Annotated in this window: 107 protein-coding genes, 4 tRNA genes, 1 pseudogene and 1 riboswitch (2 of these 113 running past the window's edge); of the genes and pseudogenes, 33 read left to right on the top strand and 79 right to left on the bottom strand. The window is 35.1% G+C overall.

Going from position 1 to position 115,343, the window contains the following annotated elements:
• Positions 1-462 carry the 5' portion of a site-2 protease family protein gene (locus tag ACUN0F_RS06045; protein WP_000372469.1) on the bottom strand. 213 nt of this gene lie to the left of the window's left edge, so only the first 462 of its 675 coding nucleotides appear in the window; its start codon is at positions 460-462; its stop codon lies beyond the left edge, outside the window.
• A 112-nt stretch (positions 463-574) separates the two neighbouring features.
• On the opposite strand from ACUN0F_RS06045, the gene ACUN0F_RS06040 reads away from it, so the two are divergent.
• On the top strand, positions 575-760 hold the full coding sequence (locus tag ACUN0F_RS06040; RefSeq protein WP_001147171.1) for a 2-hydroxymuconate tautomerase: 186 nt from the start codon (positions 575-577) through the stop codon (positions 758-760).
• Between the two features lie 39 nt (positions 761-799).
• Here the strand turns inward: ACUN0F_RS06040 and ACUN0F_RS06035 are convergent, their stop codons facing one another.
• The 6 genes from ACUN0F_RS06035 to ACUN0F_RS06010 form a co-directional block, all read right to left on the bottom strand.
• A complete protein-coding gene (locus tag ACUN0F_RS06035) occupies positions 800-2,104 on the bottom strand; it encodes an HD domain-containing protein (RefSeq protein ID WP_000262747.1) in 1,305 nt (434 codons plus the stop codon).
• Positions 2,105-2,250: 146 nt separating this feature from the next.
• Positions 2,251-3,195 carry an ABC transporter substrate-binding protein gene (locus ACUN0F_RS06030; RefSeq protein ID WP_264461389.1) on the bottom strand — a complete coding sequence of 315 codons (945 nt, stop codon included), beginning with the start codon at positions 3,193-3,195 and terminating at the stop codon, positions 2,251-2,253.
• A gap of 190 nt (positions 3,196-3,385) precedes the next feature.
• Positions 3,386-4,198, bottom strand: a complete 813-nt coding sequence (locus ACUN0F_RS06025; protein WP_000212066.1) for an ABC transporter ATP-binding protein — start codon at positions 4,196-4,198, stop codon at positions 3,386-3,388.
• A 15-nt stretch (positions 4,199-4,213) separates the two neighbouring features.
• The gene (locus ACUN0F_RS06020) at positions 4,214-5,230 is read right to left on the bottom strand and encodes a FecCD family ABC transporter permease (protein ID WP_001260774.1); all 1,017 of its coding nucleotides are present in this window, start codon (positions 5,228-5,230) and stop codon (positions 4,214-4,216) included.
• On the bottom strand, positions 5,227-6,282 hold the full coding sequence (locus ACUN0F_RS06015) for a FecCD family ABC transporter permease (protein ID WP_445539248.1): 1,056 nt from the start codon (positions 6,280-6,282) through the stop codon (positions 5,227-5,229). The genes ACUN0F_RS06020 and ACUN0F_RS06015 overlap by 4 nt, the downstream gene beginning before the upstream one ends.
• 303 nt (positions 6,283-6,585) lie before the next feature.
• Positions 6,586-6,810: a DUF1450 domain-containing protein gene (locus tag ACUN0F_RS06010; protein ID WP_000526075.1), complete on the bottom strand. Its 225-nt coding sequence runs from the start codon at positions 6,808-6,810 to the stop codon at positions 6,586-6,588.
• Between the two features lie 286 nt (positions 6,811-7,096).
• Here ACUN0F_RS06010 and ACUN0F_RS06005 point away from each other — a divergent pair, with 286 nt between their 5' ends.
• A complete protein-coding gene (locus tag ACUN0F_RS06005) occupies positions 7,097-7,789 on the top strand; it encodes an RsfA family transcriptional regulator (protein WP_000868353.1) in 693 nt (230 codons plus the stop codon).
• Between the two features lie 128 nt (positions 7,790-7,917).
• Positions 7,918-8,763, top strand: coding sequence for a lipoate--protein ligase family protein (locus ACUN0F_RS06000; protein WP_000071958.1), 846 nt, complete (start codon positions 7,918-7,920; stop codon positions 8,761-8,763).
• A gap of 48 nt (positions 8,764-8,811) precedes the next feature.
• On the opposite strand, the gene pta is transcribed toward ACUN0F_RS06000, so the two are convergent.
• Positions 8,812-9,783 carry a phosphate acetyltransferase gene (gene pta / locus ACUN0F_RS05995; protein ID WP_000067226.1) on the bottom strand — a complete coding sequence of 324 codons (972 nt, stop codon included), beginning with the start codon at positions 9,781-9,783 and terminating at the stop codon, positions 8,812-8,814.
• Between the two features lie 280 nt (positions 9,784-10,063).
• Here pta and hemQ point away from each other — a divergent pair, with 280 nt between their 5' ends.
• The 4 genes from hemQ to gerQ all read left to right on the top strand — a co-directional run bounded on the left by hemQ (position 10,064) and on the right by gerQ (position 13,488).
• Complete coding sequence (hemQ, locus tag ACUN0F_RS05990) at positions 10,064-10,807, top strand: hydrogen peroxide-dependent heme synthase (RefSeq protein ID WP_001287602.1); 744 nt, start codon at positions 10,064-10,066, stop codon at positions 10,805-10,807.
• Between the two features lie 355 nt (positions 10,808-11,162).
• On the top strand, positions 11,163-12,434 hold the full coding sequence (locus tag ACUN0F_RS05985; protein ID WP_327972667.1) for a serine hydrolase: 1,272 nt from the start codon (positions 11,163-11,165) through the stop codon (positions 12,432-12,434).
• Positions 12,435-12,609: 175 nt separating this feature from the next.
• Positions 12,610-13,032, top strand: coding sequence for a cell wall hydrolase CwlJ (gene cwlJ / locus ACUN0F_RS05980; RefSeq protein ID WP_000538163.1), 423 nt, complete (start codon positions 12,610-12,612; stop codon positions 13,030-13,032).
• A gap of 27 nt (positions 13,033-13,059) precedes the next feature.
• Positions 13,060-13,488 (top strand): spore coat protein GerQ, encoded by a 429-nt coding sequence (gerQ, locus tag ACUN0F_RS05975; RefSeq protein ID WP_048560446.1) that lies wholly within the window; start codon positions 13,060-13,062, stop codon positions 13,486-13,488.
• 31 nt (positions 13,489-13,519) lie between these two features.
• On the opposite strand, the gene ACUN0F_RS05970 is transcribed toward gerQ, so the two are convergent.
• The 3 genes from ACUN0F_RS05970 to ACUN0F_RS05960 form a co-directional block, all read right to left on the bottom strand.
• Positions 13,520-13,888, bottom strand: coding sequence for a DUF423 domain-containing protein (locus ACUN0F_RS05970; RefSeq protein ID WP_000688322.1), 369 nt, complete (start codon positions 13,886-13,888; stop codon positions 13,520-13,522).
• 65 nt (positions 13,889-13,953) lie between these two features.
• Positions 13,954-14,241, bottom strand: a complete 288-nt coding sequence (locus ACUN0F_RS05965) for a YwdI family protein (RefSeq protein WP_001167358.1) — start codon at positions 14,239-14,241, stop codon at positions 13,954-13,956.
• Positions 14,242-14,247: 6 nt separating this feature from the next.
• Positions 14,248-15,240: a potassium channel family protein gene (locus tag ACUN0F_RS05960; protein WP_264461391.1), complete on the bottom strand. Its 993-nt coding sequence runs from the start codon at positions 15,238-15,240 to the stop codon at positions 14,248-14,250.
• Positions 15,241-15,335: 95 nt separating this feature from the next.
• On the opposite strand from ACUN0F_RS05960, the gene ACUN0F_RS05955 reads away from it, so the two are divergent.
• The 3 genes from ACUN0F_RS05955 (at position 15,336) to ACUN0F_RS05945 (ending at position 18,225) form a co-directional block, all read left to right on the top strand.
• Positions 15,336-16,619, top strand: a complete 1,284-nt coding sequence (locus tag ACUN0F_RS05955) for a purine/pyrimidine permease (RefSeq protein ID WP_046955487.1) — start codon at positions 15,336-15,338, stop codon at positions 16,617-16,619.
• Positions 16,620-16,900: 281 nt separating this feature from the next.
• Complete coding sequence (locus ACUN0F_RS05950; RefSeq protein ID WP_000221375.1) at positions 16,901-17,722, top strand: Cof-type HAD-IIB family hydrolase; 822 nt, start codon at positions 16,901-16,903, stop codon at positions 17,720-17,722.
• Between the two features lie 209 nt (positions 17,723-17,931).
• Entirely contained in the window at positions 17,932-18,225 is a 294-nt protein-coding gene (locus tag ACUN0F_RS05945) for a DUF3817 domain-containing protein (protein ID WP_000953389.1), read from the top strand.
• A gap of 41 nt (positions 18,226-18,266) precedes the next feature.
• Here ACUN0F_RS05945 and ACUN0F_RS05940 read toward each other — a convergent pair whose 3' ends face one another.
• Genes ACUN0F_RS05940 through ACUN0F_RS05920 form a run of 5 tightly spaced genes read right to left on the bottom strand, consistent with a single transcriptional unit; the run spans position 18,267 to position 22,732 of the window.
• Positions 18,267-18,944: a uracil-DNA glycosylase gene (locus ACUN0F_RS05940; protein ID WP_088123806.1), complete on the bottom strand. Its 678-nt coding sequence runs from the start codon at positions 18,942-18,944 to the stop codon at positions 18,267-18,269.
• A 19-nt stretch (positions 18,945-18,963) separates the two neighbouring features.
• A complete protein-coding gene (locus ACUN0F_RS05935; protein ID WP_445539247.1) occupies positions 18,964-19,956 on the bottom strand; it encodes an ABC transporter permease in 993 nt (330 codons plus the stop codon).
• Positions 19,949-20,866 (bottom strand): ABC transporter ATP-binding protein, encoded by a 918-nt coding sequence (locus ACUN0F_RS05930; protein WP_264461395.1) that lies wholly within the window; start codon positions 20,864-20,866, stop codon positions 19,949-19,951. The genes ACUN0F_RS05935 and ACUN0F_RS05930 overlap by 8 nt, the downstream gene beginning before the upstream one ends.
• Positions 20,863-21,744: an SGNH/GDSL hydrolase family protein gene (locus ACUN0F_RS05925; protein WP_445539246.1), complete on the bottom strand. Its 882-nt coding sequence runs from the start codon at positions 21,742-21,744 to the stop codon at positions 20,863-20,865. Before ACUN0F_RS05925 ends, ACUN0F_RS05930 begins: the two co-directional genes overlap by 4 nt.
• 10 nt (positions 21,745-21,754) lie before the next feature.
• Positions 21,755-22,732, bottom strand: coding sequence for a LacI family DNA-binding transcriptional regulator (locus ACUN0F_RS05920; protein WP_088123810.1), 978 nt, complete (start codon positions 22,730-22,732; stop codon positions 21,755-21,757).
• A 98-nt stretch (positions 22,733-22,830) separates the two neighbouring features.
• On the opposite strand from ACUN0F_RS05920, the gene ACUN0F_RS05915 reads away from it, so the two are divergent.
• Both ACUN0F_RS05915 and ACUN0F_RS05910 read left to right on the top strand, forming a co-directional pair.
• Positions 22,831-23,475 carry a YczE/YyaS/YitT family protein gene (locus ACUN0F_RS05915; RefSeq protein ID WP_445539245.1) on the top strand — a complete coding sequence of 215 codons (645 nt, stop codon included), beginning with the start codon at positions 22,831-22,833 and terminating at the stop codon, positions 23,473-23,475.
• Between the two features lie 48 nt (positions 23,476-23,523).
• Positions 23,524-25,079, top strand: a protein-coding gene (locus ACUN0F_RS05910) for an IS3 family transposase (protein WP_445539244.1) whose coding sequence is annotated in 2 segments (ribosomal slippage) — positions 23,524-24,166 and positions 24,166-25,079 — 1,557 coding nt in all. Because the reading frame shifts where the segments join, the coding sequence is not laid out codon by codon here.
• An 82-nt stretch (positions 25,080-25,161) separates the two neighbouring features.
• On the opposite strand, the gene ACUN0F_RS05905 is transcribed toward ACUN0F_RS05910, so the two are convergent.
• The 3 genes from ACUN0F_RS05905 to ACUN0F_RS05895 all read right to left on the bottom strand — a co-directional run bounded on the left by ACUN0F_RS05905 (position 25,162) and on the right by ACUN0F_RS05895 (position 28,787).
• Complete coding sequence (locus ACUN0F_RS05905) at positions 25,162-26,457, bottom strand: homoserine dehydrogenase (RefSeq protein WP_046958582.1); 1,296 nt, start codon at positions 26,455-26,457, stop codon at positions 25,162-25,164.
• Between the two features lie 142 nt (positions 26,458-26,599).
• Positions 26,600-27,505, bottom strand: a complete 906-nt coding sequence (gene metA / locus ACUN0F_RS05900; RefSeq protein WP_046958583.1) for a homoserine O-acetyltransferase MetA — start codon at positions 27,503-27,505, stop codon at positions 26,600-26,602.
• A complete protein-coding gene (locus ACUN0F_RS05895; protein ID WP_000504750.1) occupies positions 27,489-28,787 on the bottom strand; it encodes a bifunctional O-acetylhomoserine aminocarboxypropyltransferase/cysteine synthase in 1,299 nt (432 codons plus the stop codon). The genes metA and ACUN0F_RS05895 overlap by 17 nt, the downstream gene beginning before the upstream one ends.
• Before the next feature lie 93 nt (positions 28,788-28,880).
• Positions 28,881-28,985, bottom strand: a riboswitch (SAM riboswitch).
• 319 nt (positions 28,986-29,304) lie between these two features.
• Between ACUN0F_RS05895 and ACUN0F_RS05890 the strand changes: the two genes are divergently transcribed.
• On the top strand, positions 29,305-30,537 hold the full coding sequence (locus ACUN0F_RS05890) for a chloride channel protein (protein ID WP_445539243.1): 1,233 nt from the start codon (positions 29,305-29,307) through the stop codon (positions 30,535-30,537).
• Between the two features lie 40 nt (positions 30,538-30,577).
• Here ACUN0F_RS05890 and ACUN0F_RS05885 read toward each other — a convergent pair whose 3' ends face one another.
• A complete protein-coding gene (locus tag ACUN0F_RS05885; protein WP_000760167.1) occupies positions 30,578-31,273 on the bottom strand; it encodes a YjjG family noncanonical pyrimidine nucleotidase in 696 nt (231 codons plus the stop codon).
• A 106-nt stretch (positions 31,274-31,379) separates the two neighbouring features.
• Here ACUN0F_RS05885 and ACUN0F_RS05880 point away from each other — a divergent pair, with 106 nt between their 5' ends.
• Complete coding sequence (locus ACUN0F_RS05880) at positions 31,380-32,051, top strand: transcriptional regulator YeiL (RefSeq protein ID WP_000868708.1); 672 nt, start codon at positions 31,380-31,382, stop codon at positions 32,049-32,051.
• A gap of 63 nt (positions 32,052-32,114) precedes the next feature.
• Here the strand turns inward: ACUN0F_RS05880 and ACUN0F_RS05875 are convergent, their stop codons facing one another.
• The 3 genes from ACUN0F_RS05875 to ACUN0F_RS05865 all read right to left on the bottom strand — a co-directional run bounded on the left by ACUN0F_RS05875 (position 32,115) and on the right by ACUN0F_RS05865 (position 35,171).
• Positions 32,115-32,741 carry an FMN-dependent NADH-azoreductase gene (locus ACUN0F_RS05875; protein ID WP_000246726.1) on the bottom strand — a complete coding sequence of 209 codons (627 nt, stop codon included), beginning with the start codon at positions 32,739-32,741 and terminating at the stop codon, positions 32,115-32,117.
• 190 nt (positions 32,742-32,931) lie between these two features.
• Entirely contained in the window at positions 32,932-33,579 is a 648-nt protein-coding gene (locus ACUN0F_RS05870) for a response regulator (RefSeq protein ID WP_000695802.1), read from the bottom strand.
• A 20-nt stretch (positions 33,580-33,599) separates the two neighbouring features.
• On the bottom strand, positions 33,600-35,171 hold the full coding sequence (locus ACUN0F_RS05865; RefSeq protein ID WP_445539242.1) for a sensor histidine kinase: 1,572 nt from the start codon (positions 35,169-35,171) through the stop codon (positions 33,600-33,602).
• Between the two features lie 134 nt (positions 35,172-35,305).
• Here ACUN0F_RS05865 and pdxK point away from each other — a divergent pair, with 134 nt between their 5' ends.
• Positions 35,306-36,130, top strand: coding sequence for a pyridoxine/pyridoxal/pyridoxamine kinase (pdxK, locus tag ACUN0F_RS05860; RefSeq protein ID WP_445539241.1), 825 nt, complete (start codon positions 35,306-35,308; stop codon positions 36,128-36,130).
• 85 nt (positions 36,131-36,215) lie between these two features.
• Here the strand turns inward: pdxK and ACUN0F_RS05855 are convergent, their stop codons facing one another.
• The 8 genes from ACUN0F_RS05855 to ACUN0F_RS05820 all read right to left on the bottom strand — a co-directional run bounded on the left by ACUN0F_RS05855 (position 36,216) and on the right by ACUN0F_RS05820 (position 45,628).
• Entirely contained in the window at positions 36,216-37,274 is a 1,059-nt protein-coding gene (locus tag ACUN0F_RS05855) for a GGDEF domain-containing protein (protein ID WP_000942905.1), read from the bottom strand.
• A 146-nt stretch (positions 37,275-37,420) separates the two neighbouring features.
• Positions 37,421-37,624 carry a YbdD/YjiX family protein gene (locus tag ACUN0F_RS05850; protein WP_000919822.1) on the bottom strand — a complete coding sequence of 68 codons (204 nt, stop codon included), beginning with the start codon at positions 37,622-37,624 and terminating at the stop codon, positions 37,421-37,423.
• Entirely contained in the window at positions 37,617-39,695 is a 2,079-nt protein-coding gene (cstA, locus tag ACUN0F_RS05845) for a carbon starvation protein CstA (RefSeq protein WP_264461398.1), read from the bottom strand. Before cstA ends, ACUN0F_RS05850 begins: the two co-directional genes overlap by 8 nt.
• A 121-nt stretch (positions 39,696-39,816) precedes the next feature.
• Positions 39,817-40,533 carry a LytR/AlgR family response regulator transcription factor gene (locus ACUN0F_RS05840; protein WP_264461399.1) on the bottom strand — a complete coding sequence of 239 codons (717 nt, stop codon included), beginning with the start codon at positions 40,531-40,533 and terminating at the stop codon, positions 39,817-39,819.
• 263 nt (positions 40,534-40,796) lie between these two features.
• Complete coding sequence (locus tag ACUN0F_RS05835; RefSeq protein ID WP_000521098.1) at positions 40,797-41,996, bottom strand: MFS transporter; 1,200 nt, start codon at positions 41,994-41,996, stop codon at positions 40,797-40,799.
• 291 nt (positions 41,997-42,287) lie between these two features.
• Positions 42,288-43,028 (bottom strand): WecB/TagA/CpsF family glycosyltransferase, encoded by a 741-nt coding sequence (locus tag ACUN0F_RS05830; RefSeq protein WP_046955475.1) that lies wholly within the window; start codon positions 43,026-43,028, stop codon positions 42,288-42,290.
• A 15-nt stretch (positions 43,029-43,043) separates the two neighbouring features.
• Positions 43,044-44,144 (bottom strand): glycosyltransferase family 4 protein, encoded by a 1,101-nt coding sequence (locus tag ACUN0F_RS05825; protein ID WP_000865942.1) that lies wholly within the window; start codon positions 44,142-44,144, stop codon positions 43,044-43,046.
• Between the two features lie 77 nt (positions 44,145-44,221).
• Positions 44,222-45,628 carry an O-antigen ligase family protein gene (locus ACUN0F_RS05820; protein WP_000947787.1) on the bottom strand — a complete coding sequence of 469 codons (1,407 nt, stop codon included), beginning with the start codon at positions 45,626-45,628 and terminating at the stop codon, positions 44,222-44,224.
• Between the two features lie 271 nt (positions 45,629-45,899).
• Here ACUN0F_RS05820 and ACUN0F_RS05815 point away from each other — a divergent pair, with 271 nt between their 5' ends.
• The 3 genes and pseudogenes from ACUN0F_RS05815 to ACUN0F_RS05805 all read left to right on the top strand — a co-directional run bounded on the left by ACUN0F_RS05815 (position 45,900) and on the right by ACUN0F_RS05805 (position 47,965).
• Positions 45,900-46,532, top strand: a complete 633-nt coding sequence (locus ACUN0F_RS05815) for a trimeric intracellular cation channel family protein (protein ID WP_000924376.1) — start codon at positions 45,900-45,902, stop codon at positions 46,530-46,532.
• 98 nt (positions 46,533-46,630) lie between these two features.
• Positions 46,631-47,161 (top strand): annotated as a pseudogene (locus ACUN0F_RS05810) (protoglobin family protein); the annotation flags it as partial.
• Positions 47,150-47,965, top strand: a complete 816-nt coding sequence (locus ACUN0F_RS05805) for a methyl-accepting chemotaxis protein (RefSeq protein WP_445540806.1) — start codon at positions 47,150-47,152, stop codon at positions 47,963-47,965. The pseudogene ACUN0F_RS05810 and the gene ACUN0F_RS05805, both read left to right, overlap by 12 nt.
• Positions 47,966-48,057: 92 nt before the next feature.
• Here ACUN0F_RS05805 and ACUN0F_RS05800 read toward each other — a convergent pair whose 3' ends face one another.
• Complete coding sequence (locus ACUN0F_RS05800) at positions 48,058-49,371, bottom strand: ArnT family glycosyltransferase (RefSeq protein ID WP_001015654.1); 1,314 nt, start codon at positions 49,369-49,371, stop codon at positions 48,058-48,060.
• Positions 49,372-49,683: 312 nt separating this feature from the next.
• Here ACUN0F_RS05800 and ACUN0F_RS05795 point away from each other — a divergent pair, with 312 nt between their 5' ends.
• From ACUN0F_RS05795 to ACUN0F_RS05775, 5 genes are all read left to right on the top strand, one after another.
• Positions 49,684-50,196, top strand: a complete 513-nt coding sequence (locus tag ACUN0F_RS05795) for an acyl-CoA thioesterase (protein WP_000412136.1) — start codon at positions 49,684-49,686, stop codon at positions 50,194-50,196.
• A gap of 175 nt (positions 50,197-50,371) precedes the next feature.
• Positions 50,372-51,352 carry a glycosyltransferase family 2 protein gene (locus ACUN0F_RS05790; RefSeq protein WP_264461402.1) on the top strand — a complete coding sequence of 327 codons (981 nt, stop codon included), beginning with the start codon at positions 50,372-50,374 and terminating at the stop codon, positions 51,350-51,352.
• A gap of 93 nt (positions 51,353-51,445) precedes the next feature.
• The gene (locus ACUN0F_RS05785; RefSeq protein ID WP_264461403.1) at positions 51,446-52,867 is read left to right on the top strand and encodes a flippase; all 1,422 of its coding nucleotides are present in this window, start codon (positions 51,446-51,448) and stop codon (positions 52,865-52,867) included.
• Between the two features lie 294 nt (positions 52,868-53,161).
• Positions 53,162-54,715 carry an ABC-F family ATP-binding cassette domain-containing protein gene (locus ACUN0F_RS05780; protein WP_000055398.1) on the top strand — a complete coding sequence of 518 codons (1,554 nt, stop codon included), beginning with the start codon at positions 53,162-53,164 and terminating at the stop codon, positions 54,713-54,715.
• A gap of 90 nt (positions 54,716-54,805) precedes the next feature.
• Complete coding sequence (locus ACUN0F_RS05775) at positions 54,806-56,263, top strand: glycosyltransferase family 39 protein (protein WP_327972645.1); 1,458 nt, start codon at positions 54,806-54,808, stop codon at positions 56,261-56,263.
• Between the two features lie 86 nt (positions 56,264-56,349).
• Here ACUN0F_RS05775 and ACUN0F_RS05770 read toward each other — a convergent pair whose 3' ends face one another.
• Positions 56,350-57,810, bottom strand: coding sequence for a glycosyltransferase family 39 protein (locus tag ACUN0F_RS05770; RefSeq protein ID WP_445539240.1), 1,461 nt, complete (start codon positions 57,808-57,810; stop codon positions 56,350-56,352).
• Between the two features lie 434 nt (positions 57,811-58,244).
• On the opposite strand from ACUN0F_RS05770, the gene ACUN0F_RS05765 reads away from it, so the two are divergent.
• On the top strand, positions 58,245-58,628 hold the full coding sequence (locus ACUN0F_RS05765; RefSeq protein ID WP_000413287.1) for a GtrA family protein: 384 nt from the start codon (positions 58,245-58,247) through the stop codon (positions 58,626-58,628).
• Positions 58,629-58,664: 36 nt separating this feature from the next.
• Positions 58,665-59,636, top strand: coding sequence for a glycosyltransferase family 2 protein (locus ACUN0F_RS05760; protein WP_001170707.1), 972 nt, complete (start codon positions 58,665-58,667; stop codon positions 59,634-59,636).
• Between the two features lie 30 nt (positions 59,637-59,666).
• Here the strand turns inward: ACUN0F_RS05760 and ACUN0F_RS05755 are convergent, their stop codons facing one another.
• Entirely contained in the window at positions 59,667-60,539 is an 873-nt protein-coding gene (locus ACUN0F_RS05755) for a TetR/AcrR family transcriptional regulator (RefSeq protein ID WP_000659601.1), read from the bottom strand.
• A gap of 192 nt (positions 60,540-60,731) precedes the next feature.
• Between ACUN0F_RS05755 and ACUN0F_RS05750 the strand changes: the two genes are divergently transcribed.
• Positions 60,732-63,848 carry an efflux RND transporter permease subunit gene (locus tag ACUN0F_RS05750; protein ID WP_046955468.1) on the top strand — a complete coding sequence of 1,039 codons (3,117 nt, stop codon included), beginning with the start codon at positions 60,732-60,734 and terminating at the stop codon, positions 63,846-63,848.
• Positions 63,849-63,873: 25 nt separating this feature from the next.
• On the opposite strand, the gene msrB is transcribed toward ACUN0F_RS05750, so the two are convergent.
• The 6 genes from msrB to lytS form a co-directional block, all read right to left on the bottom strand.
• A complete protein-coding gene (gene msrB, locus ACUN0F_RS05745; protein WP_327972641.1) occupies positions 63,874-64,839 on the bottom strand; it encodes a peptide-methionine (R)-S-oxide reductase MsrB in 966 nt (321 codons plus the stop codon).
• Between the two features lie 91 nt (positions 64,840-64,930).
• Positions 64,931-65,974 carry an AI-2E family transporter gene (locus ACUN0F_RS05740; RefSeq protein ID WP_001165998.1) on the bottom strand — a complete coding sequence of 348 codons (1,044 nt, stop codon included), beginning with the start codon at positions 65,972-65,974 and terminating at the stop codon, positions 64,931-64,933.
• Between the two features lie 328 nt (positions 65,975-66,302).
• Positions 66,303-66,995, bottom strand: coding sequence for an antiholin-like protein LrgB (gene lrgB, locus ACUN0F_RS05735; RefSeq protein ID WP_000168869.1), 693 nt, complete (start codon positions 66,993-66,995; stop codon positions 66,303-66,305).
• A gap of 34 nt (positions 66,996-67,029) precedes the next feature.
• Positions 67,030-67,461, bottom strand: coding sequence for an antiholin-like murein hydrolase modulator LrgA (lrgA, locus tag ACUN0F_RS05730; protein WP_000104908.1), 432 nt, complete (start codon positions 67,459-67,461; stop codon positions 67,030-67,032).
• 133 nt (positions 67,462-67,594) lie between these two features.
• Positions 67,595-68,335 (bottom strand): LytR/AlgR family response regulator transcription factor, encoded by a 741-nt coding sequence (locus tag ACUN0F_RS05725; RefSeq protein WP_000921824.1) that lies wholly within the window; start codon positions 68,333-68,335, stop codon positions 67,595-67,597.
• Positions 68,313-70,082 carry a two-component system sensor histidine kinase LytS gene (gene lytS / locus ACUN0F_RS05720; protein ID WP_445539239.1) on the bottom strand — a complete coding sequence of 590 codons (1,770 nt, stop codon included), beginning with the start codon at positions 70,080-70,082 and terminating at the stop codon, positions 68,313-68,315. The genes ACUN0F_RS05725 and lytS overlap by 23 nt, the downstream gene beginning before the upstream one ends.
• 328 nt (positions 70,083-70,410) lie before the next feature.
• Here lytS and ACUN0F_RS05715 point away from each other — a divergent pair, with 328 nt between their 5' ends.
• The gene (locus tag ACUN0F_RS05715; protein ID WP_264461410.1) at positions 70,411-71,709 is read left to right on the top strand and encodes an MFS transporter; all 1,299 of its coding nucleotides are present in this window, start codon (positions 70,411-70,413) and stop codon (positions 71,707-71,709) included.
• Positions 71,710-71,828: 119 nt separating this feature from the next.
• Here ACUN0F_RS05715 and ACUN0F_RS05710 read toward each other — a convergent pair whose 3' ends face one another.
• Together ACUN0F_RS05710 and ACUN0F_RS05705 are read right to left on the bottom strand one after the other, a co-directional pair.
• The gene (locus tag ACUN0F_RS05710) at positions 71,829-73,397 is read right to left on the bottom strand and encodes a BCCT family transporter (RefSeq protein ID WP_445539238.1); all 1,569 of its coding nucleotides are present in this window, start codon (positions 73,395-73,397) and stop codon (positions 71,829-71,831) included.
• 361 nt (positions 73,398-73,758) lie between these two features.
• Entirely contained in the window at positions 73,759-74,829 is a 1,071-nt protein-coding gene (locus ACUN0F_RS05705) for a nitric oxide synthase oxygenase (RefSeq protein WP_000047616.1), read from the bottom strand.
• A 217-nt stretch (positions 74,830-75,046) separates the two neighbouring features.
• Between ACUN0F_RS05705 and sodA the strand changes: the two genes are divergently transcribed.
• The gene (sodA, locus tag ACUN0F_RS05700; RefSeq protein WP_000094058.1) at positions 75,047-75,673 is read left to right on the top strand and encodes a superoxide dismutase [Mn]; all 627 of its coding nucleotides are present in this window, start codon (positions 75,047-75,049) and stop codon (positions 75,671-75,673) included.
• 88 nt (positions 75,674-75,761) lie between these two features.
• Here the strand turns inward: sodA and ACUN0F_RS05695 are convergent, their stop codons facing one another.
• The 4 genes from ACUN0F_RS05695 to trhA form a co-directional block, all read right to left on the bottom strand.
• Positions 75,762-76,649 carry an NAD-dependent epimerase/dehydratase family protein gene (locus ACUN0F_RS05695; protein ID WP_046955465.1) on the bottom strand — a complete coding sequence of 296 codons (888 nt, stop codon included), beginning with the start codon at positions 76,647-76,649 and terminating at the stop codon, positions 75,762-75,764.
• Between the two features lie 99 nt (positions 76,650-76,748).
• Entirely contained in the window at positions 76,749-77,339 is a 591-nt protein-coding gene (locus tag ACUN0F_RS05690) for an AmiS/UreI family transporter (protein WP_000542569.1), read from the bottom strand.
• A 469-nt stretch (positions 77,340-77,808) separates the two neighbouring features.
• On the bottom strand, positions 77,809-78,825 hold the full coding sequence (gene galE / locus ACUN0F_RS05685; RefSeq protein WP_445539237.1) for a UDP-glucose 4-epimerase GalE: 1,017 nt from the start codon (positions 78,823-78,825) through the stop codon (positions 77,809-77,811).
• 225 nt (positions 78,826-79,050) lie between these two features.
• The gene (gene trhA / locus ACUN0F_RS05680; protein WP_000995376.1) at positions 79,051-79,698 is read right to left on the bottom strand and encodes a PAQR family membrane homeostasis protein TrhA; all 648 of its coding nucleotides are present in this window, start codon (positions 79,696-79,698) and stop codon (positions 79,051-79,053) included.
• Between the two features lie 164 nt (positions 79,699-79,862).
• On the opposite strand from trhA, the gene ACUN0F_RS05675 reads away from it, so the two are divergent.
• The gene (locus tag ACUN0F_RS05675) at positions 79,863-80,423 is read left to right on the top strand and encodes a DUF1836 domain-containing protein (protein ID WP_000427913.1); all 561 of its coding nucleotides are present in this window, start codon (positions 79,863-79,865) and stop codon (positions 80,421-80,423) included.
• 193 nt (positions 80,424-80,616) lie between these two features.
• Here ACUN0F_RS05675 and ACUN0F_RS05670 read toward each other — a convergent pair whose 3' ends face one another.
• The 3 genes from ACUN0F_RS05670 to ACUN0F_RS05660 all read right to left on the bottom strand — a co-directional run bounded on the left by ACUN0F_RS05670 (position 80,617) and on the right by ACUN0F_RS05660 (position 84,765).
• A complete protein-coding gene (locus ACUN0F_RS05670; protein WP_445539236.1) occupies positions 80,617-81,855 on the bottom strand; it encodes a hypothetical protein in 1,239 nt (412 codons plus the stop codon).
• 244 nt (positions 81,856-82,099) lie between these two features.
• Complete coding sequence (gene dbpA / locus ACUN0F_RS05665) at positions 82,100-83,545, bottom strand: ATP-dependent RNA helicase DbpA (protein ID WP_000043658.1); 1,446 nt, start codon at positions 83,543-83,545, stop codon at positions 82,100-82,102.
• 188 nt (positions 83,546-83,733) lie between these two features.
• Positions 83,734-84,765 (bottom strand): acyltransferase, encoded by a 1,032-nt coding sequence (locus ACUN0F_RS05660; RefSeq protein WP_000826292.1) that lies wholly within the window; start codon positions 84,763-84,765, stop codon positions 83,734-83,736.
• A 241-nt stretch (positions 84,766-85,006) separates the two neighbouring features.
• Here ACUN0F_RS05660 and guaC point away from each other — a divergent pair, with 241 nt between their 5' ends.
• Together guaC and pepF are read left to right on the top strand one after the other, a co-directional pair.
• A complete protein-coding gene (gene guaC, locus ACUN0F_RS05655; RefSeq protein WP_000432444.1) occupies positions 85,007-85,990 on the top strand; it encodes a GMP reductase in 984 nt (327 codons plus the stop codon).
• Positions 85,991-86,127: 137 nt separating this feature from the next.
• Positions 86,128-87,945 carry an oligoendopeptidase F gene (gene pepF / locus ACUN0F_RS05650; RefSeq protein ID WP_264461414.1) on the top strand — a complete coding sequence of 606 codons (1,818 nt, stop codon included), beginning with the start codon at positions 86,128-86,130 and terminating at the stop codon, positions 87,943-87,945.
• Between the two features lie 36 nt (positions 87,946-87,981).
• Here the strand turns inward: pepF and ACUN0F_RS05645 are convergent, their stop codons facing one another.
• The gene (locus ACUN0F_RS05645) at positions 87,982-88,860 is read right to left on the bottom strand and encodes a radical SAM/SPASM domain-containing protein (RefSeq protein ID WP_000713629.1); all 879 of its coding nucleotides are present in this window, start codon (positions 88,858-88,860) and stop codon (positions 87,982-87,984) included.
• Between the two features lie 278 nt (positions 88,861-89,138).
• Between ACUN0F_RS05645 and ACUN0F_RS05640 the strand changes: the two genes are divergently transcribed.
• On the top strand, positions 89,139-89,699 hold the full coding sequence (locus tag ACUN0F_RS05640; protein WP_264461415.1) for a hypothetical protein: 561 nt from the start codon (positions 89,139-89,141) through the stop codon (positions 89,697-89,699).
• A 360-nt stretch (positions 89,700-90,059) separates the two neighbouring features.
• On the opposite strand, the gene ACUN0F_RS05635 is transcribed toward ACUN0F_RS05640, so the two are convergent.
• The 24 genes from ACUN0F_RS05635 to ACUN0F_RS05520 all read right to left on the bottom strand — a co-directional run bounded on the left by ACUN0F_RS05635 (position 90,060) and on the right by ACUN0F_RS05520 (position 109,492).
• Positions 90,060-90,329, bottom strand: a complete 270-nt coding sequence (locus ACUN0F_RS05635; RefSeq protein WP_000264291.1) for a hypothetical protein — start codon at positions 90,327-90,329, stop codon at positions 90,060-90,062.
• A 740-nt stretch (positions 90,330-91,069) separates the two neighbouring features.
• Complete coding sequence (gene rlmH / locus ACUN0F_RS05630) at positions 91,070-91,549, bottom strand: 23S rRNA (pseudouridine(1915)-N(3))-methyltransferase RlmH (RefSeq protein ID WP_001027003.1); 480 nt, start codon at positions 91,547-91,549, stop codon at positions 91,070-91,072.
• 59 nt (positions 91,550-91,608) lie between these two features.
• Positions 91,609-91,794: a CxxH/CxxC protein gene (locus ACUN0F_RS05625; RefSeq protein ID WP_001052827.1), complete on the bottom strand. Its 186-nt coding sequence runs from the start codon at positions 91,792-91,794 to the stop codon at positions 91,609-91,611.
• Positions 91,795-91,847: 53 nt separating this feature from the next.
• Positions 91,848-93,023, bottom strand: coding sequence for a S1C family serine protease (locus ACUN0F_RS05620; protein WP_445539235.1), 1,176 nt, complete (start codon positions 93,021-93,023; stop codon positions 91,848-91,850).
• 63 nt (positions 93,024-93,086) lie between these two features.
• On the bottom strand, positions 93,087-93,881 hold the full coding sequence (locus ACUN0F_RS05615) for an MBL fold metallo-hydrolase (RefSeq protein WP_000522836.1): 795 nt from the start codon (positions 93,879-93,881) through the stop codon (positions 93,087-93,089).
• Positions 93,865-94,707 carry a two-component system regulatory protein YycI gene (locus tag ACUN0F_RS05610; protein WP_000383735.1) on the bottom strand — a complete coding sequence of 281 codons (843 nt, stop codon included), beginning with the start codon at positions 94,705-94,707 and terminating at the stop codon, positions 93,865-93,867. The genes ACUN0F_RS05615 and ACUN0F_RS05610 overlap by 17 nt, the downstream gene beginning before the upstream one ends.
• The gene (locus tag ACUN0F_RS05605; RefSeq protein ID WP_000061591.1) at positions 94,688-96,004 is read right to left on the bottom strand and encodes a YycH family regulatory protein; all 1,317 of its coding nucleotides are present in this window, start codon (positions 96,002-96,004) and stop codon (positions 94,688-94,690) included. Before ACUN0F_RS05605 ends, ACUN0F_RS05610 begins: the two co-directional genes overlap by 20 nt.
• Positions 96,001-97,842, bottom strand: coding sequence for a cell wall metabolism sensor histidine kinase WalK (gene walK / locus ACUN0F_RS05600; protein WP_000755378.1), 1,842 nt, complete (start codon positions 97,840-97,842; stop codon positions 96,001-96,003). Before walK ends, ACUN0F_RS05605 begins: the two co-directional genes overlap by 4 nt.
• A gap of 3 nt (positions 97,843-97,845) precedes the next feature.
• A complete protein-coding gene (gene walR, locus ACUN0F_RS05595; RefSeq protein ID WP_000971866.1) occupies positions 97,846-98,553 on the bottom strand; it encodes a cell wall metabolism DNA-binding response regulator WalR in 708 nt (235 codons plus the stop codon).
• A 431-nt stretch (positions 98,554-98,984) separates the two neighbouring features.
• Positions 98,985-99,057 (bottom strand) — tRNA-Phe (locus ACUN0F_RS05590).
• Positions 99,058-99,098: 41 nt separating this feature from the next.
• Positions 99,099-99,174 (bottom strand) — tRNA-Asp (locus ACUN0F_RS05585).
• 22 nt (positions 99,175-99,196) lie between these two features.
• Positions 99,197-99,268: transfer RNA gene (locus ACUN0F_RS05580), tRNA-Glu, on the bottom strand.
• Between the two features lie 13 nt (positions 99,269-99,281).
• Positions 99,282-99,357, bottom strand: a tRNA-Lys gene (locus ACUN0F_RS05575).
• Positions 99,358-99,498: 141 nt separating this feature from the next.
• A complete protein-coding gene (locus ACUN0F_RS05570) occupies positions 99,499-100,788 on the bottom strand; it encodes an adenylosuccinate synthase (protein ID WP_000100233.1) in 1,290 nt (429 codons plus the stop codon).
• Positions 100,789-101,003: 215 nt separating this feature from the next.
• Entirely contained in the window at positions 101,004-102,353 is a 1,350-nt protein-coding gene (gene dnaB, locus ACUN0F_RS05565) for a replicative DNA helicase (RefSeq protein ID WP_001286239.1), read from the bottom strand.
• A gap of 27 nt (positions 102,354-102,380) precedes the next feature.
• Complete coding sequence (rplI, locus tag ACUN0F_RS05560) at positions 102,381-102,827, bottom strand: 50S ribosomal protein L9 (protein WP_000864225.1); 447 nt, start codon at positions 102,825-102,827, stop codon at positions 102,381-102,383.
• Complete coding sequence (locus ACUN0F_RS05555) at positions 102,824-104,797, bottom strand: DHH family phosphoesterase (RefSeq protein ID WP_001113903.1); 1,974 nt, start codon at positions 104,795-104,797, stop codon at positions 102,824-102,826. Before ACUN0F_RS05555 ends, rplI begins: the two co-directional genes overlap by 4 nt.
• A 78-nt stretch (positions 104,798-104,875) precedes the next feature.
• Positions 104,876-105,811, bottom strand: a complete 936-nt coding sequence (locus ACUN0F_RS05550; protein WP_445539234.1) for a YybS family protein — start codon at positions 105,809-105,811, stop codon at positions 104,876-104,878.
• Between the two features lie 81 nt (positions 105,812-105,892).
• A complete protein-coding gene (gene rpsR, locus ACUN0F_RS05545; protein ID WP_000918874.1) occupies positions 105,893-106,126 on the bottom strand; it encodes a 30S ribosomal protein S18 in 234 nt (77 codons plus the stop codon).
• Between the two features lie 44 nt (positions 106,127-106,170).
• Complete coding sequence (ssb, locus tag ACUN0F_RS05540; RefSeq protein ID WP_000981963.1) at positions 106,171-106,692, bottom strand: single-stranded DNA-binding protein; 522 nt, start codon at positions 106,690-106,692, stop codon at positions 106,171-106,173.
• 26 nt (positions 106,693-106,718) lie between these two features.
• Positions 106,719-107,009: a 30S ribosomal protein S6 gene (gene rpsF, locus ACUN0F_RS05535; protein WP_001233781.1), complete on the bottom strand. Its 291-nt coding sequence runs from the start codon at positions 107,007-107,009 to the stop codon at positions 106,719-106,721.
• Between the two features lie 191 nt (positions 107,010-107,200).
• Positions 107,201-108,301, bottom strand: coding sequence for a redox-regulated ATPase YchF (gene ychF / locus ACUN0F_RS05530; protein WP_000524660.1), 1,101 nt, complete (start codon positions 108,299-108,301; stop codon positions 107,201-107,203).
• 115 nt (positions 108,302-108,416) lie between these two features.
• Positions 108,417-108,614, bottom strand: a complete 198-nt coding sequence (locus ACUN0F_RS05525; protein WP_000436051.1) for a DUF951 domain-containing protein — start codon at positions 108,612-108,614, stop codon at positions 108,417-108,419.
• 20 nt (positions 108,615-108,634) lie between these two features.
• Positions 108,635-109,492, bottom strand: a complete 858-nt coding sequence (locus ACUN0F_RS05520) for a mechanosensitive ion channel family protein (protein ID WP_000362299.1) — start codon at positions 109,490-109,492, stop codon at positions 108,635-108,637.
• A 260-nt stretch (positions 109,493-109,752) separates the two neighbouring features.
• Between ACUN0F_RS05520 and yyaC the strand changes: the two genes are divergently transcribed.
• Positions 109,753-110,349: a spore protease YyaC gene (gene yyaC / locus ACUN0F_RS05515; RefSeq protein ID WP_001020737.1), complete on the top strand. Its 597-nt coding sequence runs from the start codon at positions 109,753-109,755 to the stop codon at positions 110,347-110,349.
• A gap of 20 nt (positions 110,350-110,369) precedes the next feature.
• Here the strand turns inward: yyaC and spo0J are convergent, their stop codons facing one another.
• The 5 genes from spo0J to mnmG all read right to left on the bottom strand — a co-directional run.
• The gene (spo0J, locus tag ACUN0F_RS05510) at positions 110,370-111,221 is read right to left on the bottom strand and encodes a stage 0 sporulation protein Spo0J (protein WP_001051814.1); all 852 of its coding nucleotides are present in this window, start codon (positions 111,219-111,221) and stop codon (positions 110,370-110,372) included.
• On the bottom strand, positions 111,214-111,975 hold the full coding sequence (gene soj / locus ACUN0F_RS05505) for a sporulation initiation inhibitor protein Soj (RefSeq protein WP_000516117.1): 762 nt from the start codon (positions 111,973-111,975) through the stop codon (positions 111,214-111,216). Before soj ends, spo0J begins: the two co-directional genes overlap by 8 nt.
• A gap of 189 nt (positions 111,976-112,164) precedes the next feature.
• Positions 112,165-113,037 carry a nucleoid occlusion protein gene (noc, locus tag ACUN0F_RS05500; protein ID WP_000799025.1) on the bottom strand — a complete coding sequence of 291 codons (873 nt, stop codon included), beginning with the start codon at positions 113,035-113,037 and terminating at the stop codon, positions 112,165-112,167.
• A 105-nt stretch (positions 113,038-113,142) separates the two neighbouring features.
• A complete protein-coding gene (gene rsmG, locus ACUN0F_RS05495) occupies positions 113,143-113,862 on the bottom strand; it encodes a 16S rRNA (guanine(527)-N(7))-methyltransferase RsmG (protein ID WP_001019619.1) in 720 nt (239 codons plus the stop codon).
• A gap of 21 nt (positions 113,863-113,883) precedes the next feature.
• Positions 113,884-115,343 carry the 3' portion of a tRNA uridine-5-carboxymethylaminomethyl(34) synthesis enzyme MnmG gene (mnmG, locus tag ACUN0F_RS05490; RefSeq protein WP_000541059.1) on the bottom strand. Its footprint extends 430 nt past the window's final position, so only the last 1,460 of its 1,890 coding nucleotides appear in the window; its start codon lies off the right edge, out of view — the gene reads right to left on this strand; it ends in the stop codon at positions 113,884-113,886.

The following is a 115,343-nucleotide window of genomic DNA, read 5'->3' as shown; positions in this document are numbered from 1 at the left end:
CGGAATTGGCAATAAGTTAAATACAAGTAATACGATATTAAGCATAATAAAAATTCGGAAGAATTGAGCCAATGTATCCGCTACTGCAAATGGAATTGAGTCTAATACACCAAATGTTAATAGGCTATACCAAATGATTAAACCAATTGCACTTAAAATTAAGTTACTAATTGGGCCTGCAATTGAAACTAATATACCTGCAAGACGCGGCCTTTTAAAGTTATATGGGTTAACAGGAACAGGTCTTGCCCAACCAAACCCAAGAATTAATACAGCGATCATCCCAATAGGATCTAAGTGCGCCATCGGTGATAATGTTAAACGGCCTTGCTTCTTTGCTGTATCGTCTCCAAATTTATATGCAACATATGCATGCGCAAATTCATGCACTGATAACGCAATAATAATGGCCATTGCTACCAACGGAATTTGTTGCAATGGGTATCTAAATAACTGATCCATGATTCATCTCCTCTTCAATATGTCAAAAAAAGAAATTATTTGTTTTTTCGATTGTTCTTCCCCATAATCCGCTATAATAAGAGTGTAACTTACATAAAAGGAGCGATTATATATGCCATACGTAACAGTGAAAATGCTAGAAGGACGCACAGAGGAACAAAAGAAAGCTCTTGCTGAGAAAGTAACAGCAGCAGTAAGCGAAACAACTGGTGCTCCTGAAGAAAACATCGTTGTTTTCATCGAAGAAATGTCTAAAAACCATTATGCAGTTGGCGGAAAACGCTTAAGCGACAAATAATTTCAAGTTCTTTCATAAGAAGCAGCCCTTAGCTGCTTCTTATTTTTTTCCTTCTAGTAACTCGATGATTCTCTCTTTATATTTTCCTTTTCTTCCATCTTCATAGATTAAATCATGCGGATAGAATAATTTTTGATCCCTTCTCTTCTTACCAGTAATCGCCTCAACGATATCCGATTCACGTGAAAGCTCTCTAAGCTCTCCATTTGGCATAAGAAGTAAGATTGGCAGACGCTCTTCTTCTTCGCCAGCACGGTAAAAGTCATACGGTAAGTCTGATGTTGAATCAACTACTAAATAGTATTCTGGATCAAGTCCAATCTTTTTAAATAAGCTACTTAATTCCATCCAATTATCTAAACCGTGCTTATCTGTAAACTCTACGTATTTAAATAGGTTTCGATTCATAAAACGGCGGCATAAGTCACTTAAAATTGGATCTTCTTCGTCTTGCCATACTTGGAAGTAATAATACATAACGTTCTCGTCTAACTTTAAATAATCCTCTACTGTTACTTCTTCTTCAAATAAAGAATAGAAATGAACCGGATGATTTTTAAATGTATAATACTTCTCGTGCAATGATTTTGCACGGTGTAAAATCTTCGTTAAAATAACTTCGGCACTGCGCGTTACCGGATGGAAATATACTTGCCAATACATTTGATAACGACTCATAATATAATGCTCAACAGCATGCATACCACTATTTTTAATGACTACTTGATTCCCATATGGACGCATGACACGTAGTATACGTTCCATATCAAAGTTTCCATACTTTACGCCAGTGAAATACGCATCTCTTAATAAGTAGTCCATACGATCTGCATCAATTTGACTGGAAATCATGCTAATCGCTAATTTATTCGTAGATGTTTTGGCGATTACATCGGCTACCTTTTGCGGAAAGTCTTTATCCACACGACTTAATATGCGATTAATTTCCGTATCTCCAACGATAATCTTTTGCGTAAATTTCTCATGATCTAATGAAAATACTTTTTCAAACGAGTGAGAAAATGGGCCGTGACCGACATCATGAAGTAATGACGCACATAAACATAACAATCTATCTTCAGCATTCCAGTTCGGTCTGCCATCAAACACATCATCAATCATACGACGAATAATTTCATATACACCTAACGAATGAGTAAAGCGACTATGCTCTGCACCGTGAAATGTAAAAAATGTCGTTCCAAGCTGCTTAATACGGCGCAAGCGTTGAAATTCTTTCGTTCCGATTAAATCCCAAATAACACGATCGCGTACGTGCACATATTTATGTACCGGGTCTTTAAACACTTTTGTTTCGCTGAGTTTGTCGTTTAAATATACCACCTTCCGACATCCCCCTTTCTTTACTGCATTCTTACTATATATTATAAACGAAATAGGAAACAGAAAGAAATGAAAGACTATATTAATTGCCCTTATATAAAGAAAAAATCACTTTTACCGAAGTAAAAGTGATTTCTGTTTATACATTATTTCCCTAAAACGAATTCAGCAACTTCATCTAAGATCATTTCTTTACCTAGAGGGAAGTAACCTTTGTTTACGTCTTCGTTTTTAATTGTAAATACGTGGTTGTTTTTAACAGCGTTCATGTTTTTCCAAATTGATTCTTCTTGGAATTCTTTTAGACGTTGAGAACCGTCACCAGTTGTAAATACGAATAAGTAATCCGGGTTGTAATCGATTAAAGCTTCTTTTTGTACTTGTACTAGTGGTTTATCCGTTGGTGTACCTTTAACTGCTGGTAATTTTAAATCATTAAAGATTACGCTACCGTAACCGTAGTCACCGTATATGCGGAAAGCATTTGGATATGCAGCCATTTTCATAAATTTAGCATCGCCAGTTTTCGCAACGATTTTATCATGTAATTTGCTTGCTTTTTCATCATACTGTTTGAACCATTCTTTCGTTTCTTTCTCTTTACCGAAGATTTGACCTACTTCTTCGAATTTTGGACGCCATTGATCTAATGGAGTTTTTAACATAACTGTTGGTGCAATTTTAGATAATTGATCATAAATCTTTTCTTGACGATTGTTTACAAGAATTAAGTCTGGTTTTGCAGCAGCTACTGCTTCGATGTTAATTTTATCGCCCCAAGCAGAACCAACTGGTTTTACGTCTTTTAATTTCTTTTCAATATGTGTATCAATTTTTTCTTGAGATGTATTAGCAGTAATAATTGGTTTCATACCAAAAATTAATAATTCTTCTGTTGAACCACTAAGGTCAGCAATTTTCTTTGGATTTGCAGGGATTTTAATTTCCCCTTTTGCATGTTGTACAGTGCGCTCTTCAGTCTTCGCATCCTTCGCATCTGCTTTCTTCTCTTCTTTGTTAGAACAAGCTGCAAATAGTACAGAAGTAACGACTAGTACCATTGCTAATAACACCATTTTAAAATTCTTCATGTTCCCACTCCTTCTAGCTGTATTTCTCTTATAGGTTACAATGAACTATAAGAAACAAGATTAACAATTAATAAATATATATTGATTAATTGTTACTTATGCCCCGTTCTAACGGGTGTTCAACTTCCTATTTACTAATAAGAAGCTCAACGTCCATTAGAAGCACCCCTCTTTACGAGGGGGATTCTACTTATGCTTTTTTACGCAATTGATTACTAATCATCGCTAAATCATATGTTAAACAAATTGGTTTACAGTTTACTGGACACGGAACGATTTGAGCTTCAATCTCAAATACACTGCGAAGTGTTTCACTCGTCATCACTTCGTCTGGCGTTCCTTGTTTCATTAACTTACCTGCTTTTAATGCAATCATATGATCTGAGAAACGAGAAGCATGGTTTAAGTCATGGATAACCATAACAATCGTTCTACCTTCTTCTTCGTTTAACTTTTTCAATAAATTTAATACTTCTAATTGATGCGCCATATCTAAGTACGTTGTCGGTTCATCTAATACGAGTAATTCTGTTCCTTGTGCAAGGGCCATCGCAATCCATACACGTTGACGTTGCCCGCCTGATAACGCCTCTGCTGAACGATTTGCAAATTCTGTCATTCCCGTCACTTCAAGTGCCCAATGAATGTAACGATAATCCTCTTCTTTCAACGTTCCAAATCCTTTTTGATGAGGAAAACGTCCATATGAAACAAGTTCAAACACAGTAAGGCCAGTTGGCACTTCTGCAGTCTGTGGTAAAATCGCCATTTTCTTTGCGATTTCTTTCGTTGGTTGTTTCTCGATTGCTTTTCCGTCAAGATAAACAGTACCTTTTTTCGCCTTCAAAATACGAGAAGCCGTTTTTAATAATGTGGACTTCCCACAACCATTTGGTCCAATAATTGTTGTAATTTTCCCTTCCGGAATTTCAACTGTTAATCCATCAATAATTAACCCTTCATTATAGCCAACAGATACCGCATCAACTGCTAAAGTTGCCATACAAAAAGCCTCCCTTTATTTTGTCCTCATAAGTAAATATATGAAATATGGTGCACCAATTACAGAAATAACAAGACCGACCGGTATTTCTGAAGTTGTTAACACACTTCTTGAAATTACGTCTGCGAATAAGAGTAAAAACGTCCCTATTAGTGCAGCGGTAGGCAGCATAATTTGATGTTTACCACCAACAAGGCGCCTCGCTAAATGCGGAGCCATTAAACCGATAAAACCAATTCCTCCGGCAACAGCGACAGATGCACCAGCTAAGCAAACTGCAATAAATAATAATTTACGTCTTTCTTTTTCTACATTTAGACCAAGGCCAACAGCTGTGGAGTCACCTAGATTCATTACATTTAATATGTGTGCCTTACTAATAGCAAGTGGCAAGAAAATAACCATCCATGGAAGTACACTTAGCACGAACTTCCAATCTGTGCCCCATAGACTTCCTGCTAACCAAATCGTAGCAAAGCGGAAATCGTTAGATGTCATCTTCATAGAAAAAATTAAACTAACAGCACCAAACCCGGCTGCAACAGCGATACCAACTAGTATTAATCTCGTTGATGAAACGCCGTCTTTCCATGCTAGTAAATAAATAATAACCGCCGCTAATATTGCACCAACTAACGCGAAGAATGGAAGGATAAATACAGATAAAAATGTACCAGTCCCAACTTTTCCGAAGAAAAAGTAGACGAATATAACAACTGTTAATCCCGCTCCAGCGTTAATACCGATAATACCTGGATCAGCAAGTGGATTTCGTGATAACCCTTGCAAAATCGCACCTGACATCGCTAAAGCGGATCCGACTAATATAGCAATGACCATACGCGGCATACGGAATTCAAATAAAATAACAGACTGATCTTCAGCCCCAAGTCCAACCAATGACTTTAATACGTCCATTGGGGGTATTTTAAATGTCCCTGTATTTAAACTTACTAAAAATACAGTAACGATTAATCCTACTAAGATTGTTAAAACAGAAACGTTCTTTTTTGTTAAGACACTTGTCCTCACATTTTCCCTCTCCCTTCGTTACGTGCTAAGTAGAGGAAGAATGGAACCCCAATTAGCGCTGTAATTGCTCCAATTGGCGTTTCAAACGGCGGATTAATAACGCGAGATAACATATCTGCACATTCAATTAATAGCCCACCTAAGACCGCAGAACATGGAATAACCCATCTATAGTCTGAGCCTACAAGGAAACGAGTCATGTGCGGGATTACAAGACCAACAAATCCAACCGATCCTGCCATAGAAACCGCAGAACCTGTTAACACAAGAACAAGTACTGTTCCGATAAATTTAATTAATGTCGTATTTTGACCAAGTCCAATCGCAATTTCTTCACCGAAGCTTAAAATTGTAATATACCTCGACATCATAATTGCAATAAAGAGACAAACAAGGCCAATTGGTACTAACATATTAATACTTTCCCATTTCACTCCCGCAACTCCGCCTGCATTCCACATACTCACCTCTTGGGCAAGGTTGAAATATAGCGCAATTCCAGATGAAATGGCCCCTAATAAAGCACTAATTGCTGCACCCGCTAAAGCTAACTTCACAGGTGTTAATCCACCTGGTGAAGAAGACCCAATTCCATATACAATGCTCGCTCCAAACGCAGCCCCAATAAAAGATGCGATAACGAATATTAAATAAGGTGAATTAGGGAAGAATGCATACATAATTGCAATTCCAAATACAGCTCCATCTGTAATTCCCATTAACGATGGTGAAGCAAGTGGATTTCGCGTCATACCTTGCATAATTGCCCCTGATACCGCTAAAAAGGCACCTGCAACTACGCCCCCTATTGCTCTAGGCATGCGAAGTTCTTGAATTACGTTATGATACGTAATAGAACCGTCAAACTGAAACATAGCTTGCCATACAGTCTTTAAACTAATATCTGCAGCACCAAACGAAATAGAAACTGCCATGCTTAAAGCTAACAAAACTGTACCTGCTACTAAAATAATAGAAGCAACGAGCGGTCTGCTCTTAATCTCTTTAACATTCACATCTTGCTGTTCTATACTCCTTGCGCTCGCTTCCATACCTCAACCATCCTAACCAACAACATATATTTAATGAAATGAAATTTATTCTCAAATAGTAATAAAAAAATTAGGTTAATTGACCTTTTCTTGATAATGATTCTCAGAATCAGACACTTTCTATTCTACCTATCGCTTCAAAAGACTGTCAACCATTATTTTGAAATATAAATTTATATTTGAATGAATAGATGATGCTCCTCCTTCATTGAATGTTAATCTACTCAATTGTATTTTCGTAGAATAACTCATTCCTCGTATGGGCATAAAAAAAGAAGAGTAATCTGTTCACTCTTCTTTTTCTTACTTATTTAACTTTGCTTCAATTTTTACAATTAATTCATCTTCTGTTGGAGCCGCGACTGGACGATTATTTACAAATGCGAATGATTTTTTACGACCAGGACCACAGTAAGACTGACATGCAACTTCAATCGTTGCACATGAATCTACTTTTTTTAACTTTGGAATCAACGTTTTAACGTTCGTTGCCTGACAATCATCGCACACACGAAATTCGTTTCCCATTATATATAACACTTCCTCTATTTTAAACTTTTCACAAGTACATTTAAAAATAAACACTAAATGGTATTTTACCGCTCTTTGAAGCTCGTTGCAAGTGTCCTTACAACGCTCTTTCTTCATATAATGTTACATATTTATATGCTCTTCTTCATAAGCTCTCATCATTCATAGCAAAATTTATACCTTTCATCGAAATCTACCATATTTTTAAAAGCTTTGTATAAAAGCTCATTTTTTTGCCCATTATAAAAATAGGAAGTTCATAAAAAGAAAGGGAGTTGAATCTATGAAAGTAAGACAAGATGCTTGGACGGATGAGGATGATTTATTACTTGCTGAAACTGTACTTCGTCACGTTCGAGAAGGAAGTACTCAATTAAATGCATTTGAAGAAGTGGGTGATCAATTAAATCGTACATCGGCTGCCTGTGGTTTCCGTTGGAATGCTGTTGTTCGCTATAGCTATGAACAAGCTCTTCAACTAGCAAAAAAACATCGTAAAGATAAAATGCGTGCTGCAAGCGGTGAACAAGCGAAAAAACGTTTACTTTATACACCACCAGCTTCAGATTCGATAACTGACTATGAAGAATTCGTACAAGAGGAATCAATTGTGCAATATAAAGAAGCTATTCCATATCAAGAACCTACTGTTCCTGCTGCAAAAGGCTCTATGACAATGCAAGATGTTATTTATTTTTTACAAACGGTCGGATCTTCAAATATAAAAGTGACAGCTCTTGAAAACGAGAATACGAGATTGAAACAAGAAATTAAATCACAAATCCTTCGAAATGAAGAACTAGAAAAGAAACTAGAAAAATTAGAAAAACAATCTCATACTGTACAAGAAGATTACGAAACACTTATGAATATTATGAACCGTGCTCGTAAGCTGGCAGTCATGGATGACGAAGAACGTTCTCAAACATCTTTCCGAATGGATCGAAACGGTAATTTAGAAAAAATTGCAGAATAAAAAGGATGCATTGTATGCATCCTTTTTATTATTTCACCTTTAAACTTTCCCTTTATATATGAAAAAACCAGTTTCTACATTTTTTGCTATAATAGAGATTGTCATTTTAAAGATAAGGGGTTAGTTATATGAGCAATTCCCGTTCCATTTTATCTCAGCCAGAGTGGCGTATTGTAGATCAGTCTAGTTTGGGACCAACATTCCATGCATTGCAGTCATTCGCAATGGATGACACACTGTGCACAAGCATTGGAAATGGTCAATCAGCTGCAACAATGCGTTCTTGGGTTCATCACAATACAATTGTTCTTGGCATTCAAGATTCACGCCTACCACACTTGGAAGAAGGTATTTCCTTTTTACAAGAAAACAACTTCAATGTTATCGTTCGTAATTCCGGTGGACTTGCAGTCGTACTTGATGAAGGTGTTTTAAACATATCACTTTTATTCCAAGAGACAGAAAAAGGTATCGATATTGATCTTGGATACGATACAATGTGGCATTTAATTAAGGAAATGTTAAACGATTACGATGTTACAATCGAGGCAAAAGAAATTGTTGGCTCTTACTGTCCTGGTAGCTATGACTTAAGTATTCGCAATCAAAAATTTGCTGGCATTTCACAGCGACGTATTCGCGGCGGTGTCGCTGTCCAAATTTATCTTTGTGCTACAGGAAGTGGCTCTGAGCGTGCCGCACTCGTTCGTGATTTCTACAACCTAGCCATTCAAGGAGAAGAAACACGCTTTACGTATCCTGAAATTGTACCGAGTACGATGGCTTCACTTTCAGAATTACTTGGCGAAACCATTACAGTACAAGATTTAATGATGCGCCTTTTAAAAACACTGCAGCAATTCGCTCCAAAGTTAACACCATCTCAATTAACAATAGATGAAATACCTTTATATGAGACGAATTTACAACGTATTATTGATCGTAACAATAAAGCACTTGGCTTAGAAAAATAAAGACCGTCGCTATAATAGCGACGGTCTTTATTTCGATTCATTATAGAATTAAAGTGCTTGAGCTGCTGTAATTAAAGCTAACTTGTACACTTCTTCTTCGTTACATCCGCGAGATAAATCATTTACAGGCATATTTAAACCTTGTAAGATTGGTCCTACTGCTTCGAAGTTACCTAAACGTTGAGCGATTTTGTAGCCAATATTACCAGCTTCTAAGCTTGGGAATACGAATACGTTAGCATCACCTTTAATTGTAGAACCTGGAGCTTTTTTCTCGGCTACAGATGGTACGAATGCAGCATCGAATTGGAATTCTCCATCTAAAGTTAATTCCGGAGCCATTTCTTTTGCAATACGAGTTGCTTCTACAACTTTTTCTGTTTCTGGAGATTTCGCAGAACCTTTTGTAGAGAAGCTTAACATAGCAACGCGTGGATCAATACCGAATAGTTCAGCAGTTTTCGCACTCTCGATACCAATTTCAGCTAAATCTTGGCTGTTTGGTGCAATGTTAATTGCACAATCAGCGAATACATATTTCTCTTCTTCACGTACCATGATGAATACGCCAGAAGTTTTTGTAACGCCTGGTTTTGTTTTAATGATTTGAAGTGCTGGACGAACTGTATCAGCTGTAGAGTGAGCTGCACCACTTACTAAACCGTGTGCTTTGCCCATGTATACAAGCATTGTACCGAAGTAGTTTTCGTCTTTAAGGATTTTGCGAGCGTCTTCTTCAGTTGCTTTACCTTTACGGCGTTCAACGAAAGATGCTACCATTGCATCCATTTCTTCGTATGTAGCTGGGTCATAAATATCAACGCCTGCTAATGTTAAATTCATGCTAGCAGCTTTTGCGCTAATTTCTTCTTTATTACCAACTAAAATTGGTTGTACTAACTCTTCTTTTGCTAAACGCTCTGCAGCGCCTAAAATTCTTTCATCAGTTCCTTCAGGAAGTACGATAGAAATGCCTTTTCCTTGAACTTTTTCTTTTACTGTTGTAAATAAGTTGCTCACGAATAAACCCTCCTACTTATGTTAAAAAAACTCTATCTTTAAGAATACTGCTTTTCCTCTATATTTTAAACTTATAGCTCCCAAAAAATAGATAAAATAAAAATGATTATATTTTCATAAAATTCAGCATAGAAATAAATCCGCTTTAACCCTTATTTCTTCCTATTTTTAAGTAAATTTAAATGTGACAAATTTATGCGCCAAGGCTTTATATAGATGATTTTAAAACTATATATGCTATAGTTAACGTGTAAAACTATCATTAACTGAGGTGAATAGAATGAGTGAAGCAACAACAACGTTAGATGGCTGGTATTGTTTACATGATTTACGTTCTATTGATTGGGCTGCATGGAAAACATTATCTAGCGACGAACGCGGACAAGCTGTGTCTGAATTTTTAAATGTCGTTGAAAAATGGAACGAAGTATCTACCGCGAAAAAAGGTAGTCATGCAATGTATACTGTTGTTGGCCAAAAAGCTGATATTATGCTTATGATTTTACGTCCAACAATGGAAGAGTTAAATGAAATTGAGACAGAATTGAATAAAACAACATTAGCTGAATATATGGTTCCTGCATACTCTTACGTATCTGTTGTTGAACTAAGCAACTACCTTCCAGCTGATGAAGATCCATATCAAAACCCACAAATCTTAGCTCGCTTATATCCAGAACTACCAAAAGCAAATCACATTTGCTTCTACCCAATGGATAAGCGTCGCCAAGGTGATGACAACTGGTACATGCTTCCTATGGAAGAACGTAAAAAAATGATGTACAGTCATAGTAAAATTGGTCGCCAGTACGCAGGTAAAGTACGCCAAGTTATTTCAGGATCAGTTGGATTCGACGATTTTGAGTGGGGCGTAACATTATTCGCTGACGATGTTCTTCAATTTAAAAAACTTATATATGAAATGCGCTTCGATGAAGTAAGTGCTCGTTATGGTGAATTCGGAACATTTTTCGTTGGAAACATTTTACCAGACGAAAAGGTAGAGAAATTTTTACACATATAAAGTGAAACTTTAATCAGTGGGGGTTTTGTTCATCCCCACTAATTATTAGCCTTCACCAATCGGGCTTTTACGAGCAGTTGATCGCCCATCTAACTTCTTTGCTTTCGCTTAATTTTTAGGTGGGATCTTACTGCCCGGCAAATAGCGGGGCAAATCGTAAAAAAGGAACGAATTTCGTTCCTTTTTTTATTACCCTCTATATTTCTCCTCAAAAAACTTCTTTTCTCTGCAAATTTGAACAAAAATCGACAAATTCTTTTCAATTTCCTTACAAAATTGTAACCTTTCTATATCCAAATTTATGCTAAAATGGTACGGGCTACATGCTAATAACGATGCGAAGGTGATAATCTATATGAAGAAAATCTTATCTATTTTACTAGCGCTTTTATTGTCAATTTCTTCCTTAGGAGTAACAACATCCCATGCGGAAGAAAAAATACACATTGAGGCGGCAGCTGCACTTTTATTTGATGCAGATACAGGAAAAATACTGCATGAACAAAATCCAGATGAATTACTAGCTATTGCTAGTATGTCAAAATTAATTGTTGTTTATGCCGTATTAGAAGCAATTAAAGAAGGAAAAATCACTTGGGATACAAAGGTAAACATTTCTGATTATGCTTATGAAGTTTCACGTAATAATGAATTCTCTAACGTTCCGTTTGAAAAGGGACGTCAATATACTGTAAGAGAATTATATCATTCTATCGTTATCTTCTCTGCAAACGGATCTAGTATTGCCTTAGCAGAACTTCTTGCAGGAAGTGAGAAAAACTTCTTAAATCTTGCAAATGAACATGCAAAAAAACTAGGGTTAAAGAAATATAAATTTGTAAACGCTACTGGGTTAAATAACGCTGACTTAAAAGGAAAACACCCTGAGGGAACGGATCCGAATGGAGAAAATTCCATGTCAGCTCGCGATATGGGTATGCTTTCAAAAGCAATGATTACAAAGTATCCAGAAATGCTAGAGGATACAAAACAAAGATTTAGAAACTTCCCAGATAATCATCCGAAACCAATTCGTATGGAAAACTGGAACTGGATGTTACCAGGTGCTGCTTTCTCTTATGAAGGAACAGATGGTTTAAAAACTGGTAGTTCTGATACCGCTGGATATGGATTCACTATTACTGCTAAACGTGGTGATGTACGTCTTATTTCAGTTATTATTAAAACAAAATCAATGGACGAGCGCTTCACAGAATCTCGTGAATTAATCGAATACGGGTTTAATAACTTCGAAAAACAAAAGCTAAAAGTTGATAAAAATAATACAATCTCTGTAGTAAAAGGTAAAGAAGATCAAGTAACTGTTGTACCGGAAAAAGAAATAACAGTAATCGCGAAAAAAGGTAGCAAAGATCCTTATAAAATTGGGACTGAAGTAGATAAATCTCTTGCTGAAGATGGACATTTAGTTGCTCCTATTAAGAAAGATGCCAAAGTAGGCTCAATTACTTTAGAATCAACTGATAAATATGGTTTCTTAGACGGTAGTAAAAGTATGAAAGTTACTGCAAAAACGACAGAAGAAGTTGAAAAGGCAAATTGGTTCGTATTAACAATGCGCTCTATCGGAGATTTCTTCTCAAACTTATGGTCTAAAGTATTTTAATGATGGAAAGCTAGCTCACGCTAGCTTTTTTTATTTTCCTCTCTCCATGTAAAACTTCGTTTGGTTGTCATATCTGAGTCCTTTTTCTCATACGTATGAACTAGTAATCGTTACACACTTCATCTAGAAATAAACCTCTTTCCACAAGGTATTCCAAAAAGAGAGGTGACACATAATGGGTGTTATTGCTTATAACGAAGAAGATGTAAAGTTATTAGCTAGACTGATGCGTGCTGAAGCCGAAGGAGAAGGACAACAAGGAATGTTAATGGTCGGAAACGTAGGGGTAAATCGTGTCCGCGGAAATTGTTTAGATTTTAAAAAAATACGTAATTTACGTCAAATGGTTTATCAAAATCCTGGCGGTTTTGAGGCAACGCAAAAAGGGTATTTTTATCAACGTGCAAGAGAACAAGATATCGCATTAGCAAGGCGAACGATTCAAGGACAACGTTTTTGGCCCGCCAACTTTTCCTTATGGTTTTTTAGACCAGAAGGCCCTTGTCCGCCAACTTGGTATAATCAACAAAACTCTGGTCGCTTCAAAAAGCACTGCTTCTTCCAGCCATCTGGCGAGGATTGTCCTGGCGTATATTAAGGATTGATAACGAGGAGGGATTTTTGAATGGCACAGCAACAAAACCCGTATTACGGAACAGGTTTTTATCAACCATCTGGAACTTATGTACAACCGCAACAAATGACCCCACAGCAACAGCAACAACAGCAAGCGATGCAACAACAAGCTGCGCAAGCTCAATATGCCGTTTCTCAAGGCATGTTACCATTAGAACAGTCGTATATTGAAAATATTCTTCGCTTGAACAAAGGCAAGCAAGCCACCGTAGTAATGACTTATGAGCGTGGTAGTTCACTCGGTACACAATCTTATACAGGTATTATTGAGGCAGCTGGACGTGATCACATCGTTATTAGTGAACCGCAATCGGGGAAACGTTTTTTACTACTAATGATTTACTTAGATTATGTAGAATTCCCAGAAGAAATTATGTATTTACCTAGTCAACAAGCAACTTATGCTCCAAGACCATAAAAAAAGCTGGCATATGCCAGCTTTTGTTTTTTTATAAGCCTTTTACAACTGCAGTTCCGACTAAGATCCATGCCACGATAAACGCTACACCACCAAGAGGTGTAATTGGGCCAAAGAACTTAATACCTGTCGTACTTAATGCATACAAACTACCTGAAAACATAATAATCCCAGCTACCATAAGCCAGCCAGCAGTAGTTAAAAGTGATGATTGAATTTTATCCATTAATAAAGCAACTACGAATAGTCCACCTGCATGAAACATTTGATATGTAACGCCTGTTTTCCAAACTTCTAACATTTTTGCAGAAACTTTATTTTCTAAACCGTGTGCTCCAAAAGCCCCTAGCGCAACAGATAGCCCTGCCGCAATACAACCTAGTAAAAAGAAAATTTTCATCTTAATTCCCCTTTTTTTACCTTTATCATAAGCAATTTTTTCATATAAGCCAAACGATTTATCTTCTAAAAATCAAATAAAGAATTACCGTTTGCGCCTTCTTCTTTTATATACACAGGTTCTCCAGAAACCGGCATAACTGGTTGAACTGTCGTCATAGGCTGAGATCCAATTACTTGTGATGGAATCTCAGGTTCTCTATACATAGAAGGCTCAGCTTGTTCATCTAATAATAAATCACATAACGCTCGCACAACTAATAAATGCGCTTTTGATTGTTGCCCTTCACTGCTTTTTGCCTTTGCAATTTCATTCGCCATTTTATTTAAAATCTTATCGCTCGATATTTGCATTCCTTGTCACCTCTTACTTTGTAGTTCTTTCTCAAATTGTCCTAGCTTCTCTACTGAACCAAACACTATTATCATATCATGTTCTTGTAGTTTTTCCTGCCCCGTTGGATTATGTATAACATCCCCATTTCTCAAAATCGCTAAAATTGTTACATCAAATTGATTTCTCACATCACTCTCTAGTAACGATTTACTAGCTAAAATAGAACCCTTGCCGACTGCAATTTCTTCAATTATAAATGACTGTTCCATGCCATATAGTACTGTATCAATATAATGAACTGTTAGCGGATTCGCAATACCTTTTGCAATATGAATTCCTGCCATGCTAGATGGATTAATCACCTTATTTGCCCCAGCACGCTTTAATTTGTCTTCGGTTTCTGGTTTTTCCGCCCTTGCCACAATTTTAATTGCATCGTTTAGCCCTCTTGCCGTTAATGTAATAAATACATTTTCAGCATCATTTGCTACGATAGCAACTAAACCAGCTGCCTTTGAAATTCCAGCATGATGTAAAACTTGGTCTTCCGTTGCATCTCCGTGTACAAATAAAAGCTTTTCCTGTTCCAATATACTCTCATCTTTATCAACAACGACAAATGGGATTTTCTTTTCTTGCAATTCATGTACAACTTGAAGCCCCACTCTACCGCAACCACATACGATAATATGATTTTGTAACTGTGCTATTTGTTTATCCATCTTCTTCCTCCGTACTGCATGAAATAAATTCCCTTCAATAATCATAGCTGCCACTACACCAATTGCATACGTAACAATACCGACACCAACAGGTATAATAAGGAGTGCAAATACTTTCCCCGCTTGCGTTACAGGAACGGCATCTCCGTATCCAACAGTCAATACAGTAATCATCGTCATCCAAAATGCTTGAAACAAACTAATCTCTTCAATCATCATAAATCCTAGCGTTCCTAGAATTACAACAAAAGTCATACATATAACTGCTATCCATAATTGCTTACGTGCATTCATATTGCGCTTCAACTCTTTTCTCTATCTACAATCTTTGCCAGTGGAAATGAAATACATATATACTAGATACGGAATCTATGAAAGAGGTTGATATAATGAAAACATTTCTTTCCGCCTTACAATGGGCACTATTTATTTTAGCTGGAAGCCTTATTGTACCAATTAGCGTCGCAACTAATTATGGTCTCGATGGCGCTGAAGCTATTGCATTCGTACAAAGAACATTATTTGTTCTTGGCTTTGCTGGCCTACTGCAAGCTATATTTGGGCATAAACTTCCTATTCAAGAAGGTCCTGCTGGACTTTGGTGGGGTATTTTCTCCCTTTATGCAAGTTTAGGTGTCGTATTATTTGGATCCAGCAATGAAACGCTTAAAGTCCTTCAGTACGCTTTCCTATTAAGTGGTATCATTTGTATTATTCTTAGTGTTTTTGGACTCATCGATAAACTAGTCCGCTATTTTACACCGACAGTCATTGGAACATATTTATTTCTTCTTGTCGCGCAACTTAGCGGGTCCTTCTTAAAGGGAATGTTCGGCCTTGACGGGCAACATACAGAAGTACAAGCTGACGTATTTATTCTTTCACTCATTGTTATTTTACTATCCTTTTTCATCATGAAGCTACCTATTATTGGACAATATTCCGTTCTTTTCAGTATCGTCTGCGGCTGGATATTATTCGCATGCTTCGGATTATCTAATCCAGTAACGCCTGTGACAGATATAATCCGTTTTCCGTCTCTATTTGTTTTCGGAATGCCTCGCATTGAATGGAACATGGCAATTACGGTAGTTTTCGTTACACTATTACTTCTAACAAATATGTTAGCAAGTATTCGCGTTGTGCAAAGGATTGTCTCTAAGTATGAAAAGAATGCAGCACCAGATCGTTTCAAACAAGCCGGTATTATAACAGGAATAAATCAATTGCTAGGAGGCCTTTTTTCAGCTATTGGACCTGTCGCGATTTCTGGATCAGCAGGCTTTATTGCAACGACTAATATTTATAAACGACTCCCATTTATGTTAGGGTCAAGCTTTATTATTTTCGTTAGTATATTCCCAAAGATTACTTCATTCTTTGCGGCGATACCTGTCGCAGTCGGATATGCTGCCATTTACCCTGTATTTGCAAGCATGATTGGTCTTGCCTTTCGCGAATACGAAACAGTACAGGATAAAGAACGATTATTTAAAGTAGCGGGTCTTTCGATCTTTACAGGAGTCGGAGTTATGTTTGTTCCAGCAGGAGCATTTTCTACACTCCCGCCGTTTCTAGCATCGTTTTTAAGTAACGGTCTTGTTCTCGGATCTGTAATGGCAATTTTGCTCGAAATACTATTTTCTCGTTCTACAGAAAAACAACCATCGTAAATTGGAAAACTTCCATTATTGCACTCTATCTTTAGAGTTGTTACGATAATGATAAAGTGCAACTTTGATCAATGAGAGCCACTCATCTTTACTAATGATTAGCTCTCATCGATCGGGCATTAGCAGTATAAATTATCATGGGCAACGTGCTCGTGATAATTTATACTAAAAATACAGAACTTCTCCTAGCTTCACATAAAGAAGTTCGATGTCTTACTATATATTCCCCAATATCTTCATAAAACTTTATTTCTATTTCAACAAAGAGAGGAATTTTCAATATGACTTATAAAATGATTGTTTTAGACTTAGATGATACTTTATTACGTGACGACCATACCATTTCACCTCGTACGAAAGAGGCTCTAATGACTGCACAAGAGCAAGGTGTAAAAGTTGTACTTGCTTCTGGACGTCCAACGTTTGGTATGCGCAATGTAGCGAAAGAACTTCGTTTAGAAGAATACGGTAGTTTCATTCTATCTTTTAATGGCGCAAAAATTATTAACTGTAAAACAAACGAAGAAATCTTTAGTAGTACGCTATCTCCTGAAATCGTTCACAACCTATTTGAAATTAGTAAAAATGAAGATGTATGGATTCATACTTACATTGGCGATGATATCGTAACGGAAGAAAATAATCCTTATACTGAAATTGAGGGCGATATTACTGGTATGCCAATTGTTGTAGTAGATGACTTTAAAGCTGCTGTTAAAGAGCCTGTAGTAAAAGTATTAATGAATAAAGAAGCTGAACGCCTTGTTGTAGTAGAAAAGAAACTACAAAAACAATTAGAAGGCCAATTAAGCGTTATGCGTTCGAAACCATTCTTCTTAGAATTTACTGAAGCTGGTGTTACAAAAGGAACGAGCTTAAACCAATTAATTCAAAAGCTAGGCATTAAGCGTGAAGAAGTTATCGCAATGGGCGATAGCTATAACGACCAGGCAATGATCGAATTCGCTGGTCTTGGTGTTGCAATGGGCAATGCACCAGATGATATTAAAGAAATTGCAAACTACGTAACAGATACAAATATGAACGATGGTGTTGCAAAAGTTGTAGAGAAATTTGTATTAAAAAGAGAAGCGCTCGTTTAATATTTTCACCCATAAAACCTATTTGAAGTCAAACACTTCAAATAGGTTTTTATTTAAATTCTCATGTTTTTGTGACTATATTTTGAACTTTGCACTATTCTCGTAGTGTAAACTTTCTTTTTGTATATAATGAAACAAAATAGACTATTTTATTTTGAAAAAGAATACAAATTTACTATAAACAAGCATACGTTAAAGGAGGCTACTTTATGTTATCTACACCAATCGGACGATTAAGAGCAATCGGCTTAATTGAGGGGATTTCTTTCCTATTACTATTATTTGTAGCAATGCCATTAAAATATTTTGCAGGATTTGCAACAGCCGTTAAAATTACAGGTATGGCTCATGGTGTTTTATTTATTCTATTTATCTTTGCGGTAATTCAAGTAACAATCGTACACCGCAAATCAATTGCATGGGCACTTGGGGCATTTGTTTCATCAGTTATCCCATTCGGTACTTTTGTACTAGATGCAAAATTAAAGAACGAGCAACAATAATAACAAAAAGGTAGTTAACGACTGTTAACTACCTTTTTTATTTACAAATTTGGAATTTCCCAATCAATTTCTCTTTCGCCCATATTAGCTAAAATCGTATTTACTTTAGAGTATGGCTTACTACCAAAGAAACCACGTCTTGCCGATAATGGGCTTGGGTGTACAGATTCGATAATATGATGATTCGGATTCGTAATTAACTTCTTCTTCGCCTGCGCATGGCGCCCCCACAATATGAAAATAACTGGCTTTTCACGTTCATTCAACAGTTCAATCACACGATCTGTGAAGTGTTCCCATCCTTTTCCCTTATGAGAATTTGCTTCACTTTGACGAACTGTTAATACTGTATTTAGTAGTAATACTCCTTGCTCTGCCCACTTTACTAAATAACCGTTATTCGGAATTTCATAACCATATTCCTCTCGAAGTTCTTTATACATATTTAACAATGATGGTGGTGTTTTAACACCAGGTTGTACAGAAAAACTTAAACCATGCGCTTGATTCGGTCCATGATATGGATCTTGTCCTAAAATAACGACCTTTGTATTTTCATAACTTGTATACTGAAGAGCGTTAAAAATATCTTCTACCTTCGGATAAACAACATGTGTACTATACTCTTCTTTCAAAAAATCAGCCAACTTGCGATAATATTCTTTCTCAAATTCTGGTGCCAATAATGGTCCCCAATCATTTTTTAAAACATTTTCCATACTTTCACTTCCTGTTCAATTAATTCACCATATCCTGCTTTGTAAATACTACAAATGAAATAATAAGAGATACAACTCCCCAAACAGTTAAATTCATTAAAGAAAATCCCATGGACAAACCTTGTAATGCAGGTAATTTCCCTGATAAATAATCCGTTAATGATAAATTCACACTAAAAATATATTTCGCACCTTCCCAAGATGTTGCGAATGAGCTTAAAATACCACCTGCAATTAATGCGGCTAGCATAATGCCCATACCAGCTGGTGTATTTCGAATTAAAACAGAAACCATAAATGATATAGTTCCGACAACGATAGCAACAAACCAAGCTAATCCGTACGCCATCAAGATATATTGCCACTGCGGAATAAGATGTACAAAATTCGTATTTAACGTTTCCTTATCGATAACAAACCCAGTTAAAACGGGTAAATTCCATCCTGAGTATCCAAATACAAGCCCCGATAATACGTAAGCAAACAAACCGACAAGAAGCAGTATGAGTGAAATGAAAAATAACATCGTCACGTACTTACTAAGGAGTATTTTCCAGCGCCGGATCGGCCGTGTAAGTAACATCTTCATCGTTCCATCACTTCGTTCTCCTGAAACAATATCAATAGCGACAATCATTACGAGAAGCGGAATAAACAATGTAATTCCTTGCTCAATAAACGCCCTTACAAAAGTAGGTGCGCCCGGTGCCATCGGGTTAATATCATGATCTAAATAATATTGTTGTTGCTCCACTCTTACCTTTAACCAATCACGCCATTCTTCTGGCAACCTAGAGTTATTTAACCGATTCTGAGAATCGACAATTTGTTGTTGCAGCGAAACTTTCCAATCCGTTGTCCCGAGTCGTTTTTGTGTCGTTTCTATTTCACGATACTGTGCATATACGAAAAGTGGAATTAAGATTGCTAAAATAAGCATGACAACAACAATCCGTTTCTTACGATAAATCTTTTCTGATTCGTTTAAAACTAGATTCGCAAATTCACGCATGTTGCTCACCCCTTGTGAGTTCAATAAATAAATCTTCTAGCGTAAATACGAGCTCCTTAACGCTATGCACATCTATCCCATTTTGAACAAAATGTTTATTCCAACTGCTTATAGATGCAATATCCATGCGGCATAGTAATCGATCGCCTTCTATACTCACTTCTCTTACTTCCTCAGCATCTTCTAGCATATCTTTCGCTTTAAAAATCGGTGTAACAATCCATTCTACACGATCACTTGCTGTTTTAATTAACTCTTCAACCTTGGCAACTGTTATCATTTTTCCTTTATGAATAATCGCAACCCGATCGCATATCATTTGTACTTCACTTAGCAAGTGACTTGAAATAAACACACTCATGTTTTCTTCTTTTACAAGCTTATGTATAAATTCCCTAAGTTCTCTAATTCCAGCTGGGTCTAAACCATTTGTTGGCTCATCTAATATGAGCAATTTTGGATTTCCAAGAAGCGCTTGCGCAATGCCAAGGCGCTGTTTCATACCGAGTGAGTATGTTTTTACCTTATCGTGAATTCTTTCATCTAAATGAACCATTTGAGCAATTTCAATAATACGTTCATCTGATATATCACCTAGCATACGGGCAAATTGTTTTAAATTTTCCCATCCCGTTAAATATGTATACAGTTCTGGGTTTTCAACGATACTCCCAATTTGACGCATCGCTTCTCTGAAATTTTCCTTAATAGAATAACCACCGATAGAAATTGTACCTTCTGTTTCTTTAATCAATCCAACTAACATTCGAATGGTAGTTGTTTTTCCGGCGCCATTCGGTCCTAGGAAGCCAAACACTTCTCCTTGTTTTACATCGAAGGAAATATTCTCTACAATAGTCTTCTTTCCAATTACCTTCTTCACGTCTCGTACAGAAAGTATCGTCGTCATTTTCCCCCTCCTTGTTCTAGTTTTAATTTACTCGCAACATTTTGAACTAATCGGTCTGCCATATATGTATACCCTACTTCATTCGGATGGAAATGATCGGAGTATAATAAATCTTTCCCGCGGTTTTGGAATAAATCAAATGTCGGTGTAATATACACATTTTTATTATTTATCGCTAACTTTTCTAAAGACGCATTCCAGTCTACAACAATGTTTGAAGAACCTTTTAAATCTTCTACATCTTCAAAAGGATTATATAAACCTAGCCAAAAAATAGGACTATCTGTATTTAACTTACGAATTTCTTCTATAATTTTCTTTGCTTCATTTTGGAATGTTTCTGTATCAGGACGGTATGTTTCTAAATCTACCTTTCCAAGCGATTCCCAACCTGGAAATAAATCATTCCCTCCAATCGTTAAAACGATTACATCTGCTTGCTTAATTGAATATTGAGCGCCACTACTCTCCATTTGTTTTAATAAGTCAGGCATTTTCGCACCACTAACAGCTAAGTTCGTTAAAGCAACCTTTTGCTTATAATCTTTTTGTAAATCTTCTTTCACCCTTCCAATATAGCCAATTCCTTCGTTATCACCAACACCGCGTGTTAATGAATCACCTAAACTAACGATTTTTAACGTTCCCGTTTTCTTTTTCTCTTTTGCCACTACATCGGTCTTTTTAATTAAATTTGAAGCTTTCGGATTTAACACATCATTTACACCTGAAACAAAGCCATATGCAAATAAACAGAAAGATGCAATTGTAATGAGTAGAATTACTTTTACTACTTTTGATCTCATATCAAAACCCCTTTTAGCCCTCATAGATTGTCCATAATTATACCAAACGCAATTTTGAAAAGCGATTTTCAAACCTTATCTATTATGTTGTTTCCCTATGTACTAATTCTGGCAATAGCTCTACATGCTTTATATCGATTTTCTCATCATTAATCTTGTCATATAACAATTCAAATGCCTTCACACCAACATTTTTACTACAATACGAAATCGTCGTAATACCTAAAATGTCCGCCACATCTTGATCATCACAACCGATAATCGTAATATCTTCCGGAATACGAATTCCTTGTTTTTTCGCTTCCGTTACCATTCCCGCCGCAATATGGTTGCAAGATACAAGAAACGCGGTTGGTTTTACTGACATATGGACCCATTCCCTAATTACATTACGCCCATCTTCCACTGTAAAACAGCCTTTAAACTTCCAGGCCTCCATCGGTGTTACAGCAATCTGTTGAAGCGAATCCTCATACGCTTGTTTTCTTCGCTGACTATTAATGCTATTACTTCTTCCAATGCAATACCCAATACTTGTATGGCCGGCATCTATTAAGCTCTTCATCCCGCGCGAAAAGACTTTATAGTAATCAATATGCACACTCGAAATGAAATTCGAGTCTATTTCTTCACACATAACAATTGGACCAAATTTCGTATATTCTTCAAGCTTTTCCTTACTATTTGCTCGGGAACATATAATAACCCCATCAAGCTTTTTCATTTTTAACATATTCAAAATTTCTAATTCTCTTTCCTCACTATAATTCGTCTGACAAAGCATCATATTATAGTTATTCTTTGCTGTTTCCTTTGATATTCCCTCGATAATAGCGCTATAATATTGATCATTTACGTGCGGTAATAAAACACCAATGACATTCGTTTTTCCTTTCACTAAATGAATTGCATTCACATTTTGCGTATAATTTAATTCTTCTATAATTGCTAAAATTTCTTTTCGTTTCTGTTCATTCACATATGGATGATTATTCAGTACACGTGAAACAGTTGAAACAGATACTCCAGCAAGTTCAGCAATCTTCCTTATATTCGTCATCTCATTTTCCCCTTCTCTGCAAAAATTCTCCCTTGACCTGGTAAGCTTTCCACAATATATCCTTTCCTAGCAAATATATTTTGAAAGGATATACAACTATGCTTCGATTCAAATTAGAATATATATTTTTCATTGGCGGTCTACTCACTCTCGCCATCGGTATTAATATGATGACGACAATTACTTCCTTTGGACTTAGCCCTTATGATTCCTTCTTTATTGCACTATATCAAAATTTTGGGATAAGTATCGGTTTTTGGATTTTCATAATTAACTTTGCTTTTACCCTTATCGTACTCTTTTGGAATAAAAAACAAATTACGATCGGTACAATTGTAACGATGGCTCTTATTTCTCTTTTTGTTGATTGGATTGGTTCCATGCCAACTATTATGGACGCTATCCGTTCTCTTCCAAAATATATAACACTTATTTGCGGAAATCTATTCGTTGGAGCTGGAATTGGTCTTTACGTCTCTACAAACCTTTGCGTAGCACCTCAAGAAGCTTTCGTTTTAACCGTTTCTGAGAAAAAGAAATGGACATTTAGAAGAACAGAAATTTCGTTAGCGTTTTTATTTTTAACATTAAGCTTCCTATTAGATGGACCTATCTATTTTGGAACAATCATCTTATCCTTTACAACAGGCTGGATTATCCAAGCATTTATTCAAATTGGTACGAAGATTTTAAATAGAAAAGAGCCTATTAAGCAAGCTGCTGATATGCTCCCCTTAAGGTAGACAGATTAAAAAATAAAAATCTGTTTGATCTTAAGGGGAGTTTTTTTGATGTCCAAAAAACGGTATCTTCCTGAATTTAAGCTAGAGCTATTGCTTGCTTATAGAAAAGGAAATTATACAATTACAGAACTTTGTAAGAAGTATCAAGTTACGCAATATTCATTCAAGGAATGGATGAAGTGTTTTGAACAATATGGGATTGAAGGTCTACAAAAAAGCTCATCATGGAAACGATATTCAAAGGAAGTCAAAGAAACAGCGGTTATGGAGTATTTATCAGGGAAATATTCTCAATATGAAATTATTAGAAGACATGAAATCTCAAGTAGATCCGTTCTCCAGCGATGGGTAAAGCATTATAATAGTCATAGAGAGTTGAAAGATACGTTGAAAGGAAAGATACGATCTATGACGAAAACGAGAATAACCTCTTGGGAGGAACGAATTCAAATTGTCCTATACTGTTTGGAGAACAATAAAAACTTTCAAATGACCGCTGACATGTATGATGTTTCTTACCAACAGGTCTATCAGTGGGTCAAGAAATATAACAATGGTGGAGATGAAGCATTAAAAGATAGACGTGGAAGAAAGAAGGAAGAACAAGAGCTTTCACCAGAAGAAAAAGTGAAATTAGAAATGAAGAAACTTGAAAGAGAAAATGAGCGGTTACGAGCCGAGAATGCATTTTTAAAAAAGTTAGAAGAACTCGAGAGGAGGCGTTAAATCAAGTACGTTTTGAAAATAAATATGTCGCAATTCAAGAACTTCATAAAGAAAAAAATATGCCAATCTTACTACTCTGTAAAATCGCTGGCATTACACGTGCAGCATATTATAAATGGGTAAACCGTACACCTTCAGTTAGAGAAACACAAAATAAAAAAATCATAGAAGAAATACAAATCCTTCACGAGAAATTAAAAGGTATCTATGGCTATCGTCGAATGGTGTTAAATATGAATCGCCTATTCGGTGAAACCTTCAATCACAAACGTATTTATCGTTTGATGAAGATAGCTGGATTACAATCTGTCATTCGTAGAAAAAGAAAGCGTTATAAAAATGTCACACCACAACATGTCACACAAAACGTATTAAATCGTGAATTTACAGCAAATAGACCGAATGAAAAATGGGTAACGGACGTGACAGAATTCAAGTATGGCTCATCTAAGAAGGCTTATTTAAGTGCGATTCTTGATTTGTATGACGGTTCCATTGTCAGCTACGTTCTAGGACATTCTAACAATAATCAACTTGTATTTAAAACCTTTGATCAAGCGCCAATTCGTTCATCTAAAGATGAACTTCTTCTACATAGCGATCGTGGTTTTCAATATACTTCCCATGGATTCAAGCGCCGTGTAGATAAAACAGGCATAGTCCATAGTATGTCACGTGTTGGTAGATGCATTGATAATGGGCCAATGGAGTCTTTTTGGGGAACGATTAAGTGCGAGAAATATTACTTACACAAATACGATACGTTTGAGGAACTAAATCAAGCGGTAGACGAGTACATTCAATTTTATAATTATGACCGATTCCAAAAACGACTAAACGGCCTCAGCCCCATGGAATATAGGGCTGAAGCCGCTTAGGGTGTTTTTATTATTTTCACTGTCTACTTGACGGGGGGCTGTTCATGCTTAACAGGCTCTTTCTGTTTTATGAGAAGAGATACTACTTAGCATCTCCTTCAATTCGATAGTTTGCTTTCAAACAATCTATTTCTTCATACCCTTGCAACGTATGTAGAATATAATCATAATCAGCGAGAGACGCACGATGCGTCACAATTACAATTTCAGCCTTCCCTTTCTCTTCAAGCGGCATTTGAATAATCTTTTCAAAGCTAACGCCACGCTCAGAGAATAATGAAGTAATTTTTGCAAATACACCAATTTCATCTTTTACATGAAGTCTTAAAAATTTCTTCACAACAATTTCGTCTGGTTCTTTTAATACTTTTTTATACTGCGGGGATACCGCACTATTTCCGTTTACACCTAATCGAATATTTTGCATTACAGCTACTAAATCTGAAACAACAGCTGTTGCTGTCGGTAAACTTCCTGCACCTGGCCCATAAAACATCGTTTCTCCGACCGCTTCACCATACACATATACAGCGTTATATTCGTTTTGCACGGCCGCAAGAGGATGTGTATTTGGAAGTAGTGTCGGTTCAACTGTCACCTCTAATTTTTCACCATCTCGCTTCGCAAGACCGATTAATTTAATCGTGTATCCTAAACTCTTACTGTATTCAATATCTTCTTCTGTAATAGAAGTAATCCCTTTTACCTTCACATCTCCAAGCTCTACATTTGTAGAAAAACCAAGGGTAGCCAAAATCGTCATTTTTCTCGCTGCATCTAAACCTTCCACATCTGATGTTGGATCTGCTTCTGCAAATCCAAGTTGTTGGGCTTCTTTTAACACGTCGTTATATGCTCTCCCTTCATCTGACATTTTCGTCAAAATAAAATTTGTCGTTCCATTTACAATTCCCATTACTTTCGTAATAAGATCTGAAGAAAGTCCTTCTACGATACTTCGTAAAATCGGAATCCCTCCGGCTACACTTGCTTCATAAAACAAATCTGCTTTATTATCTTTTGCTACCGCTAAGAGTTCCGCCCCATGTAACGCCATTAAATCTTTATTGGCAGTTACAACATGCTTTCCACTTTGTAAAGCTTGCAAAATATATGCTTTTGCATCATCAATGCCACCCATCACTTCGATGACAACGTCAATATTTGGATTATCTAAAATTTCATTTACATCTTGTGTTAATAGAGTAGAAGGTACCTCTACCTCTCTCTCTTTTTCAATATTTTGTACTAGTACTTTCGTTACTTTTACAGGACAACCTACTTGGTGGATAAGTCGCTCTTGATGATCTGTAATGATACGAACTACACCACTCCCAACTGTCCCAAGACCTAATAAACCAACTTGAATTTCTTTCATAATACTGTCCACCCCTCAAAAATTGTGTTTAGATGAAATTATATGAGTAAAAAATCTGAAAAACAATGTTTTTTGAACATTCGGAAAAATATAAGTTAATCTTTACAAAGAAAACGTTGCCACGTGTTACACAATCTTTTTTTTATAATACATAAGGGGTTTCTTGATACACGTAATAATTCAGCCAATTAGAGAATAATAGATTCCCATGGCTTCTCCACCTTACAAGTGGTTTCTCATCTGGATTATTATGCTTAAAATAATTTTTCGGCACATCAATATTTAACCCTTTTTGGCGGTCCCGTTCGTATTCTTGCTTTAACGTATCACAACTATATTCACTATGCCCGAGCGCAAACACTTGCCTTCCTTCTTGCCCAATGACAAGGTGAACACCCGCTTCCTCAGAATTTGCTAATAATGTTAAGTCTGTCACCTCTCTAATATCACTCTCTCGTACTTCTGTATGACGAGAATGCGGGGCAAAAAACAATTCATCAAACCCTTGTAACAATTTCACATGTTGCTCACGAACTTCATGTTCAAATACACCGAACATTTTTTCCTTAAGAGGATACTTTGGAACACCATAATGATGATACAAGCCAGCTTGTGCCCCCCAGCAAATATGAAGCGTAGATGTTACATTCTTTTTTGAATACTCCATAATACGTTTAAGCTCTTCCCAATAATCTACCTCTTCAAAAGAAAGAGTTTCAACTGGTGCTCCTGTAATAATAAGTCCATCAAATTTCTCATTCTCAATATCACGAAATGTTTTATAGAAACTCGTTAAATGGTCCTGCGCTACATTGCGAGACAAATGTGATTCCATATGAAGTAAGTGAACATCTAATTGCAACGGTGTGTTGCCAATTAAACGAAGTAATTGCGCCTCTGTTTCTTGCTTTGTAGGCATTAAATTTAAGATAGCAATTTTCAATGCCCGGATATCTTGTGTTTCTGCTCGCTCCTTCGTCATTACAAAAATATTTTCCTTCTGCAACACTTTGCGAGCTGGTAAATCTCTATCAATTATGATCGGCATGTTCTTTGCCTCCGACTAGCGCTGCTTCTAAATCTGCAATAATATCAGAAACATCTTCTATACCAACCGATAAACGAATTAAATCTGATGTAACGCCAGCTAGACGCTGATCTTCAGCACTTAATTGTCTATGCGTTGTGCTAGCAGGATGTATAACACAAGTTCGTGCATCCGCTACATGCGTTACGAGAGTTGCTAGTTTTACATTTGCGATAAATTCTTTCGCTGCTTCTAATCCGCCCTTAATGCCGAATGTTAAAACACCACTAGCACCTTTTTTCAAATACGTTTGTGCTAACGAGTAATTTTCATTACTATCTAATCCCGGATAATTCACCCATTCAATACGTTCATGGTTAGCAAGCCACTTAGCAACTGCGAGAGCATTTTCACTATGACGCTCCATTCTTAAATGCAGCGTTTCTAAGCCGATATTGCTAATATACGCATTGAATGGGCTCATACAGTTTCCGTAGTCTCTTAATAATTGAACACGCGCCTTCACAATATAAGCTGCTGCACCAAAATTTTGAACGTAACTTACGCCGTGATAACTTGGATCCGGTTCAACAAGTTCAGGATATTTCCCATTTGTCCAATCGAAGTTCCCTCCGTCAATGACAATACCGCCTAAAGAGCTTGCATGACCATCAATATATTTCGTCGTAGAATGAACGATAATATTTGCTCCGTGCTCAAATGCTTGGCATAAATAAGGAGTTGCTAATGTATTATCCACGATAAAAGGTACTTCTAACTCTTTCGCTGCATCTGAAAATTCTTTGAAATTTAAAACGTTCATCGCTGGATTTCCTAACGACTCTGCATAAACAAGTTTCGTCTTATCATTAGCAAGGGCCACAATTTCATCAGCACTTAAATTCGGATTAAAGAACGTAACGTCAATACCAAGCTTACGCAAACTCACTCCAAATAAATTAAACGTTCCGCCATAAACTGTGGAAGAACAAAGCAAGTGGTCTCCGCTACTACAAATATTTAAAACAGCAAGCATAATGGCAGCCTGCCCAGAAGCCGTTGCAACAGCTCCTACACCACCCTCTAAATCCGCTAACTTTTGCTCAAATGCAGCTAAAGTAGGGTTTCCAATACGCGTATATATATATCCTTCTGCCTCTAAATTAAATAGCGCTGCTAAATCATCTGAAGTATCGTATTTATACGTTGTACTTTGATAAAGTGGTAAAACACGCGGTTCACCATTCTTTGGTGTATAGCCACCTTGCACACAAATTGTTCCTTTTCCCCATGATTCTCCCATCTCTCATTCTCCTTTCTTTTATACAAAATAAAAAAACTGCTCCTTTCCTGAAAACAAGAAAGGAGCAGTTTGAAAACACGCTCTAAAGGCTCTTTCTTATCTTTCAGGATTATTACCTGCAGGATTTGGCACAATTCCGTTATACGGCTGTTGCCAAGGTTTCATCGGGCCTGTCCCTCCACCTTTTCTTGATAAGACTATGCAATTACCGTTGATTTTATAGCAATAATTTCCTAATGTCAATCAGTTTTTCTGAATGTTCTAAATTAAACGTAAAGAATTTGACATGCATAACAAAAGAAATATATTCCATATTCATTTAAAAAAGACCTTTTAAAACCCACGATTACTATATAAAATTAAGTAAGTAGTTTAACTGTATACATTTCAAACTCTCACGAGACCTCAATATATTGAATAAGCCAACCTCTCAAAAAGATACTATACATATTCATTTCATTTCACAGTAGCATATTTAATCCTTTTGACATTAAAACTTACATAACGGAGGTATAACATGACAAACACAAAGGACATGCACTATATACTCATCCTATACGGCATTCTTTTAGGCTCTATAGTAGGAGCTACAGTCTGGCTATTTTTAGTTACAATAAATATCGGCATTCACTTTATTTGGGGATACTTACCTACTATTTTCTCTTCTCCCCCGTATTACACTATTTGTGTAACAACTATCGGTGGTATTCTCGTTGGTTTAACCCAAAAATACTTCGGCACATATCCACGTCTTATGCCGGAAGTGATGAGTGAATATAAAAAAACAGGTAGAATTGAATACCTTTTTGTACATAAAGCTACTTTAACTGCGATTATCGTTTTAATATTTGGAGCTAGCTTAGGTCCCGAAGCAGCACTTGTTGGAATTATCGGTGGACTTTGTACATGGGTAGGGGATCGCTTTACATTCGCCTTAAAAGGAATGAATGAACTAACAGAGGTTGGAATTGGTGCTACTTTAAGTGTAATTTTTAACGCGCCATTATTCGGTTATTTAGCGCCAAATGAAAATGAGGGTGAGCAAATTAACGAATTTTCTAAAGGAAAAAAAGCAATTGTATATTTAGCTACCACTTTCGCTGGCTTTTCTGTTTATTTATTACTTAGTAAATTCGATAATCGCGGATCCTTTATCGTTGATTTTGGGGAAGGTTCCCTTTCTCTTAATGAATGGATCGCCTTTCTACCACTTGCTAGTATTGGTGCTATAGTTGGTTTCTTTTATTTCAAATTTGAATTCACATTAGAGAAATTAATCCATCCCTTCAGGGAATACAAACTATCACTTAGTATTATCGGTGGTATTTTATTAGGAATTACAGGAACTGTTCTCCCGTACACATTATTCTCAGGAGAACACCAATTAAAAGATTTAGTCGTTGAATGGAGTCATTTATCCTTCTGGGTATTACTTCTTTCAGGTGTTTTAAAATTATGTATTACTGCCGTTTGTTTAAATACAGGTTGGCGCGGTGGACATATTTTCCCAATTATATTTGCTGGATCTAGTATCGGATATGCTATAGCTTCCATTATCCCGATAGATCCAATCGCTTCGGTAGCCATCGTCACGACAGCAATTTCAAGCTATGCATTAAGAAAACCAATTGCTATAACATTACTATTACTCATGTTTTTCCCGCTCAATTTACTATTACCGATGCTTGGAGCGGCAGCGATTGGTAATGCATTTCCACTTCCTAAAAACAACGAAGCTACAAACGAATAAAAATAGGCAGTAGGGACAAAAGTTCCACTGCCTATTTTTATTACACACGTTGCTTCAATAACGCATATAACTCTTCAAAATTTTGCACTTCATATGTTGGCACAATCTCGCTATTATTTGATTTCTTTTCTGGATTAAACCAACAAGTATCAATTCCCGCTACATATCCACCTTTAATATCAGCACTTAACGAATCCCCAATAATGAGTCCTTCTTCAAAGGAAAAATTAGGAATTCGTTCAAAAACATAATCAAAATATTCTTTCATCGGCTTTTGGAATCCCGTATCTTCAGAAACGAAAATATCTTTAAACAAGGCATGTAATCCTGCATTACGTAAACGTTTATCTTGCGTCTTAGAAATACCGTTTGTCACTATATATAAATCGTACTCACTTTGAATTTGATTTATAAATTCAAACGCACCTTGCATAAGTTGGTCTCCTTCTTCTAAGTAGCTACGATAATTATTTTCGAATAATATCCCGTCTACTTCTTCCCCGTATTCTTTAAACAAAATCGAAAACCGTGTACTTACGACTTCATCACGGTTTATTTCACCTTCTTCAAAAGCATCCCAAAGGCTTTTATTAATTTTTTTATACCGCCTTTCAACCTCGCTAGTTAGATGGATCCCTTTCTCTTCAAAAAGCATACGTAACGCCATTTTCTCCGCCTTCTGAAAATCTAACAATGTATCATCTACATCAAATAGCAATGTTTTATATTTTTTCATAAGCCCTTCACACACTCTTTTCTACAAAAATAAATTTACGTAAATCGTATCATTCCTTCTTGTAAAAATAATAGGAGATATCTCATACTAAACATGAGGTGAAAATATGAAAGTCAGCAAAAATAGCGACGAAATCTCTCATTACATGCAAACTTACAACTTCCATACTCTTTTTTCTTTTGATGTCTTACCTTACGCTGAACTACATTCCTTTCAAAAGAAAGAAAGGATATGTAATGAAGGCGTTGATGTTCCTTATCTTTATTACTTAATTTCCGGGAAAGCGAAAATATATATGAGTCACAAAAACGGGAAGGTCTCCTTAATTAACTTTATTCAAGCACCTTCGTTCATTGGAGAATTAGGATTAATTGGCGTAGAATCCGTTACGAAAACAGTGGAAGTGATTGAAAATTGTATGTGCTTAGCGCTTCCTCTTAAAGATTGTCAGCATCTTTTGTTGCAAGATGCTACCTTTCTACAGAAACTATGTAAATTTATCGGTGAAAAAACAATTAGCCGAACAGAAAGTTACGCCAAAAACAATAGTTATCCGTTCGAAAATCGATTAGCGGCGTTTATTCTATTAACAGAACAAAATAACAGTTATACAGAAAAACATACCGAGGCTTCGGAATACTTAAATGTCAGCTACCGCCATCTTTTATACGTATTAAACCAGTTTTGCCAGCAAAATTACTTAAAAAAAGACGGAAGAACCTATTACATACAAGATCGAATTCAATTAGAAAAACTGGCTGATGAACTTAAAATATAAAAAAAGTAGCATTAACGTTTACCTGTTAATGCTACTTTTTTCGAGTGACGATTCTATTTTCAATTAAAATTTGCTTGCTACTTTAGCTGCTTCTTCAAGACCAGCTGTAATGATCTCTTCTGCTTTATCTGGGAATTGGTTATGTCCTTCAATAACTACTGTTTCCATATTTGTTGCACCGAAGAAGCCCATCATGCTTGCTACATATTTAACAGCCATTTCTACTTCAGCTGCTGGACCTTCAGAATATACGCCGCCGCGCGCATTTAATAATGCAATCTTCTTATCTCCAATTAGACCAACTGGACCTTCTGGCGTATATTTAAACGTTTTGCCAGCTCGGTTTAAATAATCAATATATGTGTGTAGCACTGCTGGAATCGTTAAGTTCCATAATGGGAAACCGAAAACGACTTTATCAGCTTCTAAAAATTGATTTAAATACTTATCAGCAACTGCTACTGCTTTTGCTTCCTCTTCAGTTAAATCAAATCCTTTACCTGCTTTAAACGTACCATTAATCATATCTACGCCTACATATGGTAATTCTTCTTTATATAAATCAAGTTCTACTACTGTATCATTTGGATGTGCTTCTTTATAGTTTGCTAAAAATGCCTCGTATAATTTCACACTAACTGCTTGTTCCGCTGGGCGGTTGTTTGCTTTTACAAATAAAACTGTTGCCATTGTTTTTCCTCCTAGTACTCACTCTTCTGTTGTTATATGCTTTCAAAAAAGGTATCCCTTGTAATTGTTGTTTTGTTGCTTACAAACATATTTTATCTTTATATCAAGACAATTTCGTCCTCACATAGACGTATTTTTCCATAAAAAAAGTCCACCTTCTAAAGGCGAACTAGGTCTTACGACTTTTGTCTTATACAATTCCATTTTTCACTGCATATAATGCTGCTTGCGTGCGATCAGATAAATTCAACTTACTCAAAATACTACTTACATGCGCTTTTACCGTTTTTTCTGTAATAACTAAAACAGAAGCGATCTCTTTATTACTCATCCCTTTCGCTAATAGCTGCAACACTTCATTTTCTCTCGCCGTTAACACATCCACTTGAATAGAAGGTTCTTCTTCCTTTTCTTCCACAGGTAATGTTTGAGAGAGAAGAGTATTTGCTATATCCGGATGTAATTGAATATTACCTTTATATGCGCTTCGAATAGCTTCAACAAGTTGATCCGGTTCTACATCTTTTAAAATATACCCACTTGCCCCCGCCCTTAACGCTGGTAAAACATGTGCCTGATCAGAAAAGCTTGTTAATACAATTACTTTCACATCAGGATATTCTTTTTTGATACACGCTGTCGCCTCGACACCATCCATTTCGGGCATATATAAATCCATTAGTACAACATCAGGATTTGTTTCTCCTACTTTCACTAATGCTTCTTTCCCGTTATTTGCTTCTCCAACTAACTCTAAATCTTCCTGTGTACTTAAGAAAAATGCTAATCCTTTTAAAACGACTGTATGATCATCAACTAATAATACTTTTATTTTCACAAACTTCCCTCATTTTCACATCATAATGGTACATTTATTTTTATACTTGTTCGTTTTTTTTCACTTACAATTTTAATTGTTCCACCAATTAGTTCTACTCTTTCGCGCATCGTTGTCATGCCAAGTGACTTCTTCTCTTTTATGTCCTTTTCTATAAACCCATTACCTTGATCCACTATTTCTAATGATACATTGTTCTCAGTTACTTTAAAATAAATCGTCGCTTCCTTTACACCTGCATGCTTACTCACATTGTTTAGCGCCTCTTGTCCAATGCGCCACAGTGCTTCTTCTACTACACGAGGTAAGTCACGAACACCAGTAACTTGCTCCCTAATCTTCAATCCTAAGTTTTCACCGTACTGCTTTAGAGCAGGTAATAACCCTTTCTCTAATCCTGCCGGACGAAGCTGCCAAATTAATGTCCTCATTTCTTTTAAAGCTCCTTGTGCTAATTCACGCATCTCATGCAAAGATTGATCTACCTTTTCATTTTGACCTTTTAAAACTGCCTCAGCGCCTTTTGTCATAAAGGTTAACGAAAATAGCTTTTGTGAGACGGAGTCATGTAAATCTCTTGCCAACCGATTCCTTTCTTCCATTCGTACAAGTTCACGGCGCCGCTCATTTAATCTTAAATTCTCGATTATTAACGAGACATGATTCGATAGCGCTTGGATTACATCTATTGTGTTAACATCAAATTCTCCATTATTCAAACTAACACATAAAACACCAAATATATGATTTTGAATATGTATTGGTGTAGCAATAACAGCTCTATTTAGATGTACACTATGCCCAATTTGATGTTTTAGTAGCACCGGCTCATCTTGTTCTAACGCCTTCTTTGCCGCTTCTTTTACATCCTCTTGTAACTCTTCCTGACTATAGGATGCTCGCAAAGATAATTCCTTTTCTTCCCTAATAAAAAAAGCCACTTGATTCCATTGAAATACTTCACCTATATGATTTACCACTTTTTCAGGTAATACATTAAATTTATGAATCGTTTTTAAATCTTGAATAAAACGTTCCAATTTCACATAATAATGTGCTCTTCGCTTTTCATTTTCATATAATTTTGTTCGCTTTAAGGCCGTCCCAATTTGGAAAGCAACCGATTGAAGTAATACTAATTCTTCTTCCGAAAAATGCGTTTTACCAGGACTTGCTACATTTAACACACCAAACTTTTCTCCTCCAGCCTTTAAAGGAACCGTAGCATGATGAAGAATGCCTTCTGTATCTCCCCAATTATATTCAATTGCATTATTAATTCTTTTACATTCAATAATATTAACGGCTCTCTCCAATTTCCCATCCACAAAGCCACGTAAACACCAACATTCCCCTTCACACATCGGACGTTTATTTTCATATGTAAGTGCCTCTGGCAACTGGTAATCAATCAACTTCGTATACTTCCCATTTTCATCCGCAAGAAAAATCCATCCTGTCGTTAAACCTGTTACACTAAGCAATTTTTCTAGCACCGCTTGCAATACATGGTATGTATCATTTGATGTATTTAGTGTCTCTGCAATTTCTTTTAATATAACTAATTCATTTGTGCGATTATCTCGAAACATAATCAGTCTCCTACACGCAAAATTTTAAATAGCTCCTAAAATAAATCATCTACTTTTCACTTTGTACTTATTCGTAACATTGATATAATGGTGAAAACATAGTTTTCATTATATCACTTGAGGGGGCTTTCATAATGACATTAAATAAAGCACTTACTATCGCTGGTTCTGATACAAGTGGCGGTGCTGGTATACAAGCAGATTTAAAAACATTCCAAGAACTTGGCGTATACGGAATGACATCTCTTACGACAATCGTAACGATGGATCCACATAACGGTTGGGCACATAACGTATTCCCAATCCCAGCTTCTACATTAAAACCACAATTAGAAACAACAATTGACGGTGTTGGAGTAGATGCTTTAAAAACGGGTATGCTTGGATCAGTAGAAATTATTGAAATGGTTGCTGAAACAATCGAAAAACATAATTTCAAAAATGTAGTAGTTGACCCTGTTATGGTATGTAAAGGTGCTGATGAAGCATTACATCCTGAAACAAATGACTGCTTACGTGACGTTCTTGTGCCAAAAGCATTAGTTGTAACGCCAAACTTATTTGAAGCTTACCAATTAAGCGGTGTGAAAATTAATTCTCTTGAGGACATGAAAGAAGCAGCGAAGAAAATCCATGCTTTAGGTGCGAAATATGTCCTAATTAAAGGCGGAAGTAAGCTTGGTACGGAAACTGCAATCGACGTCCTATATGATGGAGAAACATTCAATCTTCTAGAATCAGAAAAAATTGATACGACAAATACACACGGCGCAGGTTGTACATATTCTGCTGCTATCACAGCAGAACTTGCAAAAGGAAAACCTGTGAAAGAAGCGGTAAAAACTGCTAAAGAGTTTATCACAGCTGCTATCCGTTATTCATTCAAGATCAACGAATACGTAGGCCCAACACATCACGGTGCATATCGTAAATTCGTTGCATCAAAAGAACTTGTCTAACATATGAATAAAAATACCCACAGAGTTCTTACATTGCCTCTGTGGGTATTTTTATGGGGCTTTACATCTTCTGGTCATCTTACCTTTAAGATGCAGAACTGACCTGATTTCTTCCATTTCTTTTAGAGTAATATAATGCATCATCAGCTGCTTGAATAAATTGATTTGGTGATGACTCAAACTCTGAAATCCCTACTGAAACCGTAATTTTTATTTTTGTTCCATCTAACAATTGAAATGAATGTTTTTCAACAGCTGTACGAATTTTCTCCCCCATACAAATTCCATAAGCTATTTCCCTCTTCGGTATCAAAAGTGCAAATTCCTCTCCACCCTTTCGAAAAGTCAAATCCGGAAATGTTGAAATTTCTCTTAAAATACGCCCTACTTGTTTTAATACTTCGTCTCCTGCAGGATGTCCATACGTATCATTTACATGCTTAAAGTGATCAATATCGATAAGTAGTAAACAAAGTGAATCATTTTTCATACGTTTATTACTAATATGACGATTCATCTCTAAATCAAATTGCCTTACGTTTCCTAGACCTGTTAATGCATCTACCGTTGCGTATTGCTTCATCGTTTGAAATAACTCATTAGATTGCAATACGTAATTTGCACTAAAAAACGTGATATATCCTGTAACAATACTAGAAAATAAATATAATCCCACTATGCGGATGTCTTGAATTAACCATATATATAGCGCTGGGATTAGAATAGATAAAATATATGTATGTAACCATGCCCACTTTTCTGCTAAAGAAAGCTTCATACGCGAAATAAAGATACTACCTATCCCTATCGCAATGATTGTATAAAAAGCTACTTGAGAAGCTAATGAATAATCCATAAATAATAATCTAGTTACTAAAATCATACTAACAGCTATAGTACTCGCTATTGGTCCTCCAATTATAACGGCTAGAATGACGGCTAAGTAGCGTAAATCCAATAGGATAGTACCAACATGAACACCGAAATACATTAGTAATATACCTAATATTCCAGTAAAAACACCTACTACACATTTCTGCCAAAAAGAGAACCCTTCTTTTAATGGCTTGTCTCTTAAAAGCTGACCTCCAATAAAAATAAAGGAAAGAATAATTGTTGTGTTTACAAATAGATCCCTTAACATAAAATAATCTCCCTACTTTTCCATCTATCACTTTCCTTATTTTATTGTATACGAAATCCCTATAATTCCCAAAGCTTTTATTTATTTTTTGCTGTTCCACGTGAAACAGCAAAAAATAAAAAAGGACGAAAATTCGTCCTTTTTTGTTAACAGCAACGTGATATCTTTCCGCCTTTTGCATTAAACCTAGCTTCTTGCGCCTCAGCAAAAAATTGCTTTTGACATACAACCTCTTCTTCTGGATGATGCTTTTTCATATGCTCTACATATGTTTCATAGCTTGGTACCCCAACGAGTAAACTAATAAAGTGTTTCCTTTTTCCCCATACTTGCCGCAGTCTTTTAAGCATAATAGTTCCTCGACTCACTTTCATCTCTAGAAATATATGGCGCCTCTTTTAACGGCATCGGCTTATTTCTTAATACTTGAATCCAAATTCGAATTGCAGAAATTAATACAGCGATTACAACTATCATAAAAATCCCACAAAGCGCTGCATCAATATAATCATTGAAAATAATTTGTTTCATTTGAGCGACATTTTTAGCTGGTGCTAACACTTTTCCCTCATCTAATGCTCCCTGAAATACCTTTGCATGAGATAGAAATCCTATTTTAGGGTTTTCATGAAATAGCTTTTGATAACCCGCCGTCATCGTTACAATAAGCAATCCGACAGTTGGAATAAGTGTCACCCAAACATATGCCTTTTTCCCCATTTTAAACAAAATTGTCGTTCCAAGTAATAATGCAATACCTGCTAACATTTGATTTGCAATACCGAAAAGTGGCCATAATGTATTAATTCCACCAAGCGGATCAACTACCCCTTGGTATAAGAAATAACCCCATCCTAATACGCATAACGTTGTAGCTATCACATTCGCTAATGTAGAATCCGTTTTCCCAAATGGCTTATATACATGTCCTAAAATATCTTGAATCATAAATCGGCCTACACGCGTTCCAGCATCAATTGTCGTTAAAATGAATAGAGCTTCAAAGAGGATTGCAAAATGATACCAAAATGCCATCATCGCTGTTCCACCTATTACTTGTGAGAAAATATACGCCATACCTATCGCTAACGTTGGTGCACCACCTGTGCGTGATAAAATTGTTTGCTCTCCAACGTTTACAGCGAGATCTTTTAGTTCATTTGGTGTAATAGCAAATCCCCATGAGGAAATAACTTGAGCTGCCTGCGAGACATCCGTACCGATAAGTGCTGCGGGACTATTAATCGCAAAATAAGTTCCTGGTGTTAATACACAAGCTGCAATCATCGCCATCGCGGCTACAAATGATTCCATTAACATTGCCCCATAACCGATTGGCTGTGCGTGTGCCTCTTGTTCAATCATCTTTGGTGTCGTACCTGATGAAACGAGAGCATGGAATCCAGACACCGCACCACAAGCAATTGTAATAAATAAGAATGGGAATAAGTTTCCAGAGAAAACAGGACCTGTTCCATCGATAAATTTCGAAACTGCTGGCATTTGTAAATCTGGTGCTACAATTAAAATACCAATTGCTAATCCAACAATTGTTCCGACTTTTAAAAATGTGCTTAAATAATCACGTGGTGCTAAAAGCATCCAAACTGGTAAGGCCGATGCGATAAATCCATATACAATAAGCATAATAGCAATCGTTTCACCGCTAAACGTGAACATGCTTGCAAGCGTTGGATGCTCTGCTACATACTGTCCTCCAATAAGAGACAGTATAAGTAGAATAATTCCGATTACTGACCCTTCTCCAACCCGGCCAGGCCTAATGTAGCGCATGTACACTCCCATTAAAATAGCAATAGGAATCGTTGCTGCTATTGTAAACATTCCCCAAGGACTTCCGACAAGCGCCTTTACTACCACTAATGCTAATACCGCTAATAAAATAATCATAATGCCTAAAATGCCTATCATTGCAATAAGCCCTGTAACAGGACCGATCTCATCTTTAATCATTTCTCCTAAAGATTTACCATTCCGTCTCATCGAAGCAAATAAAATTACAAAATCTTGTACAGCTCCAGCGACAACTACCCCAACAATAATCCATATTGTCCCTGGTAAATATCCCATTTGCGCTGCCAAAATCGGTCCTACTAAAGGGCCTGCCCCAGCAATTGCTGCAAAATGGTGCCCAAATAATACCCACTTATTTGTCGGAACATAATCTTTTCCATCGTTTAATGTATGGGCTGGCGTTTGCCGATTATTATCTAAACCAAATACCTTTCTCGCTATAAATCTACTATAAAAGCGGTAAGCAACTGCATACACACATACCGCAGCTACTAAGAGCCACACGGCATTAATAGTTTCACCTTGTGATAAAGCTATTACACCAAAAGCACCTGCGCCTACTGCTGCAATAACTCCCCATAGTAAAATCGACTTCAATGTTTTCACATACAATCCCCCCAATACTATCGCTTAGTGGGATTGTACTAAATTTTCTGAATATTTAATTTGAATCCTCCTTATCATGAAGGATTTTTAGTTTATCATGTTAAAAAATTCGCATTACCTACTATAATTCAATCTTATTTCGAAGTCGTTTCACATAATTACGACTAACTGGAATCGGTTGCTCATCATATTTATCTAAATACAGATTATATGTGCCATTATAATAAGGTTTTAGTTCTTGTACATATGACATATTAATTAAATAACTTTTATGCACACGTAAAAAATCATATACATTTAGCTTATTTTCCAGCTCTTGAAGTGTATATGTTGAAATATACTGATTATTTGTTGTATAAATTGAAACCGTTTTGTTTTCCTTATTTTTGCTTACATATACAATATCTTCAGGGAAAATATACCGAATTCCCTCTTGACCTTCTATCGGTAGTTTTCGCAAATAACTCTTTGCTTTCTCGCCTTGCTCTTTACACATTCTATATAAAAGGAATTGCAAATCTTCCTCGCGAAATGGGCGTAGTAAATAATAGAATGCTTGAAAACGAAATGCCGTAATCGACTCTTCTATATCTTCACCCATAAAAATCAATTTCGTATAACAATTTACTTCCCGTAATAAACTCGCATATTCAAAACCAGTTCCATCTAGTAATTTTGAATTCAAGAAAACAAAATCTGGTGTATGCTTTTTCATGATAAATAATGATTCTGTTCCCGTATTCGCTTCAAAACATTCTACATTCCTTATATTTTCAGTAAATTTTTCAGCTAAACTTCTTCGCGCTTCTGCTTCTTCCATGATCAGTAAAATTTTCATTTCTTCAACCACCTAATTCTTTTGTCCATATGTCTTGTTGTATACATTCGCTTTTATAAGAAACATTCCCTTTTTCTTACTATACCATTATTTATCTAAAAAAACAGAAAAAAGGAAACCACGACGGTTCCCCTGCCCTTTTATTCCATTATTTGTAGGAAGTAACACTCACTGAATGCGAAGAAATGAGTGTTACTTCCCCCAAAAACACAATTGGTGCTGGCTCAGCGAGGGATAAATCCCTCACCGATTGAACTTTCACCTTATACTAATTCTCGTTGCTTCGTTTCTTGCCCAAGTACAATTACAGCAACTACGCCAATTAAAATTGATCCACAGAAAATCGTAAATATTAGTGATAGTGAAGCCTGTGAAGCAACTAAATATCCTACTAATAGCGGCCCAAGAATACCACCAATACGACCGAATGCTGCTGCCATCCCTGCACCTGTACCACGAATAACCGTTGGATACTGTTCCGGTGTATAAGCGTATAATGCACCCCAAGCACCTAAATTAAAGAAGGATAGTAACATGCCTGCTACGATTAATACCGTTAATGACTCCGCCACTCCAAACAAGTAAGCACTACATGCTGTACCGATTAAATACGTAACTAAAACAAACTTACGACCAAGTCGTTCAATAAACCAAGCAGCCGTGAAATATCCTGGCAATTGAGCTAACGTCATAATAAGTACGTACTGAAAACTTTTTATTAAACTAAATCCTTTTAATACCATTACACTAGGTAGCCAAAGGAACATCCCATAGTAAGAAAAGACAACAGAAAACCATAGAATCCATAACATAATTGTTGCCTTACGATATTCACCAGACCAAACTAACTTTACATTTTCGATAACAGATGGTCTTTTTTCAGCCTTTTGAAATCTCGGAGAATCCGGCAAATTCCATCTTAAATATAAAGCATATAGTGCTGGAACCGCGCTCAATACCATTGCAACTTCCCAACCATATTTCGGAATAACAAAATACGAGATAAGAGCTGCAATTAGCCATCCACCTGCCCAAAAGCTTTCTAATAGCACAACTATTTTGCCACGTTCATGCGCTTCAACGCTCTCTGATACTAATGTAGACGCAACTGGAAGCTCTCCGCCAAGCCCCATACCAATTAAAAATCGTAACACAAGGAACATCGCAAGTGTCGTCGTTAAAGCAGTTAAACCACTACCGATAGAAAATAGTAATAATGTAATAATAAAGACTGATTTCCGCCCTATTTTATCTGATAGTATTCCAAAAACGAGTGCTCCGACTGCCATACCAATCGAATTAATGCTGCCTATCCAACCCATTTCTTGCGTACTTAATCCCCAATCTTTTTGCAGTGCTACCATTACAAATGAAAGCATTCCAACATCCATTGCATCAAATAACCATCCAAGCCCTGCTATACCAAGTAGCTTTCGCTTCGAAATTTCTTTCACCTTGCCCACAAGAAGTCCTCCTTACACAGCTGTCTTTACACATCATTTTACATGTGTGAATTGTATAAGTAAAATACTTTCGTTCAAAAAATTCTCCTTCATCATTCCCCAAAAGTAAAATACTTATCACACTATTTGAGGGCAGTAAGACTCCCACCTCAAAATTCAGCTGAAACAAAAAAGTTAAATTGAAGACCAACTGCCATTAAACGTCCAATTGGTGAGGGTTAACTATCAGTGGTGGATGAGCAAAACCTCACTTTATTAAAAATGACCAAATAAAAAAGTAGCGATATTCCGCTACTTTTTCGAACGCATGACTTCTTTTAAAAATTCCGCTAATACTAACTGACGACGCCAGCGCGTTGGATTACTACACAATCTATAAAACCATTCTAAGTTAATTGCTTGAATCCATTTTGGTGCACGTTTTACCTCTCCAGCCCATACATCTAAACTTCCGCCCACTCCAACAGCCATCTTCGTTTCTAAACGATGCTTATTAGTTTGGATAAAGTTCTCTTGTCTTGGGAAACCAAGCGCGACAAGTAATAAATCTGGTTTTGCTTCTTGAATACGAGAAACGATACTCTCTTCTTCTTCTTGTTTAAAGTACCCATCTTGTGTACCCACAATAGATACTGCTGAATATGTCTTCGTTAAATGATCTGCTGCAGCTTGTACAACATGCGGTTTTGCACCAAGTAAGAAAACAGATACCGGTTTATTCTCCTCTGATAACTTTGCAAATAGATTACACATTAAATCAAAACCTGCTACACGTTCCTTTACAGGTGTACCTAACATACCACTTGCTTTTACAACTCCAATACCGTCAGGTGTAATTAAATCTGTATTTAATAATGTTTTATGGAATGTTTCATCCTTTTTTGCACACATAACAATTTCAGGATTTGCTGTTACTACCTGAAAAGTATGAGTTCGCTCCAATTCTAGTTGTCCCTTCAAATATTGGATCGTTTCATCCATTGTCATTGTAGAAAAAGGAACACCTAGAATATCAACCGTTTTTACTTCCATGATTAACTATCCTCTCTATTTCAGTAAAAGTTTTTTATATGCATTATAAGTATCTTCATACAAATTCTTTAGCGAGAAATGAGTAGATGCATGAGTATATAAACGATTTCCCATCGCTTCTAATTCACCATTCAACCATTTTTCATAAGCATTTTCTAACGCGTTTGCTAACGAATCCGCATCACCAATCGGTACAATCCATCCATACGTATCATCAACTATTAACTTCTTCATATCACCTACATTTGTTGCAATAGATGTTAAGCGTTGATTAGCCGCTTCTAATAAAACAAGAGGGAAGCTTTCGCTATAAGAGGTTAACAAATTAATGTGTGCAGATGCATATAATTCTTTTGAATCTGTACGAAAACCTAGAAAAATCACCTTATCCTCTAAGCCCTTTTGTTTCACCATCTCTTTTAATTCTGCTTCTATAGGTCCATCACCCAGCAAGAGCACCTTTATATTTGGAATTTTAATTTTTTGTAACGCTTCAAATAAAATATCATGACCTTTAACAGGATGAAGACGCGCTACTTGAACAGCTGTAAATACTCCTTCATCAATGCCAAATTCACTTTTATCATAAGGTTTTGCTGGAGTATTATCATACTCGATTCCATTATAAACTGTACAAATCTTCTCTTCTGGTACACCTAGTTTTATTATGTTTCTCTTAAAGTTTTCCGTAATTGCAAAGAATAAATCTACCTTCCTGAAAGAACGTAAATTTAACTTCGTAAATACCCATCCTTTTAATCCCCTCTTCATAAAATCCAAAGTTGGATCACTGTGGACAGTCATTATCCATTTCGCTTTTATACCTTTTTTCAAGAGGGAGAGATAGAAATTTGCTCGTGCGCCATGTGTATGCACAATGTCAAATTGATTTTCATTAATAAATGCCTTTATTTTTGAAAGAATTGATAGGTCGTACCGAGATGATTGGGTAAAAACATGCACTTGAATACCAAGGTTTCTCGCCTCTCTAGCAATCGCACCTTCTTCAAATACCATTAATTCCACTTCTTCCTTTGAAAATTGAGATAAAAGTGAAATAATATGCGTTTTCCCCCCACCTTCTTCTGCACCAGCATTCATATGCAACACTTTCATTTCTTACATCCCCCATTTTTTCTTTTTATTTACTATAACAAAATAAAAGCTAACATATGCTAGCTTTTATTTTTCTATCATTCAATTTCCAAGTCAACTATTAAATATGCCATGATTAATACTAAGAAGAAACTCACTCCAGGTGACATTAAAATATGACCAGCTATAAATGAGATACCTAATCCGAGAAGTATCGCTGCAATCACCATTGCATATTTTACGGTGAATATTTGTTTAAATTTAGTAAATATGCATGCAATAAATTTAATGCCAAAATATAGGAATGGAATTACAAATAAAATGAACCCTATGATTCCGAAAGAATAGAACCAATCGTGAAAATCACGTTCAATTAATTTCGGCTCTGCTTTATAGTTACCAGCATAACCCATACCTAATAATTTTTGAGACATTGGGGCTTCTTTATAGAAATCTTTATACATTTGTTCAAATAATTGACGCCCACTGAAAATAATAGCTTGCGTTTCTTCTTTTTTCTCTGCAACTTTTTCCTTTTCTTTTTCTTTAACTTTTTCTTTTTCTGTAACAGGAGGTTTATGCTCTTTAGCTTCCTCTTTCTTTTTCTCTTTCTCTTCCTTTTTCGCTGTCTGTTGTTCTTCAATTAATTGAACATGAATCCCCATATTTTTTAGAAATGGCGAAAAAGGTGTATATGCCATGATTCCCACAAAAACAGTCATTGCAATAAAACCATTTAATAAATATATATTTTTCTTTCCTTTTTTACCTTGCATAAAGGCTTGAATAAAGCACATAACAACTGCAATAGCCATTGTTGCATAGATTGCTCCTATACCAACCTTCGTACCAACTGCAAATAATGAAAAAACAACTAAAATAGAAGGAACCCAATAGTATATTTTGCTCATACTTTTTGTTTTTTCAATTGAATATAAAATAACAATCGGACACATGATGGCTAAAATAGATCCTAACTCATTACCTGCATAAAACCAACCGCGTGATCCTAATTTTAACCATTCATAGTTATTGTAATCTGTTCCAGTTGCAATCGAAACTACCATTACTATTCCAATAATTAATGATGCATACGTAATATAGTCACGCATTTTTGAATGACCTTTTTCTTTTAAGGACTTAAATACAAATACATAACAAGTAAGCATAACAAACGGATATAAAGCTTTTGCTATAAACTTAATTTCCTCTGAAAGTACCATAGGATCTTTTGTAAGCTTATTATTTACCAATCCGATGGTGAAGACTATTCCTACTAAAATTATATACAATATATATTTTATATTTCCTTGTTTCTTCGTTTGAATTAAAATATATATCCCGCTTAGGAACATAACGAATAAGCGTGTAATAACTCCAATGGTCGTATCAATTTTTAAAACCATTATACAGAATGCCGTGAGCAAATCTAAAATTGGTTGCAGCAAAATAAAGATTAGTAGGAAATTTTCAAATTTATTACTTTTACTATTTTCGCTTAACATCTAGAACCTCCATAACTATTACCTAATTTCAATCTATACTGTTAATATTTTTTTCTCATCTCAAATATTTATTATAACATATATTTTTTAATTAAACGTCTCACATTTCTCCCCAATCTTACCTTATAGAAAAAAGCATATTTGCATTTTCAAGCGCTTTCTTTCCCCATTTTTTCTTTTTTTCTACATGTAACGAAAATGCATTGTTATTTACATAACTTTAGTGTATATTTTTTCTCTGGAACATCTTTAGGAGGAAGGGATTACAGCAATGTTATTAATCGACATATTTACGTTTCTTGGCATTATCGCCGCTGCTATTTCCGGTACATTAGTTGGTTTAAAAAAAGATTTAGATTTATTCGGTGTCCTTTGTTTAGCTGTAGCTACTGCGCTCGGCGGCGGTATTATTCGTGATATTATGATCGGTAACCTGCCTCCTGTCGCATTTGTTAAACCCATTTACTTTTTCGTAAGCGTATTATCAGCATTATTTACTTGTATGTTTTTTGAGCGTATCAATAAACTACAAGTCGTTATTATGCTTTCTGATGCTGTTGGCTTAGGTGTTTTTACAGCTATTGGTGCAAATGCGGCAATGTCACATCATGTTGACGCCTCATTTTTAGTTGTTTCAATGGGAGTCATTACAGGTATTGGAGGCGGTATTTTGCGTGACATTTGTGCTCAAGATATCCCCTACGTATTCCGAAAAGAGATTTACGCAATCGCTTCTATTTTAGGAGCAATTAGTTTCCTAATCACATATGCAATGGGGGCACACGTATTAGCTTTCTATGTCTGTTTATTAGTAACATTCATTATTCGTGTTGTCACTGTAATATATAATGTACATTTCCCAGTTTTCTTTAAAACACATGCTAAAATTAATAAAGGCCATTAAGAGAATTCTACATAGAATTCTCTTAATTTATATACTATTCTACACACTAATATAGAGTAATTGCATATAAAAATATATAATTATATTAGAATCAAAAAATGAAAACGCTTTATACACAGGGGGGAAAAACGATGCTTGGAGTTTTTAAAAAACATACAAATAAAACAAACGCCAGTATACTTGAATTAAGTAAGGATCAAAAAATCACTTTTAACGTGCCTACTAATTCTGAACTGCAGATTCAAATGGATATGCTACATATTTCAAAAGAAGATTTACAAATCGTAAAGGTACTACAGCCCTTTATTTATGAAGAAATTGATTGGATTACGGAAAAATTCTATGCCAATATTACAAAACAACCTAATTTAATTACTATTATTGAACGTTATAGCTCTATTCCAAAATTAAAGCAAACTTTAAAAACGCATATAAAAGAATTATTCAGCGGAGATATGCATGAAAATTTTATTGAACAACGCGTTAGAATTGCAAAAAGGCATGTACAAATTGGGTTACATAGAAAGTGGTATACAGCTGCTTATCAAGAATTATTCCGCTCTATCATGAAGATTTTAAAAACGAAAATTACAACAATTGACGATTTTTCTTATTCCATGAACGTAATAAATAAATTGTTTACTCTTGAACAAGAACTCGTTATTGCGGCTTATGAATCTGAATATGAAAGAATGCAAAAAGAACTTGAAAAAGAAAAAGAAATAACAGCTATGACCATTACGCATATTGCAACAGAACTAGCATCTGTATCTGAAAAAACGAGCGCTTCTATTCAACAGTTAACCGCTAAATCTGAAACAATTGTAGAAATTGCCAAAACAGGTACATCATTAGCTACAACATCAGAAGAAAAAGCGAATAAAGGGAAAGAACAATTAAATCAGCAGAATAAACGAATGGAATACATTCAAACAAACATGGAAACGATTATTACAGATACTCATGAACTTCTCGATATTTCTAACAAAATTAACGAGATTATAGATATTGTAAAATCAATTGCAGAGCAAACAAATTTACTCGCACTAAACGCTGCAATTGAATCTGCGCGTGCTGGGGAATTCGGCAAAGGGTTTTCTGTTGTAGCTGGAGAAATTCGAAAGTTATCAGAGCAAACGAAAGAATCTATATTCAATGTTACAAAGCTCGTTGAAAAAACAAATGAACAAATTATTCGTGTCTCTTCTTCAGTGAAACAAATTAGCTCTCTCGTATCTGAAGGAACGGATAGTATGTCTGCAACAGATCAATACTTCCAAGAAATCGTAAAAGACATGTCTAACTCGAAAGAACAAAATAAAAAAATTGAAAATGAGTTAGAAACCATTTCACAAGTAATGAAAGGAATTCAAGACGATTCCTCAAAAATGGCTCTAACAGCTGATAGTTTACAGCTAGAACTGAAGCGATAGGATAAAGCTTATGTCAGTAGAATTTTTTCATCTCTGCTGACTCTTAGTCTTCATCTCCCATCCATAAAAAAAGAATCCAAACTGGATTCTTTTTATTTTCTGAAGAATATTTTTTGACAATACACATAACTCATATAAACACCAAAGCTTTGCAAAATAAACAAAGCTGGCACTATAAGGTTGTAATATGTCATATCTACTTGGAAGAGTCTTAACAATACGTATCCACTAATTAACAATAAGAACAACATATATCCTTCGTTTTGTTGTTTCTTAATAAGAAAGTGTAATAAAGCTATAGACATAAATAATGTTACCGCTATATATATAAGTTTTTCACATTTAAATAGAATAGAATGTATGCCCTCACCTGAGAATTGATTAATTACCGGCTTTAAAAGTTTAAATCTTTCTTCTTCAATCTCTTTTAGCCTTTGATCAATATGCTCTGTTACGCTTTGATTCTTTGTTATTTTTTCCTCATTTTTACCTTTTCCAATTAAAACTGATTGAACATACGTCTCATTTGAAATTGTATATTGTGACATTCCCATTGTCTGAATTCCATAACTCACACCAAAATGAGCACTATAAAATAGAATAAGTATCCCTATCATCTTTAATAGTACTTTTTGCTTCATTGCTGATTGAAAGATTTCAATTAGCAACACATATACAGCAATAAAAATAGGAAGGAATAATCCCATTGGAAAAATCATATTACTGCATGCAAATAAAATTGCTGAAAGTACCCACATATAAGGATGATCTAAACCTTTATATAAAAGTATGTAGCAAGCCAAATAAAATAAAAATATTGCGAGTGATTCCGGTGTTAATAAGGAACTCATAAATATATTCGGAATATATAAAGCATAAAATACAGACGCAATACGGCCGCATTCCTCTCCAAAAACGATTGCTGCAATGCGATAAATGAAAAATGCAGTCCCTGTGCAAAATAAAATATTAAATAACTGCAATGCAAATACTGTATCACCAAATACACGAATAATAATTGATTCATAAATAATAAAAGGTAACTGCGCTATGTTCTCTACGTTATTACCAATTGCAATCTGCTTTGCAGACTCAAAAATTGCTTTCATATCACCGGTTATCGGAACGTCTACAAATAGAACCATGCTAAGTCTCACAATTATAGCTGTACTTATAAGAAAAACAAGAAATTGTTTATCTGTAAAACGATACTGTAAAATCGATGCCACTAACAGCATGAGAATAACAAAAATAACTAATACGATTGATACACTTGTTGTACTGTCGCCAAAAAATTGTTTACTTGTTTCAAACGCTGACCAACAACTATAAACAAAAAATGCGAGCATCGCACCAATCATTATTTTACTAAAAAAAGACGAAAAATTTGTTTGTATATGATTCATATGTCCATTGCACCTCTATTTCCATTCATAACAAAACGATTCTATCATGAATAGGCACACAGCTGATAGGGAATTTCTATGACAAATACAGGGTCCTAATTTTTTCACTTGCAATGTAAGCGAATCCTCTTTTACACTACATTTTATATATGATAAATTTTCTTTCAGTTAAATGAATACAAATACAGAAGTTTTGCAAACCCTCTTCTGGAATTGTTTACTTCATTAAATATCTATAGATTTTTAATACTTTTGTACTCCATTTACAATACATGTCATTCTGATTGAAAACAGAAAATAGGGGCTGACCATATGGAAAAGAAATTCATGCGAGAATCCAAAGCAATTAAAACTACACGTGTTTTTCCGAATGATTTAAATAATCATCAAACACTTTTCGGAGGGAAATTATTAGCAGAAATTGATAGTATCGCTTCAATTGCAGCTGCAAGACATAGCCGTAAACATTGTGTAACGGCATCTATCGATTCTGTTGATTTCTTAACTCCAATTCACCAATCAGATTCTGTTTGTTACGAAGCATTCGTATGTTATACAGGAAAATCTTCAATGGAAGTGTTCGTAAAAGTAATTGCAGAGAATTTATTAGCAGGCGAACGGAGAATAGCTGCAACATGTTTCATTACATTCGTTGCGTTAAAAGATGGAAAACCTTCATCTGTTCCACAAGTACTACCTGAAACGGAAGAAGAACATTGGCTACACACAACTGGTTCAGAGCGTGCAGAAAATAGAAAAAAAGGACGTTTAAAAAGCAAAGAAATGGCTGAAGTATTAACATTAAGTAAACCTTGGAATATGTAATAACTGATTTACCTTCCTTTTTACAAATCAAAAAGGAAGGTTTTTTTATAAAATACATAGTGTTGATTTACAAAGTTTATATGCGGTAAACTTATACAGATGTTCTTGTAATCTTCTTCCTTGCAAAAGGCCTATATAGTGTACAACATAAAAAATTTGAGGAGATAATAATTATATGATGGAACAAACTCAACTCGTTTCCGTTATTGTCCCGCTGTATAATGCGGAAAAATACATTGAAGAGACGATGGAATCAATACTGAATCAAACATATAAAAATATTGAAATTGTAATTGTTGATGATGGAAGTAAAGATCAATCATCTTCTATCGTGAAAAATTTCAAGAAAAAATACCCTGAACAAATAAAATATATTTTACAAGAAAATCAAGGCGTTTCCGTTGCTCGTAATACAGGAATTGAAAATGCAAATGGAGAATATATTTCTTTTCTTGATAGTGATGATTTATGGCATTCAACAAAAATTGAAAAGCAAATGGAAAGCATGCACAAAAACAATATGAATGCCTGCTATTGTGGATATATGAACTTTTACGAAGAAACTGGTGAAAAAGTTGAAAACACGACAAACTTTGTAAAAGGGAATATGACAAAGGCGTTCTTAACACATCAAGTTTTTGCCCAAACAAGTACTTGGATTTTCAAAAAATCAATCGTGATGAATCATAACATTCGTTTTACACCAGGATGTAGCTGGGGAGAAGACTTAGAATTTCTTTTTAAATTAATGAGTGTAACAAATGTATGTTATGTGGATGAATATTTAACGTATTATCGAATCCTATCAGGAGGAAATCTTTCTTCAAATTATAAAGATTATGAATTAAAAACAACAAAAGAATTAGAAGTATTTAATCGAATGAAAGATTGGATTCATAATAAATCAAAAGACTTAATCACAAATGATTCTACAGAACTGATTGAAATCCTTGAAACTTATCTATTCCCATATACAGTCATTAACAATGCTTGTATATATATTAAAGGACACCCTAAATTAGATAAATCAAAGGTTCAATTAATTAAAAGCGATATAAAGAAATATTGTCGCAAAATCTATTCAAAAAATGGAAAACGAAGCAAAAAGTTATATGCGATGCTTTGGTTTGTACGCATCAAATTTTTATTTTCTTAAATAAAAGAATATGCTTTTAAACATTCTTTCCATAAACAAATTAAATTTATAAATAGGACAAGTATGTCCCGACGAATAGAAAGGTCTTCTTCCATGAAAACAAACAATATCCTTAAAAATGCCTCCTACCTCTTTGTAGGAAATATTACTGTTCGATTTGTACTTGCTATTGCGACGATTCTCTTTGCAAGATATGTTTCACCAGATGAGTATGGGATGTTTACAGTTGCATTAGCAGTTTCCGCTGTCATTTGTTATTTTACAGATGCAGGCTTGACACATACGTTTATGCGTGAAGGAACAAGAAGCGGTGCTAACATTAGCGTATTAATCAGTAGTTATTTACGTATTCGTTTCGTATTAGCTGTCGTAATTTCTGTACTCTTCGCTATTTTTGCTCAGTTCTTCTATACGGATCCCTACTTACGTGCCATGGTATATTGGGTTGTACTACCGACAATGTTTGGAGCAACTTTACAGGGCGTTGGAATGGCTTATTTCCAAGTAACAGAACGTATGCAATTTACAGCAATTATTTCTGTACTGCAAGGCATAACAGCAGCTGCTGCGCTTCTAATAGGAATGTCGTTTAAATGGTCACTTATGATGGTCGCTGCTATGTACGGGATATCCAGTCTTGTAACAGGGATTATCGCCTTCTTAATGGTACTCCGCCATACAAAGGTTCATAAAGGCTGGGACAAAGGAATTTTAGATCAACTGCTTATTTTCACAATCAATGGCATTATCATTATGCTTTTACCGCAGTTAGGTCCTATTATATTAGAAAAAGTTTCAACACATGAGCAAGTTGGATTCTTTGGGGCTGCCTATAAAATACCTGCCGTACTTTATCAAATACCTGGTGTAATTGCAGCAGCCTTTTATCCAAAATTGTTTGCCTTCGGAAATGAAAAGAATATTGATGAACATAAAAAACTATCACAGTTCGAATTAAAACTTATGTCATTCTTAGGAATGGGAATTTCTATCCCATTTATTGCTGATCCGAGTTTTTGGATTGTAACTTTATTGGGTGAAGACTATGCACCAGCTGGTGGTGCACTTGCAATTTTAGCCTTTATGGTCATTTTACAATCTATCAACTATCCACTTGCTGATAACTTAACAACAATTGGACAACAGTGGAAGCGTGCGACAGTAATGGGAATTGGATTGGCTGTTGCCATCATAAGTTACATCATCTTAGGTAGCAAATTTGGAATGATGGGAGCTGCTGTAGCGGCTATCCTTACTGAAGTTACTTTATTAATTGGATTTACTTTATTTGTCCGTAAAGGTTTCGAACTATTATTTAAAGGAATTATATTTAATAGTCTCGCATTTATAATTAGTTACGTTCTATACCGTACAATATTAATTAACTTACCACCACTAGTAGCTTTAACACTTACTGGTATATTGTATGGCATTATCGGCCTTGCCATTGATCCACAAATACGTAGGTTACTTTTAGAGTTTATAAATAAAAAACTCGGCAAAAACATAGCATAAAGTGAAACTTTAATCAGCGGAAATTTTACAGCGTGTTAATGCGGGATAAAAGTCGCTTTCTTTCTCGAATGTATGAGAAAGAAAGCGACTTTTTATTTACTATTATTATTCGTATGTAAAATTATTTCTTTTAACCCCTCATAGATATGGAGTTTTAGACAGAATGCCCTTATTTTCTTCCAGAATAATACAAAAATCTATTTTCAAAAATATACATTTTTGAAATGATAGCATTATATCAAAGAATTTAGTATCATGATTCAAGACACTATTTAGAAATGAACGGAGGACATTATGAGCTTATTAACTGTTGAAAAATTAGGTCATACATTTGGTGATCGTACATTATTTAAAGATGTATCTATGCGCTTACTTGCAGGGGAACACGTTGGATTAGTTGGAGCAAACGGTGTTGGTAAATCAACATTTATGAATATAATTACTGGTCAGCTTATCCATGACGAAGGTCGTGTAGAATGGACGCCTGGTACAAATTACGGTTACTTAGACCAACATACCATTTTAACACCTGGTCGCACGATCCGTGACGTATTAGCAGATGCGTTTTTACCTTTATTTGAAAAAGAAAAAGCTTTAAATGAAGTTACAGAAAAAATGGGAACTGCTACACCAGAAGAATTAGAGGAGCTTCTTGAGCAAATGGCGGAAATTCAAGATGCCCTTGAAGCAGGTGGCTTCTATTTATTAGATATGAAAATTGAAGAAGCAGCACGTGGTCTTGGAATTGACGCAATTGGCCTAGATCGTGATGTTGCGGCGTTAAGTGGTGGACAACGTACAAAAGTATTACTTGCAAAGTTACTACTTGAACAACCAGAAGTACTACTATTAGATGAGCCTACCAACTATTTAGACGTTGAACATATTCATTGGTTAACAAATTATTTAAAAGAATATCCACATGCATTCCTATTAATTTCCCATGATACGGAATTTATGAATAAATGTGTCGATGTTATTTTCCATCTAGAGTTTACAAAAATGACGCGTTATACAGCGACATATGAAAAATTCCTAGAACTAGCGGAAATTAATAAAAATCAGCATATTAATGCTTACGAAAAACAAAAAGAGTTTATTAAAAAACAAGAAGATTTTATTGCGAAAAATAAAGCGCGCTACTCAACGACAGGTCGTGCAAAGAGTCGTCAAAAACAACTCGATCGTATGGAACGTATCGATCGTCCTGAAACAGCAATTAAACCTGAATTCTCATTTAAAGAGAGTCGCGCAAGTAGCCGATTCGTCTTTGAAGGAGAAAATGTAGAGATTGGATATACACATCCGTTATTACCAAAATTAACGATGACAATCGAACGTGGTGAAAAAATTGCAATCGTTGGATGTAATGGTGTCGGTAAGTCAACACTATTAAAAACGATTTTAGGTAAAATTAAACCATTAAGCGGAAAAACAAGTCTTGGTGACTTCTTAAACCCATCATACTTCGAGCAAGAAGTAAAAGCTGATAATATAACACCAATTGATGATGTTTGGAATACATTCCCTAGCTTAGACCAACATCAAGTACGTGCAATGTTAGCGAAATGCGGTTTAAAAAACGAACATATCTCTCGTCCACTGAATCAATTAAGCGGTGGCGAACAAGCAAAAGTTCGTTTATGTAAACTAATGGGCGAAGAAAGTAACTGGCTACTCTTTGATGAGCCAACAAACCACCTTGATGTTACAGCAAAAGATGAGCTAAAAAAAGCGATGAAAGCATACAAAGGAACAATTCTTCTTGTATGTCACGAACCAGACTTTTATGAAGATTGGATAACAAAAACTTGGGATGTAGAAAAATGGGCCCAAGAAAATTCTTAATCACCTGAAATCATCCTTTTACACACTTAGTGTGTAAAAGGATTTCCCCTTAAAATAGCAATAAAATTCAATAAGGAGTTTTTAATTATAATGCAAAGTCCATTTTTTCTAAAACTCAATACATTTTGTGTAAAATCCTTGTTAGTGCTATGTCTCATGATTTCTGCAGCTATTACATGGCAATCCGTATACATAGTTAGAGGACAATCCCAAACTCGTTTACTTATTATAGTCCCAATTATTATTCTAATTGGTCTTCTATTTTTATTAATCGGCTATATTTCCAACAAATATATGTCAAAACTAATATTCACTATTTCACTTATTATTTTAGCTTTCTCTATTCGATTAATCTGGGTTCTTAATATCCAAACTCCTGTCGAATCGGATTTTGCTATGATGTACAATGGAGCCGTGCAAGCAACTAAAGGAGATTTTAGTTTTGCCCAAAGCACATATTATACTTCATGGGTTTATCAACTTGGATTTACAATGTACCAAGCTTTTATTATTAATTTATTTGGTGAAGGAACCTTCCTTCTAAAGTTCTTAAACGTATTATATTGCACAGGAACAACATTACTCGTTTACAAAATAACTTCTCACATATTTAATGAGTGGTCCGGACGTGTGGCTGGTTTACTATATGCAATATATATCCCAAGCATCGTATTAAGCTCAGTCCTAACAAATCAACATCTGGCTACATTCTTATTTTATCTTGGGTTTTATTTATTAATTACAAAAGGCCTAAGCCATAAATATATGTGGATTTTTATAGGGGTTTCGCTTTCTTTAGGGGATATCATGCGCCCGCTTGGTGCTATCATCCTAATTGCAGTAACCATTTATGTCTTTTTACAAGGTATATTAGGGAAATCAAAACAAGATATTTTCACTTCCATTAAAAAACTTTGTGGAATTTTCGTCGTATTTTACCTTGTACATTACATTATAAGTTATTCATTTATATCTGCTGGAATTACACAATATCCACTATCTAACCGTGACCCTCTCTGGAAATTCACAGTAGGGTTTAACCACGAAACAAAGGGTGGCTATTCTGCAGCGGATGCAGAATATATTATGTCCCTTGAAATCGGTGAAGAACGCAAAGCTGCTGAAAAGAAGCTGATTCAAGAGCGACTGGCTGATCCACAAAAAGTTTTATCTTTATTTGGTGATAAGTTCACACTCATGTGGGCAGATTACGACTCCGCTCCATTATGGAGTTTACTGACACTAGGGGACACAGATAATGATATGATTACTTTAAAAGATGACCTTACGAAATATGAAAAGTATATGTACATTACAGCTATGCTCTTTAGCACATTAGCGCTTCTTTATCTCATATTGACTAAGCAAAATAACACGCATTATACACTATTTTTATTATTGATAATTGGTTACGTAACTGTTCATTTCTTAATCGAATACCAAACAAGATACCGGTACTTCATCATTCCTAGCTTTACAATTCTTCAAAGTTACGGTCTATATTTATGCTATCGATTTATATCGAACAGAAAGACCTCAAAAGTATAAAGTGAAACTTTAATCAACGGGGATTTAATTATCAAAATAAATGAAAATAAAATAGAAAAAGGCATGAGCCCGTTGCAATACCGAGCTCATGCCTTTTTATTTATATCTATATTTTCTTTTTTATTGTAAGCGTAATTTATACCAAAGGCAGCCAAAATTATCATAGGTATTGTAGCCGAATAACGATATCTTGATGCCACTTCTACTAATAACTGCGCTATTGTTAACCCTATTGTATATAAACAAATCATAAATAGAATAGATTTAGTTTTATTTTTTATCATTATTAAGATACCTAATATTGAGGTCACAATTAAGAAGTAATAAAAAATATTAGATGCCACGGTATATCTTACTACATTATCTAGTACAGGCTCGGCGTAAGAAACTGCCGCACTATCTTCACTTAAAAAGACAAAGAATTTATCTGAAAATAATTTCATAAAATCGATATTGTCGCTTAATATTCTGTTTTTCGCCTCTTCTAGCATTTTTTGCTGGGCATCCTCAGCGGTCCACCCTGGTTTATTATTATACTCAAACAATAATTCTGCATCTGGCATGTTCCATTTCCCGGATTCTTCCTGATTAAATCCTACATAAATATTATAGCCTGGAGCTGATGCTATCTCTTCACCTAAACGTAATGTTATATACTGATTGCTCGCCGAGGAAAAAATAACATATCCAACAACGATAACCCCTACATATACTACCTTATGTAATAATATTTTTTTATTTCCTATGTGCTTCGTGTTAATAATAAATAACCATATGACTAAGGCTATAATTGGAACAGCTGCAATTGGTCGTACCATATTCATTAAGGCAAGTAGTGCCGCTAATAAAATCGAATACACAAGTAATTTTTTTATACTCATATTGTGAATCTTCTCATGAACACTTATCATAACTGTCCAAATTAATAATAGTATTGTACAATACAACGGCTCTGACAATGCAAACATGTTATAAATAGTTTGTGAAGGCAATACGATCCATAAAATACTAGCTGTTATTGCTGTTCTAACTCCACCAATTTTTCTAGATATAACATATATTAATCCCATTGATATTGTAGTTAAAACAACATTTACAATAGGCGCTACCATATAACTAGCTCCAAATATTTTTAAGAACACACTTAAAAATGAGGCGTAACCAAAAATATGCGGAAATAATGCAATATAATTATTATCAATAACAAATTCTTTACTTAATGCTTCTGCAGTATAATAAAAAGTAGCATAATCAACCAACGGCTCAATTTTGTATGTAAGAACCCACGTTAATTTAACTGCTAAGCAAATAATTACTAACACAAAAAAGCATTTTTTCTCATTGAATTTTTCTAAATATAAAGAACCCTTTCTAAGTATATAGGACCCCATTGTACTTAAAAATATGACCCCAGTTACTATCATTGTGTAATTATATTTTTGCGTATCTGAAAAATAATTCATAATTAATATTGAGGCAAAAAAGATATATATCATGTATACTGCCCGTGTAGAAAGAGTCGATAACCCTTTTAAAAATAATTCCAATACAATCTACTCCTTTAAACGTTGGTACAAAAACATCATTATATACTGTATAAAACTGAAGAACTTTATAATTAATCAATTACAATGAAAATCAAAAACATTCTTATTTTCATTGTACTCTGTATAAGTATTCAAATATCCTCAATAATGACGTACAAACCTCATTACACATCACTATACATGAATCATTTTGATATTTCCATATTCAACTCCCTGTAACTAATTAACCGAATAAGCAACTATATTAATAAATATACATAGAAATACTACGTTCAATTAAATATCCACAAGTTTAAATTACCGAAACATTAGATCTACTCAATTTCATTAACACTTCAATATAAACTATGCTATAATTGATAGTTGTTATGTATGAATAATCTTTCTGCATTTCCTATTTTGTTTATATATTTTATAAAGATGAGGATACTATTATGGAGAAACTCTTAAAGTTTGGTTTAGTAGGAATCTTTAATACGCTTATTACAATTATTAGCTTTTGGATATTATTAAAATTTGGGATGAACTACCTTATTGCAAATACCATTGCCTATTCAATTGGTGTTGCCAATAGCTACTATTGGAATAAAAATTGGGTGTTTAAACCTAATAATAAAAGCACGTCAATGTTCTTTAAATTTCTAACTGTAAATTTAATTGTATTTGCTTTTAATACATTATGTTTATTTATATTAGTAGATAAACTTACCTTTAATGCGTTAATTGCACAAATTTTTGCAATTGGTGTCGGAATGGTTATCAATTTTGTCCTTAATAAAATTTGGACATTCAACCAAACTGAAAAGGCTACTAATTAAATTTGAACAACTTATTAAAAATACGGAGGATACAACATGCAAAAATTAATTTCGGTTGTAGTTCCTATGTACTTCGAGGAAGAAGTAGCACAGGAATGTTATAACCGTTTAAAGTCCGTTATGCTTCAAAATGATATTAATTACGAGTTTGTCTTTGTAAACGACGGTAGCACAGACCGTACAATGGAAATCTTATCTGAGATTGCAGCAAATGATTACCGTACAAAAATCGTTAATTTCGCACGTAACTTTGGACACCAAATAGCTGTTACAGCTGGTATTGCTGCTGCAAAAGGTGACGCTATTGTAATTATCGATGCAGACTTACAAGATCCACCTGAAGTTATTCCTGAACTTATTGCAAAATGGGAAGAAGGATATGAAGTTGTTTATGCGAAACGTAAACAACGTAAAGGTGAAACTTGGTTTAAACTTTTAACAGCTAAATATTTCTATAAATTCTTAAACTACATGTCTGATATCGATATCCCAAAAGATACTGGTGATTTCCGAATCATCGATCGCAAAGTAGCTGATGTTTTCAATCAAATGACTGAACGAAATCGCTTCATCCGCGGTATGATGTCTTGGGTTGGCTTCCGTCAAACATATGTTGAATATGAACGCGATGAGCGTTTTGCTGGTGAAACAAAATATCCATTAAAGAAAATGATTAAATTTGCATCAGATGGCATTATTGCATTTTCAACAAAACCATTACGTATCGTTATGACTTTAGGCTTATTATCAGTTCTTATTTCAATAATCGTCTTACTATATACAATTACTGTAAAAATTATTGGCACTGGTACGCAAACAGGTTGGGCATCTATTATGGTTGCTATTACATTCTTTAGCGGTATTCAGTTACTTGGTCTTGGAATCGTTGGCCAATATATTGCTCGTATTTATGACGAGAGTAAAAACCGTCCGATTTATATCGTAAAAGAAACAATCAATATTGAGCAAGAAGAGACTACACAAACAAAAGAAAAAGTGAATGCATAATAAAAAAGGTAACAATGAAAACCATCATTGTTACCTTTTTATATTGTAATACCCCATAATCCTCAAACGAAATTCTTTTAAATTTGGATATATCTCTAAATTAGATAACATCCCTTGAATGACCGGGATCCTTGGATTTTGCAATTTCATTTCTGCCTCCAAAACATCTAACGTAACAAGCAATTCCTCATCTTCTAGTTGATCAGCTAATGTGCGTTTAAAAACAATAATTTCTTTTAAAAAATGTTCCTTAACCTGCTCCTTAATAAGCTCTGATTTGCAAAGAAATTCCCCAAGCTTTTCTTCATGTAACACAGGTTCTTCCGAAGATTCTACCAATCCACCTACTAAATCATCTACTCTTTTCAAAATAAAAGCAGAAACATAAGATAAGTCAATTTCCGGTGCTTGTAAAATGATTAGTTCTAAATATCCACGGCATATGCCTTCTACCATAATGACTAAATCTAATAAATAAGGCATAACCTTTTCACCATAAATAGACAATAAACTATTCCGATAAAATGCGTGAGACTCTAACTTCATCCTCATCATAAACTCTTCTACTTCTTTATTAAAAGGTATAGCATTTTCCCTCGCATGCATAATAATAAATTCTTTATGCTTTTGTATATCGTTAAACTGGCAATGCAATTGCTTTGCAAATTTTTCACGCGGCAATAACGATTCTTGTTCAATATCCAGCATTTTATTTTGAATCTTGTCATAGTAATATCGAAGTGTCGCTAATAAAAGCTCATCTTTCGATTTAAAGTATAAATAGAAAGCACCCTTAGATATGCCACAAGCTGTCACAATTTCCTGTACTGATGTCGCATTTACACCCTTAGTCGCAAATAACTTCATGGCCATCTCTATAATTAAACGCTCTTTTTCTTTCATATCATGTCTCTCCTAAATTTAATCTCGCATCTTATCATAAATATATCTCGCTATTTAAGGACAGTAAAATCCCCACTGATTAAAGTTTCACTTTATTATACCATCCCTTTTCATTGACGACTGACCAATCAGTCAGTTATATTATGTATTAGACTGACCAGTTGGTCAATACAATACAAAGGGAGCGCAAACATGAACAAAATCATTAATTTCTCGTTAAAAAATAAGTTCGCAGTTTGGCTACTAACCATTATTGTTACCATTGCAGGTATTTATTCTGGGCTGAATATGAAGCTGGAAACAATTCCTGATATTACAACACCTGTTGTAACAGTAACTACGGTTTATCCTGGTGCTACACCAGAAGAAGTAGCTGACAAAGTTTCAAAACCGATGGAAGAGCAACTACAAAATTTAAGTGGTGTAAACGTTGTTAGTTCATCATCTTTTCAAAACGCATCTTCTATTCAGGTAGAATATGATTTTGATAAAAATATGGAAAAGGCTGAAACAGAAATTAAAGAAGCTCTCACAAATGTGAAACTCCCAGAAGGTGTAAAAGACCCGAAAGTTTCACGTGTAAACTTCAATGCCTTTCCAGTTATTTCGTTAAGCGTAGCAAGTAAAAATGAATCTTTAGCTGCCTTAACTGAAAATGTAGAAAAAAATGTTGTTCCCGGATTAAAAGGACTTGATGGGGTTGCATCTGTTCAAATTTCAGGTCAACAAGTAGATGAAGTACAACTTGTCTTCAAGAAAGATAAGATGAAAGAATTAGGTTTAAGTGAAGATACTGTAAAAAATGTAATTAAAGGATCGGACGTATCTTTACCACTTGGCTTATATACATTTAAAGACACAGAAAAATCAGTTGTTGTAGATGGAAATATTACAACAATGAAAGCATTAAAAGAATTAAAGATCCCAGCTATACCTTCATCACCGAGCGGTCAAGGTAGTCAAAACGCTGGAGCTGGTACACAAACACCGCAAATGAATCCAGCGGCTATGAACGGGATTCCGACAGTTACATTAGATGAAATTGCTGACATTAAAGAAGTCGGAAAAGCAGAATCTATTTCTCGAACAAATGGAAAAGAAGCAATTGGAATTCAAATTGTGAAAGCTGCTGACGCGAATACTGTTGATGTTGTAAATGCAGTGAAAGATAAAGTAAAAGACCTTGAGAAAAAATATAAAGACTTAGAGATTATTTCAACATTCGACCAAGGTGCACCGATTGAGAAATCAGTAGAAACAATGCTGAGCAAAGCTATTTTTGGTGCTATATTTGCGATTGTTATTATTATGCTGTTCCTACGAAATATCCGAACAACATTAATCTCTGTCGTTTCCATACCACTTTCTTTATTAATTGCTGTATTAGTCATAAAACAAATGGATATTACGCTTAATATTATGACACTTGGAGCAATGACAGTCGCTATTGGACGCGTTGTTGATGACTCCATTGTTGTTATTGAAAATATTTACCGACGAATGTCGTTATCAGAAGAGAAACTGCGCGGAAAAGATTTAATTCGTGAAGCTACGAAGGAAATGTTTATTCCAATTATGTCTTCTACCATTGTAACAATTGCTGTATTCTTACCGCTTGGACTAGTAAAAGGCATGATTGGTGAAATGTTCTTACCATTTGCCTTAACTATCGTCTTCGCTTTATTAGCATCGTTACTAGTAGCAGTTACAATCGTGCCGATGTTAGCTCACTCTTTATTTAAAAAAGAGAGCATGAGGGAAAAAGAAGTACATCATGAAGAAAAACCAAGTAAATTAGCAAACGGGTATAAACGCATACTTGCATGGGCTTTAAATCATAAAATCATCACATCAAGCATTGCTGTCCTTCTATTAGTTGGTAGTCTTGCACTTGTGCCAATTATCGGTGTAAGTTTCTTACCGTCTGAAGAAGAAAAAATGATCATTACAACGTACAACCCTGAACCAGGTCAAACGTTAGAAGACGTTGAAAAAATCGCAACGAAAGCTGAGAAGCACTTCCAAGATAATAAAGACGTCAAAACAATTCAATTCTCATTAGGTGGCGAAAACCCAATGAGTCCTGGTCAATCAAATCAAGCAATGTTCTTCGTACAATATGATAACGACACGAAAAACTTCGAAAAAGAGAAAGAACAAGTCGTTAAAGATTTACAGAAGATGTCTGGAAAAGGCGAATGGAAAAACCAAGACTTCGGAGCAAGTGGCGGTAGTAATGAAATCAAACTATACGTTTACGGAGATAGCTCGGAAGACATTAAACCTATTGTAAAAGATATTCAAAATATCATGAAGAAAAATAAAGACTTAAAGGATATAGACTCTAGTATTGCAAAAACGTATGCAGAGTACACTTTAGTCGCAGATCAGGAAAAACTAAGTAAAATGGGTCTAACGGCTGCACAAATCGGAATGGGACTTTCTAATCAACATGATCGCCCTGTTCTGACAACAATTAAAAAAGACGGTAAAGATATCAATGTATATGTCGAAGCTGAAAAACAAAATTATGAAACAATCGATGACTTAACAAATCGAAAACTTACAACGCCACTTGGTACTGAAGTGGCTGTAAAAGATGTTATGACTGTAAAAGAAGGGGAAACTTCGAATACAGTGAAACACCGCGATGGCCGTGTTTATGCAGAAGTAAGTGCAAAACTAACATCTGATGACGTTTCAAAAGCATCTGCCGCTGTTCAAAAAGAAGTAGATAAAATGGATCTTCCTTCCGGTGTAGATGTTTCTATGGGCGGTGTTACAAAAGATATTGAAGAATCATTCAAGCAACTTGGCTTAGCGATGGTAGCTGCGATTGCCATTGTATACTTCGTTCTTGTCGTTACATTTGGCGGTGCCCTTGCACCATTCGCAATTTTATTCTCGCTACCATTTACAATTATCGGAGCTCTTGTTGCCTTATTAATCTCTGGTGAAACGTTAAGTGTCTCTGCAATGATTGGTGCACTTATGTTAATTGGTATCGTTGTAACAAACGCAATCGTGCTTATCGACCGCGTTATTCATAAAGAAAATGAAGGTCTATCAACACGTGAAGCTTTATTAGAAGCTGGTGCTACACGCCTTCGCCCTATTTTAATGACTGCAATTGCAACAATCGGGGCTCTTATCCCACTTGCATTAGGATTTGAAGGTAGCGGCTTAATTTCTAAAGGACTTGGTGTAACAGTAATTGGTGGATTAACAAGTTCAACGTTATTAACACTTCTTATTGTACCAATCGTTTATGAAGTATTAAGCAAGTTCAAAAAGAAAAAAGTAAAATAAAAAAATAACCTCGCTAATTGCGAGGTTATTTTTTATTCCCAAATACGACTAGAAAATCACCATATCCTTCTTTCTCTAATTCCTCTTTTCGGATAAATCGAAGGGCTGCGGAATTAATACAGTAACGAAGACCATTTGGTCCTGGGCCATCTGGGAATACATGACCTAGATGTGAATCTCCTTCTTTGCTTCTCACTTCTGTACGCGTCATATTATGACTGACATCCATTTTTTCTTTCACACTTGCTGACATAACTGGCTTCGTAAAACTAGGCCATCCACACCCACTATCAAACTTATCTAAAGAAGTAAATAACGGTTCTCCTGAAACAATATCTACATAAAGACCTTCTTCATTATGATTCCAATACTCATTTCTAAATGGTGGTTCTGTACCATTTTCCTGTGTTACATAAAACTGCATCTCATTGAGTTTTTCTTTTAAATGAGTATTATCTTTTGGCCAATGTTGTTTAATAAAAGCATCTCGTCCCGATCCTTTACGGTATAACTCATAGCGGAATGTGTTTTTCTTATGATACCCTTGATGATATTCTTCAGCTGAATAAAATGTAGCAGCTGGTAAAATTTTTGTCGCAATTGGCTTTGAAAAGCGTCCACTCTTTGCAAGCTCTTCTTTTGAAGCCTCTGCTTTTTTATGTTGTTCTTCATTGTGATAAAAAATTACTGTTTCGTAAGACTGTCCACGATCGTGAAATTGTCCTCCTATATCAGTCGGATCAATTTGTCTCCAATATATATTTAATAACTCTTCATACGGCATTTTATTTGCATCAAATGTAATTTGTACTGCCTCATAATGTCCCGTCGTTTCTGAACATACTTCTTTATATGTTGGACTCTCTTTATGACCACCTGTATAACCAGAAACAACCTTTATAATTCCTTCCATCTCTTCAAATGGCGAAACCATACACCAGAAGCACCCTCCAGCAAATGTAGCTAACTCTACCTTTTCATTTACAGCCATTATTTCACCCCTATTCTATCTTCTGCTTACAGTATGGCATAAAAAACATCATGTTATAAAAGAAAAAGCATCGAACATGGATGCTTTTTCTTTACTTCACTTTATTTTTTCTGGCGTCATTCTCCATTTCATCACTTGTCACATCTAAGACATCTAATAAGAAAATGAAGATTGGAATACCGATAATTAATCCCCATACACCTAAGAAGTGTTCTGAGAAGATTAATACCATAAATGTATAGAAGATCGGTAAGTTTGTTTTTTGCGACATGAACTTCGGATTTAACACGTAACTTTCAAGCGCATGAATTACTGTTACGATAATTAAAATATAAACAACGTACATAATACCGCCAATATTGTAAGCAATCATACAAAGCGGGAATAACGAAATGATAACCCCAGCTACTGGAATTAAACCGAGTAAGAAGATCATTAACGCTAAACCTAATAATTGCGGGAATCCTAATATCCATAGTGCAATAACGGATAAAACACAGTTAACAACTGCAATTAAAAATTGTGCTTCAATTACTTTTCCGAATGAACGTGCAAATTTCTTACCGAAGTACTCAATTTCAGTATAGAAAATTGCAAGTCGGCTTTCTTTAAATTTTGCAGTAAAAGCAACGATCCGAGCTTTCTCCAATAAGAAAAATAAACTTAAAATTAAAGAAAGTAACACTTGAAGGCCAAATTTCCCAACATTCGTAATCGATTTATACAAAATGTCAACGCCTTGTCCTACATATTTCGAAAGTTCCATATGATTGACAGCATTAACTGCATACTTAATTAATTCACTATCCGGTGGGTTTCTTAAAAATACGTTAAATTGATAAATCAATTGTGAAATTTGTATCGTTAATACTGGTAAATATTTAAATAGCGTAATAGCAATTCCACCAATTAACATTACATATAGAAACGCTATAATAATTTTTCGGTTAATGGGCATGAAATGATCTAATTTGCGAGAAATAAACTTTTGGAATCGATCCATTAAATATGTGAGAATAAACGTAATTAAAATTAAATTCAACATACTTTGCAGCCCGTATAACACGAGAGCAAGTATTACTAATACGAGAAACCTCTGAAATCCTTTGCTTTGAAACAGGTTTTTTATTTGCATAATCGACGAGTACTCTCTCCTGTCCTATAAAGTAAAACGTTAATAAGTAGATTTTTTCTCTCTTCTCTACCTTTAATTATTCATTCATATAAAGATTTTTATAAGCTTATTATAGATCTCTCTTAGCAGATCCTATAGTAGCTTACTTCTTATTTTACAATACAATGACCTAATTCAAAACGTATTCTACACAGTATTAATGAAGATTTAAGGAAACTTACATTTTATTAAAATAGGTCTTACCACTACTGTAACATAAAAAGCAAGCTATCAGTAGAAATCTGTCCTACAAATAGCTTGCTTTTCTCATTTTTTTAAGTAAGTTTTACTAGCCAATGAATGGCATAAACATCGGTATGACAACTACAGTTACAACCCCTACTACTGTTACAGCAATACTTGCCATAGCTGCCTCTACTTCACCCATTTCAATTCCTACTGCCACTCCTAATGCGTGACCTGCTGTTCCAAGTGCTAAACCTTTTGCAATTGGATGTTTTACTCTAAATGTTTTTAAGAATAATGCTCCTAATGCGTATACAATAACCGCGTTAAAAATAACTGCAAACGATGTAATTGCTGGTATACCACCAATACTTTCAGAGATCGGTAACGCAATTGCTGTTGTTGCTGCTTGTGGTAACATTGAATTCATTACTGCTGTATCTAGACCAATTGCTTTTGCAACAATGAACACGACAATTACTGAGCAAATAGATCCAACCACGATAGCCGATAAAATTTGCCACCAATATTTTTTCAACTTATCCACTTGTTTATATAATGGAATTGCAAACGCGATTGTTGCTGGTTCTAAGAAGAAGCTAATCATTTTTCCGCCAGTATTATATTCTTCAAAAGTAAAGTTACCTACTTTTAGAAAGACAATCCCTAATACCATCGCTACGAATAATGGTGTGAATAAGAAGAATCCTTTTGAATGCTTAAATAATAATGTTCCGATTCCGTATGCGATTAATGAAACGACGATTCCGAAATATGGAGTCATTGTGCTTGCCATGTTCATTCCCTCCTAACAATATATACTAAATTGGTTACGCAACTTTTCCGTGCTTGCGTCCTTTATTTACTACTTTCAATTCTTTCGTATCTTCTATTTCTTTATCATCTTTTCCTAAAATAAATTGTGCAAATAATCCTGTTACAGCGAGTAAAATAATTGTTGCGACAACAATTACAGTTAAAATTTGTACAAAATATTGTCCCATTACACCGAGAGAATTAATAACCGAAATACCTGATGGAACGAAAAGGAATCCGATAATACCTGTTAAAGCCGTTCCGAGTGATTCAACTTGTTCCAATTTAATAACTTTTAAACATAATAGGCTAAATAAAATAACTAATCCGATCACCGATGAAGGCATCGGAATTGGTAAATGCGTTGCAATAATATTAGAAACTAACATAATAGCTGAAAATATGAATGCTTGTGATAAGAAACTATATACTTTTTTCGTACTCATTTTGGCCACCTCTTTCGATTTGGTACCTTTATTGTATAAGATAAAAACAAGACTGTAAGCGTTTACATAGCGGAACGTCAAATATACAAAATTAGTTACAAAAATAGGCAGATGAAATACAAAAAGCTACTTCTTAAATACGAAGTAGCTTTTTGAGTTCTTTTGCATATGTACGGCTAACAGGTACTTTTGATCCTTCTTTCATAATTAAATTATATGTAGAATTGAACCATGGTTGTATTTCTGTAATATGATTAATATTTGCAATAAAACTACGATGGACACGCATAAAACTTACTTGCGGCAACTTCTTTTCCAAAATTACAAGTGTATCGTGTGTTACATATGTTTCTCTCATTGTTTTTACTGTCACTTTTCCGTCCACAAGTCCTACATATATAATATCTTCAATATTCACGAGTACAATCGATTCTTCAATTGGTAATGCTAATTTATGCATCTCGGTCGTTACGTCTACACTCTTTACTTCTTGTTTTGTTTCTAATTTTATTTGTTTTTGCTTTTTATATTTTTTTAATGTCTGTACGATACGTTCTTCATCAAATGGCTTTAAAATGTAGTCTAACGCATCTACTTCAAATGCTTGCAATGCATATTGATCATAGGCAGTAGCAAACACAATTGCAGGTGGATTTTTCATCTTCTTTAGTATATTTGCAATTTCAAATCCGTTATCATCAGATAGCTGAATGTCTAGGAAAACAATATCTGGTTTGTTTTTCATTAATTCCTCTAATGCATCCTCTACACAATCCGCCTCACCAATTATCTCTACTTCTTTCGTTTGCTCTAATAAATACTTCAATTCATCACGCGCTAACATTTCATCATCAACTACTAATACTTTTAACACTCCGTTTTTCCTCCCCTACTTTTTTCGGAATTACAAAGAGGAACTTTGTCCCTTGCTCTAATTCACTTTCAATTTGAAGCATTGTCTCTTTCCCAAATAACCCGATAAGTCGTTCATTAATATTATATAAAGCTGTTCCAGTCCCTTTCTTTGATGGAACTACCATTTTTCCTAATTGTCCTAGACGTTCACTCTCAATTCCTTGTCCATTATCTTGGACTTCAAAATGCACCATCCCCTCTTTTTCAAACACATGTACTTCAACTTCGCACACCGGCTGCTTTTTCAGAAAAGCATGGCGCAATGCATTTTCAACTAATAACTGCAGTACAAATGGTGGAACTAAGGTCGTCTTTAACTCTTCCTCAATGTACATCTTCACTTCATACTTATTCGGAAACCTCGCTTGTTCTAACGATAAATATGCATGTACATGATTTAACTCTTGTTCTAATGGAATAAGCAATTGGCGTGCCCCTTGCAAATTACAACGAAAATACACGCTAAGCTGCAATAATAATTTTCTCGCTTTTTCTACATCTGTTCGGCATAAAGCCGATACAGTATTAATTGCATTAAATAAAAAATGCGGATTGATTTGTGCTTGTAACGCTTTTATTTCGGCATCTTGCAATAACTTACTTTGTAACTCTGCTTCACCTAACTCAAGTTGTGTAGAGAATATTTTTGCTAACCCTTCTGCTAATTCCTCTTCCACACGACTTAACTGGCTAGAATTTTTAAAATATAATTTTAATGTCCCAATTGTATTTCCATGTGAAGTTAGTGGAATAACGATTGCCGCCTGCAAAGGGCAGCCTTCATGTTGACAATTAATAACCTCACGCGATTTCGCTTTCATTATTTTTCCTGTGTTCAACACTTCTTTCGATAAACCAGTTATTAAACTATGTGAAGGAATATGGTGATCTGATGCTAATCCAACGTGAGCTAATATTTTCTCTGTATCTGTTAAGGATACCGCATCTGTTCCCGTAAAGCGGTGAATAATTTGTGCCACATGTTTACAAGAATCCTCTGTTAATCCGCGGCGAAAATATGGTAATGTTTTGTCAGCAATTCGTAATACTTTATGCGTTTGTAAAGCTTTCGCATTTTCTTCCTGGCGCAAAATAGCTTGTATCATAGAAAGTAAAATAAAACTCCCGAAACTATTTACAAGTATCATTGGTATCGCAATTGTTTTCACGATACTAATCCCATCCTCTACGATTAATAGGATCATAATCATCTCTAAAGAAACGATAAACACACTTAAAATCGCTGAAAATTTAGGCGTAATTGCACGATTATATTTTTTAAAAATGTATCCAATATACCCCGTTATAACACCTGCTAAAATTGATGAAATTGCACAGCTTAGCGCTGTCGTCCCGCCAAGCATATAACGGTGAATACCCGCAATCGATCCCACTCCAATGCCGACGATAGGACCACCAAGCAATCCACTAATTCCAACACCCATAATACGTGTATTCGCAATTGTACTAGATGACGAAACACCTTGTAGCCAATTTTCTTTCATAATTGTATTCCCGGCAATTTCAATTCCTGTGTAATTGCTTACAATTGTAAACACTGAAAAAATACAAATAAGCTTAAGCTTATCTACATATCCATCTTGTCTATGAAGAAGGCGCCTGAACGTTTTAATATGAGAAAGTAAAAATCCTAAAATAACAATAAGTCCGACACGTTCAATCATCATAAGTACTAAATTTAGCATCTGTGATTCATTCCTTTTTATATGAGTTAGTTTTATTATGGGAAAATAATGAAGTGGGCGTCAAGAAGAACGCAATATCTTTTGAAATATTTTACACATAACTATCTCCTCTTTATTTGACAATCTAATAGAAGAGTGCTAAAAATAAAGTAATATAATACAGTCCTTTAACCCAACCCCGTGAGGTTGAGAAGGAAGTCGGAATATACTATACGTATGGTCTTTTTTAGAGATACGTATGCTTTTTTGGCCTTCTCATCATATCAGGTGAGAAGGCCTTTTGTTATTCTTCCATAGCGACTGTAGAAGAAAATAAGGAGGAGTAATGATGAACATCACTACTGATGTACAATCAACAACAGAGGAAACGAAGGAGAAAAGGTATAAAACATTGTTTGGTTCTGCGCTAGGATATGCAGCAGAAGGTTTAGATATGTTGCTCTTATCTTTCGTACTCGTCTACATTTTAAAAGAATTTCATTTAAGCCCTGTTGAAGGTGGAAATTTAACATTAGCTACCACAATAGGAATGCTAATCGGGTCTTATTTATTTGGATTTATTGCTGATTTATTTGGGCGTATCCGTACGATGGCCTTCACAATCTTACTATTCTCACTCGCAACAGCACTTATTTATTTCGCAACAGATTATTGGCAATTATTAATTCTTCGCTTTTTAGTTGGAATGGGAGTTGGTGGTGAATTCGGGATTGGGATGGCGATCGTAACTGAAACATGGTCTAAAGAAATGCGCGCTAAGGCGACATCCGTTGTTGCACTTGGATGGCAATTTGGCGTACTAGTCGCTTCACTCCTTCCAGCATTTATCGTCCCGCATTTCGGATGGAGAGCTGTTTTCTTATTTGGACTCATTCCCGCTCTACTAGCTGTCTACGTTCGCAAAAGTTTAAGTGAACCGAAAATATGGGAACAAAAACAACGATATAAAAAAGAATTGTTACAAAAAGAAGCTGAAGGTCATTTAACAACTGCTGAGGCAGAACAACTAAAGCAAATGAAAAAGTTCCCACTTCGAAAGTTATTTGCCAATAAAAAAGTAACGATAACAACAATCGGTCTTATTATTATGTCATTCATCCAGAACTTCGGATATTATGGAATTTTCACATGGATGCCAACTATTTTAGCGAATAAATATAACTACACATTAGCAAAAGCGAGCGGTTGGATGTTCATCTCTACGATCGGCATGCTAATTGGAATTGCAACGTTTGGTATTCTAGCCGATAAAATTGGCCGCCGTAAAACTTTTACAATCTATTATGTCGGCGGTACTATATACTGTCTCATTTACTTCTTCTTATTCACAGACTCAACATTATTGTTATGGGGAAGTGCATTGCTTGGATTCTTTGCAAATGGCATGATGGGAGGATTCGGAGCAGTTTTAGCTGAAAACTACCCTGCTGAAGCTCGCTCGACAGCAGAGAACTTTATTTTCGGTACAGGACGTGGGTTAGCTGGATTTGGACCTGTTATTATCGGCTTACTTGCTGCAGGTGGTAATTTAATGGGAGCACTATCTCTCATCTTCATTATCTATCCAATCGGTTTAGTTACAATGCTATTATGTGTCCCAGAGACGAAAGATAAAGTATTAGAATAGATTGAAACTGTACGAAATGTTTATCCAAATACTGTTCCCTCAGGAAAAGTATTTGGATAAATAGCAAAGAGGAAGCATCTCAAATGAAATGCTTCCTCTTCTTATATAAATACAATTATTTATTTTGATTTACTAGCTTTTTGGAACAAGAAGGAAGTTTTCTCTTCTTCTTTTACAATACCTTGTTTTAAGGCTAATTCCCCTGCAACTTTAGGGGCTAGCCATAGCATTGGGAATAACAGAATGGATACTGGAACAGCCGTCACTACAATGAAGGATTGTAAGGCGTTAATACTTCCCTCACCCATGTATAAAAGAATCGCTGCAACTGCACCCATAATAAGCGACCAAAAAACTCGCAAGCTAATTCTAGGATCTCCATCTCCAGTCACTGCCATTGAAATCGAATAAGCCATTGAATCTCCTGTTGTTACTACAAATAAAATTGTTAATAAAAGAAATGCAGGTCCAATAATATTAGATAGTGGCAGTTGCTCTGTAATTGCAATCATAGCCGCTGGCATACCAGATTCACTTAATGCCACCGAGATAGAACCAGGATTCATTAACTCATAAAACACACCTGATCCCCCTAGTATAGTAAACCAAAACGTTGTAATAATAGGTGCAATAATTCCAATTGCAACGATGATTTCTCGGATTGTTCTTCCTCTTGAAATTCGGCTCACTAAAATTGCCATCATCGGTCCGTATCCAATAAACCATCCCCAGAAAAAGATTGTCCATGATCCTAACCAAGCCGTATCACCACGATATGTGCTCATTGGAATAAATTCATTTATATAAAATCCAAACGAAGAAACAAATGAATCAATAATAAATCCACCTGGTCCAAACAGTAATACGAATACCATTAATAAAACTGCTAACCTAACATTTAAATTACTTATAATTTGAATCCCTTTATCAATTCCCGTTACCGCAGATATAGTAGAAACAGCTACTACACAAACAATAATGGCTAATTGAGTAGTAAACACATCAGGAATGTTAAACAATGCTTGTAACCCATAACTTGCTTGTAGTCCTAAAAATCCGATTGGACCAATCGTCCCTGCAGCTACCGCAATAATGGCAAATACATCGATCATTGTTCCAAGCCAACTCTTTCGCAATCTCTCCCCAAAGATAGGATATAAAAGCGTTCGAGGTTTTAACGGCATATCTTTATGATAATGCCCGTACATCATAACTACCGCACTAATTGTACCTAAAATCGTCCAAGCCAGGAAACCCCAGTGCATATAACTTTGTGCTAAAGCAGGCATTACCGCTTCTTTCGTCCCAGCAGATATACCCTCATGTATTGGTGGCACCGTCATCAAATGATACATCGGCTCTGCGGCTGCCCAAAAAACGCCACCTCCGGCAAGTAATGTAGACATAATAATAGCGAGCCATTTTGTCGTACTAATCTCAGGTTTGTCTAGCCCCCCAAGTTTAACTCTCCCATATTTCGAAAATGCCATACACATTGCAACAACAAATGTACCAATTAATAAAACTTGCCAAAAGGCACCAAAATATTTAATTGAAGCTGCAAAACTGCTATTAATGACTCCCTCTACGTAACTTTTATTTAAAATAACTGCAATTACAAATAATAAAAGTGAGCCACCACTAATAAGAAATACAGGCCAATCCGTTTTTCGACTCTTCATTCTCATTTACACTTCCTCCTTCCTCAGCAATCTAAAAAAACAACTTTATTATGTTTTATTGTTTACATCCAAAACACAATGATTATATAAGCATAATAATTCATCAATTTTCTACACACTTATGTTGTCCCTAAAAATATGCTAAATCCCTTATTTAAAAGAAAATTTCTATTCCTATTACATAAAAAAGCAAAACAAAAGACCTTATATTTCTATAAGGTCTTCGAAACAGAAATTTGATTATAACATAAGGAACTCCTTGGTTCAAAAAGCTCCTTCCAAAAATAACCGAGAGTAAAGGCTTCCATTTGCTACGTAACAGTAATTAAAAAAAATTATAATTTGCATAAAAAAACTATACTAAATATTATTTATGAAAGAAATTTGGCTTCAAAATTTCATTCGGATACGGTTTATGATAAATATGAGTGGTAGCTGGAGATAATGGCGGAATGAGCCACACCCAATTGCCCGTTACAACACGACCACAAGCTACCTCTTGCTTCTCAAATTGTTGAAATTGTTGTGCAGCAGTATGATGGTCAACAATACTAACTCCTTGTTTTTTAAAGGAATGTAACACAGCTACGTTTAATTCAATTAACGCCTTATCTTTCCATAACGTACCGTTTCTCGATGTATCGAGCTTCATCATCTCCGCAACAGCCGGCAGTAAATTATAACGATCATGATCCGCTAAGTTACGCGCCCCAATCTCCGTCCCCATATACCATCCATTGAACGGAGCAGCTGTATAGGAAATACCGCCAATTTCTAAGCGCATATCTGAAATCATTGGAACCCCATACCATTTTGCTCCTAAAGATGAGATTGGGTACTCTGGATGTTCAATTGGTACCTCTTTCACTTCTTTTTTAGGAATTTCTTTATATACAGGTTCTTTTCCATCGACAGAAAAAACAAGTGGCAATACATCGAAATTCGTACCTTCTCCTTGCCAGCCAAGTTCCTGGCAAAAATCCGTAAACGCAGTGGAATGAGAGTCACCAATCACTCCCATTTCTGTTTTATATCCTGCATACCGAATCAATTGGTGATTATAAATTCGTATATTATTTTCTTCACCTTGATATTGCTTAAAAATTGTAATTGTCGGTTTAACTTTCCCATCGTTCGTTGCATATTTAATATGATGAATTAATGCATTGTATACACCTTCCTCATCATTTACTTCACGTGCATCTAATATGTGCATCTTACTCCAAAATAGTCTTCCAATACATCGATTACTATTGCGCCATGCCATTCGTGATCCATGAACAAGTTCTTCAAATGTATGCTCATACGTCCCCGTCTTCTCTATCTCAACTTGAATTTCTTTTATTCTCTCTTCTATGAATCGTTCTTTATTAAGCTCTTTATAGCAAACCGTAATAAAATGACTCGCTTCCTCTATTAATTGTTTCGTTTTACTCATAAACGATCTCCTTCTATTTCAACAAAACGTTACTACTTTACAGTATAAGCAAAAAGAATAAGAGTCACAAATGAAAGTCGAAGTGTTACTTTTATTGTAATATTTTTCAGAAAATTAAAGAGATTACTATTGACTTGTATAAAAAATAGGTGTATTTTTGACTCAGGTAAATTATTTTTACCTAGACCAACTTTTTAATAAGAAAGGAGAGAATGTTATGTCTTCATTTCAATTGCCAAAGCTTTCATATGACTATGATGAACTAGAGCCATATATCGATAGCAACACGCTTTCTATTCATCATGGAAAGCACCATGCGACATACGTAAATAACTTGAATGCCGCTTTAGAAAACTATACGGAATTACATAATAAATCTTTAGAAGAGTTACTATGTAATTTAGAAACTTTACCAAAAGAAATTGTTACAGCTGTCAGAAATAACGGTGGTGGACATTATTGTCATAGTCTTTTTTGGGAAGTGATGAGCCCGCGAGGTGGCGGTGAGCCTAATGGAGACGTTGCAAAAGTAATTGATTATTATTTCAATACCTTTGACAACTTAAAAGATCAACTTTCCAAAGCAGCTATTAGTCGTTTTGGAAGTGGCTATGGATGGCTTGTTCTGGACGGTGAGGAACTTTCCGTTATGAGTACACCCAATCAAGATACACCTTTGCAAGAAGGTAAAATTCCATTACTCGTCATCGATGTATGGGAACACGCCTATTATTTAAAGTATCAAAATCGGCGTCCAGAATTTGTTACCAACTGGTGGCATACGGTGAACTGGGACCGGGTAAATGAAAAGTATTTACAATCAATTCAATCACAAACACATTAGTCGTGCGTATAAGGTAAATTTGGTAATGTAAAATTAGTATTGTCGAAATCCTCCAAAATCCCCCGGATTGCCACCGGGGGATTTATGATTATTTCATTGCATGTATGTAATACCGTAATACTTGTTCTATTTCTATTTTCAATTCTCGGAACGGGAATCCTAATTCACTAGCTTTTCCATTATGTAATGTACAATTAATCACTTCATTATAAGGCGCTACATTATCTCCTACTTCTTGAACGAGTGCTTTTATTCCCGTATTTTCTTCTATGAAATGAATAACTTCTCGAGTAGAAACTACCCCGTTGCTACAAGCATTAATTGGCCCTTCTATGTCCTTCATCCCGCACCAAGCTAAAAATTCTCCTGCTTCTTTTTCATGTATAAATGACAACTCTCCATCTAAATGATTCACGGCGACAGGTTCTTGCCTCACAATATGTTCAACGTAAAATTGTAACCTTTTCGTATAATCGTTTTCTCCAATAACAACCGGAAAACGTACTGCAACAACTGGGAATGTTGCTTGTTGAAATGAAACCGCTTCGGCTACTCTCTTTCCTTCACTATAAGTAAAATCCTTCCTACCACCATACGTAATAGCATACTCGTACGGATTAAAGTTCTCTTCTAACAAGCCTATCGCTGGCTCGTAAACAGCCATTGAAGATGTCATAATGTATTTCTTCGTTTTTCCTTGTAACACTTCACATATTATCTTTGCCGCATTCGAGCTATAGCATAAATTATCGTATACGATATCATAACTTTTATCTTCTAGACGCTCAGCTAGTTGTTTTTCGTCTTCTCTATCTACAATCAATCTGTTTACTACACTTCCAAAAGAATCTTCAGTAATGCCTCTCGTCGCAATTGTTACATCGTGTCCAGTTTGCAAAAGTGCTTCTACTAAATGTTTACCAAAAAATCTTGTTCCCCCTAGCACCAATACTTTTTTCAAATTCATCATCCCCATTTTGATAAATTGTAAAATACTACCTCTCTATTATAAATGCTAATATAGAAAAAGCATGGAATTCGTTTAACGATTCCATGCTTTTCTACAGAAAATATATTAACGTACTCGATATTTATAAATACAATAACAGAAGTATAAAATAGAAATTACGGATACATAAACCCATAGTTCATATACGAATCCCTCTCCCCATACTCCCATAAAATAAAAGAGTGAAGGCAACGTCAATGTTACCCATGATTGTACGAAGGCAATTCTTCCAAGGTATTGATTGATATTCTTCTTTTGTGTATTTAATACAAAGAATAAATACCAAAGTAATGCCCACATAAACCACGTTAATGCATTAACAACATCGTGAAATTGAACAAATGAAACAACCATATAGAATAAAGCAATAATTGCTACCCAAATACAAAACCAACCTAAACCGCTACTATCCATTCCTTTTATAAAGGTAACACCTACATATAAATAGGTTAATCCAAATAAGAAAGTAGCTGCATATGAATACACTGTCCAATTGCTTTGGTCAGAAATCATGATCAAATAGAACGGAATAATAATTTGGAGTGCACCCACAAATAAATTAAAAACACCCGCACTTTTCATCTCTGCTTTCCCTAATATAACAAGACTATTTAAAAATAAAGCTGCACCCGAAAGTAATAATCCTACGTACCCCATATATCCTCATGTGAAAACCTTACATTTTCACACTGTACCCTCCCCGCCTTGTAAAAATTATATTATTCCTTATTCTCCTTCTTACTTACAACTACATACAAAGTTTTTTCGAAAATAAGTCAGACTTCCTACCTTAAAAAACAATAGAAAAACCCTTTTCATACATTTCATACAGTAATGATGTCAATCAAAATATATCACGCAATAAAAACGCTTTCAATAATACGTAATTCAAGCAAAAAGCTAATAAGATTATTTGATTATAAACGCACTTTAACAATGATACAAGTATTGGAATACTTTTCAATAGAACCGGTTGCTATTCAAATACTATGGTCAGTAATATTTGATTACATTCTCTTTCCTAAATTGAACATATTACTGACCCCAAGCAACATAATAAAGAATACAATTTATTATATACATAAAATATCCTACAAATTAATAAGAGAATGCTTTACTAACTACCCTAAATCATTTGATAGCCATTTTTATTATTTACCTGCCATCTCCAAGAATCTAAGCACATCTCTTCTAACCCATATTCCGCTTCCCATCCTAATTCTCGTTTCGCTTTAGATACATCAGCAAAACATACTGCTACATCACCAGGACGACGCCCTATCACTTTATAAGGTATTTTTTTACCTGAAACCTCCTCAAAAGCTTTTATCATCTCTAACACACTATACCCTTTACCTGTGCCAAGATTATATGCCTCTATTCCTTTCGTCTCAAGTACTTTCTCAAGTGCCTTTACATGTCCTTTTGCAAGGTCAACAACGTGAATATAATCACGGACACCTGTCCCGTCTTTTGTTGGATAATCATTTCCGAATATATTTAGTTCCTTTAATTTACCTACCGCCACCTGCGTTACATATGGCATTAAATTATTCGGAATCCCATTTGGATCTTCTCCAATACGACCACTTTTATGTGCTCCGAAGGGATTGAAATAACGAAGTAACGCAATACTCCATTCATCATCAGCTTTTGCCACATCACGCATAATTTGCTCAATCATTAATTTTGTTTGCCCATACGGGTTTGTCACACTCAGCGGAAATTCTTCTGTAATCGGTGATGTTTTTGGAATTCCATATACAGTTGCAGATGAACTAAAAATAAACTTTTTAACATGATGTTTCTGCATCACATCACATAGTACGATTGTGCTTATTATATTATTATAATAATATGTTAGAGGGATTGTAGTCGATTCCCCCACTGCTTTAAATCCAGCAAAATGTATAACCGCTTCAATGCTATTTCCCAAAAAAATCTCATTCATTTTTTCACGATTTAAAACACTTTCTTTATAAAATTCAAATTGTTTTCCTGTTATTTCTTTTACTCGGTTTAAAGACTCGATTGAACTATTTGAAAGATTATCTACGACTATAATTTTATAATTATTATTTAATAATTCTATACACGTATGACTACCAATATATCCTGCTCCACCCGTTATAAGTATCGCCATATATAGAGTCCCCCACTTATTATTAATTATAAAATTTTATAACCTCAATACACATCTATCCTACCATAAAAAGACTGATAATTTTAAAAATTTATTTTTAATTATTATTTATATAAAAAAGAGCCGCATAACCTTTACGTTATGCAGCTCTTTACCATACATATGTGTCTATATCTTTATTTATTAATCGAGAAAAAATAAAAATCACTCGGAAATTTCATCTTGTTAAATTACGTAGCAATATACACTTAAAAAGTGGGCAAGGCTTCCCAATAACACGAACACGTGAAAAATTTCATGATGCCCCATATGTTTAAACTCTAACCATTTTGGCTTTGTTCCATAAATAAATCCACCGATTGTATAAAGAATGCCTCCAAGCACTAGAAGCACGATACCTCCTGCACTTAAGTTAGCAGCTAACGGTGCAAAGAACAGAACAATTAACCAGCCCATTGTAATATAAATTGCTGTTGATAACCATCTCGGGCAACTAAACCAAAACATTTTAAAAACAATACCACAAATGGCAGTTGCATAAACTAAACAAAATAATAATAAACCGTTTGCGGAATGTAATGTAATTAAACAAAATGGTGCATATGTGCCTGCAATCAATATAAAAATCATAGAGTGATCAAGCTTCCGAAAGAAATAAATAACACGTTCACTGGCTACAACACTATGATATACAGCTGATGCTGTATACAGAACCATCATTCCGATACCAAACAAAATAACAGCTGTAATTGCCGCAAAAGATGGCATCTTAATAGAAACTTTTACAAGCATAGCTAATAATGCAATAAATGATAATACAGCTCCTCCCAAGTGGGTAAAAGCATTAACTGGTTCTCTTACATAAGCATTCATATATACACCCCTCATATAATTACATGTAGTTTTAATAACTACATGTAATTATATACGCATTATTATTAGAGGTCAACATTTACAATTCATTTGTTTCGTAATACCATATTTAGAGATAAACTAAACATTATGATCCACTAAGTTATAAAAGTGAGGGGTTCTACGTGGAAAATATAAATAAACTGCTTGAAACATTACATTTAGAAAAAAACATTACGCTTGAGGATATTCCAAATGTCGATTTGTATGTAGACCAGGTTGTCCAATTATTTGAAAATACTTATTCGGATACAACAAGAACCGATGATGAAAAAGTATTAACAAAAACAATGATTAACAATTACGCAAAAGGGAAACTATTTATTCCAATCAAAAATAAAAAATACTCAAAAGAGCATATGATTTTAATCAGCTTAATTTATCAATTAAAAGGAGCCCTTTCCATTAATGACATAAAAAGCTCCTTAGAAAATATAAATGAATCCTTATTAAACGATGATTCATTCGAATTAAATACATTATATAAAGATTATCTTTCTCTTACCGAAAAAAATGTCGAAAGCTTTACACAAGACGTAAATAATCTTGTTTCAGAAGTAAGTGAAATTTCTTCCTTAAAAGATCCGAATCTAGAGAAATTTTTATTACTAACATCATTTGTGTCGATGAGTAATATGTATAGGCGCTTAGCTGAGAAGTTAATTGACGATTTAAAAGAGTCCTAATAACTATAAAACGCTACCTACTTTTAGGTAGCGTTTTATTAACTACAACCATTCGAATAATTGTAGTATTTCAAAAATTATGCTTTCTAAGTATCTTCTCATCTTTGTTTTTTCTATTGGAATCTTACTCTTTCAATAAAAAAAGTACATTCTGCATATTAGCAAAATGTACCTCCCCTTAAAATTATAATTTTTATTGTTTCTTTATTAGCAATTCAAAGCGATCACAATACTCTTTTACTAATAATTTACACATAGCATAGAAAATAAAAACATTAATAGTAACGATAAACATTCCCATATTCGTATTAAAGCCCGCATACAGAACCATTACTATATTTAAAAAGATTGTTAACGTTAATCCTAAAGCTATTCCTGTCCACTTCATTTCATATAGCAGTAAAAAGAGTACAAATACTAACGCTGGGAAAGCATATCGCTCATGTATTTGCGTAGGTAACATAAAGAACGCAAAACTTATAAAAGTCGCGGCTTTCAGTAGAACTGCCGTATTCATATGACGATGGAAAAAGACGTATAAGCAAGTTAATGCCGCTGCAATAGACAAGAGTATTAACCCAACTGTTTTCAATGTAATATGTGGTAAAACTTGAATCGTATCCACCATATTAGGATCCGTACCAATCGCGTAATACCAAATATTCATAGCAAATACAGTCACCGTTGGGAACGTACCCACCGCATTTAAATATGCTTGTGTTAACATAGTAATAAATGTTCCATGAGCTGCGAAATAAAGACCGAATATTAATAACGGGATACCGAACCCTATTATAAATTTAATTAATTGCTTTCCTTCCCTTTTTTCAAAAATGACTTTTAGGAAATACATAGCAAACACAGGCGCAATTACGATTGATTGAAATTTAGCTAGTAACGCTATAGCGTAAATAGCACCAGACCAAGTTGGCTTAGACATTAGTAGTAAAATAGAACTAACCATCAATATACTATGTAGCATATCTACTTGACCCCAAATAGTTCCATCCACTATAACGGCTGGACTAAATGCAAAAAATGTTACTAATGCTGCTCTCATAATCGAATTGTCTATCCTTTTAGAAACTATAGCAAAAATAATTATAGCTACTACTTCAAATACAATAGATGGGACTCGAATTAAAACACCAGCAGCATCCACGTATATATTAAAAAATGACAATATCACTCCATAAATACCTAAAAGAGCTAAGAAAAATGGCGGATAGTTTACTAAATCCCCATGTGCATACACATCACCTATTCCATATTTACCTACCGTGTCCATCCAATCCACAAAAAACAGTTGATCTCGTTCATATCCTTCTAAATGAAATGCTAAATATATACGTAATAAAAGAGATGCAACTACTACTACAATCAAATAAAAATGAAGCCACTTTAAACTCCACCTATCTCGAGTAAAATTCATTAAACAAAACACCGTCCTTACTTTTTATAACCTACAACAATTAAATTAAAATTGATTTACTTATATAAAAATATATCCCTAAATGAATTAACAATTTCCCCATTCAATGGTAGAAAAAACCAAATAAATATACTAACATACAAAAAAACAATCGTCAATCACGTATTAGTTAAAGTCCATTCAAATTGTCCGCTCTATAAGTAAGCCTCAAAAAAATATCCACCTTTAAAGTGGATATTTTCATTTATTTAATTGCCTCATGAACTTTTAATTGTTTACCTTTTATCGTTGTATTTCTCATAACCTTTAAAACAAGTGGTCCTTTTCCGTTTAATATTTCAACATACGAAACATTATCTTGTATTGTAATAATACCTATATCATCAGCAGAAACACCTTGAATTTTAGCAATTGTACCAACGAAATCTACCGCCCTAATTTTCTTTTTCTTTCCGCCATTAAAGTACAATTTCATAATTCCCTTGTTTAGGTCTGCATTTTTGTCTTTCTTTATAATCGGTTTAGCATATATCTTTTCTTCAAATACTGCTTTCCCTTTTATAACTTCTTCTTTTGAAGGTGTCAGCTCCTTTGGAATTTCAAATCCGATATATTCCTCAATCTCTTCTAAAAATCTATTTTCATAAGGCGTTATAAATGTAATAGCTTTTCCATTATTACCAGCTCTTCCTGTTCTTCCAGTACGGTGTACATAGCTTTCTTTTTCTAATGGAATATCGTAATTAATAACATGTGTAATATTATCAATATCAATTCCTCTCGCAGCTACATCAGTTGCTACTAAATAACGGAACTTTCCTTTTCTAAAATCATCCATTACTTCAAAACGATCTTCCTGTACCATACCACCGTGTATTTTGTCACAAGGATAATTAACCCGTTTTAGCTGTCTATATACATGGTCTACATTTTCTTGTGTACGACAAAAAATAATGCAACTGTCTGGATTTTCAATCATAGTTACATCCTTAAGAAGTGAGAGCTTCTCTTCTTCCCTTACTTCAAAAAGGGTGTGTTCAATTTTATCTGTTGTAATCCCAGCTGCTTTAATTTCAATATGAGTTGGTGCATTCATATATGTACGGGATAACTTTTCAACATCTTCCGGTAGGGTCGCTGAAAATAGCATTGTCATTCTTTTTGTAGGTAATTCATCAATAATTGCCTCTACTTGATCGATAAATCCCATATTTAACATTTCATCTGCTTCATCAATCACTAAATATTTCAATCGCTCTAAAGAAAGGGTCCCTTTTTCAATATGATCCAACACACGTCCTGGGGTCCCCACTACGATATGCGTCTTTTGCTTTAACTCTAATTTTTGACGTGCAAATGGAGATTTACCATAAATTGCAGCAGCTTTAATTCTTTTGAACCGCCCTATATTCGTAATATCTTCTTTCACTTGAACAGCAAGTTCCCTCGTTGGTGTTAAAACTAATGCTTGTGGTTTATTCTCTTCCCACTCTACCATTTCACAAAGTGGTATACCGAACGAAGCTGTTTTTCCACTTCCCGTTTGTGACTTTACAACAAGATCCTTCTTTTGCAATGCAACTGGAATAACCTCTCCTTGCACTTCTGTTGGATGCTCATATCCTAAACCAGTAAGTGCTCGTCTTACTTCTTTACTTAATGCATAATTACTAAAACTTTGTTTACTCATATATTAACCTCATTTGATTTTATATTTAACTTATTCTGTTCTTCATACCTCACTTTAGACTATAGTAAGATACTATATTAATCCACTGTTTTTAATTCGTTTATATCTAAATTTATTTAAGTATAATTTTAAAATAGTAAAGGGCAGCCTTTATAATAAGTCTGCCCTATCTATACTATATTCATTTTTTACGGAACTAATTTTTTCACAACTGGTATTCTTTGTAATATTAACGTAATTACCATACTAAGAACAATTGCAATCGTTACATTAATAGGTATTGCCAATATTGCATGTACACGTTCATTTACTTTAGGGAAAACCATGTACAACAAGTTATTTAATAAGAAGAAGTGAAGAATATAGATTCCAAGACTTGCTTGATTTATAAAACGGAATAACAATGGTAATTCTCTTTCTGATTTTTGGAAAGCATATTTGAAAAATACAAATAATCCAATCGCCATCAGTACAACGCCTGGCGCAAAATACCCGTACCAAAACTGATCTAACTGTCCATTTGCTTTTACTGTATAGTAATAAGTAATAAAGAATGTACTAATAAATCCTACAAATCCGCCAAAGTAAGAAATACTTCTCCATTTTTTTGAAATATCAAAATTAGATAAATAATAACCAAGTAGGAAATACCCTACATAATTTGTAACGTAAAATAATTCAATATTAAAGTTGATAGGATAATAATATTTCACTAAATTGACTACAATAGACGCATATAGCCATAAAATTAAAAAGTATTCTATCTCTCTTTTTTTAGCGTTCTTCACAAAGATTTTTAGTAAAGGTGTAATTAAATATATCCCTACAATCATGTATAAGAACCATAAATGTCCTCCAATAGTATCCGTTAAAAAATGCTTAACCCCTTGCTTTAAAGATGCCGGGAAATATCCTGCATATGCTCCATATGCATAAAATATAGCACTCCAAGCTATAAAGGGAATGATCACTTTACTTGCGCGCTTTTTTAAAAATTCCCCGACTGAAATATCTTTTGTCCCCTTTAACAATAAAGCACCACTAATCATTACAAAAATCGGAACACTCGCACGTGAAATCGATTCAAATAGATTCCCAGCCATCCAGCGTGAAACGTTATTTGTATCTAACACTGAAACATAACCAGCAGAAACGTGAATTGTAACTACTGCGATTGTTGCTAATACACGCAACCAGTCCATATACATTAATCGCTTCATTAAAATCTCTCCCAAATTTGTATATTTAATTTTTTCTTTGCTACACATAATTTTATATTAGAAAATTCTAAATTAAAACATTTTTTTGACAATACAAACCTATAATTAACTTAAATAGACTCAATTTTTTAATATAAACATGAAAACCTTTGACTTATGAGTGAAAATAATGTAAATTATCCTTTGGACGAACATTTTTGAACTAAATGAATAAAATATTCGTATTTTAGGGGTGTAAATGATGGAAAACGTATTCGACTATGAAGATATTCAATTAATTCCTGCAAAATGTATTGTGAACAGCCGCTCTGAATGTGATACAACTGTCACTTTAGGTAAACATAAATTTAAATTACCTGTCGTACCTGCAAATATGCAAACGATTATTGATGAAAGAATCGCAACTTATTTAGCTGAAAACAATTACTTCTATATCATGCATCGTTTCCAGCCAGAGAAACGTATCTCATTTATTAGAGATATGCAATCACGTGGATTAATCGCTTCTATTAGCGTTGGTGTAAAAGAGGACGAATATGAATTCGTACAACAATTAGCTGCTGAGCAACTTACACCTGAATACATCACGATTGATATTGCACACGGACATTCTAATGCTGTAATCAACATGATTCAACATATTAAAAAGCATTTACCAGAAAGCTTCGTTATCGCTGGAAACGTTGGAACTCCAGAAGCGGTAAGAGAATTAGAAAACGCTGGTGCTGACGCAACAAAAGTCGGTATTGGACCTGGTAAAGTTTGTATTACTAAAATTAAAACAGGCTTTGGAACTGGCGGTTGGCAACTAGCTGCACTTCGCTGGTGTGCAAAAGCTGCAAGTAAGCCAATTATCGCTGACGGTGGTATTCGTACACACGGCGACGTAGCTAAATCTATTCGATTTGGGGCGACTATGGTTATGATCGGTTCTCTATTCGCTGGTCATGAAGAGTCTCCAGGGGAAACAATCGAAAAAGACGGCAAACTTTATAAAGAGTACTTCGGTTCAGCTTCTGAATTCCAAAAAGGCGAGAAGAAAAATGTTGAAGGTAAGAAAATGTTCGTTGAGCATAAAGGTTCTTTAGAAGATACTTTAATCGAAATGGAACAAGATCTTCAATCTTCTATCTCTTACGCTGGTGGAACAAAATTAGATTCAATTCGTACTGTAGATTATGTAGTCGTGAAAAACTCTATTTTCAACGGGGATAAAGTATATTAATGTTTAAATTTAACTCGAAGGACAAGCATTTTTATGCTTGTCCTTCTTTTTCATATATAGAAATGTAAAATATTTTTATTTTACTGAATTTTCTAGTATCATGTTTTTAGATACTTATAATAAGGGGGATATAACAAATGAAAAATGTAATTGAGAAACGCCATATTCGCGCAGAAGTCCCTACTGAACTAACATGGGACCTCTCTGATTTATTCGAATCTGATAAAGATTGGGAAACTGCATTACGTGTACTAACAGACGATATAAAAAAACTTGATGCGTTTAAAGGACAATTACATACTAGCGCCACTACCTTATTACATTGCCTACTTTTAGAAGAAGAGCTTTTAATGAAGTTAACAAAACTATACTCCTATGCAAATTTAAAAGAATCAACTGATCGTACAAATCCAGTTATTCAAGCGAACTCTTCCAAAATTTCTGCTTTATGGACGAAAGTACATACTGCACTATCCTTTATCCATAATGAAATCCTCTCATTCGATGAAGGAACAATTGAAAAGTATTTACACGAAGAAACAAAACTCGAACCTTTCCGTAAATCATTACTAGACATCCTACAAAAAAGGCAGCACACGCTCTCTCCTGAAACAGAAGAAGCTCTTGCTGCACTTGGCGAAGTACATAGTTCTCCATACAAAATTTACGGTATGACTAAATTAGCCGATATGGATTTTACCTCCATACAAGACGAACAAGGAAACGAACTCCCTGTATCATTTGCATTATTTGAAAGCAAATATGAGTTCTCTCCAAGCGTAGACATACGTCGAAAAGCATACTCATCATTTGTTTCCACCTTGAAACGATATAAGAATACAGTAGCAACAACATATGCTACTGAAGTAAAAAAACAAGTAACACTCTCTCGTTTACGCAAATTTGAATCTGTTACTCATATGCTTTTAGAACCTCAAAAAGTTCCACTTGAAATGTATAACAATCAACTTGATATTATTTATAAAGAATTAGCGCCTCATATGCGCCGTTTTGCAGATTTAAAAAAGAAAGTATTAGGACTCGATCAAATGCTGTTCTGCGACTTACATGCACCTTTAGATCCCGAATTTAATCCAACCATCACATACAAGGAGGCTGGTAAATTAATTCAAGATTCTTTAAAGGTATTAGGCGATGAATATAGTTCCATTATCCAAAAAGGATTCAAAGAAAGATGGGTTGATCTTGCAGATAACGTAGGCAAATCAACCGGAGCATTTTGTTCAAGCCCATATGGTTCTCATCCATACATTTTAATTACGTGGCAAAACACGATGCGTGGATGCTTCACATTAGCCCATGAATTTGGGCATGCTGGTCATTTTTATTTAGCAAATAAAAACCAGCGTATTATGAATGTACGTCCATCTATGTACTTTGTTGAAGCACCATCTACAATGAATGAATTACTATTAGCCCAGCATTTATTAGCAACTACTGACGACAAGCGAATGCGCAGATGGGTGATTCTGCAACTACTTGGCACATATTATCATAACTTTGTTACTCACTTACTTGAGGGAGAATATCAAAGAAGAGTATATACCCTAGCAGACGAAGGAGAAGCACTTACAGCTACAACTTTAACTGAAATAAAAACAAATGTACTTTCGACATTCTGGGGAAATTCTGTAGAAATTGACGAAGGTGCTGGCTTAACTTGGATGCGTCAACCTCATTATTATATGGGCTTATATTCTTACACCTATTCCGCAGGCCTCACTGCATCTACTGCGGTAGCTCAAATGATTAAAGAGGAAGGACAACCTGCCGTTGATCGCTGGTTAGATGTACTTCGCGCTGGTGGTACGATGAAACCACTTGAATTAATGAACCATGCCGGAGTAGATATGTCAAAACCAGATGCAATCCGCAGGGCTATTTCTTACGTCGGTTCCTTAATTGATGAATTAGAACGCTCTTATCAAGAATAAAAACAAGCCCTCGCTTTATGAGGGCTTGTTTCATATTTATTTTCCAAATCTTTTACGGTATCCACATTTCCTGCATAGCTCTTCGACTGCAACTCTTTTCGAAAATCCATCGACAATGTTTGTTGCTCTTTCACCTTCTATAATGTTAGAAAATGAGTCATTATTAATATTCCCAAGGTTAATAATCCCCTCACCATCTAAACAACAAGGAATAACCGTTCCGTTCGCTAAAATACCCGCTTGATTTCGAAGACCATGACAGAATCCTTTTCCATCATCCTCTTCTTCATGTAATGCCGGCCACTGGAATTCATAGTCTTGATTAATAAAGACACGTTCCGCAATTTTTATACCTTTTCCTGGTGTAAGCTTCTCTTCGATTTGATAAGATAGACCAAACTCATTTTCAATGATGGATAATAAATCTCTATTTTTCTGGATTTCAGCATTTGTTTTATTATCCTGAGTTAAATTCCATAACCGTAGTGAAACAATTAAATCCGATTGACTTGTCGCCTCTCTAATGAAGGAAAGTATACTCCTTACATAACCTTCTTTATCTTGCGAACCTGGATGCCCATCAAAACTGTGCAGTGAAAAATTCATTTGTCTTAACGCAGGCTTATTTAACAGTCTATGCCTTCTCTTATTAATTAACGTTCCGTTCGTTGTAATATTAACTTTAAACCCTTTTTCATGGCTCAAATCTAATAGTTGATCTATTTTCGGATGGAGCAATGGTTCACCCTTCACGTGCAAATAAATGTAGTCTGTGTGAGGTTTAATTTGGTCTAATCTTTTAGCAAAATCCTCCACAGAAATGAATTGCTTCTGCCTTTCCGTCGGCGGACAAAAGCTGCACGCAAGATTACATACACTCGTAATCTCCAAGTAAAACTTTTTAAACTTCTTCACCTTTAATTCCTCACTTCTATGACTACTTATACTTTTTCCTCTTCATATTACAGCATACTTTTTTAGAAATAGAAACATACTTATTAAATATAAATTTAAACTGACCATTTTTCAGTTTTACTATACTTAAAAAGTAAGCAACCGCACACAAACAATCCATTTATATAATTAAATTAATTTTTATTTTTTTAATTGTGATTAAATATTGTATATTTTTACTTTTCTGTTAAAATAAGGTTAAGAGGGCTGAAAAATAAAAACGAAAGAGGTGTTTTTTAGTGTTTAAAAAAGTATTTTCATCTTTTATAGCAATCACTTTATTAATATCAACCGCATTTTCTCTCCAAGCATCCGCAGAAGAATCTATCAACAATGACAATAACCTTACATACGAACAGCAACAAGAAGTGGATAAATTAGCTATTGAAGTAGAAAAAGATCTTAGATTTTACTTTGAAGAGGTAGGGGAATTGACAGAGAGTGGCTATAAAATTACCAATCCAGCACTTTTACAAGAAAAAATCTCTGCCAATGATCAAACAGCAATTAATATCGCTGAAATAATTGGATATAGTGAATACAATAAGTACGATAAGGAAATCCAAAGGAGCGCTGCATCTTTTGGAAAATGTATAGCAAATAAATTTATTAATAGTTATGGTAATATCGCCAGACAATTTTTATCAGGAGCCATTTTTACTTACATTAAGAGTAAACAATATGATTTGGCTGCAAAATTAATCGCAAACACCTTAATTAGAGCAGGCTTCAAAGTTAATGCTGCTGGTATAGCAGTTGAAGCCGCTGCATATGGATGGCAATGTCGAAACGAATGGTAATTAATAACGCCCTCTAATATTATTTCTACTATTTTCTCAGAAATAAAAATTAAAATACTATTCTATTTTTAACATACTAACAAATACATCTGATGCAGAAAGTACCTTTTACTTATTAGGATTGTTCTAATAAGTGAAGGGTACTTTTTTAATACATTTACTTAAAATAACAAAATACACGTAGTTCATAATTAAAAATTTAAAGCAAAATTAAAAGGCACGATTCCAATACTACCGGATTCATGCCACAGAAGCTCCCTAACCTATAATTACATAGTTCATTTAACTTTTTAAGTTTACTTCAATGTAAAGAATTCCTTTATTATTTTATTTAAAAGATACCCTTATAAAAAGTGAGTACTACATTTTATTTTTAAAAATCTTATTAAGTTTTTTTTGATAATAAATTTGGTAATTCTTTTCACCAAATTTATCCGCTTTAAATTTACCTATAGTTTCCCTTACTTTTAAATCATGAGCTATAAGATATACTTTTTTTTCATCTCTATAGAACTCTTTAAACCACTCATATTTCTTTAACTCATTTATATTTTTAATTATTTCATCTTCGCTAGGTTTAAAAAAAGGGAGATATATTGAGAGATTCAGTATATCTAACAAAAACCACATATTAAATCAACTCCTTATATAGTCGAATTCCTATATGTTAAAATATTCTATAAAAAACAAAAAAAACCTGCTTGAATTTCTAATTTTTCATTCAATATTTTTAAGCATCTAATACGTCTTCAAAACATTGATTATTAATATATTTCCTTCCAATATACAAACTATTAAATTAAAACTAAAAAAGTTACAAAGGTAACCCTTATTCTTTAATTAACTATGTGCTTACTTATCATACGGTTCCCCCTGACATAGCTAAGTGCGGTTTAAGGGCAAGGAAAAATTAATCTCCAATCTAAATCCAGATTACTAAATATCCCTTCAGAATCATTTTAAGAAAGCCCTGCATTAAAATAGTCTTTAACCATTATCTCTGTTATGGTGTAATAAATACTGGCTAGAAATGGCTGTCTTCTCTTAATATATTCTATCCGATACCAATTTTCTTTATTTTTCCTAATTACCGATTCAATTTACTTTTTCCCAGATTTAAATAATTATTTTTATTAATAAACTATATTAATTTACTAAAAAAATATATCCTCTTGAACTGCAATTATATGTCCTTAAAAAATTCAACCTATAAACTTCTAATGTCTAACTACTAACATTACACAAGTATATTCATCACATAATTTACCACAATAAACAAAATAAAACAGCCTTACTTCAAATTAGTAAGACTGTTAATTCTTTTAATACTCATTATTTAATAATGAATGATTAGTTGACTACAGCCACACTTACTTATGATACGGTTCCCCACGATTAATACGAAACGCTCTATACACTTGTTCAAGTAACACTAATCGCATTAATTGATGTGGTAACGTCATCTTTGAAAAAGAAAGAGATTCATTTGAACGCTTCATTACTTCTGAACTTAGTCCAAGTGATCCACCAATCACGAAGGCAACTTTACTTTTTCCATATGTAGCGAGACGATCTAAGCTTACTGCAAATTCTTCTGATGATTTTTGCTTTCCTTCTATCGCTAACGCAATGACATGCGTATCATCAGAAATTTTATCTAGTATACGTATACCTTCTTTTTCTTTTACAATTAGCATTTCTGCTTCACTTAAATTTTCTGGTGCCTTTTCATCTGGCAATTCAATCACTTCTACTTTTGCGTATGCAGATAATCGTTTTAAGTATTCTGCTATACCTTGTTTTAAATATTTTTCTTTTAATTTCCCAATTGAAATAATCGAGATATTCACACTTATTCCCCACCTTACAAACATGTTATCCACACAACTTATCCACATATCCACAATTGTTACCCACATATTGTGTGAGAATCTGTGTTCGATACAACATATGTCGCCTCATTTTGACAAAATTCACATGTTTTTTTCTCTTTTTCCGAGTTATCCACATTGTTGATAACTGGTGCAACTTCACACTCATCCACAATAATATCTAAAGCTAATTCAACATGTTCTAAACAACAAGGTAAATTCATATTCTTCACCTCACTTTTCTACAATAGAAAACAGGAGGTAGGCCCTCCTGTTTTTAATACTTTTGAATGCCTAATTTAACCGTTGTTGTTGCTCGTTTTGTACCACGATAAAACGTAAGAGTCATTTTATCATTAATTTTTTTATCATATAAGGCCGTACGGAATCCGATAATATCGCGAACCGTTTTTCCATCTACTGCTACAATCACATCGTGTTCTCGTAAACCAGCATCTACACCTGGCGAAGGACTTTTCACATCTAAAATGCAAACTCCCTCTGTTACATTGCCTGGTAAATGCAATGTTTTTGACCAATGGTAATTTGGAATCTCATTTAACGATCTAAGTTCAATTCCAACATACGGTCTCCTTACTTTTCCGTACTTCTCTAATTCATTCATAATTGGAACAGCTCTAGTAACTGGAATAGCTAGTCCAATTCCTTCTACTTCTTTTGCTGCAATTTTCATTGAGTTAATGCCTATTAATTGACCTGCCGCGTTTACAAGCGCACCACCACTATTACCTGGATTAATCGCTGCGTCTGTTTGCAAAACTTCTACTTGCCAATCATAATGTCCATCTTGATCTAAATCTACAGGGACAATACGTTCATTAGCCGAAATAATGCCTTGTGTGACAGTTCCAGAAAATTGCAGCCCCAGTGGGTTTCCAATCGCAATGACCGGCTCCCCTCTACGAACAGTATTAGAATCGCCAATTTCAATTATTTTTTTCACATGCTTTGCATCTATTTCTAGTACAGCTAAATCTGTGACTACATCGGTTCCTAATACTTTCCCAGGAACCTTCTTACCGTCACTTAAACTTACTTCAATACGATTTGCTCCAGCAACAACATGATTATTCGTTACAATATAAGCTTGGCCATCTGTCTTTTTATAAATTACACCCGATCCTGTACCAGCTTCTGAATCTGCCTCTGAAAAATTATCTCTTTGAATATTAATAACGCCAACAACAGCTTCAGACGCACGATCAACAGCATCAACGAAGCTAATCTGTTTAATTCCTTGAGCTTCAGCCATATTACTTCCGCTTGCTTCAGCTTGCGGAAGCGCCCCCGCATCATTTGCAAATAAAGGAGCTCCAAATGCAAATAACGAAGCTCCTACAATTGTTCCTGCTATACTAGAAATAACAATACCTTTATGCTTCTTTTTTCTTGCACGTTTCATACGATAATTCTCTTCATCAATAAAGGACATATTTGTTCACCCATCTTCCTGAAAACAACTATATTCACCTTTATTATTTACTAAAATGAAGAATTATACGTATTGAATTTTTGTAGGCATTTTCGGATCTGTATCGTGAATTTCAAAGGCTTCTCCCACTCCAAATCCTTTTTCCTCTAGTACTTGTGATACTGACATACGTGCGAGCTCTTTCATGTTATTATCTAAACTTAAATGAGCTAAATAAATATGTTTTGTCTCATCTGTAATTACATCCGCCATCGCTAATGCAGCGTCCTCATTACAAACGTGACCCACATCACTTAAAATACGTCGCTTAATACTCCATGGATAACGTCCCATACGAAGCATTTCCACGTCATGATTACTTTCAAACACGAAAGCATTAGCACCCTTAATAACACCTTTCATACGGTCACTCACGTATCCCGTATCTGTAATAAGGGCTAACTTTCTATTATTGTTATGAAAAGCATAGAACATCGGCTCTGCCGCATCATGAGAAACCCCAAATGACTCGACCTCAATATCACCGAATGTTTTCACATCCCCAACTGAGAAAATAAACTTTTGCTCAGTTGGGATATTTCCTATTAAATGTTCCATTGCATTCCATGTTTTCTCATTTGCATAAACAGGTAAATCATATTTTCGTGCCAATACACCTAACCCTTTAATATGGTCACTATGTTCATGTGTTACAAGAATACCTGATACATCATTTATATTTAGTTCTGCCTGTTTAAATAAAGCCTCTGTTGCTTTACCACTTAAACCTGCATCGACGAGTAATTTTTTTTCATCTGTTCCTACATATAGCATATTCCCTGTACTTCCACTTGCAAGTACGCTAAAATGCAACCCCATTCTTTCTCACTCCAGTATGTTCATCAACCACTTGATTTTCCCTTTCCCCTAATTCCATAACTTGTCCTTCAATTGCATTTACAAAGAAGTCCTGCTTCTGCTCCGTTTTTAAATTCCATGTTGGAGCGAGTACTTGGTTATTAGAAGTAGATGCGGTAAGGGTGGCATAACCAATTTGTGCTTCTTTTACATGTGTATTCCCATGAACTTTATTTTTTAAATACAGATTTTCTAAAGCTGTTTGAGCAGTAATAATTTCTTGCTGTTTCGTTTTTTCACTTTCGCCCATTTCTTTTAAATCAGTTAGCATCGTCTGCGTGTACGACACAAGTTCATTTTTTTCATTTAATTCCACAACAATCATTGCCTGATCGTTATAGAAAATAGGCTTATCTTTATATTTTTGGAAGAAGTAAATTTTAGAGTCTTTCATCGCCCCAAACTCATACTTTTGTCCATCCAATACATAGTTCTTCAAAAAATCACTATACTTATCTTTGGATAATGATTTTGTATTTAAAAAGGGCTCTTTTAGCTTACTTTCTATCTTGTACATATTTTGTATATGCACCGTTTGACTCTTTAAAGACTGTACATCTTCTTCTTTAAATGCCTTGTTTTCTGCCCTAATAAATGACTCTTTTTTCGGTTCTTTAGGGAAATTACCCATAGTAATTTTGTTTGCTTTTAATTCTTGATCTATCTTTGTTTCTGCAATAAGCTCCAATTGATTACTATCTTGCTTTTGAATGAATTGAAAAATGAGAAAGAGGTCCAAAACAAAAAAGGTCACAATAAATATGGTTTTAATCCGATCCCAATCCATTTAGTCCTCCCTCACTCCACTCATATATTTTTTGTTTACCCGCTTCATCTTCAACAAACTTTACATACCAAATTGGCTGTAGTCGAGCTACTTGCCCATCTAGTGATAATTTGTATCCAATACCAATGTCTTTAATGAATCGTTTATCTACCGCGGCATTATTTTCTAAGGATGCTATTACAACGTGACCTGATGGAAGAGTAACCTTCTGCTCTATACCTTTCGTATTTAAAGACAACAACGGTCTTTCATATTCCATTACTTCTTCTGATCCCCATACTTGTCTTAATTCAGCTAATCCATCTGTATTGAATACGGAATATCCATCTTCATGTAAACGGAATACCGTCTGTCCTTTATTCATATAGTCCAAACGATATGAATCTAAACTCCCACTGTGACCATTTACAAAATCAAAGCTTTTTTGTAAAAGCATTAAATTGTCTGTCGTTTTCTCACTTGAAACAGAAGAATTTTTATACTTTAGCATATGACGATCGTTTTCAATCTCCATGGACCTAATACCATCTGTAAATGTTTCTTTCGATTTTTCGGTAATAGGGCTTAAATAACGTGGGTCACTAAAAAGAGCATTCTTAAATGTGTCGACCGCTAAATTGGATGAAATATATGTTATATTACTTAATTCTGTCGTTCCATCTGGTAAAAATAGCTTTTTCATATCATTAATTTGATAGTCAAAATAAGGTTTTGCCGATACTATAAATTGATTTTGTGCATTTACAATATCTTTTAAATACACACCACTTAATTTTGCTTCATATATTCTAGAGTTATCGCCATCAGAAACAAAATTAATTTTAATTTCTTGATCCCTACTTCTAGAAGGGTCAAGAATAATTCGATTAAAATGTTTAGGCTTATCTATACTTTTTTCTTTCATATTAAACATAGATTTAACTGCATCAAATGGGATGTTGGTAGGAAAAACAAGTTCCATTTTCCCTTCACCATGCACATAAGAAAGGAAATCAGCCTTAGCAATCGATATCTCTTTGAAATCATGTAATTCCCCTGCTTCCAAAGGTTTATAGATTGATTCTATATCTCCCTCTCTTTTGCTCCCGTAATGATTTTTATCTTTATGCACGATGATAGAAGTAGGGCGGACAACATCAGCGATTTTAGTTTGAGTAGTTCCTTCATTCCCCTGCACAAATTTTGCGTTTTGCATAGACGTGGAATCTGGCACATACGTCCATAAGTTAAAAGTAAGAAATAGGCTAATTACAACTAAATTAATTAAAACTATCGTTTTAACATTTTCCATACTCATTCCCAATCGTCCTCTTCATCTGCTGCCATTGGCAATGTGAAGTAAATAGTTGTCCCTTTTCCTTCCTCACTCTTCGCCCAAATCGAGCCACCATGTGCCTCAATCATTTCTTTCGCAATTGCTAATCCAAGTCCTGTACCACCCATTTGTCTTGAACGTGCTTTATCTACGCGATAAAAACGTTCAAAGATTTTATCGACGTTTTCTTTTGGAATACCCATTCCTTGGTCACTTACACTAATCTCTAATAATTCCCCGCGATCACGTAAGCGATATGTTACTGTTCCACCTTCTGGTGAATACTTTAATGCATTCGAAATAATGTTATACAAAACTTGCGTAATTTTATCCGTATCCATATCAATAAATCGGGATTTCTTAGAGAAAGATCGTTTGAAACTTACGTTTTGCTCTTTAGACATTTCAAAACGATCAATAATGTTATTAAAGAAGTCAGTAAAGTCGACCCATTCTTTCATTAAACGATGTTCTGTACTATCAAGTTTAGAAAGTTGCAATAACGCATTTACAAGTCTAATCATTCTTTCTGTTTCTTCTTGTGTAACTGTTAAAAATTGCGGTGCAATATTCGGATCTTGCCACGCGCCGTCCGTAAGCGCCTCTAAGTAACTGCGCATCGTTGTTAATGGCGTTCTTAATTCATGGGAAACGTTTGCCACAAACTCACGGCGTTCCCTTTCTATACGCTCCTGCTCAGTTACATCATATAATACGGCAATTAAACCATTTGCTTTCCCTGTCTCTTTTTGAATAACAGAGAAACTAGCACGTAAAATATATGGCTCATTTCTCGTACTAAAATCTAATAAAACGGAATCAGGCTCTTCGTATAAATGATCGAGCGTAAATTCTTCTTGTATCCCTAATACTTCTAAAACAGATTGATCGAGCGCCGTTTCACGCGAAACATTTAGCATCTTTTCCGCAGGATCATTTAATAAAATAATGTCCCCTTTTCGGTCAGTAGCAATTACTCCATCTGTCATATGTGATAAAACAGATGATAATTTACGTCTTTCACTTTCCGTTGAAGAACGAGCTTGTTGTAATTTTTTTGATAAATTATTAAAAGATAATGCTAATTGTCCTATTTCATCATGACTATGCACTTTTACTTTTCTTGAATAGTTTCCTTTTGCCATTTCAATCGCTTGTCTTCGCATATCTGAGATTGGTCTCGTAATCGTTTGAGCTAACAAAATTCCAAGTACAGCTGTTACGAGTAATGCAATAACGGTTCCAGTCGCAAAAATTTGATTAATATCCTTCATCTGTTTATAAACATCTTCCATAGATGCAACAATGTAAATAACACCAAGTGCATCCTTGCCGTTATCATCTAGAATAGGGGTAAGCATAACTTGTACACGATGGCCTGTACGACCATCTTTCTCAATTTTCACTTCTGGCTTTTTTTGTACCAATACCCGCTGAACAGCTATATCAGTTGATGTTCTATTTACCTTATTTTGCTTTGACTCATCTGAAATAGCGAGTAACTTTCTATGCGAATCAAATACACTTACCTCTTGGATATCTTTCTTTCGATCAGAGGCAAATTTTCTAATTGAAGTTTTAATCGTTTCATCTGTTGATTCTGTTTCTGCTTTTGTATAACTTTTTTTAAACTCTTGTTTCAGGTTATATGATAATAAGTTCGTTTGCTGCGTTAAAGAATCTCTAAAGCCTTGTACAAGACTCTTTTCTAACTCTCTTACAAAATATACCCCAATAACCTGCATAGCTATCAATATTAATAGCATATATATGAGTACAAATTTTAAATGAATAGATTGAAAAAAACCAACTTTCTTCATATACTATTCCTGCTCTGGGTCACGCAAGTAATACCCTACTCCACGTCTAGTTACAATTAAAGTAGGATGACTTGGATTATCTTCAATTTTTTCACGTAAACGACGCACTGTTACATCCACTGTACGTACATCTCCAAAATAGTCATAACCCCAAACTGTTTGCAATAAATGTTCACGAGTCATAACTTGTCCTAAATGTTTGGCTAAATAATGTAGTAGCTCAAATTCACGATGTGTAAGTTCAATATTTTCCTCACGTTTCGTTACACTATACGCATTTGAATTGATAACGATTGGTCCAATAACCATTTCCGTATTTTCTTCTTTTTCTGCAGCACCACCTTGTTGATGGCGACGTAAATTCGCCTTCACACGAGCAAGTAATTCCCTCGTACTAAATGGCTTCGTTACATAATCATCTGCTCCAAGCTCAAGCCCTAATACTTTATCAATTTCAGAGTCCTTTGCTGTAAGCATAATAATCGGCATTTCTGAGCTTTTACGTATTTCACGGCAAACCTCTAAGCCATCCTTACCTGGTAGCATAATATCTAATAAAACCATATCTGGCTGCTCTTCATTCGCTTTTTCAATCGCTTCATCACCATCATGCGCCATTACAATTTCAAAACCTTCTTTTTCTAGGTTGAACTTCAAAATATCCGCAATCGGCTTTTCATCATCAACTACTAAAATTTTCTTTCCCATCATCGTCTATTTCCTCCTTATAAAGTGAAACTTTAATCGGTGGGGTTCTTCATCCCATACCGATTATTAGCCCTCACCAATCGGGCATTTACGGGCCGTTGATCCCACACCTAACTTCTTTACCTTCGCTGAATTTTTGGGTGGGGTCTTACCGCCCGGCAAATAGCGGGTAAAAATATGGTCAATATCCCTAAACACATTGATGTCTACATAGTATGTCCCTATATGACCGCATCTTTTGCTTAAGTACTTTCTCCTCTATTCTCACAGACTCATGTATGATCCACTTTTACACGGAATCCTATACGATCTATAGAAAAACCTCTAGCTTCAACTGCTAGAGGCTTCTCATTCTATTTTAAAATAACTACTCACTTTTGTAAAATTACACAAATAAAAAGGATATTAAGTGGGCCCACTTAATATCCTGAGAGTGGCTCGGGACGGAATCGAACCGCCGACACGAGGATTTTCAGTCCTCTGCTCTACCGACTGAGCTACCGAGCCAAAACTATATATAAAACCACTAATGGTGGTATAAACAAAAGTGGCGGTCCCGACCGGGGTCGAACCGGCGATCTCCTGCGTGACAGGCAGGCATGTTAACCACTACACCACGGGACCAAAAATGAACATAAAAAAAACATGACCCGTACGGGATTCGAACCCGTGTTACCGCCGTGAAAGGGCGGTGTCTTAACCACTTGACCAACGGGCCACGAAAAATAAAATGGTGAGCCATGAAGGATTCGAACCTTCGACCCTCTGATTAAAAGTCAGATGCTCTACCAACTGAGCTAATGGCTCATACTCACCAACGTCATATTTTCGTGACGACAAGATGTATCATAACATGTTTTCTTTATTTTTTGCAATACCTTTTTTTATTTTTTTATAAAAGATAAGAAAAAACTCATGCGGACATGAGTTTTTTCTCAAAAATATCAATTAAGCTTCGTATACGTTACGAACAATATTTGTTTGGTTACGATCTGGTCCAACTGAGAACATAGATAATTGAATTCCTGTTAACTCAGAAACACGTTCTACGTATTTTCGTGCATTTTCAGGAAGCTCGTCTAATGATTTTACACCAGTAATATCTTCTGTCCAACCTGGAAGCTCTTCGTATACAGGCTCACATTTCGCTAAAATGTTTAAGTTTGCTGGAACTTCATCGATCACTTCGCCATTGTATTTGTAAGCAACGCAAATTTTAAGAGTCGGAATACCTGTTAGAACGTCGATAGAATTTAATGATAAATCTGTTAAACCACTAACACGACGTGCATGTCTTACAACAACGCTATCGAACCAACCTACGCGGCGTGGACGACCAGTTGTCGTTCCATACTCACGACCAACTTCACGAATTTGATGACCAATTTCATCATTAAGCTCAGTAGGGAATGGACCATCACCTACGCGGCTTGTATATGCTTTACATACACCTACAACGCGAGTAACTTTTGCAGGACCAACTCCAGTTCCAACTGTTACACCACCAGCAATCGGGTTAGAAGATGTAACGAACGGGTACGTACCGTGGTCGATATCAAGCATAACACCTTGTGCACCTTCAAATAATACACGGTGATTGTTATCTAGTGCATCATTTAATACAACAGATGTGTCGCATACATATTGTGCAATTTGTTGTCCATATTCAAAGTACTCTTCAAAGATTTCTTCTACGCTGAAACCTTCTGTATCGTACATTTTTTCAAATAAACGATTTTTCTCTACTAAATTGCGCTCAAGCTTCTCTTTAAATGCTTCACGGTCTAAAAGATCAGCCATACGAATACCGATACGAGCAGCTTTATCCATATATGCAGGACCGATACCTTTTTTCGTTGTACCGATTTTGTTATCACCTTTACTCGCTTCTTCTAACTCATCTTGTTTTAAGTGATAAGGTAAAATAACGTGCGCACGGTTACTTACACGTAAATTATCAGTACTTACACCACGATCATGTAAGTATTTTAACTCTTCAAGTAATGCTTTCGGATCTACTACTAAACCATTCCCGATTACACAAATTTTCTCTTTATAGAAAATACCAGATGGAATTAAGTGTAATTTATATTTAACTCCGCCGAAAACAATTGTATGTCCCGCGTTATTTCCACCTTGATATCTTGCAACTACTTCCGCATGCTCAGAAAGAAAATCAGTGATTTTACCTTTTCCTTCGTCGCCCCATTGTGTTCCTACAACTACTACTGAAGACATTATTAAAGCACCTCCGCGATTTTCAAACGATCTATTCAAACAATATAATTGTACCAAAACCGAAAAAGAAGTCAACCAAAAAGCGAACATTTTTTTAATAAAATTCATTTTCGTTCGTAAGAATTATATTTTCACATTATGAAAGCCTTGTCTTTTCTATATAAAAAAAGAAACACATCTTATTATAAGAAATGTGTTTCTTTTTTATACTGCCTTTATGCCCCATCTTCAAAGCGTCGTTCTAAGTTGACGAATTTATTAAATTCCTTAACAAACGCAAGCTCTACTGAACCTACGGGACCGTTACGCTGCTTTGCAATAATAATTTCAATCGTATTTTTATTTTCCGTTTCTCGGTCATAGTAATCTTCACGATATAAGAAGGCTACAATATCAGCATCCTGCTCGATACTTCCCGATTCACGAATATCAGACATCATCGGACGTTTATCTTGACGAGATTCTACACCACGAGATAGCTGTGACAAGGCAATAACAGGCACTTGCAATTCACGCGCAATCCCTTTTAATGTACGAGAGATCTCAGATACTTCCTGCTGACGGTTTTCTCCTGATTTCCCGCTTCCTTGAATAAGCTGTAAATAGTCAATCAAAACCATCCCAAGACCTTGTTCTTGTTTTAATCTACGACATTTCGCTCGAATCTCATTTACTTTAATCCCTGGTGTATCATCAATATAGATACCAGCATTAGATAGGCTCCCCATCGCCATCGTTAATTTCGCCCAATCATCAGAAGTTAATGAACCGGTACGAAGTCTTTGTGCATCAATATTTCCTTCTGCACAAAGCATACGCATAACAAGCTGATCAGAGCCCATCTCAAGGCTAAAAATTGCTACATTTTCATCCGTTTTCGTCGCTACGTTTTGTGCGATATTTAATGAAAATGCGGTTTTCCCTACTGATGGACGTGCCGCTACGATGATTAAATCATTTCGTTGGAAACCTGCGGTCATCTTATCTAATTCAGTAAATCCAGTTGGTATCCCAGTAACTTCACCTTTTTGATTATGCAAAAGTTCAATTTTATCGTAAGCATCTACAAGAACATCTTTAATGTTTTGGAATGCTTTTGCATTCGTTTGGTGAGATACTTCTAATATTTTTTTCTCAGCCTCATTTAAAAGGCCATCCACATCATCTTCTCTCTCATACCCATCAGACACGATATGAGTCGCCGTTCGAATCAAACGACGTAAGAGCGCCTTTTCAGCGATGATTCGTGCATAATATTCTACGTTAGCAGCAGTTGGAACGACTTCTGCTAGTTCTGCTAAGTAAGAAACCCCACCAACTTCTTCTAATAATCCTTGATCAGCCATTGCTGACGTCATTATTACTAAGTCAATCGGTTCTCCTTTATCAGATAACCCAAGCATGACTTCAAAAATCTTTTGATGTTTCGTTCGATAAAACGAGTCAGGTACCAATAATTCCGATGCTGCCGTTAATGCATCTTGATCAATTAATATGGCCCCTAAAACCGCCTGCTCAGCCTCTATATTATGCGGAGGGGTACGATCAGCCATTACATCACTCATACGCAATCCTCCTTGCTTAACTTATTTTTATTGTTCACTAACATGAACTTTTACTGTTGCTGTTACTTGCGGATGCAACTTCACAGTAACGTTTGTATAGCCTAATGCACGAATTGCATCATCCATTTCAAATTTACGCTTATCAAGTTTAATCTTGTGTGATTTTTGCATTGCATCTACGATTTGTTTACTTGTGATTGAACCAAATAGACGGCCACCTTCTCCAGATTTAGCCTTTACTTCCACAGTTAGTTTCTCTAACGTTTCTTTCAACTCTTTTGCATTTTCAACCTCTGCTGCTGCATCTTTTTCTTCTTTTCGCTTTTGAGCTTCTAAAGTTTTCATACTACTATTTGTCGCTTCAGCAGCTAATCCTTGTTTTAGTAAGAAGTTATTTGCATAGCCATCTGGTACGTTTTTTATTTCTCCTTTTTTCCCTTTACCTTTTACGTCTTTTAGAAAAATTACTTTCATGATTGTGTGCCTCCCTGTAAATAGTCATCAATAACAAATCGAAGCTTCTCCTCAGCTTCATCTACTGTAACATTTTTCATTTGTGTGGCTGCATTCGTTAAATGCCCACCACCGCCTAAATTTTCCATAATTAGCTGCACGTTCACTTCACCTAAAGACCTGCCGCTAATTCCAATGAAATTCTCGCCACGTTTTGCAATAACAAATGATGCAATAATTCCTGTCATTGTTAATAATGTGTCCGCCGATTGCGCAATAAGCACTTGATCGTAGTAATCATCACTATCCACTTTTGCAATCGCAATTCCATTTGTATAAATGTACGCATTTTTAATAGCTTTTGCAACCCGTAAGTACTGATCCATATCTTCTTTTAAAAGCTCTTGTACAAGTACAGTATCTGCACCATGTGAGCGTAAATAAGAAGCGGCATCAAACGTACGAGCACCTGTCCGGAATGTAAAGCTTTTCGTATCAACAATAATACCTGCTAGCAATGCCGTTGCTTCTAACATTGTCATTTTTAAATTTTTCGGTTGGTATTCAAGTAATTCTGTAACAAGTTCTGCCGTGGAAGAAGCATATGGCTCCATGTAAACAAGCAATGGATCTTCAATAAAATCTTCTCCTCGGCGATGATGGTCAATAACAACTACATTTTCAATTTTGTGTAACAGCTTTTCTTCCATCACCATTGAAGGTTTATGCGTATCAACAACAACAAGTAAAGAATCATCATTTGCAAATTCCATCGCTTGTACTGGTGTAATAAAGTGAGACCATAACTCTTCGTTTTGTTTCACTTTATCCATCAAACGCTTAATTCCCTTATCAGAATCATTTTCATCTAACACAATATATCCTTTGCGCTCATTTAATTGCGCTACCTTTAAAATACCAATCGCAGCACCAATTGCGTCCATATCAGGAGCCCTGTGCCCCATTATAATGACATTACTACTTTCTAATACTAAATCCTTTAATGCATGCGAAATAACTCTGGCACGTACACGAGTACGTTTTTCGACTGGATTCGTCTTACCACCATAAAACTTAACTTTACCTGTCGCTTGTTTAATAGCTACTTGATCTCCACCACGGCCAAGCGCAAGGTCTAAACCGGACTGAGCCATTGCCCCAAGCTCTGATAAAGGTAAATCACCTGATCCAACACCTACACTTAAGGTGAGTGGTATATTCCTTTTGGATGTTTCTTCACGCACCTGATCTAAAATGCTAAATTTCCCTTTCTCCATCTGTGCTAAAATACTCTCATTTAGTACAACGAAGAATCTTTCTGAAGATGCACGTTTTAAATATGCTCCATACTTAACGGCCCATTCATTTAGTCGTGATGTTACAAGACTTGTGATATTCGTACGTAATTGATCATCTAACCCCTGTGTAACTTCATCATAATTATCTAAATAAATGACAGCCAAAACAGTCCGTTGATCCTCGTACATCTTTTCAATCTCTGTTTGTTCCGTTACATCAAAGAAGTAAATTAATTTTTCTTCTTTCCTTACAAAAACGCGAAACTTTCGGTTATTTAAAGAAACTATATCGTCGGAAGTTTCTCCCTTAATAAAAAGAAGCAACGTTTCTGATACATCATAAAGGTGCCATCCAGCTAACGCATGCTGTCCTAGACATGAAGATAAATAAGGATTCGCCCAATCAATCCCATAATCCTTATTGTATAACAAAATACCAATCGGCATTTGGTTAAATGCTTCATTACTCACTTTCTTTACTCTTGTAATCATATCTGTCGTATGTTTTTCAAAATTCTTTTGAAAGGTGAGTTCAAATCGCACAACAACAAAAAGGACGATGCAAAAAATTAAAAAGGAGACCATCCCCATCATTAAATGAAAGTAACAAAGGATCGAAATGAGCACAAACACAAAAAATGCCAATACATAAACAGGATATAAAAACCACTGTTTCTTATAAAATTCAGGCATGTATACAACTCCTATAAAGTAAAACTAACTCATCTTCCAGTTAGTTAAACAGATTAAAATAGTATAAGGAATATTACTTTATCCTCCTATTTTAGAACGCAATGAAATCCCTAAATCAATTATACCTAAGATTGTCACAAGAGGAAACAGCATCGGAATAAACATGCAGACAATAAAACTAATAATAGGAATCCCTTTCGTAAAACCTTTGCTATGCGCTATAAAAGCGATAAATGTCAGACCTTGCAGTACTAGTAGTAAAGCAAATATGACATATAGGTTAGAAAATACCATATGTAAATATGATGTCGGTTCTACTTTTATAAAAGTTGAGAGCAAAATAAATATAACGTAATACCAAACAATACTCTTTGGTAATTGTATATCTTTAAATTTAGGCCAAGGTTTAACGTCATGCTTTAGTTTTCTCAAAACACTACCTGATATCATAACTGTAATCCAAGAAAGACATACAGAAGCCATTACAAATATACTCGGGAATATCGTTTGTAATATATCATTCATTTGTGCAAGTAACTCTTTTTGTTCTTTACTAACCGGCATACCGGCAGCACTTGCTATCTTTTCACTTTGCACTACACTTTCATTAAACATATTTTGCATTTGCTTTATGAAATCTATGTTAAAAAACTTTATACTCGCAACATAAATGAGCATAATACCAACTAAGTATGCAAGTGAACCTGTTATCAAAATTTCCAACGGCTTTCTTTGCTGTTTATACATGTATCCTAAAACAATACCCATAATCCCAAACACGACCGTCTTTATTAGACCTATCGGTTGACCTAAAATAACAGCAATTAAAAATGCCGCCGTAAAAATTACAAAGGCGTTAGATAATCTATATCTTATCGTTAGCAATATAAACGGCAATGGCAACGCAAACGTTACAACTGTACCTAAAATTGGAACATACATAGATATAAGCAATAACATTGCATATATCGCTAGCAACGCTGCACCCTCAGTAATAAATTTCGTATTCTTCATCATCTAACCTCTCTTTCAAAAAAAGAAAAGCATAGCAAAATGCACAGTAGAGTCCGACTCTACTGTGCATTTCATACGCTATTATTCACCAACATATGGTAAAAGTGCCATTTGACGAGCACGTTTAATTGCAACTGTAAGTTTGCGTTGGTATTTTGCGCTTGTTCCTGTTACACGACGAGGTAAAATTTTACCACGCTCAGAAACGAAACGTTTTAATAAATCAACATCTTTATAGTCAATGCGAGTGATGCCGTTAGATGTGAAGAAACACACCTTACGACGTTTCGCACGTCCACCTTTGCGTCCTGCCATGTCTATTCCCTCCATTCTTTGTTAAAACTAACTAATTTACTGTATTAGAACGGTAAATCGTCGTCGGAAATGTCGATCGGTTGACCTACATTTGAAAATGGATCGTCATTCTTCGTAAATCCAGAGTTGCCTTGGTTACCTTGGTTACCTGAATTACTAGATTGACCAAATGGGTTAGAGCTTTGGTTACCGAAACCAGCTCCTGATGGTTGCTGATTAAATGAACCACGTTGCTCCCCACCGCCATTACGCGGCTCTAAAAATTGTACGCTTTCCGCAAGAACTTCTGTTACATATACACGTTTACCATCTTGTCCATCGTAATTACGAGTTTGAAGACGTCCATCTACGCCTGCTAAGCTACCTTTTTTCAAATAATTTGCTACGTTTTCTGCTTGTTTACGCCATATTACACAATTAATAAAGTCAGCTTCACGCTCACCTTGTTGATTCGCAAATGCGCGATTCACAGCTAACGTAAAAGTAGCTACTGCAACACCATTGGGCGTGTAACGTAAGTCAGGGTCCTTAGTTAAACGACCAACGAGGATAACACGATTCATCAATCGAACCACTCTCCCTTATATATCAATTATTTTTCTTCTTCTTTAACAACGATATGACGAAGGATGTCTTCGTTGATCTTAGCTAAACGGTCGAATTCGTTAATCGCTTCTGCGTTAGAGTTCACGTTTAAGATCATGTAGAAACCTTCACGTAAGTCGTTGATTTCGTAAGCTAAACGACGCTTACCCCACTCTTTCGTGTTAATGATTTCTGCACCATTGTTTGTTAAAACACCTGCGAAACGTTCAACTAAAGCTTTTTGAGCTTCTTCTTCAACGCCAGGACGAATGATGTACATAATTTCGTACTTTCTCATTACACTTTCACCTCCTTTTGGTCTAAACGGCCCATAATGGGCAAGGAGCAATTAATTTATAGTAATTACTCACGAGTTTAGATTATATCATAGTAAGTTAGATGAATCAACTCACCCATGCATAAAAAACTTGGCAAACACATAATATATTTGCCAAGCTCATATCTTTGTTTTTCCTAGGAAATATTAAATTAAACGTTGAAGCGGAAGTGCATAACGTCTCCGTCTTTTACGATATACTCTTTTCCTTCTAAACGAACTTTACCAGCTTCTTTTGCAGCTGTCATAGAACCGTTTGTCATTAAGTCTTCGTAAGAAACTGTTTCCGCACGAATAAATCCACGCTCAAAGTCTGTATGAATTACGCCAGCACATTGTGGTGCTTTCATACCTTGTTTAAACGTCCATGCACGTACTTCTTGCACACCAGCTGTGAAGTAAGTAGCAAGTCCTAATAAATCATATGCAGCACGAATTAATTGATCTAAACCAGATTCTTCAATGCCTAGTTCTTCAAGGAATACTTTTTTCTCTTCCTCGTCTAGCTCAGCGATTTCTTCTTCGATTTTTGCACATACAACGATTACTTGAGCATTTTCATTTGCAGCAAATTCTTTTACCATTTGTACATATTTATTTTCAGAAGGATCCATAATATCATCTTCACTTACGTTTGCTACGTATAACATTTCTTTCGTTGTAAGTAAATGAAGGCCTTTAACAATCTTCATTTGTTCTTCTGTAAATTCAACAGTACGAGCTGGTTTTCCCTCTTCAAAAGCTTCTTTTAAACGAACTAAAATTTCATGCTCATATACTGCTTCTTTATCTTTTTGTCTCGCTAACTTCGCAACACGCTCGATACGTTTATCAACAGATTCTAAATCCGCTAAGATTAGCTCTAAGTTGATTGTTTCAATATCATCGATTGGATCTACTTTCCCTGAAACGTGTGTAATATTTTCGTCTTCAAAACAACGAACAACTTGGCAAATTGCATCTACTTGGCGAATGTGAGATAAGAATTTATTTCCTAAACCTTCACCTTTACTAGCACCTTTTACGATACCTGCAATATCAGTAAACTCAAATACAGTCGGAACAGTTTTTTTCGGTTCTACTAATTCCGTTAATTTATTTAAACGCTCATCTGGTACTTCTACAATCCCTACGTTTGGATCAATTGTACAGAATGGATAGTTTGCAGATTCTGCTCCTGCTTGTGTAATTGCATTAAATAAAGTTGACTTCCCTACGTTAGGTAATCCAACAATCCCAGCCGTTAATCCCATATTTTTCACTCCTATGTCTCAATCTTTCATCATTATAGATAGTAACGAAAAAAATGACAAGTTTCCTCCAAACGAAAAAAAGTAACAGCTACCCATTGCAACTGTTACTTTCTCTCTATTCTTCGTGCTTCACAAGTATTTTTTTCACCTTACGATCAAATTCTCTTCGAGGAATCATTACTGAATGGTCACATCCCTCGCACTTAATGCGGATATCCATTCCCATACGAATAATCTTCCAGCGATTCTCACCACATGGGTGGGCTTTCTTCATTTCCACAACATCGTACAAGTTATACTGCTTTTGCTCCATTCTCCAAACCCCTCTCCATACTAAATTGCTTTTCCACTCACCATTTCTTCACGATTATATAAAACCATACGTGGATATGGAATTTCAATCCCATGTAAATCTAGACGATTTTTAATTTCTTTACGAAGAGCTCTCGCAACAACCGCATGTTGCATCGGCTCTACTTCCGCAATAACACGTAATATAACTTCTGATGCAGCCAATGTTTGCACACCTAATAACTGAGGCTTTGCTACCATTTGCGTATACTGTGCAGGTAATTCTTCTAATAACTCTTCAATGACTTGCTCCGCTTTCGCTATGTCAGCCTCATACGAAATGGATACATCAACAAATGCTACACTATTACTAACTGAATAGTTCGTAACTTGAATAATACTTCCATTTGGTAAAGTATGAATTTCGCCTGTCCAACTCTTTACTTTTGTTGTACGAAGTCCAATTTCTAGAACGACACCTTCAAACTGACCAATTTTTACATAGTCACCTACTGAAAATTGATCTTCTAGCAAAATAAATAACCCCGTAATAACATCTTTTACTAAACTTTGAGCACCAAATCCGACTGCTAAACCAATTACCCCGGCACCCGCTAATAAACCAGATGCATTAATATTAAACACACCCAAAATCGCAATTAACATAATGAACATAACAACGTATGCCACAATATTTTCAAGTAACTTCGCTACTGTAACTGTACGACGTTCTGAAATTTGAATTGGCGAACGGCTTCCCATACGAAACGCATTTCGTACAATTGCACGCGCAACTCGCACAATAATTGCACCAAGTATTAAAATAACGACTATTTTTAGTGATTTCACACCTATATTCGTCCAATCAATGGACTCAAACCATTTCAACGCTAAATCCATGTACCTCTACCTCTCCAGCTAAAATTTCTTTTTAATCATCCTTCTTATTGTATCAGAAGTCACCCTGATTTCTGAAAAATTTTTATGACTTTAATTGCATTTGTTAACTTCCATGCAGGTATAAAATGGAACGAATATATATATACTAGTACTATTATTTCCGTTTCCACTCAAGTTTTACAGGAAGTACGCACTTATAGTTTTCCATTTTACTCACCATATAACATATTTTGAAAATTTATTAAAAGGATGGATGCTTCATGAATATTGGAAGTTTTCGCTTACCCTTTTTCGAAAAAGAAACTCAAAATGTTATGCACCAAGACGTAGAAGCCTCCGAGACAATTAGTAACTTCTTACTTTCCCATATCCCTATTAAAACGAATATACCGATTATTCTCGTTTGTATCGGAACAGATCGTTCTACAGGCGATGCACTCGGTCCGTTAGTCGGTACGAAACTAGAACAAGCAGGAATTAAAAACTTCCAAGTGTTCGGCACACTAGATGAGCCAGTGCATGCGCTAAATTTAGAAGAAAGAATTCAGAATATACAGAAAGATAATCCTACTTCATTTATAATTGCGGTTGATGCCTGTTTAGGAAAGTCTCAAAACATCGGTTCCATCACTACCGGAATGGGGCCTAGTAAACCTGGAGCTGCGATGAATAAAAAATTACCTGCAGTTGGTGATTTACATATTCATGGCATCGTAAATCTAAATGGTTTTATGGAGTTTTTCGTCCTGCAAAATACAAGATTAAGTTTAGTCATGAAAATGGCTGATGTAATTGCACAAAGTATAAAAGAAACAGACCAAAAATTATCTGTATTAAAAAAAGCAAACCATCTATAAATAATAAGATGGTTTGCTTTTTAGTTTTTCTGCGCTAATAATTCTAAAATACGATTTAAATCTTCTTTATTAAAAAATTCAATTTCGATTTTACCTTTTTCTTTTTTCGTTTCTTTAATTTTCACATCTGTGCCAAACTTTTCTCTTAAGAACGTTTCGCGTTCTACGAAAAATATGTTTCTCTCTTTTTTCACTTGTTTTGTTTCACGTGAAACGCGTTGATTAATCTCCTGAACAATTTTCTCTAATTGACGAACGTTTAATCCTTCTTTTTCGATTCGTTTTAATAAAGATTTCAATTGTTCTTCATCTTTTATAGTAAGCAAAGTTCTCCCATGGGCCATTGAAAGTTGACCATTTGCAATCATATCTTGCACAAAAGAAGGGAGGCTTAATAACCGCGTATAATTTGCAATGTAAGGTCTGCTCTTACCAAGACGTTTTGCTAATTGTTCTTGCGTTACATTTAGCTCATTCATTAACATTTGATATGCCATTGCTTCTTCCATTGGGTTTAAATCTTCTCGTTGTAAGTTTTCAAGCAATGCAAACTCCATCATTTGCTGCTCATTTAATTGTCTTACAACAGCAGGTACCTTTTCGAGCCCTGCCTCTTTGGCAGCACGATATCTTCTTTCACCTGCAACAATTTCATATCCTTTAATACTCTTCCTAGCAATTAACGGTTGCAATATGCCGTGCTCTTTAATAGAGGCCGATAATTCTTGAATTGCCTCTTTATTAAAGTGTTTACGTGGTTGATATGGATTCGGTCTTAATTCAGTTATCACAATCTCCTGAATTGCCTCTTCTTCTTTCACATCTAAATCAGGAAAAAACACATTAATTCCTCTTCCTAATCCTTTAGCCACCTGCAATCACTTCCTCTGCTAAATCTATATATACTTCTGCCCCTCTTGATTTAGCGTCATACTGCATAATTGGTTTCCCATGACTTGGTGCTTCACTTAAACGAACATTACGAGGAATAATCGAACGGTATACTTTATCCCTAAAGTATTTTTTCACTTCATCTATAACCTGAATCCCTAAATTCGTACGGGCATCCAACATCGTTAACAATACACCTTGAATTGCTAGATTTTTATTTAAGTGCTTTTGCACAAGTCGAACTGTATTTAATAGCTGACTTAATCCTTCTAGTGCGTAATATTCGCATTGAACAGGAATAATAACAGAATCTGCTGCGGTTAATGCATTAATCGTTAATAACCCTAAGGACGGGGGACAGTCGATAATAATATAGTCATATTCATCACGAACTGGCTGTAATGCCCTTTGTAAACGTACTTCCCGGGAAATAGTCGGTACCAATTCAATTTCAGCTCCTGCCAATTGAATTGTAGCGGGTAGAACATCTAAGTTTTCAGTTGCGGTTTTACGTATAACCCCTTGAACATCTGCATCTTCCACAAGAACATTGTAAATACATTGATCTAATTCGGATTTTTCAATTCCCACACCAGTCGTTGCATTTCCTTGAGCGTCAATATCTACAAGAAGGACTTTTTTACCTACTTGTGCCAATCCAGCCCCTAAATTAACAGATGTTGTTGTTTTTCCAACGCCACCTTTTTGATTGGCAATAGCAATGATTTTTCCCATGATGTCACCTACTTTCAACCTTTCTATCTTATTCTAGTAACAATTATGTTTATTGTAACATGAAATAAAAGTTTTTCTTTTACGTCCTTATTAAACTTCAAAATTTATTTCTAAACTCCTTCTTCATCTAACAAGAAAATATAGTAAAAGAGACCTATCCAATAGGATAAGGTCTCTAACACGCCATTATTATTTTTTCTTCGGAATTTTAATTGTAATTTGATAGTACTCATCAAATTCTTCTTCCGCAGAATTAACATTTAAACCACTGTCAGCAACCATTTGTAATGACTGCCTAATTGTATTCATGGCAATTCTCGTATCTCGACTTACTGCTTTTTGCTTTGCCTTACGCTTCGGTTTGGCTTCCTCTAGTAATTTCGCAATTCGTTCCTCTGTTTGCTTTACATTCAGTTGTTTCTCCACAATTTCCTGTAAAACCTTCAGTTGTAATTCCTCATTCTTTAAAGGAATGAGAGCGCGGGCATGACGTTCTGTAATACTTTTTTCTAATAACGCACGTTTTATTTCTTCAGGCAACTTTAACAATCGCAACTTATTTGCGATTGTGGATTGTCCTTTTCCAAGTCGTTGTGCCAATGCTTCTTGTGTTAAATTATGTAACTCAATTAGCTTTTGATATGCTACAGCTTCCTCGATTGCTGTTAGTTCCTCACGTTGCAAGTTTTCAATTAAAGCTACAGAAGCTGTCTCTGTATCATTTAAGTTCTTTATAATTGCAGGAACCTTTTCCCATCCTAACTTTGTTGCCGCACGGAAACGCCTTTCTCCAGCGATAATCTCGTACTTGTCATCCTCATATTGCCTCACAACAATCGGCTGAATCAGCCCATGTGTACGAATCGTTAGTGCTAGCTCTTCAATTCGTGCATCATCAAAAACTGTTCGTGGTTGATAACGGTTAGGGGTAATATTTACTATCGGAATTTCTTGTATTTCTTCATATACCTTTTTATCTATTTCTTCATGGCTTTCGTCTTGTAATTCGAATTCGCTCTCTTTATCTCCAAAGCCAAATAAACGAGAAAACGTATTTTTCATACATATTCCACCACCTTTTAGGCCTATTGACTATTCTCCATAAAATGTTTCCTATGAAACATTTACGTTTTCATTTATATAATTTAATCTTACGTCTAATAAGATTTATTTTTCAATAGGTAATTTATTGGGTGTTCCCGGTTTGCGTGGATATTTCTTTGGTGTCTTGCGCTTTTTCTCGATTAATAAAATATTACGTTCACTTTCTTCAAACGGTAATTGGAACGTAGACATTTCTTTTAAATTCCCGCCTAGCACCTCTAAAGCATACTTGCCATTTTCAATTTCTTCGTTTGCTGCGGCACCTTTCATTGCAATGAATGTTCCCCCAACTTTTACAAGTGGTAAACATAGCTCACTCAATACCGAAAGACGCGCAACTGCACGTGCCATTACAATATCGTACGATTCACGTACACCTTCTTTTTTCCCAAATGTTTCCGCACGATCGTGACAAAACGCAACGTCACCTAATTCCAACTTTTGTGCTAAATGATTTAAGAAGTTAATACGTTTTTGCAATGAGTCTACAATTGTTACTTTTAAGTGCGGGAAACAGATTTTCAAAGGAATACTTGGGAATCCAGCTCCTGCGCCAACATCACAAATTGAGAATGGTTCTGAAAAATCATAATAAAAAGCAGCTGTAATGGAATCAAAAAAGTGTTTTAAATATACTTCCTCTTTCTCCGTAATAGCCGTTAAGTTCATTTTTTCATTCCACTCTACTAATGTTTCAAAGTAGATTTCGAACTGCTCTAACTGTCTAGAAGAGAGGGTGATACCCTTCTCTTCTAGCATAGATTGAAATTGTTCTATGTTCATCTAACAATATCTCCTTACTATTTATTGGTTCGATACTCGCGCAATTTTTCCTTGTTCAATATACACAAGTAAAATAGAAACATCCGCTGGATTCACGCCAGAAATACGTGAAGCCTGCCCCATTGAAAGTGGACGAACATCTTTCAATTTCTGTCTCGCTTCTGAGGCAAGGCTAGAAATCGCATCATAATCAATATCCACAGGGATTTTTTTGTTTTCCATTTTCTTCATACGCTCTACTTGCTGTAAGGATTTTTCGATATATCCTTCGTACTTAATCTGAATTTCAACTTGTTCTGTAATTTCATCACTTAATTCTACTTCACTTGGTACTAAAAGATGAATATGTTCATATGTCATCTCTGGACGACGTAATAAGTCACTTGCACGTATTCCATCTTTCAATTCACTTCCGCCAATACTACGAATTAATTCTTGAACTTCAGGACGTGGTTTAATAATAATGCTGCTTAAACGTTCCTTTTCCTGTTCAATTTTTAATTTTTTATTTGTAAATCGCTCATAGCGCTCTTCTTTAATTAATCCAATTTCACGACCAACTTCAGTTAAACGAAGATCAGCATTATCGTGGCGTAATAATAGGCGATATTCTGCACGAGATGTTAATAATCGATATGGTTCATTTGTACCTTTCGTTACAAGATCATCAATTAAGACACCAATATAAGCATCCGCGCGACCTAAAATAACTTCTTTTTTACCTAAAGAACGACATGCTGCATTAATCCCAGCCATAAGCCCTTGTCCTGCCGCCTCTTCGTAACCAGAAGTTCCGTTAATTTGTCCTGCTGTATATAAATTCTTAATTTTTTTCGTTTCAAGTGTTGGCCATAGTTGTGTTGGCACAATTGCATCATATTCAATTGCATAACCTGTACGCATCATTTCAACGTTTTCTAGGCCAGGTATTGTTCTAAGCATATCACGTTGTACATCTTCTGGTAAGCTTGTGGATAAACCTTGTACATACACTTCTTGTGTATTACGTCCTTCTGGCTCTAAGAAAATTTGATGACGTGGTTTATCATTAAATCTTACTACTTTGTCTTCAATTGAAGGACAATATCTAGGTCCTGTTCCCTTAATCATACCAGAATACATAGCTGAGCGATGTAGGTTTTCATCTATTAAACGATGTGTTTCCGTACTTGTATACGTCAACCAACATGGAATTTGATCCATAATAAATTTTGTCGTTTCAAAAGAGAAAGCTCGTGGTTTATCATCACCTGGCTGAATTTCTGTTTTACTGTAATCAATCGTATTACTATTTACACGCGGAGGTGTACCTGTTTTAAATCTAACAAGATCAAATCCAAGCTCCTCTAAATGTTCGGATAAAGTAATAGATGGTTGTTGATTATTCGGACCGCTCGAATATTTTAAATCCCCCATAATAATCTCACCGCGTAAAAATGTTCCCGTCGTAATTACAACTGTTTTGGCTGTATATTCAGCAC

This window comes from Bacillus sp. 1A (assembly GCF_052682215.1).
The sequence above is the reverse complement of the archived record's forward strand: the minus strand, read 5'-3'. Positions and strand labels throughout refer to the sequence as shown.

Coding starts and splice junctions, on each gene's coding strand:
- ACUN0F_RS05695 (WP_046955465.1), bottom strand. CDS start 76,649: ATGGGGATGATGAATTTGAAAAAAGTATTGGTGCTAGGGGGAACAAGA.
- ACUN0F_RS05705 (WP_000047616.1), bottom strand. CDS start 74,829: ATGAGTAAAACGAAACAATTAATAGAGGAAGCGAGTCATTTTATTACG.
- ACUN0F_RS06000 (WP_000071958.1), top strand. CDS start 7,918: ATGAGCAATTCCCGTTCCATTTTATCTCAGCCAGAGTGGCGTATTGTA.
- ACUN0F_RS05935 (WP_445539247.1), bottom strand. CDS start 19,956: ATGCGTGAATTTGCGAATCTAGTTTTAAACGAATCAGAAAAGATTTAT.
- ACUN0F_RS05775 (WP_327972645.1), top strand. CDS start 54,806: ATGCAAAGTCCATTTTTTCTAAAACTCAATACATTTTGTGTAAAATCC.
- hemQ (WP_001287602.1), top strand. CDS start 10,064: ATGAGTGAAGCAACAACAACGTTAGATGGCTGGTATTGTTTACATGAT.
- ACUN0F_RS05840 (WP_264461399.1), bottom strand. CDS start 40,533: ATGAAAATTTTACTGATCATGGAAGAAGCAGAAGCGCGAAGAAGTTTA.
- ACUN0F_RS06005 (WP_000868353.1), top strand. CDS start 7,097: ATGAAAGTAAGACAAGATGCTTGGACGGATGAGGATGATTTATTACTT.
- ACUN0F_RS06025 (WP_000212066.1), bottom strand. CDS start 4,198: ATGGCAACTTTAGCAGTTGATGCGGTATCTGTTGGCTATAATGAAGGG.
- ACUN0F_RS05895 (WP_000504750.1), bottom strand. CDS start 28,787: ATGGGAGAATCATGGGGAAAAGGAACAATTTGTGTGCAAGGTGGCTAT.
- lrgA (WP_000104908.1), bottom strand. CDS start 67,461: ATGAGTACGAAAAAAGTATATAGTTTCTTATCACAAGCATTCATATTT.
- gerQ (WP_048560446.1), top strand. CDS start 13,060: ATGGCACAGCAACAAAACCCGTATTACGGAACAGGTTTTTATCAACCA.
- ACUN0F_RS05690 (WP_000542569.1), bottom strand. CDS start 77,339: ATGGGGTACGTAGGATTATTACTTTCGGGTGCAGCTTTATTTTTAAAT.
- dbpA (WP_000043658.1), bottom strand. CDS start 83,545: ATGAGTAAACAAAGTTTTAGTAATTATGCATTAAGTAAAGAAGTAAGA.
- ACUN0F_RS05550 (WP_445539234.1), bottom strand. CDS start 105,811: ATGAAGAATACGAAATTTATTACTGAGGGTGCAGCGTTGCTAGCGATA.
- ACUN0F_RS05620 (WP_445539235.1), bottom strand. CDS start 93,023: ATGTCCTTTATTGATGAAGAGAATTATCGTATGAAACGTGCAAGAAAA.
- ACUN0F_RS05765 (WP_000413287.1), top strand. CDS start 58,245: ATGGAGAAACTCTTAAAGTTTGGTTTAGTAGGAATCTTTAATACGCTT.
- ACUN0F_RS05710 (WP_445539238.1), bottom strand. CDS start 73,397: ATGAGAATGAAGAGTCGAAAAACGGATTGGCCTGTATTTCTTATTAGT.
- ACUN0F_RS05790 (WP_264461402.1), top strand. CDS start 50,372: ATGATGGAACAAACTCAACTCGTTTCCGTTATTGTCCCGCTGTATAAT.
- lytS (WP_445539239.1), bottom strand. CDS start 70,082: ATGCTAAATTTAGTACTTATGATGATTGAACGTGTCGGACTTATTGTT.
- ACUN0F_RS05780 (WP_000055398.1), top strand. CDS start 53,162: ATGAGCTTATTAACTGTTGAAAAATTAGGTCATACATTTGGTGATCGT.
- ACUN0F_RS05905 (WP_046958582.1), bottom strand. CDS start 26,457: ATGAAAGAAATTCAAGTTGGTTTATTAGGTCTTGGGACAGTTGGGAGT.
- ACUN0F_RS05740 (WP_001165998.1), bottom strand. CDS start 65,974: ATGCAAATAAAAAACCTGTTTCAAAGCAAAGGATTTCAGAGGTTTCTC.
- ACUN0F_RS05885 (WP_000760167.1), bottom strand. CDS start 31,273: ATGAAAAAATATAAAACATTGCTATTTGATGTAGATGATACATTGTTA.
- ACUN0F_RS06010 (WP_000526075.1), bottom strand. CDS start 6,810: ATGGGAAACGAATTTCGTGTGTGCGATGATTGTCAGGCAACGAACGTT.
- ACUN0F_RS05520 (WP_000362299.1), bottom strand. CDS start 109,492: ATGGATTTAGCGTTGAAATGGTTTGAGTCCATTGATTGGACGAATATA.
- ACUN0F_RS05785 (WP_264461403.1), top strand. CDS start 51,446: ATGAAAACAAACAATATCCTTAAAAATGCCTCCTACCTCTTTGTAGGA.
- rpsF (WP_001233781.1), bottom strand. CDS start 107,009: ATGAGAAAGTACGAAATTATGTACATCATTCGTCCTGGCGTTGAAGAA.
- ACUN0F_RS05965 (WP_001167358.1), bottom strand. CDS start 14,241: ATGCAAATATCGAGCGATAAGATTTTAAATAAAATGGCGAATGAAATT.
- lrgB (WP_000168869.1), bottom strand. CDS start 66,995: ATGGCAAGCACAATGACTCCATATTTCGGAATCGTCGTTTCATTAATC.
- soj (WP_000516117.1), bottom strand. CDS start 111,975: ATGGGAAAAATCATTGCTATTGCCAATCAAAAAGGTGGCGTTGGAAAA.
- ACUN0F_RS05865 (WP_445539242.1), bottom strand. CDS start 35,171: ATGTTTCGAGATAATCGCACAAATGAATTAGTTATATTAAAAGAAATT.
- ACUN0F_RS05970 (WP_000688322.1), bottom strand. CDS start 13,888: ATGAAAATTTTCTTTTTACTAGGTTGTATTGCGGCAGGGCTATCTGTT.
- ACUN0F_RS05570 (WP_000100233.1), bottom strand. CDS start 100,788: ATGTCTTCAGTAGTAGTTGTAGGAACACAATGGGGCGACGAAGGAAAA.
- ACUN0F_RS05750 (WP_046955468.1), top strand. CDS start 60,732: ATGAACAAAATCATTAATTTCTCGTTAAAAAATAAGTTCGCAGTTTGG.
- ACUN0F_RS06030 (WP_264461389.1), bottom strand. CDS start 3,195: ATGAAGAATTTTAAAATGGTGTTATTAGCAATGGTACTAGTCGTTACT.
- ACUN0F_RS05930 (WP_264461395.1), bottom strand. CDS start 20,866: ATGACGACGATACTTTCTGTACGAGACGTGAAGAAGGTAATTGGAAAG.
- ACUN0F_RS05985 (WP_327972667.1), top strand. CDS start 11,163: ATGAAGAAAATCTTATCTATTTTACTAGCGCTTTTATTGTCAATTTCT.
- ychF (WP_000524660.1), bottom strand. CDS start 108,301: ATGGGATTAACGGCTGGGATTGTTGGATTACCTAACGTAGGGAAGTCA.
- pdxK (WP_445539241.1), top strand. CDS start 35,306: ATGACATTAAATAAAGCACTTACTATCGCTGGTTCTGATACAAGTGGC.
- ACUN0F_RS05795 (WP_000412136.1), top strand. CDS start 49,684: ATGGAAAAGAAATTCATGCGAGAATCCAAAGCAATTAAAACTACACGT.
- ACUN0F_RS05955 (WP_046955487.1), top strand. CDS start 15,336: ATGAAAACATTTCTTTCCGCCTTACAATGGGCACTATTTATTTTAGCT.
- msrB (WP_327972641.1), bottom strand. CDS start 64,839: ATGGCTGTAAATGAAAAGGTAGAGTTAGCTACATTTGCTGGAGGGTGC.
- ACUN0F_RS05945 (WP_000953389.1), top strand. CDS start 17,932: ATGTTATCTACACCAATCGGACGATTAAGAGCAATCGGCTTAATTGAG.
- ACUN0F_RS05920 (WP_088123810.1), bottom strand. CDS start 22,732: ATGACGAATATAAGGAAGATTGCTGAACTTGCTGGAGTATCTGTTTCA.
- ACUN0F_RS05755 (WP_000659601.1), bottom strand. CDS start 60,539: ATGAAAGAAAAAGAGCGTTTAATTATAGAGATGGCCATGAAGTTATTT.
- rpsR (WP_000918874.1), bottom strand. CDS start 106,126: ATGGCAGGACGCAAAGGTGGACGTGCGAAACGTCGTAAGGTGTGTTTC.
- rsmG (WP_001019619.1), bottom strand. CDS start 113,862: ATGAACATAGAACAATTTCAATCTATGCTAGAAGAGAAGGGTATCACC.
- ACUN0F_RS05555 (WP_001113903.1), bottom strand. CDS start 104,797: ATGCCTGAATTTTATAAGAAACAGTGGTTTTTATATCCTGTTTATGTA.
- ACUN0F_RS05670 (WP_445539236.1), bottom strand. CDS start 81,855: ATGAATTTTACTCGAGATAGGTGGAGTTTAAAGTGGCTTCATTTTTAT.
- metA (WP_046958583.1), bottom strand. CDS start 27,505: ATGCCGATCATAATTGATAGAGATTTACCAGCTCGCAAAGTGTTGCAG.
- guaC (WP_000432444.1), top strand. CDS start 85,007: ATGGAAAACGTATTCGACTATGAAGATATTCAATTAATTCCTGCAAAA.
- walR (WP_000971866.1), bottom strand. CDS start 98,553: ATGATGGGAAAGAAAATTTTAGTAGTTGATGATGAAAAGCCGATTGCG.
- ACUN0F_RS05635 (WP_000264291.1), bottom strand. CDS start 90,329: ATGTGGTTTTTGTTAGATATACTGAATCTCTCAATATATCTCCCTTTT.
- ACUN0F_RS06015 (WP_445539248.1), bottom strand. CDS start 6,282: ATGGAAGCGAGCGCAAGGAGTATAGAACAGCAAGATGTGAATGTTAAA.
- galE (WP_445539237.1), bottom strand. CDS start 78,825: ATGGCGATACTTATAACGGGTGGAGCAGGATATATTGGTAGTCATACG.
- ACUN0F_RS05625 (WP_001052827.1), bottom strand. CDS start 91,794: ATGAATTTACCTTGTTGTTTAGAACATGTTGAATTAGCTTTAGATATT.
- ACUN0F_RS05525 (WP_000436051.1), bottom strand. CDS start 108,614: ATGGAGCAAAAGCAGTATAACTTGTACGATGTTGTGGAAATGAAGAAA.
- ACUN0F_RS05960 (WP_264461391.1), bottom strand. CDS start 15,240: ATGAATGCACGTAAGCAATTATGGATAGCAGTTATATGTATGACTTTT.
- ACUN0F_RS05805 (WP_445540806.1), top strand. CDS start 47,150: ATGAACGTAATAAATAAATTGTTTACTCTTGAACAAGAACTCGTTATT.
- ACUN0F_RS05890 (WP_445539243.1), top strand. CDS start 29,305: ATGACAAACACAAAGGACATGCACTATATACTCATCCTATACGGCATT.
- ACUN0F_RS05610 (WP_000383735.1), bottom strand. CDS start 94,707: ATGGATTGGGATCGGATTAAAACCATATTTATTGTGACCTTTTTTGTT.
- ACUN0F_RS05800 (WP_001015654.1), bottom strand. CDS start 49,371: ATGAATCATATACAAACAAATTTTTCGTCTTTTTTTAGTAAAATAATG.
- ACUN0F_RS05615 (WP_000522836.1), bottom strand. CDS start 93,881: ATGGGGTTGCATTTTAGCGTACTTGCAAGTGGAAGTACAGGGAATATG.
- yyaC (WP_001020737.1), top strand. CDS start 109,753: ATGAATATTGGAAGTTTTCGCTTACCCTTTTTCGAAAAAGAAACTCAA.
- cwlJ (WP_000538163.1), top strand. CDS start 12,610: ATGGGTGTTATTGCTTATAACGAAGAAGATGTAAAGTTATTAGCTAGA.
- ACUN0F_RS05880 (WP_000868708.1), top strand. CDS start 31,380: ATGAAAGTCAGCAAAAATAGCGACGAAATCTCTCATTACATGCAAACT.
- dnaB (WP_001286239.1), bottom strand. CDS start 102,353: ATGAGTGATGTAATGGCTGATCGTACCCCTCCGCATAATATAGAGGCT.
- walK (WP_000755378.1), bottom strand. CDS start 97,842: ATGAAGAAAGTTGGTTTTTTTCAATCTATTCATTTAAAATTTGTACTC.
- ACUN0F_RS05760 (WP_001170707.1), top strand. CDS start 58,665: ATGCAAAAATTAATTTCGGTTGTAGTTCCTATGTACTTCGAGGAAGAA.
- ACUN0F_RS05660 (WP_000826292.1), bottom strand. CDS start 84,765: ATGAAGCGATTAATGTATATGGACTGGTTGCGTGTATTAGCAACAATC.
- ACUN0F_RS05825 (WP_000865942.1), bottom strand. CDS start 44,144: ATGAAAGTGTTGCATATGAATGCTGGTGCAGAAGAAGGTGGGGGGAAA.
- ACUN0F_RS05715 (WP_264461410.1), top strand. CDS start 70,411: ATGAACATCACTACTGATGTACAATCAACAACAGAGGAAACGAAGGAG.
- ACUN0F_RS05915 (WP_445539245.1), top strand. CDS start 22,831: ATGCTTCGATTCAAATTAGAATATATATTTTTCATTGGCGGTCTACTC.
- trhA (WP_000995376.1), bottom strand. CDS start 79,698: ATGAATGCTTATGTAAGAGAACCAGTTAATGCTTTTACCCACTTGGGA.
- ACUN0F_RS05605 (WP_000061591.1), bottom strand. CDS start 96,004: ATGAGTATGGAAAATGTTAAAACGATAGTTTTAATTAATTTAGTTGTA.
- ACUN0F_RS06040 (WP_001147171.1), top strand. CDS start 575: ATGCCATACGTAACAGTGAAAATGCTAGAAGGACGCACAGAGGAACAA.
- rplI (WP_000864225.1), bottom strand. CDS start 102,827: ATGAAAGTAATTTTTCTAAAAGACGTAAAAGGTAAAGGGAAAAAAGGA.
- ACUN0F_RS05950 (WP_000221375.1), top strand. CDS start 16,901: ATGACTTATAAAATGATTGTTTTAGACTTAGATGATACTTTATTACGT.
- ACUN0F_RS05820 (WP_000947787.1), bottom strand. CDS start 45,628: ATGTTAAGCGAAAATAGTAAAAGTAATAAATTTGAAAATTTCCTACTA.
- noc (WP_000799025.1), bottom strand. CDS start 113,037: ATGAAAAATACGTTTTCTCGTTTATTTGGCTTTGGAGATAAAGAGAGC.
- ACUN0F_RS05855 (WP_000942905.1), bottom strand. CDS start 37,274: ATGTTAAGGGATCTATTTGTAAACACAACAATTATTCTTTCCTTTATT.
- ACUN0F_RS05875 (WP_000246726.1), bottom strand. CDS start 32,741: ATGGCAACAGTTTTATTTGTAAAAGCAAACAACCGCCCAGCGGAACAA.
- pepF (WP_264461414.1), top strand. CDS start 86,128: ATGAAAAATGTAATTGAGAAACGCCATATTCGCGCAGAAGTCCCTACT.
- sodA (WP_000094058.1), top strand. CDS start 75,047: ATGTCTTCATTTCAATTGCCAAAGCTTTCATATGACTATGATGAACTA.
- ACUN0F_RS05830 (WP_046955475.1), bottom strand. CDS start 43,028: ATGGAAGTAAAAACGGTTGATATTCTAGGTGTTCCTTTTTCTACAATG.
- ACUN0F_RS05815 (WP_000924376.1), top strand. CDS start 45,900: ATGTTATTAATCGACATATTTACGTTTCTTGGCATTATCGCCGCTGCT.
- ACUN0F_RS05850 (WP_000919822.1), bottom strand. CDS start 37,624: ATGCTTAAAAGACTGCGGCAAGTATGGGGAAAAAGGAAACACTTTATT.
- ACUN0F_RS05940 (WP_088123806.1), bottom strand. CDS start 18,944: ATGGAAAATGTTTTAAAAAATGATTGGGGACCATTATTGGCACCAGAA.